Source organism: Clostridium sp. YIM B02500 (assembly GCF_022324665.1).
GTDB lineage: Bacteria > Bacillota > Clostridia > Clostridiales > Clostridiaceae > Clostridium > Clostridium beijerinckii.
This window is the reverse complement of record NZ_JAKGTE010000018.1, coordinates 1-113,054: the sequence shown is the minus strand read 5'-3', so window position 1 is coordinate 113,054 and position 113,054 is coordinate 1. Positions and strand designations below refer to the sequence as shown.

Annotated in this window: 108 protein-coding genes, 1 pseudogene, 1 riboswitch and 1 other annotated feature; of the genes and pseudogenes, 86 read left to right on the top strand and 23 right to left on the bottom strand. The window is 29.8% G+C overall.

Annotated elements, in window-relative coordinates; all coding sequences use genetic code 11:
• Window positions 1-80 precede the first annotated feature (80 nt).
• The 23 genes from L1S46_RS15780 to L1S46_RS15670 all read left to right on the top strand — a co-directional run bounded on the left by L1S46_RS15780 (window position 81) and on the right by L1S46_RS15670 (window position 21,880).
• A complete protein-coding gene (locus L1S46_RS15780) occupies window positions 81-512 on the top strand; it encodes a phage tail tube protein (protein WP_012059574.1) in 432 nt (143 codons plus the stop codon).
• A 404-nt stretch (window positions 513-916) separates the two neighbouring features.
• Window positions 917-1,321, top strand: coding sequence for an XkdN-like protein (locus L1S46_RS15775; protein WP_065416066.1), 405 nt, complete (start codon window positions 917-919; stop codon window positions 1,319-1,321).
• A 175-nt stretch (window positions 1,322-1,496) separates the two neighbouring features.
• On the top strand, window positions 1,497-3,917 hold the full coding sequence (locus L1S46_RS15770; RefSeq protein ID WP_238900402.1) for a hypothetical protein: 2,421 nt from the start codon (window positions 1,497-1,499) through the stop codon (window positions 3,915-3,917).
• A 13-nt stretch (window positions 3,918-3,930) separates the two neighbouring features.
• Complete coding sequence (locus tag L1S46_RS15765; RefSeq protein WP_012059571.1) at window positions 3,931-4,410, top strand: hypothetical protein; 480 nt, start codon at window positions 3,931-3,933, stop codon at window positions 4,408-4,410.
• The gene (locus tag L1S46_RS15760; RefSeq protein ID WP_238900401.1) at window positions 4,407-5,411 is read left to right on the top strand and encodes a terminase; all 1,005 of its coding nucleotides are present in this window, start codon (window positions 4,407-4,409) and stop codon (window positions 5,409-5,411) included. Before L1S46_RS15765 ends, L1S46_RS15760 begins: the two co-directional genes overlap by 4 nt.
• Window positions 5,411-5,734 carry a DUF2577 domain-containing protein gene (locus L1S46_RS15755; RefSeq protein WP_012059569.1) on the top strand — a complete coding sequence of 108 codons (324 nt, stop codon included), beginning with the start codon at window positions 5,411-5,413 and terminating at the stop codon, window positions 5,732-5,734. Before L1S46_RS15760 ends, L1S46_RS15755 begins: the two co-directional genes overlap by 1 nt.
• Window positions 5,727-6,167, top strand: a complete 441-nt coding sequence (locus tag L1S46_RS15750; RefSeq protein ID WP_238900400.1) for a DUF2634 domain-containing protein — start codon at window positions 5,727-5,729, stop codon at window positions 6,165-6,167. Before L1S46_RS15755 ends, L1S46_RS15750 begins: the two co-directional genes overlap by 8 nt.
• Complete coding sequence (locus L1S46_RS15745) at window positions 6,160-7,266, top strand: baseplate J/gp47 family protein (RefSeq protein WP_238900399.1); 1,107 nt, start codon at window positions 6,160-6,162, stop codon at window positions 7,264-7,266. Before L1S46_RS15750 ends, L1S46_RS15745 begins: the two co-directional genes overlap by 8 nt.
• Complete coding sequence (locus L1S46_RS15740) at window positions 7,259-7,963, top strand: putative phage tail protein (protein ID WP_238900398.1); 705 nt, start codon at window positions 7,259-7,261, stop codon at window positions 7,961-7,963. The genes L1S46_RS15745 and L1S46_RS15740 overlap by 8 nt, the downstream gene beginning before the upstream one ends.
• A 1-nt stretch (window position 7,964) precedes the next feature.
• Entirely contained in the window at window positions 7,965-8,618 is a 654-nt protein-coding gene (locus tag L1S46_RS15735; protein WP_238900397.1) for a phage tail protein, read from the top strand.
• A gap of 172 nt (window positions 8,619-8,790) precedes the next feature.
• Entirely contained in the window at window positions 8,791-9,555 is a 765-nt protein-coding gene (locus L1S46_RS15730) for a hypothetical protein (protein ID WP_238900396.1), read from the top strand.
• 12 nt (window positions 9,556-9,567) lie between these two features.
• Entirely contained in the window at window positions 9,568-12,297 is a 2,730-nt protein-coding gene (locus L1S46_RS15725; RefSeq protein WP_238900395.1) for a phage tail protein, read from the top strand.
• 12 nt (window positions 12,298-12,309) lie between these two features.
• Window positions 12,310-12,558, top strand: coding sequence for a hypothetical protein (locus L1S46_RS15720; protein ID WP_238900394.1), 249 nt, complete (start codon window positions 12,310-12,312; stop codon window positions 12,556-12,558).
• Window position 12,559: 1 nt separating this feature from the next.
• Window positions 12,560-12,700, top strand: coding sequence for a hypothetical protein (locus L1S46_RS15715; protein ID WP_238900393.1), 141 nt, complete (start codon window positions 12,560-12,562; stop codon window positions 12,698-12,700).
• Between the two features lie 161 nt (window positions 12,701-12,861).
• Window positions 12,862-13,095 (top strand): hemolysin XhlA family protein, encoded by a 234-nt coding sequence (locus tag L1S46_RS15710; RefSeq protein ID WP_171787960.1) that lies wholly within the window; start codon window positions 12,862-12,864, stop codon window positions 13,093-13,095.
• Window positions 13,096-13,110: 15 nt separating this feature from the next.
• Entirely contained in the window at window positions 13,111-13,497 is a 387-nt protein-coding gene (locus L1S46_RS15705; RefSeq protein ID WP_171787961.1) for a cobalt ABC transporter permease, read from the top strand.
• 407 nt (window positions 13,498-13,904) lie between these two features.
• Window positions 13,905-14,567: a PsbP-related protein gene (locus L1S46_RS15700; RefSeq protein ID WP_012059557.1), complete on the top strand. Its 663-nt coding sequence runs from the start codon at window positions 13,905-13,907 to the stop codon at window positions 14,565-14,567.
• 327 nt (window positions 14,568-14,894) lie between these two features.
• Window positions 14,895-15,389, top strand: coding sequence for a prolyl-tRNA synthetase associated domain-containing protein (locus L1S46_RS15695; protein ID WP_238900392.1), 495 nt, complete (start codon window positions 14,895-14,897; stop codon window positions 15,387-15,389).
• A 20-nt stretch (window positions 15,390-15,409) separates the two neighbouring features.
• The gene (locus tag L1S46_RS15690; RefSeq protein WP_238900391.1) at window positions 15,410-15,760 is read left to right on the top strand and encodes an SdpI family protein; all 351 of its coding nucleotides are present in this window, start codon (window positions 15,410-15,412) and stop codon (window positions 15,758-15,760) included.
• Between the two features lie 118 nt (window positions 15,761-15,878).
• Window positions 15,879-18,989, top strand: a complete 3,111-nt coding sequence (locus L1S46_RS15685; RefSeq protein WP_238900390.1) for a PAS domain S-box protein — start codon at window positions 15,879-15,881, stop codon at window positions 18,987-18,989.
• Between the two features lie 146 nt (window positions 18,990-19,135).
• Window positions 19,136-19,189 (top strand) — a sequence feature (sodium ion sensor (DUF1646 type); this cis-regulatory element may regulate processes involved in with the transportation of sodium ions).
• Window positions 19,190-19,349: 160 nt separating this feature from the next.
• Window positions 19,350-20,381 (top strand): DUF1646 family protein, encoded by a 1,032-nt coding sequence (locus tag L1S46_RS15680; protein WP_077869140.1) that lies wholly within the window; start codon window positions 19,350-19,352, stop codon window positions 20,379-20,381.
• Between the two features lie 169 nt (window positions 20,382-20,550).
• On the top strand, window positions 20,551-20,799 hold the full coding sequence (locus L1S46_RS15675) for an AbrB/MazE/SpoVT family DNA-binding domain-containing protein (RefSeq protein WP_012059552.1): 249 nt from the start codon (window positions 20,551-20,553) through the stop codon (window positions 20,797-20,799).
• A 397-nt stretch (window positions 20,800-21,196) separates the two neighbouring features.
• On the top strand, window positions 21,197-21,880 hold the full coding sequence (locus tag L1S46_RS15670; protein ID WP_238900389.1) for a YjgB family protein: 684 nt from the start codon (window positions 21,197-21,199) through the stop codon (window positions 21,878-21,880).
• A gap of 71 nt (window positions 21,881-21,951) precedes the next feature.
• Here L1S46_RS15670 and L1S46_RS15665 read toward each other — a convergent pair whose 3' ends face one another.
• Together L1S46_RS15665 and L1S46_RS15660 are read right to left on the bottom strand one after the other, a co-directional pair.
• Window positions 21,952-22,881, bottom strand: a complete 930-nt coding sequence (locus L1S46_RS15665) for a peptidoglycan-binding protein (protein ID WP_238900388.1) — start codon at window positions 22,879-22,881, stop codon at window positions 21,952-21,954.
• 184 nt (window positions 22,882-23,065) lie between these two features.
• A complete protein-coding gene (locus L1S46_RS15660; RefSeq protein ID WP_012059549.1) occupies window positions 23,066-23,923 on the bottom strand; it encodes an AraC family transcriptional regulator in 858 nt (285 codons plus the stop codon).
• Window positions 23,924-24,113: 190 nt separating this feature from the next.
• Here L1S46_RS15660 and L1S46_RS15655 point away from each other — a divergent pair, with 190 nt between their 5' ends.
• Genes L1S46_RS15655 through rhaM form a run of 4 tightly spaced genes read left to right on the top strand, consistent with a single transcriptional unit; the run spans window position 24,114 to window position 25,917 of the window.
• Window positions 24,114-24,917 carry a gluconate 5-dehydrogenase gene (locus L1S46_RS15655; protein ID WP_012059548.1) on the top strand — a complete coding sequence of 268 codons (804 nt, stop codon included), beginning with the start codon at window positions 24,114-24,116 and terminating at the stop codon, window positions 24,915-24,917.
• Window positions 24,918-24,932: 15 nt separating this feature from the next.
• A complete protein-coding gene (locus L1S46_RS15650) occupies window positions 24,933-25,568 on the top strand; it encodes an RpiB/LacA/LacB family sugar-phosphate isomerase (protein WP_077853849.1) in 636 nt (211 codons plus the stop codon).
• A gap of 32 nt (window positions 25,569-25,600) precedes the next feature.
• Window positions 25,601-25,693 (top strand): L-rhamnose mutarotase, encoded by a 93-nt coding sequence (locus L1S46_RS26550; RefSeq protein WP_343217271.1) that lies wholly within the window; start codon window positions 25,601-25,603, stop codon window positions 25,691-25,693.
• 2 nt (window positions 25,694-25,695) lie between these two features.
• Window positions 25,696-25,917 carry an L-rhamnose mutarotase gene (gene rhaM, locus L1S46_RS15645; RefSeq protein WP_343217269.1) on the top strand — a complete coding sequence of 74 codons (222 nt, stop codon included), beginning with the start codon at window positions 25,696-25,698 and terminating at the stop codon, window positions 25,915-25,917.
• Between the two features lie 287 nt (window positions 25,918-26,204).
• Here the strand turns inward: rhaM and L1S46_RS15640 are convergent, their stop codons facing one another.
• Window positions 26,205-26,534 carry a cupin domain-containing protein gene (locus L1S46_RS15640; RefSeq protein ID WP_041898162.1) on the bottom strand — a complete coding sequence of 110 codons (330 nt, stop codon included), beginning with the start codon at window positions 26,532-26,534 and terminating at the stop codon, window positions 26,205-26,207.
• A 548-nt stretch (window positions 26,535-27,082) separates the two neighbouring features.
• Between L1S46_RS15640 and L1S46_RS15635 the strand changes: the two genes are divergently transcribed.
• The 3 genes from L1S46_RS15635 to rodA all read left to right on the top strand — a co-directional run bounded on the left by L1S46_RS15635 (window position 27,083) and on the right by rodA (window position 31,461).
• Complete coding sequence (locus L1S46_RS15635) at window positions 27,083-28,336, top strand: PTS ascorbate transporter subunit IIC (protein ID WP_202864746.1); 1,254 nt, start codon at window positions 27,083-27,085, stop codon at window positions 28,334-28,336.
• A 344-nt stretch (window positions 28,337-28,680) separates the two neighbouring features.
• Window positions 28,681-29,718, top strand: coding sequence for a LacI family DNA-binding transcriptional regulator (locus L1S46_RS15630; protein WP_238900387.1), 1,038 nt, complete (start codon window positions 28,681-28,683; stop codon window positions 29,716-29,718).
• Between the two features lie 624 nt (window positions 29,719-30,342).
• Complete coding sequence (gene rodA / locus L1S46_RS15625; RefSeq protein WP_238900386.1) at window positions 30,343-31,461, top strand: rod shape-determining protein RodA; 1,119 nt, start codon at window positions 30,343-30,345, stop codon at window positions 31,459-31,461.
• Window positions 31,462-31,785: 324 nt separating this feature from the next.
• Here the strand turns inward: rodA and L1S46_RS15620 are convergent, their stop codons facing one another.
• Entirely contained in the window at window positions 31,786-33,027 is a 1,242-nt protein-coding gene (locus L1S46_RS15620) for an Nramp family divalent metal transporter (protein ID WP_012059541.1), read from the bottom strand.
• Complete coding sequence (locus L1S46_RS15615; RefSeq protein ID WP_012059540.1) at window positions 33,024-34,280, bottom strand: CBS domain-containing protein; 1,257 nt, start codon at window positions 34,278-34,280, stop codon at window positions 33,024-33,026. The genes L1S46_RS15620 and L1S46_RS15615 overlap by 4 nt, the downstream gene beginning before the upstream one ends.
• Before the next feature lie 237 nt (window positions 34,281-34,517).
• Window positions 34,518-34,689: riboswitch (M-box (ykoK) riboswitch) on the bottom strand.
• A gap of 230 nt (window positions 34,690-34,919) precedes the next feature.
• Between L1S46_RS15615 and L1S46_RS15610 the strand changes: the two genes are divergently transcribed.
• Window positions 34,920-35,426, top strand: coding sequence for a cell wall-binding protein (locus L1S46_RS15610; RefSeq protein ID WP_017210989.1), 507 nt, complete (start codon window positions 34,920-34,922; stop codon window positions 35,424-35,426).
• Window positions 35,427-35,629: 203 nt separating this feature from the next.
• On the opposite strand, the gene L1S46_RS15605 is transcribed toward L1S46_RS15610, so the two are convergent.
• Window positions 35,630-36,322 carry a YjjG family noncanonical pyrimidine nucleotidase gene (locus L1S46_RS15605; RefSeq protein ID WP_238859294.1) on the bottom strand — a complete coding sequence of 231 codons (693 nt, stop codon included), beginning with the start codon at window positions 36,320-36,322 and terminating at the stop codon, window positions 35,630-35,632.
• 129 nt (window positions 36,323-36,451) lie between these two features.
• Between L1S46_RS15605 and L1S46_RS15600 the strand changes: the two genes are divergently transcribed.
• The 4 genes from L1S46_RS15600 (at window position 36,452) to L1S46_RS15585 (ending at window position 40,724) form a co-directional block, all read left to right on the top strand.
• A complete protein-coding gene (locus tag L1S46_RS15600; protein ID WP_238900385.1) occupies window positions 36,452-37,141 on the top strand; it encodes a helix-turn-helix domain-containing protein in 690 nt (229 codons plus the stop codon).
• Window positions 37,142-37,527: 386 nt separating this feature from the next.
• Complete coding sequence (locus L1S46_RS15595) at window positions 37,528-38,184, top strand: response regulator transcription factor (RefSeq protein WP_023976058.1); 657 nt, start codon at window positions 37,528-37,530, stop codon at window positions 38,182-38,184.
• A gap of 5 nt (window positions 38,185-38,189) precedes the next feature.
• Window positions 38,190-39,650, top strand: coding sequence for a HAMP domain-containing sensor histidine kinase (locus tag L1S46_RS15590; protein WP_023976057.1), 1,461 nt, complete (start codon window positions 38,190-38,192; stop codon window positions 39,648-39,650).
• A 237-nt stretch (window positions 39,651-39,887) separates the two neighbouring features.
• Entirely contained in the window at window positions 39,888-40,724 is an 837-nt protein-coding gene (locus L1S46_RS15585; RefSeq protein ID WP_238900384.1) for a hypothetical protein, read from the top strand.
• A gap of 417 nt (window positions 40,725-41,141) precedes the next feature.
• On the opposite strand, the gene L1S46_RS15580 is transcribed toward L1S46_RS15585, so the two are convergent.
• Window positions 41,142-42,854, bottom strand: a complete 1,713-nt coding sequence (locus tag L1S46_RS15580; RefSeq protein ID WP_238900383.1) for a methyl-accepting chemotaxis protein — start codon at window positions 42,852-42,854, stop codon at window positions 41,142-41,144.
• Between the two features lie 617 nt (window positions 42,855-43,471).
• Window positions 43,472-43,813: a helix-turn-helix domain-containing protein gene (locus tag L1S46_RS15575; RefSeq protein ID WP_077868828.1), complete on the bottom strand. Its 342-nt coding sequence runs from the start codon at window positions 43,811-43,813 to the stop codon at window positions 43,472-43,474.
• A 347-nt stretch (window positions 43,814-44,160) separates the two neighbouring features.
• Here L1S46_RS15575 and L1S46_RS15570 point away from each other — a divergent pair, with 347 nt between their 5' ends.
• Both L1S46_RS15570 and L1S46_RS15565 read left to right on the top strand, forming a co-directional pair.
• Complete coding sequence (locus L1S46_RS15570; RefSeq protein WP_023976053.1) at window positions 44,161-44,796, top strand: flavodoxin family protein; 636 nt, start codon at window positions 44,161-44,163, stop codon at window positions 44,794-44,796.
• Between the two features lie 50 nt (window positions 44,797-44,846).
• Window positions 44,847-45,689 (top strand): aldo/keto reductase, encoded by an 843-nt coding sequence (locus L1S46_RS15565; RefSeq protein WP_238900382.1) that lies wholly within the window; start codon window positions 44,847-44,849, stop codon window positions 45,687-45,689.
• A gap of 215 nt (window positions 45,690-45,904) precedes the next feature.
• Here the strand turns inward: L1S46_RS15565 and L1S46_RS15560 are convergent, their stop codons facing one another.
• Window positions 45,905-46,825 carry a glycoside hydrolase family 18 protein gene (locus tag L1S46_RS15560; protein WP_343217272.1) on the bottom strand — a complete coding sequence of 307 codons (921 nt, stop codon included), beginning with the start codon at window positions 46,823-46,825 and terminating at the stop codon, window positions 45,905-45,907.
• Between the two features lie 400 nt (window positions 46,826-47,225).
• Here L1S46_RS15560 and L1S46_RS15555 point away from each other — a divergent pair, with 400 nt between their 5' ends.
• The 4 genes from L1S46_RS15555 to L1S46_RS15540 all read left to right on the top strand — a co-directional run bounded on the left by L1S46_RS15555 (window position 47,226) and on the right by L1S46_RS15540 (window position 52,734).
• Window positions 47,226-48,950, top strand: a complete 1,725-nt coding sequence (locus L1S46_RS15555; RefSeq protein WP_238900381.1) for a sigma 54-interacting transcriptional regulator — start codon at window positions 47,226-47,228, stop codon at window positions 48,948-48,950.
• A 289-nt stretch (window positions 48,951-49,239) separates the two neighbouring features.
• Window positions 49,240-50,784, top strand: a complete 1,545-nt coding sequence (locus L1S46_RS15550; protein ID WP_238900380.1) for an acyl CoA:acetate/3-ketoacid CoA transferase — start codon at window positions 49,240-49,242, stop codon at window positions 50,782-50,784.
• Window positions 50,785-50,858: 74 nt separating this feature from the next.
• A complete protein-coding gene (locus L1S46_RS15545; protein ID WP_012059527.1) occupies window positions 50,859-52,253 on the top strand; it encodes a GntP family permease in 1,395 nt (464 codons plus the stop codon).
• 64 nt (window positions 52,254-52,317) lie between these two features.
• Window positions 52,318-52,734: a MaoC family dehydratase gene (locus L1S46_RS15540; RefSeq protein ID WP_012059526.1), complete on the top strand. Its 417-nt coding sequence runs from the start codon at window positions 52,318-52,320 to the stop codon at window positions 52,732-52,734.
• Between the two features lie 260 nt (window positions 52,735-52,994).
• Here L1S46_RS15540 and L1S46_RS15535 read toward each other — a convergent pair whose 3' ends face one another.
• The 4 genes from L1S46_RS15535 to L1S46_RS15520 all read right to left on the bottom strand — a co-directional run bounded on the left by L1S46_RS15535 (window position 52,995) and on the right by L1S46_RS15520 (window position 57,292).
• Window positions 52,995-53,378 (bottom strand): desulfoferrodoxin, encoded by a 384-nt coding sequence (locus L1S46_RS15535; RefSeq protein ID WP_012059525.1) that lies wholly within the window; start codon window positions 53,376-53,378, stop codon window positions 52,995-52,997.
• Window positions 53,379-53,743: 365 nt separating this feature from the next.
• The gene (locus L1S46_RS15530; protein WP_012059524.1) at window positions 53,744-54,802 is read right to left on the bottom strand and encodes a galactose ABC transporter substrate-binding protein; all 1,059 of its coding nucleotides are present in this window, start codon (window positions 54,800-54,802) and stop codon (window positions 53,744-53,746) included.
• Between the two features lie 295 nt (window positions 54,803-55,097).
• A complete protein-coding gene (locus L1S46_RS15525) occupies window positions 55,098-56,219 on the bottom strand; it encodes a DNA alkylation repair protein (RefSeq protein ID WP_238900379.1) in 1,122 nt (373 codons plus the stop codon).
• A 158-nt stretch (window positions 56,220-56,377) separates the two neighbouring features.
• Window positions 56,378-57,292: a YafY family protein gene (locus L1S46_RS15520; RefSeq protein WP_238900378.1), complete on the bottom strand. Its 915-nt coding sequence runs from the start codon at window positions 57,290-57,292 to the stop codon at window positions 56,378-56,380.
• Window positions 57,293-57,401: 109 nt separating this feature from the next.
• Between L1S46_RS15520 and L1S46_RS15515 the strand changes: the two genes are divergently transcribed.
• The gene (locus L1S46_RS15515; RefSeq protein ID WP_238859305.1) at window positions 57,402-57,827 is read left to right on the top strand and encodes a mannose/fructose/sorbose PTS transporter subunit IIA; all 426 of its coding nucleotides are present in this window, start codon (window positions 57,402-57,404) and stop codon (window positions 57,825-57,827) included.
• A gap of 147 nt (window positions 57,828-57,974) precedes the next feature.
• Here L1S46_RS15515 and L1S46_RS15510 read toward each other — a convergent pair whose 3' ends face one another.
• The gene (locus L1S46_RS15510) at window positions 57,975-59,021 is read right to left on the bottom strand and encodes a galactose ABC transporter substrate-binding protein (protein ID WP_238900377.1); all 1,047 of its coding nucleotides are present in this window, start codon (window positions 59,019-59,021) and stop codon (window positions 57,975-57,977) included.
• 76 nt (window positions 59,022-59,097) lie between these two features.
• On the opposite strand from L1S46_RS15510, the gene L1S46_RS15505 reads away from it, so the two are divergent.
• The 5 genes from L1S46_RS15505 (at window position 59,098) to L1S46_RS15485 (ending at window position 61,215) form a co-directional block, all read left to right on the top strand.
• Window positions 59,098-59,304 carry a hypothetical protein gene (locus L1S46_RS15505; protein WP_238859309.1) on the top strand — a complete coding sequence of 69 codons (207 nt, stop codon included), beginning with the start codon at window positions 59,098-59,100 and terminating at the stop codon, window positions 59,302-59,304.
• Between the two features lie 143 nt (window positions 59,305-59,447).
• Window positions 59,448-59,960, top strand: coding sequence for a sigma-70 family RNA polymerase sigma factor (locus tag L1S46_RS15500; protein WP_026015777.1), 513 nt, complete (start codon window positions 59,448-59,450; stop codon window positions 59,958-59,960).
• Window positions 59,957-60,409, top strand: coding sequence for a hypothetical protein (locus L1S46_RS15495; protein ID WP_023976046.1), 453 nt, complete (start codon window positions 59,957-59,959; stop codon window positions 60,407-60,409). Before L1S46_RS15500 ends, L1S46_RS15495 begins: the two co-directional genes overlap by 4 nt.
• Window positions 60,390-60,917: a hypothetical protein gene (locus tag L1S46_RS15490; protein WP_023976045.1), complete on the top strand. Its 528-nt coding sequence runs from the start codon at window positions 60,390-60,392 to the stop codon at window positions 60,915-60,917. The genes L1S46_RS15495 and L1S46_RS15490 overlap by 20 nt, the downstream gene beginning before the upstream one ends.
• Window positions 60,910-61,215 (top strand): hypothetical protein, encoded by a 306-nt coding sequence (locus L1S46_RS15485; RefSeq protein ID WP_023976044.1) that lies wholly within the window; start codon window positions 60,910-60,912, stop codon window positions 61,213-61,215. The genes L1S46_RS15490 and L1S46_RS15485 overlap by 8 nt, the downstream gene beginning before the upstream one ends.
• Before the next feature lie 377 nt (window positions 61,216-61,592).
• Here L1S46_RS15485 and L1S46_RS15480 read toward each other — a convergent pair whose 3' ends face one another.
• The gene (locus L1S46_RS15480) at window positions 61,593-63,260 is read right to left on the bottom strand and encodes an MFS transporter (RefSeq protein WP_023976043.1); all 1,668 of its coding nucleotides are present in this window, start codon (window positions 63,258-63,260) and stop codon (window positions 61,593-61,595) included.
• 152 nt (window positions 63,261-63,412) lie between these two features.
• Here L1S46_RS15480 and L1S46_RS15475 point away from each other — a divergent pair, with 152 nt between their 5' ends.
• The 16 genes from L1S46_RS15475 (at window position 63,413) to L1S46_RS15400 (ending at window position 82,235) form a co-directional block, all read left to right on the top strand.
• Window positions 63,413-64,060 (top strand): TetR/AcrR family transcriptional regulator, encoded by a 648-nt coding sequence (locus L1S46_RS15475; RefSeq protein ID WP_017211011.1) that lies wholly within the window; start codon window positions 63,413-63,415, stop codon window positions 64,058-64,060.
• 418 nt (window positions 64,061-64,478) lie between these two features.
• Window positions 64,479-64,823: a hypothetical protein gene (locus tag L1S46_RS15470; protein ID WP_238900376.1), complete on the top strand. Its 345-nt coding sequence runs from the start codon at window positions 64,479-64,481 to the stop codon at window positions 64,821-64,823.
• Window positions 64,824-65,638: 815 nt separating this feature from the next.
• A complete protein-coding gene (locus L1S46_RS15465; protein WP_023976042.1) occupies window positions 65,639-66,448 on the top strand; it encodes an ABC transporter permease subunit in 810 nt (269 codons plus the stop codon).
• 98 nt (window positions 66,449-66,546) lie between these two features.
• Window positions 66,547-67,587 (top strand): aliphatic sulfonate ABC transporter substrate-binding protein, encoded by a 1,041-nt coding sequence (locus L1S46_RS15460; RefSeq protein ID WP_238900375.1) that lies wholly within the window; start codon window positions 66,547-66,549, stop codon window positions 67,585-67,587.
• Window positions 67,588-67,602: 15 nt separating this feature from the next.
• Entirely contained in the window at window positions 67,603-68,430 is an 828-nt protein-coding gene (locus L1S46_RS15455) for an ABC transporter ATP-binding protein (protein WP_238900374.1), read from the top strand.
• 141 nt (window positions 68,431-68,571) lie between these two features.
• The gene (locus L1S46_RS15450; RefSeq protein WP_238900373.1) at window positions 68,572-70,620 is read left to right on the top strand and encodes an alkaline phosphatase family protein; all 2,049 of its coding nucleotides are present in this window, start codon (window positions 68,572-68,574) and stop codon (window positions 70,618-70,620) included.
• 242 nt (window positions 70,621-70,862) lie between these two features.
• On the top strand, window positions 70,863-71,189 hold the full coding sequence (locus tag L1S46_RS15445) for a thioredoxin family protein (RefSeq protein WP_238900372.1): 327 nt from the start codon (window positions 70,863-70,865) through the stop codon (window positions 71,187-71,189).
• A gap of 8 nt (window positions 71,190-71,197) precedes the next feature.
• Window positions 71,198-72,421, top strand: coding sequence for a thioredoxin-disulfide reductase (trxB, locus tag L1S46_RS15440; RefSeq protein ID WP_238900371.1), 1,224 nt, complete (start codon window positions 71,198-71,200; stop codon window positions 72,419-72,421).
• Between the two features lie 339 nt (window positions 72,422-72,760).
• Window positions 72,761-74,098 (top strand): hemolysin family protein, encoded by a 1,338-nt coding sequence (locus tag L1S46_RS15435; protein WP_023976038.1) that lies wholly within the window; start codon window positions 72,761-72,763, stop codon window positions 74,096-74,098.
• Window positions 74,099-74,490: 392 nt separating this feature from the next.
• The gene (locus tag L1S46_RS15430; protein ID WP_238900370.1) at window positions 74,491-75,126 is read left to right on the top strand and encodes a DUF975 family protein; all 636 of its coding nucleotides are present in this window, start codon (window positions 74,491-74,493) and stop codon (window positions 75,124-75,126) included.
• 310 nt (window positions 75,127-75,436) lie between these two features.
• Window positions 75,437-76,141 carry a lantibiotic protection ABC transporter ATP-binding protein gene (locus L1S46_RS15425; RefSeq protein ID WP_238900369.1) on the top strand — a complete coding sequence of 235 codons (705 nt, stop codon included), beginning with the start codon at window positions 75,437-75,439 and terminating at the stop codon, window positions 76,139-76,141.
• A gap of 2 nt (window positions 76,142-76,143) precedes the next feature.
• The gene (locus L1S46_RS15420) at window positions 76,144-76,893 is read left to right on the top strand and encodes a lantibiotic immunity ABC transporter MutE/EpiE family permease subunit (protein WP_238900405.1); all 750 of its coding nucleotides are present in this window, start codon (window positions 76,144-76,146) and stop codon (window positions 76,891-76,893) included.
• Window positions 76,894-76,897: 4 nt separating this feature from the next.
• Complete coding sequence (locus tag L1S46_RS15415) at window positions 76,898-77,674, top strand: lantibiotic immunity ABC transporter MutG family permease subunit (protein WP_238900368.1); 777 nt, start codon at window positions 76,898-76,900, stop codon at window positions 77,672-77,674.
• Window positions 77,675-77,741: 67 nt separating this feature from the next.
• The gene (locus tag L1S46_RS15410; protein WP_238900367.1) at window positions 77,742-78,404 is read left to right on the top strand and encodes a response regulator transcription factor; all 663 of its coding nucleotides are present in this window, start codon (window positions 77,742-77,744) and stop codon (window positions 78,402-78,404) included.
• The gene (locus L1S46_RS15405; protein WP_238900366.1) at window positions 78,392-79,768 is read left to right on the top strand and encodes a HAMP domain-containing sensor histidine kinase; all 1,377 of its coding nucleotides are present in this window, start codon (window positions 78,392-78,394) and stop codon (window positions 79,766-79,768) included. Before L1S46_RS15410 ends, L1S46_RS15405 begins: the two co-directional genes overlap by 13 nt.
• 454 nt (window positions 79,769-80,222) lie before the next feature.
• The gene (locus L1S46_RS15400) at window positions 80,223-82,235 is read left to right on the top strand and encodes a methyl-accepting chemotaxis protein (protein ID WP_238900365.1); all 2,013 of its coding nucleotides are present in this window, start codon (window positions 80,223-80,225) and stop codon (window positions 82,233-82,235) included.
• A gap of 134 nt (window positions 82,236-82,369) precedes the next feature.
• Here L1S46_RS15400 and L1S46_RS15395 read toward each other — a convergent pair whose 3' ends face one another.
• Together L1S46_RS15395 and L1S46_RS15390 are read right to left on the bottom strand one after the other, a co-directional pair.
• Window positions 82,370-82,900: a hypothetical protein gene (locus L1S46_RS15395; RefSeq protein ID WP_077853878.1), complete on the bottom strand. Its 531-nt coding sequence runs from the start codon at window positions 82,898-82,900 to the stop codon at window positions 82,370-82,372.
• Window positions 82,901-83,147: 247 nt separating this feature from the next.
• Entirely contained in the window at window positions 83,148-83,711 is a 564-nt protein-coding gene (locus L1S46_RS15390; RefSeq protein ID WP_012059496.1) for a TetR/AcrR family transcriptional regulator, read from the bottom strand.
• 198 nt (window positions 83,712-83,909) lie between these two features.
• Here L1S46_RS15390 and L1S46_RS15385 point away from each other — a divergent pair, with 198 nt between their 5' ends.
• The gene (locus L1S46_RS15385; protein ID WP_012059495.1) at window positions 83,910-85,166 is read left to right on the top strand and encodes a multidrug efflux MFS transporter; all 1,257 of its coding nucleotides are present in this window, start codon (window positions 83,910-83,912) and stop codon (window positions 85,164-85,166) included.
• Window positions 85,138-85,239 (top strand): annotated as a pseudogene (locus L1S46_RS15380) (hydrolase); the annotation flags it as partial. The gene L1S46_RS15385 and the pseudogene L1S46_RS15380, both read left to right, overlap by 29 nt.
• Before the next feature lie 152 nt (window positions 85,240-85,391).
• On the opposite strand, the gene L1S46_RS15375 reads toward L1S46_RS15380, so the two are convergent.
• Complete coding sequence (locus L1S46_RS15375) at window positions 85,392-86,456, bottom strand: NADH:flavin oxidoreductase (protein ID WP_343217264.1); 1,065 nt, start codon at window positions 86,454-86,456, stop codon at window positions 85,392-85,394.
• A gap of 120 nt (window positions 86,457-86,576) precedes the next feature.
• On the opposite strand from L1S46_RS15375, the gene L1S46_RS15370 reads away from it, so the two are divergent.
• A complete protein-coding gene (locus L1S46_RS15370) occupies window positions 86,577-86,942 on the top strand; it encodes a helix-turn-helix domain-containing protein (RefSeq protein ID WP_012059493.1) in 366 nt (121 codons plus the stop codon).
• 65 nt (window positions 86,943-87,007) lie between these two features.
• Here L1S46_RS15370 and L1S46_RS15365 read toward each other — a convergent pair whose 3' ends face one another.
• Complete coding sequence (locus tag L1S46_RS15365; protein ID WP_238900364.1) at window positions 87,008-88,714, bottom strand: GGDEF domain-containing protein; 1,707 nt, start codon at window positions 88,712-88,714, stop codon at window positions 87,008-87,010.
• A gap of 374 nt (window positions 88,715-89,088) precedes the next feature.
• Between L1S46_RS15365 and L1S46_RS15360 the strand changes: the two genes are divergently transcribed.
• A complete protein-coding gene (locus L1S46_RS15360) occupies window positions 89,089-90,222 on the top strand; it encodes a deaminase domain-containing protein (RefSeq protein WP_238900363.1) in 1,134 nt (377 codons plus the stop codon).
• Window positions 90,223-90,307: 85 nt separating this feature from the next.
• Here the strand turns inward: L1S46_RS15360 and L1S46_RS15355 are convergent, their stop codons facing one another.
• Together L1S46_RS15355 and L1S46_RS15350 are read right to left on the bottom strand one after the other, a co-directional pair.
• A complete protein-coding gene (locus tag L1S46_RS15355; protein ID WP_238900362.1) occupies window positions 90,308-90,592 on the bottom strand; it encodes a hypothetical protein in 285 nt (94 codons plus the stop codon).
• Window positions 90,593-90,806: 214 nt separating this feature from the next.
• Window positions 90,807-91,790: an SDR family NAD(P)-dependent oxidoreductase gene (locus L1S46_RS15350; RefSeq protein WP_238900361.1), complete on the bottom strand. Its 984-nt coding sequence runs from the start codon at window positions 91,788-91,790 to the stop codon at window positions 90,807-90,809.
• Window positions 91,791-92,185: 395 nt separating this feature from the next.
• On the opposite strand from L1S46_RS15350, the gene L1S46_RS15345 reads away from it, so the two are divergent.
• From L1S46_RS15345 to L1S46_RS15320, 6 genes are all read left to right on the top strand, one after another.
• Window positions 92,186-92,590, top strand: a complete 405-nt coding sequence (locus L1S46_RS15345; RefSeq protein WP_012059488.1) for a MerR family transcriptional regulator — start codon at window positions 92,186-92,188, stop codon at window positions 92,588-92,590.
• A 171-nt stretch (window positions 92,591-92,761) separates the two neighbouring features.
• On the top strand, window positions 92,762-94,480 hold the full coding sequence (locus L1S46_RS15340) for an ABC transporter ATP-binding protein (RefSeq protein ID WP_238900404.1): 1,719 nt from the start codon (window positions 92,762-92,764) through the stop codon (window positions 94,478-94,480).
• Window positions 94,481-94,486: 6 nt separating this feature from the next.
• The gene (locus L1S46_RS15335) at window positions 94,487-96,337 is read left to right on the top strand and encodes an ABC transporter ATP-binding protein (RefSeq protein ID WP_023976483.1); all 1,851 of its coding nucleotides are present in this window, start codon (window positions 94,487-94,489) and stop codon (window positions 96,335-96,337) included.
• Window positions 96,338-96,359: 22 nt separating this feature from the next.
• Window positions 96,360-97,058 (top strand): MBL fold metallo-hydrolase, encoded by a 699-nt coding sequence (locus L1S46_RS15330; protein ID WP_238900360.1) that lies wholly within the window; start codon window positions 96,360-96,362, stop codon window positions 97,056-97,058.
• Window positions 97,059-97,226: 168 nt separating this feature from the next.
• On the top strand, window positions 97,227-97,970 hold the full coding sequence (locus L1S46_RS15325) for a hypothetical protein (protein ID WP_238900359.1): 744 nt from the start codon (window positions 97,227-97,229) through the stop codon (window positions 97,968-97,970).
• 197 nt (window positions 97,971-98,167) lie between these two features.
• Window positions 98,168-98,728 carry an rRNA adenine N-6-methyltransferase family protein gene (locus L1S46_RS15320; protein WP_238859377.1) on the top strand — a complete coding sequence of 187 codons (561 nt, stop codon included), beginning with the start codon at window positions 98,168-98,170 and terminating at the stop codon, window positions 98,726-98,728.
• 169 nt (window positions 98,729-98,897) lie between these two features.
• Here L1S46_RS15320 and L1S46_RS15315 read toward each other — a convergent pair whose 3' ends face one another.
• Entirely contained in the window at window positions 98,898-99,620 is a 723-nt protein-coding gene (locus tag L1S46_RS15315; protein ID WP_238859379.1) for a hypothetical protein, read from the bottom strand.
• 226 nt (window positions 99,621-99,846) lie between these two features.
• Here L1S46_RS15315 and L1S46_RS15310 point away from each other — a divergent pair, with 226 nt between their 5' ends.
• The gene (locus tag L1S46_RS15310; protein ID WP_023976478.1) at window positions 99,847-101,634 is read left to right on the top strand and encodes a GGDEF domain-containing protein; all 1,788 of its coding nucleotides are present in this window, start codon (window positions 99,847-99,849) and stop codon (window positions 101,632-101,634) included.
• Between the two features lie 89 nt (window positions 101,635-101,723).
• Here L1S46_RS15310 and L1S46_RS15305 read toward each other — a convergent pair whose 3' ends face one another.
• Complete coding sequence (locus L1S46_RS15305) at window positions 101,724-103,055, bottom strand: DUF346 domain-containing protein (RefSeq protein ID WP_236897251.1); 1,332 nt, start codon at window positions 103,053-103,055, stop codon at window positions 101,724-101,726.
• A gap of 377 nt (window positions 103,056-103,432) precedes the next feature.
• Here L1S46_RS15305 and L1S46_RS15300 point away from each other — a divergent pair, with 377 nt between their 5' ends.
• From L1S46_RS15300 to L1S46_RS15245, 12 genes are all read left to right on the top strand, one after another.
• Window positions 103,433-103,864 carry a MarR family winged helix-turn-helix transcriptional regulator gene (locus tag L1S46_RS15300; protein ID WP_023976476.1) on the top strand — a complete coding sequence of 144 codons (432 nt, stop codon included), beginning with the start codon at window positions 103,433-103,435 and terminating at the stop codon, window positions 103,862-103,864.
• Between the two features lie 280 nt (window positions 103,865-104,144).
• Window positions 104,145-105,878 (top strand): ABC transporter ATP-binding protein, encoded by a 1,734-nt coding sequence (locus L1S46_RS15295; protein ID WP_077829147.1) that lies wholly within the window; start codon window positions 104,145-104,147, stop codon window positions 105,876-105,878.
• The gene (locus tag L1S46_RS15290; protein WP_343217263.1) at window positions 105,871-107,802 is read left to right on the top strand and encodes an ABC transporter ATP-binding protein; all 1,932 of its coding nucleotides are present in this window, start codon (window positions 105,871-105,873) and stop codon (window positions 107,800-107,802) included. Before L1S46_RS15295 ends, L1S46_RS15290 begins: the two co-directional genes overlap by 8 nt.
• Window positions 107,803-108,036: 234 nt before the next feature.
• Window positions 108,037-109,089, top strand: a complete 1,053-nt coding sequence (locus tag L1S46_RS15285) for a galactose ABC transporter substrate-binding protein (RefSeq protein ID WP_238900358.1) — start codon at window positions 108,037-108,039, stop codon at window positions 109,087-109,089.
• A gap of 83 nt (window positions 109,090-109,172) precedes the next feature.
• Entirely contained in the window at window positions 109,173-109,397 is a 225-nt protein-coding gene (locus L1S46_RS15280) for a hypothetical protein (protein WP_065416141.1), read from the top strand.
• Window positions 109,378-109,758 (top strand): DUF2085 domain-containing protein, encoded by a 381-nt coding sequence (locus tag L1S46_RS15275; RefSeq protein ID WP_343073062.1) that lies wholly within the window; start codon window positions 109,378-109,380, stop codon window positions 109,756-109,758. Before L1S46_RS15280 ends, L1S46_RS15275 begins: the two co-directional genes overlap by 20 nt.
• A 51-nt stretch (window positions 109,759-109,809) precedes the next feature.
• Complete coding sequence (locus L1S46_RS15270) at window positions 109,810-110,133, top strand: substrate-binding domain-containing protein (protein WP_238900357.1); 324 nt, start codon at window positions 109,810-109,812, stop codon at window positions 110,131-110,133.
• An 8-nt stretch (window positions 110,134-110,141) separates the two neighbouring features.
• The gene (locus tag L1S46_RS15265) at window positions 110,142-110,372 is read left to right on the top strand and encodes a hypothetical protein (RefSeq protein WP_238900356.1); all 231 of its coding nucleotides are present in this window, start codon (window positions 110,142-110,144) and stop codon (window positions 110,370-110,372) included.
• 337 nt (window positions 110,373-110,709) lie between these two features.
• Entirely contained in the window at window positions 110,710-111,171 is a 462-nt protein-coding gene (locus tag L1S46_RS15260; RefSeq protein WP_236897265.1) for a PIN domain-containing protein, read from the top strand.
• 1 nt (window position 111,172) lies between these two features.
• Window positions 111,173-111,496: a thioredoxin family protein gene (locus tag L1S46_RS15255; protein WP_173710087.1), complete on the top strand. Its 324-nt coding sequence runs from the start codon at window positions 111,173-111,175 to the stop codon at window positions 111,494-111,496.
• Window positions 111,497-111,806: 310 nt separating this feature from the next.
• Window positions 111,807-112,244 carry a GTP pyrophosphokinase gene (locus L1S46_RS15250; protein ID WP_238859393.1) on the top strand — a complete coding sequence of 146 codons (438 nt, stop codon included), beginning with the start codon at window positions 111,807-111,809 and terminating at the stop codon, window positions 112,242-112,244.
• Between the two features lie 193 nt (window positions 112,245-112,437).
• Window positions 112,438-112,908 carry a GNAT family N-acetyltransferase gene (locus tag L1S46_RS15245; protein WP_238859395.1) on the top strand — a complete coding sequence of 157 codons (471 nt, stop codon included), beginning with the start codon at window positions 112,438-112,440 and terminating at the stop codon, window positions 112,906-112,908.
• Window positions 112,909-113,054 lie beyond the last annotated feature (146 nt).

The following is a 113,054-nucleotide window of genomic DNA, read 5'->3' as shown; positions in this document are numbered from 1 at the left end:
TTTAAGTTGTAATGTTCGTTAGAAATGTATTTAGTTTTCTATCAAATGTTATAGCTAGATTATACAAGGAGGTAATTATTATGCCACAAGCAAAGGATATTATAAATGGAACTTGGGGAGAAGTTTGGATTAATGGAGAATATGTTTCAGAGGTGTCAGCTCTTCAAGCAAAAGTCACTTTAACAAAGGTAGATGTTAACTTTACAAGGGATTTATGGAAGAGAAGTAAAGTAACGGGTATAGAAGGAAAGGGAACATTGAAATTACATCATATATCATCAAGAATGGCAATTTTAATGAAAGATAACATAAAACAAGGAAAGCAAACTGTATGTACTATAATTTCTAAATTAGCTGATCCAGATTCAGTAGGGGCTGAAAGAGTGGTACTTAAAGATGTTACTTTTGATGAATTAACATTGGCAGATTGGGAAGTTAAAAAGAATGTTGAAGATACAATTGCATTTACTTTCTCAGGCTATGATTTCTTAGATTTAATAGAACCACAATAAAACTATAGTTAAGCAATAGTCTGCCGAAATCGGAAATATTTTTGTTACGCAGGACTATGAAAATTTCGCTGGAAGGTTCTAAATGACAGGTTGTACTCATTTTAGCATGCTCCAATAATTCGAATGGACAAGCTAAAGTGCAACAACCTGTCGCAAAGAACCTTCATCAGCTTATTTTCAAATGCCTGCTACACAAAAATATTTTCGATTTCTAATGTAGATATTTGCTTAAGGTATGTAAAAATAAAGTAATGACAAGGAAATAAAAAATTACTGAATTATAGATATGCAATTTAATAACTAGACTTATAGTTAGAAGAACTAAGAAAAACGTTAATTGAATAAGCTTAGATTACACATTGTTTATCTATAATTTTATTAAATTTGAAATGGAGATGAAAGTTATGAATTTAGTTGAACAATTATTAAAAATAGATGCTGGCAAAATTGAGGTGCCTTCTAAGGAGGTAAAGCTTAAGCTTGCTAAACTTGGAAATATGGAGATTACATTTACATGTAATGCTATTTCCATGGAGAGATACAATGAAATTCAGGAAAGAGTGCTTCAAGTAGATAAGAAAGGAAATATTCAAGGATTTGCAACAGCACAGGCAAAGATAGAAACAGTTCTTGCAGGGGTGCCAGAGCTTAGATCAGAAGAGCTTATGAAACATTTCAAAGCTCCAACACCAAAGGAACTTATGAATAAGATTTTCTTACCTGGTGAAGTTGATATTTTAGCAGATACTGTAACTGAAATTTCAGGAGTAGAATCTACTAATAAAAAAGAAGATATAAAAAACTCATAAGCACTGATGAAACTGTTAATCTCCTATATTACTGCTGGAAACTTCATGGTAAGTGGCCAGCAGAAACAATTAATAGGGGATTTGGAGAAAAGATTATCATCAGTGCTTTTATTGAACAAGAAGTTGAAGATAAAATGAAACAAATGGAAGCCTTGTATTCAGGAGGTGATGATTAATGCCGTTTGAACTAGATTCAGCATTATTAAAAGTTATTGATGGAGCTCAAAAAGCTCAAAAGGCAATTGATAGTCTATCACCAGTAGCTTCAAAAGCATCTGAAAGTGTGAAAGCAATAACTAAAGCATCAGAATCAGTGGATAAACTCGAAAGTAGCTTTAAAAATACAAGAGATGCAGTAGGAAATACAAGATCAGCTGTTTCTGATTTGATACAAGCATTTACAGATAATACTGGGGAAAGATCTATTGAAAATATTGGAGAAAAAGCTAAAGGGGTGGTTCAATCAATATCTAATGTATCAAAAGCAGCTAAAGACATGAAAACTAGTTTTAAAAATACAAAGGATGAGATTGAAAATGTAAAAAACACTGCATCTAATTTGTATAAGGCTTTTGCAGGTACTGATTTAGGTAAAAAATCTATTAATTTTATAGGAAAACAGGCTTCAAAAGTATCTCAGAAATTTCCTAAATCCAATGGAGGTAAAGTATCAGGAGTCTTGAATAAGGGTGGAGAAGCAATAGGAAAGGCTGTTGGTGGAGTTCAGAAAACTAAAAAGGCAATAGAAGGTCTAGCACCAGTGGCTTCAAAAGCAACAGAAAGCGTACAAGCAATAACTAAAGCATCAGAATCAGTAGGTAAAGTAAAAAACAGCTTTAATAATACAAAAGATGCAGTAGGAAATGTAAGAACGTCTGTTTCAGATTTAATACAAGCCTTTACAAATAACACTGGGGAAAGATCTATTGAAAATATTGGACAGAAGGCTAAAGAGGTAGTTAAATCAATATCTAATGCATCAAAAACTGTTGAAGACTTGGCAACTAATTTTATAAATGCAAAAGATGAGATTAAAAATGTAAAAAGTACTGTATCCGATTTGTTTAAAACCTTTAAGGATAATGATTTGGTTAAAAAGGCTACTGACGGTATAGGAAAACGGGCCTCAAAAGTAGCTCAAAAAATTCCAAAATTAAATAGTGCTAAAGCATCAAAGACTGTAAAATCAGCTGGAATTGGAGCTAAGGGTTCTAATGTCTTGAATATAGCTAAACAATCAATGGGAAAAGTTGGTGCGTTAACTCCGTCTCTATCAACACCATTACAGGGACTAGCAGGAAGTTTTGAAAAAATTAAAGGTGTAGTTTCAAAGAGCTTTTCATCTATATTTGGAATCTTTACTAAATTGCCATTACCTCTTCAAATAGTAATTGGAGTAGTTGGATTACTTTCAGTTGCATTTGCTACAAATTTTGGTGGAATAAGAGATATAGTTATGGGAGTATTTAATAAAATTTCAGGTGCTGTAAAAGCTGCAATAGACACCTTCAAGAAAACTGGAAGTGCAGCTCAAGGAATAGGAGCTTTATTTACTAATTTATTTGGACCTAAGGTTGGAAATATTGTGACACAGACAATTAGTAAGATAATAGCAGTAGTTAAATCAATAGTAACCTTTATTCAAGCTAATATGCCTAAAATAAAGAGTATAATTGAAAATGTATTTAAAGGAATCCAATCAGTTTGGAATTCAATATTGAAACCAGTATTAACATTTGCTATTCAAATTTTTAGTAAATTAATAAGCTTTGTGATGTCTAACTGGCCACGTATAAAACAAACTATTACAACTGTTATGACAGCAATTAAAACTGTCATAAGCACTGCTTTAAATATGATAATGGCCTTTTGGAATGTTCATGGGCAGACTATAAAAACAGTAGTGTCTTCAGCATTTAACATAATTAAAACAGTAATCATGACTGTACTTAACGTAATAACAGGAGTGATTAAAACTGTAATGCAAGTTATAAATGGAGATTGGTCAGGCGCATGGAATACTATAAAAAGTACTGTGGGAACAGTATTTAATGGTGCCATAGATATTATAAGAAATATATTAAATTCAATAGGTGCAGTATTTAAAGATGTGGCTAAAACTGCAATTAGTTGGGGGAAAGATATGATAATGGGAATTGTAGATGGTATAAAAGGAGCAGTGGGTTATATTGAAGATGCTATTTCAGGTGTTGCAGATAGGATAAGAGCATTTCTTCATTTCTCAGTTCCAGATAAAGGACCTCTTACAGATTATGAAACATGGATGCCAGACTTTTTAAAAGGCATGGGTCGTGGCATTAAGGTTAATACTCATTTAGTAACTGAACCAATTAAAGATCTTGCAGTAGGAATAAAAACTGGTGTAAATAAAAACTTATCATCAGGAAACAAGACTAGTAGCCAAGGATTTAAAGGAGCTTCTGGATTAACTAAGGATGATAGCGCACAAAATGGATTTGCAATAACAATAGCAAAGCTTGCAGATTCCATAATAATTAGAGAAGAAAGCGATATAGATAAAATTGCAACAGCTCTCGCCAATAAATTGAGTCAAACGGCTCTTGGAATGAGTTAGGAGGTATTTTTAAATGATAGAATTTTGGTTTAATCAAGACGATACATGGTTACAACTTCCTGTACCACCTTCTAGTTATTCACTTAAACTAGCTAACAACAATTCAGTAGTTAGTGTAGAATCAATTGGAGAAATAAATATATTAGGAGATTCAAAGCTTTCAGAAATATCTTTTGAGAGCTTTTTTCCTGCCCATAAATATAAATTTTGTGCATATTCTGATATTCCTAAACCATTTGAGTGCGTTGCACAAATAGAAGCTTGGAGAAAAAGTAAAAAGCCAATAAGAGTCATACTTACAAACACAGATATCAATGATCTATTCTCTATAGAAACTTTTGAGTATGGAGAAAATGATGGAACTGGAGATATAAACTTTACATTAGCATTAAAGCAGTATAAGGCATTGAAGTTAAATGAAAAAATTGTAGGTCAGTGGGGGGCAAGTTTTAGTTTAACTGATGTAAATAATATATTGGGTGGTAATATATGATTAAAATATACAGCTTATATGAAGGCTGGCTTTTAACAGATATAACTCCAGTTTGCAAAAGTATTGAATTATCAGCATCAATAGATCAGCCTGCAAGAAAATGTTCATTTAGTATGTTATATTCCTTATCAGATATAAATCAGCCTAGAGTTCAAATATGTCCAGGAACATTAATAAAGATTGTAGATGAAACTTATGGAGAAATTTTTAGAGGTGAAGTTGTAGATAGGACTTTAGGAAGTTCAAATCAAGAAGAAACTTTTACTTGTTATGATTATATGAGGTTCATTATGAGTTCATCAACAAGTATGAATATTAAGAATATGTCTCCAGAAAATGTTGTATATAAAGCTTGTGAGGAATTAAACATCAAAGTTGGTGATGTAGTGGTAACTGGAATGCCGATAGGTAGACTATGTATAGATAAGAGTTATTATAGCATAATAATGCAGTGCTATAGTGAAGTTAGCAAGCAAAATGGAAAACAATATGTTCCTATTATGAAAGCTGATACGTTCAATGTAATTGAGAAGGGGCAAATAATATCAGATTATTTGCTTCAATCTGCTAATGTGGATTTGTACAATAACAACATAATAGATATGAGTTACAAAGATTCCCTAGAAAATATGATAAACAGAGTAAAAATTTTCGATGTTAACAATAACTACGTAGATCAAGTGGAAAATTCAGAGCTTGTAAAAAGATATGGTGTTTTTCAGACATCGTACACAGTGGAAGATGAGAACAACACATATGAAGTAGCACAAAATAAGTTATATGGCTTCAGTGAAGAAATAGAAATTGAAGCCATTGGCAATTATAGCTGTTTAACAGGATATGCTGTTAAGGCGAAAATATGGTATTTAGATATTTTGAAAGATGCAACTCTTTATGTTAATGCTGATACTCATACCTGGGAATGTGGAACAGGAAAATATACAATGAAGCTTACAGTAAGCTTAAGCAACAAAATGGATTTACAGGAGGTTGATAGCTAATGGATCCATATGTAAAAATGTTAAATTTAATGAAAAGAAAAGGTGCAGAAAGTAATCCTCTTTCCATATGCATTGCTAAGGTTAATTCTCCACCTCCTGAAATAATAATTCAAACAAATGATTTGCAGCTATATAAGGATGATCTTTATATAGCTGATTATTTATTATCGGGATATTCAAGACAAGCGTCAGTAACAAATACTGATGGGACTGCAGTAAGTTTTCTAGATACAATTAAAATTGGTGATGAGCTAGCAGTATTGCCTACTAAGGATAATCAAACATGGATAATACTTTGTAAGGTGGTGAAATGTAGTGGCTAGTATATTACCTGAAACAAATTTAAACATGGCAAATAAACTTGCGGCATTTTCACAAGAAGAGAAGGTCACAGATATTCCTAAAGAATATGCTTGGGATTTTGAAAAAAATGATTTCAAACTTAAGGATGGAAAATTTCAAATTGTAGAAGGAATAGAAGCATTAAAAATATGGATATGGAAAGATCTTAAAACCAGCAAAGGAAAGTATCCGATTTACAGCGATGCATATGGCAATGAATTTGAAAAAATAATTGGTAAAGGGTTCAGTAAAAGTTTAATCGAAAGTGAGGCTAAAAGGTTAACTTTAGAATGTTTAAAGGAAAATAAACACATATTAGGCGTAAAAAACTTTGAGGTGGATAAAAACAATGATATTTTAACCATAACTTTTACAGCAATAACTGATTGTGGGGAGGTGACAATTGATGTATGAAAATAATACTGAAGAAAATTTAAGATCACAAATGCTAGATAGTATTGATTCTGGAATATCAAAAAGTGAAGGATATTTTGTATATGATGCTATTGCTCCATCTGCTAAAACCATAGCGGATTATTATAAGGCACTAGATACAATTTTGAAATTAGTATTTGGTGAGGAAGCTCAAGAGGTTCCTCAAGAGGAATATGATAAATTTATAAATAAAGATGCAGCAAGACATGGCTTAGAGCGGAAGCAAGGTTTATATTCAGTGGGGCAAGTGACTTTTTTAGGGTTAGAAAATTCTATAATATATGAAAATAGCGTAGTTCAAACTGTTGAAGGCTTAAAATATAAGGTGACATCTCAAGGAAAAATTAAAGATGGAAAATGCATACTTGGAATTAAAGCAATAGAAATAGGTTCTAAATATAATGTTCCAGCTAATGCTATTGTTGAAATACCAATTAAAATAAATGGGATAACTAGTGTGAAAAATGAAAGTGCAACTACTAGTGGAACTGATACTGAAACTAGTGAAAATTTATTAGAAAGAATAATATCTAAAGAAAGAGAAGAAAGCAGCAGTGGGAATATATATGATTATGAAAAATGGGCACTTCAGATATCTGGTGTTGAATATGTGAAAGTAAAGCCTCTTTGGGATAAAAGCAATGGAATGAACGGAAATGGCACTGTAAAGGTAATAGTTGCAGGAAATAATGGAATTCAGCTAGATGATACTATAGTACAAAAAGTTAAACAATATATAGATCCAGCAGATGGTCAAGGAAGTGGCAAGGCACCAATAGGAGCCACAGTAACTGTAGTATCAGTAAATCCATTAAAAATTGATGTTAATATACTTGGTCTTACTGCATTAGATGGATTTGATATAAAGGATGTTAAAGACAATATAAAAGAGTCTCTTGATAATTATTTAAAAACAATTCCAGTAGGCGGAGTTGTAAAAATAAATACTGTTGAGGCAAAGGTAGTAATGACAGCTGGAGTTAATGATATATCTTCAGTGAAAATAAACAATGATACTAAAAATATAATTACAGCTGATGAAGATAAGGCATCTTTGGGAGGGATAACTTATGAATAATATAGCTGATTTAGAAGCATTTAAAAATATTAAGAGTGCAAGTACTTCAAGTGAAAACAGTGGAAACCAATCAGTAGATGATTTAAAGAGCTATGTTATTGATGAAATAAAAAATAGTTATATTTTCCAGGAAATATTTAATGCTTACGGAAGTAGATTTGATAAATTAGGCTTGGATATTTCAGATTTATTCCTGCAAATTTTGCCCCAAACTGCAACTGAATGGGGCTTGAAACTATGGGAAAAAAGAGTTGGTATAACTACAAATAATGCTAAATCAATTGAAGAAAGAAGAGCAAGGGTATTAGCAAAGCTTAACTCTAAAGGCACAACAACAGTTGAAGTAATAAAGCAGATTTGTAAAAGCTTTGTTTCAGAAGCTGAAATAATTCAGAATAATCCAGAATACTATTTCCAAGTAAATTTAATAAGTGATACAGGCTTTCCTTATGCTTTAGATAGCTTGTACGACTCAATAGAAATAGCTAAGCCAGCACATTTAGGCGTTAAATATAAACTAATATCCGTAAATCAATCACAAATGTACTATGGCTTAGGATCAATTATGGGAGAGACTATGACAGTCTATCCGTGGATTGCTAAAAATATTGAATCCAGCGGAAAAATGGAAAGTAGTATCAGCCAATGTACAGGTTCAGAAAACATAACAATATATCCCAGTAAGGAGATGAGTTAATTTGGCAGAAAAATTTTATACGATGTTAACAAAATTAGGGAGAAAAAAATTATCAGCTTCAGCAGTTTCGGGCAGTAAAGTGAATTTTGAAACCCTAAAAGTTGGAGATGGAAACGGCTCATATTATGAGCCTTCAGAGGAGCAAACATCAATTGTAAAAGAAGTTTGGTCAGGAAATATAAGTGCAATTTCAGTTGATGAATCAAATGAAAACTGGATAGTTGTAGAAACAGTAATACCAGCAGCCGATGGAGGATTTTTCATCAGAGAAGCTGGTATTTTTGATGATGCTGGAGATATGATTGCAATCACCAAATTATCAGAAACCTATAAACCAACAATTTTAGAAGGAAGCACAAAAGATTTAGTCATAAAAATCGTACTAGAAGTCAGCAATGCAAGCAGCATAGATCTTAAGATAGATCCAAATGTAGTAGTTGCAACTAAAGGAGATATACAAATATTACAGTCAAAATTTCAAGAAGTCAGTACTAAGTTATCAGGGAAAATGCAATTGTATATTAGTGAGACGCTGCCAGCTATAGCTGATAGAACAAGTGATACTTTGTATTTTAAAATAACAGATAAAATAACCAATGGCTTTGCAGACAATGTGAAGGTAAGTCCCAATATGGGTATTAAAATAGTTCAATAGGAAGCTAAAAATAATATATATGTTGAGATTGTAAATTTACGTTTGAATATCTAGTAAGCTAAGCGCGCTCAATTAAGTCTATAATGTAGAAACTTAATTACAAGATATATTAAAAATTAAATATTTATGCAAATGATAATTAAAACAGTCAATAAGAAAGGATGATTATATAATGGCAAATTTAGATAAAGTAAGAGTTCAATTATTAGATGAAAGTACAGGTGCAGTATTAAAGGAAGTAAATGTATTAACAAGCGCAGATGCAGTTACATTTGCTGACGGACAAACGTTTCAACAAAAGTTAGATGGAGGATTATTGAAAGGCCCTCAAGGGGTCCAAGGTATACAAGGTGTGCAAGGACCAGCTGGAGATCCTTTTACAATCGCAAAAGTGTATAGTTCAGTTTCAGCTATGAATACAGGATTTGCTACAGATGGATTAAAAATAGGGAGCTTTGTGTTAATAGACACTGGAAATGTTAATGATGCTGATAATGCAAAATTATATGTTAAGGGCTCAACAGCATACACATATATAACAGATCTTAGCGGTGCAACAGGTATGCAGGGGCCACAAGGAATTCAAGGTATACAAGGCCCACAAGGAGCAGCTGGAATTAGAGGATCTCAATGGTATAGTGGAACTACAATAACAGGAACTAGCACCTCAGCAACAGTTTTTACTGGAAGTGGTATAACTTCAGCATTAGTAAATGATCAATATTTTAATACAAGCACAGGAAATGTATATGTATGTACAGTTTCAGGAGACGCAAGTACAGCAAAATGGGTATATTCAATATGTTTAAAAGGAGCCACAGGCGCAACTGGTGCAACTGGATCACAAGGACCAGCAGGAGCAGACGGAGCGAGTATTAAAGTTGGTACTGATTATGCAAGTGGAACACAAGTTAAATTATTTCTAAAGACTATTTAAGGGGGAAAACAAATGGCAACAAAAAATATAGAAATACAAGATAGTACAGGAAATATATATTACCCACATACTGATGCATCAATTGTTAAATTTGGGGATTCAAATGTTAATGCAACATTGTCAGATTTAGTAAAGAATATCTCTAATGATGTCATATTAACACCGTCAATAGATTATGGAATGAACAATGTAATAAAAAATAATGGTAAAACATCCTCAGTACCTAGTTTCACAATACAAGGTAAAAGTGTAGTAAATTTATTAGGTAAGGATGGTAATTGTGAAGATATAAGTAAGTGGACTGGTAATAATGGTACTTTAGTATTAGATTCTACTAATAAAATATTTGGCAATAATTCTATTAAGCTTACTACTACTACCACAACTAATACTTATATTCGTAAAAATTTAAATATACTTATAGATAATACAAAATATTATTGCCTATCAGCATATTTAAAAACCACATCAACTAGCAATCCTGTTTATATACGATCTGTTCTATCTTCGGTTAAATATAGCAATACTGTAACAAGTAATACATTCACTAAGGCTTTTGTAAAACTAAGTCCTACAGATCTAACAGGATACACATCACTAGGAATAGATATAGTTATGTTAAATAGTGTAATAGGGGATACTTTTAATGCAGACGGAATAATGTTAGAAGAAATAACACAGTCTCAATACAATGATTCTACATTTACACCTAGTCCATATGCAGATAGTTATACATGTTTGCGAAATCCATATGTTGAAGTAAGACATGAAAATTTGGTTAGAAATGGTAATGGAGAAGAAGGAACTGATTGGTGGACACCTATAGATTCTACTGCCACTATTACTTATATTAACGGAAAATTAAGAATGACAGGAACAAGTGCGTGGAGTGGAGTTAATTCAGCTAATATTTCAGTAAAGCCGAATACAAATTATTATATTAAATTTAATAAAACTGGTGGAGGTATATTTATTAATCCAACTGATAATTATAGTTCTTTAGCTACATCGGGTAGTGTTGGTGGCATTGGTTATTTTAATACTGGAAGCCTTTCCTCAATAAGGGTGAGTTTGAGTTGTAATGGAACAGCAGGCACTTATGATTTTGATTCTATAATGTTAGTTGAAGGAACTACTGCTCCATCAAGTTATAAATCATGTAGATTAGAAAGAACAGTATTAGAAACTAAATTAACCTCTGATGATTCTATTACTTATAAAAATGGAGAAGTTACAGGGCAAATATGGTGGAAGCATAAGACCTTATATGGTAAAGATTATGATTGGCAGTATTTTAATGATGGTACAGGTGGAAAATGTATAATAATACCTAGAAGCTCACTATTAGGACTCCAGATTAGAAATTCCTCAGATGTATTTGTAAAACACGATGGAACAATATTGAACGCTAAGACAAACTTTGTCTTAGATGCATATGATTCAGGTGATTACTTTTACTATAACCCTAAAGACACTGACACAGGATGGGCAGAAAGTATTAACCCTAATAATGATGAAGTTAAAGCTTTTATGAATGGTTGGAAAGCAACTTATATTGATTCATCATTAGGTACTGTTATGTGGGTTTCTATAATTGATGGTAGTTATCCTTCCATTGTATCACAGACAACGGTAGCTACAGCTTATTCAATAGGGTCTCCGACTTTAGTTGTCGCAGATGCTAGTAAATTTGCAGTTGGTGAAGTATTACTATTCCCTGTAACTGGTGGAAGAATTACTATTTCCGCAATTAATGGTAATACATTGACTTTATCAGGCACATATGGAGGAACACAATCAGTTGGAGCAGTTGTAATGAGATGTGATAGTGCTACAGATAACAGATTAAGGTCTTATTGTAAAAACAATGTTGCTTCTAATTACGATGGGTATCAACTACATTACAAACTACAAAATCCAGAACCTATTACAGATGATAATTGCCATATTCATGGAGATATTCCTTTGTTTGATGTAGGAGACAACTATTTATATTTAGATAGTGGTATGGTATTAGGTGAAGTTGCTAATCCAGTAGTACTTGGTAATGTATGGATTAATGACTATGACATAAGAGCAACAACGTATTCAGCACCAAGTATATTCAAAAATAAAGATCAAACTATATATTCAATCTATAAAAATTGGATATATGATAGGAATAACTGGTCTGATTCTATATCGTCTACTACTTATGGTAAATTGGCATTAGTTACACCTCAAGTTAACTTTGATACTAATGCAGTTTATACAGTAGACTATAAAATATTAGCTACAATAGCACCACAAATCGGAACAATAAGTTGTAGTTATTCTCAAGATATAAATAGTGCTATATCTAATATACATGAATCATTAAATAGTAAACAAGCACATGATAGTATATTGGATCAAATTGTTGATTTAAGTGTGTATGAGAAAACAGGAGTACCTTATGACACAGCATTGCCTTGGTTCACTACACAAAATAATGGTTATCTTTTTGTTAGTATTATTATTCCGATTAGTCCAAAAAAGTGTATCCCAGTAATCTCATTGGATTCTTTGCGAATAGTTAATACTCCGTCAGGTTCAGAAATTGATATAACCAATAAATTTATCAATACTTATATTATTGTTAAGCCTAACTATGTATATTTAAGATGGTTTACTAATGATGCCACCACAATAGCAAATATAAAATCATATGGTGTTTACATGTCTAAATTAAATATTACTGCGGATTGCAGAGGAAGAATATAGGAGGTATAAATAATGTTAGATTTTGATAAAACAGATTTAAAAGACAATGTATTAATAATAACCAATGATGATGGTTCTATTACATGTATTCCTAGAGAAGGAGCAATAGAGAGTGAATTAGCTTTGTTTGCAGAATTTGAAGAGGTCTTTCCGAATGGAAAGCCTATTATAGCAGCAACACACCAACAATTGATTCCAACAACGGAAGATAGAATAACAGCGTTAGAAAGTGCATTAAGTGCATTAATGGAGGTGCAATGATATGTATGAGTTTATAAAGAATATGTGGATTATGAGAAAATATGCAGAAATTAACATATCTAATTGTGTTGATAAAGCATATATAACGCAAGAACAAGCTAATACAATTATGACTATGGAGCAAGTTACTACTACTTCATAGAAAAAAACAATACACTAAATTAAATAAAAATCCAAGTAAAAGATTATTATTAAGCTAAATAATCTTTTTTGTTTCCTGTAATATATCGATGACATTATCCAGTTTTAATATTGAATGGTATAGAAAGCTAATACTTATTTTTAATAGAAAGGAAGTAATACATGAATGAAGAATTGATTAAAGATAAAATTGAAACGTATGAAAGAAGACTCAATAATCATGGAGAGAGATTAGATAAGCTTGAGCAAGATTCAAGGGAACTTAAGACAGAATTGAAGAATTTATGTGAAAATATTAGATCACTAACAAATATGATGAAGTGGTTTATAACTGCAATAGGAGGAGCTCTAATAAGCTTCTTCTTTTTTGCAATTGAAACCAAGATCTTAAGGTAAAGGATGGGGATAATAATGAAAGAAATATTAATTAATCAAATTTTACCTATAGTGGATACTTCAGTAGTGGCAATTTTAGCAGTGATAATTAAGCAGGTTGGAAATTCAATAATAGATTTCTTTATTCAGAAGAAAAATGAAATAAGCCAAAAAATAAAGATAAATGAGCATCAGGAAGAAATAAATACTGCTAGAGAAGTATGGAATATAGTAGAAGAGAAATTTAGAATTACAGAAAACGCAACTGGGCTTTTAACATCAAAGGCAGATGAATTTGATAAGGTACTTATGGAGCGAATTCCAGGATTATCTAAAGAAAATTTAGAATTTTTAAGGCAAACTATAGCTGGAGAAGTTAATAAAGGCAGAGATATGTTAACAAAAGATTCGAAAGCACAATAAATCTTATAATAGAATATAGTTACAATTAGTAATACAAATTATTTAATAAATATGGCTTTAATAAGAATCATTTATTACTAATTATTTTCAGACCAGACTTAATGTTTATAGATATTATGTAAGCATTAAGTCTGGTCTTTTTTTTGTTTATATTAAATGAGATTTGGAAATTATATATTCATAGATTTTAACCTTTTACCAAACTCAATAACTAATAAATACTATTTGATTCTATAACTTGGAATATTTGACAAAGGGCGAAAGTAAGATAAAATTATATATGAGTTCTAAAAATTTATTAATCAAAGTTAGACCTTTAAAGCAGAAGTATAAAGTGGAATAATTTTAATGATTAGAAAGTTTATTAAGTGGAGCTTATATATTATAAGAAATTAGGGGGAATAATAATGGTAAAATTAAAAAAATTAATAGCAGGATCACTAATAGCGGTTTCGGTATTAGCGCTAACTCCAATAGGTGCAAGTGCAGAATGGAAAAGTAATAGCACTGGATGGTGGTATACAGAAGGTGATTCGTATTCTACAGGATGGAAAAAGATAGAAGGAAAATGGTATTATTTTTATGCTAGCGGTTATATGGCTAAAAACACAGTTATTGATGGATATATTTTAAGCAATAATGGAGATTGGACAGGCTTAGAAACTAAATCTGATAAGATTTCAGTTTCATATCCTTCAAATTGGACTAAAACGACTTTAAAAGGAGATGATATTTACTATCTAGACAATCAAGGAACTAATGTGAATTTGGTTATAGATGGCATGGAGGGATATTCAGAAGAGGTTTATTTTAATTCAGCAGAAACTTATATAAAAAATCGCTCAGATATAAACAATTTACAAATTAAAGAGCGTAAATTTAATAATAATAATGCGTTAACTCTAAACTATTTTCATAATATTAATGGAATGGATGTGCAAGTAGAACAAGTAATGATTTGTAATAGTAACAAAGCATATTTATTTACACTTATGCAACGTGGAAAAATATCAGATGAAAATATGACATCTTTTGAAAGTATGTTAAATACAATAAAATTTGCATATTAATTCTTTAAATTAGGGGATAATCTTTAGTAAGGAGAGATATGCTTTTAATTATCTTACCTTGCTAAAGATAATGCATGTAATAGAAAATAGAAGATTAGTTTAAAATAAGTGCGGAAATAATTCTAAAGGTTTAAAAATATGCCATAGTGATAAATTTATATTTATGATTTAAATAGGTTACATTTTTAATTAATACTGAGATATGTGAAATAAGTTCCAACATAGTAATATTGTATTTAGGTAAAATTACATAACATAATAAACAATATATTTTAAAGATTAAATTATATGAGAAGGCGTATATATTCTTATAGAAAAGGAGAAAAAATGAGTACTACAAATGAGCAGAAAGTATATGAAATATTAGATTTATTAGGTATTAAGTATACTAAATATGAGCATAATCCAATATATACAGTTGAAGAAGCCCAAAATTTAGATATCGATATTCCAGGAGGCCATTGCAAAAATCTTTTTATTAGGAACAGAAAAGGAGACACCCATTACTTAGTTGTTTTAGATGAAAATAAGAGAGTTGATTTAAAGGCTTTAGATAAGCAAATTGGAAGTACTCGGTTATCATTTGCATCAGAAGAACGTTTATATAAATATTTAAAGCTAACACCAGGATCAGTTACTCCTTTTGGATTGATAAATGATTCTAATAGAGAAGTTATAGTATTAATAGATAAAGATTTAGCTAATCAGGATATTGTTAATTTTCATCCTAATGTAAATACAGCGACCATAGGAATTTCTTATAAAGATTTTGAAAAATTTATTTTGTGGCGTAAAAATGAATTTAAATATATAGATATATAGATTGAATGGAGGGAAGTTTTATGGAGATATTAGGTAACTTAGGACCAAGCATAGTATTTCTCGTTGTTGGAATTATATTGAAATTATGGCCTCCTAAGGAGGTAAATAATTTTTATGGATATAGAACTTCTTTTTCAAAGAAAAACAATGATGTATGGAAAGAAGCAAATAGCTATAGTGGAACAATGATGATATTAGGCGCAGTTATATCAATAATTTTTTCCATCACGATAACTTTTTTATATGGGAATAATCCAGGCAAATCAAATATAATATGTGTTATGGGATCTTTAATAATTGTTTTAATATCAATATTTTATACAGAGGTTCATTTAAGAAAAGTATTTGATAAAGACGGTAAACGTAAATAAGAGTAATAATTCTACTTTTTACGTAGTTTTGTAGAAAAATATGTCATATTATGCTAAAATATCCCTATGCGAATATTATAACTAATGATAATTGTTATTAGCAATGGGGGTGTCATAAATGAAAGAAGAAAAGCTTAGTGAATATAAGAAAAGTCCAATTTTTTTAGTTATAGAAAATGGTTTAATTGTTGATGTTAGTGCACAGTTTATAGAATTAACAGAGTATAGATATGAGGAATTATTGAATAGTAGCATAATTAATGTATTTGAAAAATTAAGGGTTGGTCCAAACGTTAATACTAGCGATATTGATGAGAAGATCAACTATTTTTTGTTCACGAAATCTTTAGGAGTTAAATTTGTTAATATAAAAGTAATATGTGAGAAAGAAAAAGAGATATATATCTTTAGTGAAAAAATGAATTCTAATATTGAAATTAAACATTCATTTTTAAATGAATTAATTTTAGATAATTATTATGGAGTAGGAGTATATAGTCTTCCGGATATGACGCTTCTTAAAACTAATGAGAAGTATGTAAGTTTTATGGATGCGCCTTTTAATAAAATAGAAAATTGTATAGGAAAACATATATCTGAGTTTGTGACGGGTTTTAAGGGAAGTGCATATGAAAGGCTTTGGAATAACTTGATTAGAACTAAATGCGCATGTAATATAGATGAATATCAATATGATGGTTTTAGTAGAGGAATTACTTATTGGAGAATATCATTAATACCTATTTTTGAAGATGGTGAAATAAAATATTGCGTTGCAATGCTTACAGAAACAACTGAACAGGTGGTACATAGAAAAAAAATTGAGGAACAGGCAGAAATAATTAAGCAGCAGAATTATACGTTAAAACGACAGGCAGACATGTTGAACTTATCAAGAGAAGCTATTTTTGCTTGGAAATTAAATGGAAGTATTACTTATTGGAATAAAGGTGCAGAGCTTATGTATGGCTATACCAGCGATGAGGCTGTTGGCTGCATAAGTCATGATTTATTAAAAACTGTTCGTTCGGTAGACATAAAAACTATTAAGGAGAGTATACTGGAAGATGGTGTATGGAGCGGTGAAATAGAGCATACTAAAAAAGATGGAAAAAAACTTATCATTGAAACAAGTCATCAAATTTTTGTTGATGAATATGGGCAGCTAGTAGTACTTGAAACTAATCGTGATATAACTGAAAGGAAGAAGTTAGAAGAGGAAATTAAACATCAAAAAGCTGAATTAGATGATATTATACAAAGTATAGACGATGCGCTGGTTATTTATGATAGTAATAAAAATTGCTATTTAACTAATAAATCTGCTGAAGAATATTTTAAGGGTACTAATCTTAGGAGGATAAGTAATCCCAATCATTTTAAGTTTTATGATTTAAATGGAGATGAAATTCCTAAAGAAAAAATGACTATTTCAAAAGTATTTAGGGGAGAAGTAGTTATAAATGACATAATGACTCTAAAAAATGCTACTACAACAAAACATATTAGTTTAAATGGAAGACCTATTTATGATAGCAATGGAAATATAAAATTTGCAGTTCTTTGCTGTCATGATATTACACATGATATTGAAGCACAGATGCTTATAGAACAACAAAATAAAAAACTTGAAGCAATTATTAGCAGTGCATCAGATGGAATGTTTTTGTTTAATCCAGATAACAGTGTAACTTTATTAAATAAAGAATCAGAAAAATTTATATACGATATTAATGGATATAAAAGCATTGGTGATACGTGCAAAGATGCTAAATACTATGATAAAGATGGAAATCTGCTTGAAGTAAATGATCTACCAGGTATTAAGTTAAAGAATAGTGAGAGTATTAAAAACTTCATTATTACAGCTAAAGGACCAGATAAAACTATTCATTATAGTGTAAGCGCTTGCCCAATATATGATGATAGGAAAAATTTAATTACAAAATTGATTTCTGCTCATGATATTACGGAGCGGTTTAATAATGAAAGAAAAATATTGGAGCAAAAAGAGCAGTTACAGGCCATTCTTGATAATATGCAAGATTCAGTTTATGTTTTTAATAAAGATGGCGAAATTTTCTTGAAAAATAAGATGGCGCAAAAAAGAATGAGTCATATTGGGGATTATAATCATCCAAATGATACAAACAAAAAGTTTTTAGATTTAGATGGATCTGAGATTATGGCAGAAAATAGAACACATTGTAAGATTATACGTGGAGAATACGTTAAAGAATACTTTATGAAGATAAAAATAGGGGAGTGTGAACAATATGTTTCCGTGAGTGGAACTCCTGTTTTTGATAAAGAAGGGAACTTTGCTTATGGAATTATTAATAGTAGAGATATAACAGATTTCATGGAAAATCAGAAAGCTTTAGAAAAAATTCAAATTAAGCTTTTGGAAGCTGAACGAGAAAAAAATGAGACTCTTGAAAAAGCATTAGAAATGAAAGATGAGTTTTTATCACTTATATCCCATGAGTTTAGAACACCTCTTAATGTTATAAATTCTGCTATTCAAGCGATAGATTATTTTTGCAGTGAAGAATTATCGGACAGGCTCAAAAAGTACTTAAGGATGATAAGATTAAATTCATTTAGGCAGCTAAGACTAGTAAATAATATATTGGATATTACCAGAGCTAATGCAGGAAGAATAAAAGTTAATAAAAGCAACATAGATATAATATTTATGACTAAGGCTATTGTTGATTCGGTATATACGTATGCTAGTCAAAAGAGCATTGATATAATATTTTCATCATCCGTTAAACAAAAGATAGTTGGGATAGATGATGAAAAGTATGAAAGAATACTGCTCAATCTCTTATCAAATGCCATTAAATTTACTCCAGAAGGAAAATCAATTAGTGTAAAAATACTATCAAGAAGAGATGGCATTTGTATTGAAGTTAAAGATAAAGGTATAGGAATACCTCAGGAAAAAGCTGATGTAATTTTTGAAAGGTTTGGTCAGGTTGATAGTTCATTATCAAGGCAAGCAGAAGGAACTGGGATAGGTTTATCTTTAGTTAAGAAATTTGTTGAAGCAATTGGAGGAACTATATCTCTTAAAAGTAAGGTCGGAAGAGGAAGTTCTTTCTCAATATTTCTTCCTAGTGAAAGCATAGTTCAAGAGAAGGGTGAAAGCGAAGTGGTAGAGTTTTCTGGAAATCGTCTAATACAAACTATACATGTAGAGTTTTCGGATATTTATTCATAGAAAATTACCGTAGATTTTTATTAAACTATCTCATTGCTAAATGCAATTTATAAAAATATATTGCTAGTATTTATTACATATTCCATTTGAATTTTTATAGATTCTATGCTATAATTTTGAAAGATTTAATAGAATATTTTTTTATCGGTTGGACAAGTTTGCACTTGATTCCAAGAAATTTGTTTCCAGGGTGGGAAACTCGTATTTGAGTTTCCCACTTTTTTTATTACTATATCTAGCTAAAGTGCTAAATTAAAAATGCCAAGAGATTAACTTTAAATCATTTGTAATTTTGTTAATTATGGTGAAAATCTAATAGGAATTAAGCAGTAATCAAATTCATTTTATGAAGAAAGGGCAGTGTTGAAATTGTTTTATGTATTAATATTATTATTGGTAGTGACATTTGTATTACCAATAGTATCAAAGAAAGTTGAAAATAATCTTGAAATATTTTTATTTATAGTAGGAGTATTAGCATGTGTCACATCAGGAGCTATAAATAAAGAATTATTTTTAGGAATTATTCAAAATAAATTTATGTATACAATAGCTGTTGCAGTACTAATTGGTGGATTTATATTTAAAGCTCTATCAACTCATATAGAAGGAGCACTTACATATATTCTTAAATATGTACCATTAAAATTTTTTGTATTTTTGTTAATAGTTATTATTGGGTTTTTATCAAGCATAATAACTGCCATTATTGCAGCTCTGCTTTTAGTAGAAATAGTTAGCATATTGCCGATAAGTAGAAAAAATAAAATCAATATTGATGTGGTTGCATGTTTTTCAATTGGAATCGGAGCTGTATTAACACCTATAGGAGAGCCATTGTCTACAATGATTGTTTCAAAACTTAATGTGAGCTTTTGGTATCTATTAGATAAGTATGGAGTTTATATAATACCCGCTATATTTATTCTTGGAATTATTGGTACATTTTACGGTATTCAAGAAAAAATAGAATCAAATAATACAGAAGAAATTATTATAGAAGAAACTAACAAGGAAATATTCATAAGAGCACTTAAAATCATTTTATTTATTATAGCTTTGGAATTACTTGGAGAAGGTTTTAAAACATTAATTGATACTTATGTAATAAATCTTCATACTGGCTATTTATACTGGTTTAATATGTCATCAGCCGTCCTTGATAATGCAACACTAGCAGCTGCTGAAATAAGTGTGAAAATGTCTGAGGTACAGGTTAAAGCAGTGTTAATGGGATTACTTATTAGTGGAGGAATGATGATTCCCGGGAATATTCCTAATATAATTTCGGCCGGTAAATTAAAAATTAACAGTAAGGAATGGATGAAGCTTGGGATTCCACTTGGAATGACTATCATGATAGTTTATTATATTATTCTATTTAAAATATAGAATTTTTTGAAAAATGTAAAAATATTTAAAATCTATCAATAACGCTGATAATAAGAATCTAAAGCTAAAAAATGGTATTAATTTGCCATAATTTGAAAAAATGAGACTGTAAATAATTTCCGAAATATATTATAGTAGAATTATAATATATTAAGGGGGAACGTTGATAATGAGAGCAACAGGAATGGTAAGAAAAGTCGATGAACTCGGAAGAGTCGTAATTCCAAAGGAAACAAGGAAATTACTTTCAATTAATGAAAAGGACTCTTTAGAAATTTTTGAAGAAGAAAAGAAAATAATATTAAAAAAATATGCTCCTGGATGTATTTTTTGCGGCAATATAAAAAGTGTTACTAAATTTAAAGAAGTTGCTATCTGCGAAGAATGTATAAAAGAATTAAAGAAATTAAATACATAAGAAAATTACTAATGATGTAATTCTATTTAATCAAGGCTTAGATTTTTAGTATCAAACAAAAATCTAAGCCTTGATTTTAATACCATCTATTGATTATAAATTATTCTTAAAAGGAAAAAGTTATATTAACGAAACTCATAAATCCTCAAGATTTTATTATAGAAGTAAGTTTATTAGTAATTTTATTTATTAACAGGCTCCTATTTAAATGATAGAAGTGATAAAATTAGAGTATAGTAACCATATTTTTTAATGAGTAATAATATCAATTATGGGTATTATATAATTGTGGTATTTTAGTAAATCTAAGTTAAAGTATTTATATAAAAGGAAAGGAAGTGAGTATTTAGGCTAAGGAACTTATAGATTCGTATAGTGATATGCCTAAAGAAATGAGATGAGTTTATTTTTTAATAAAAAATCAATAGTAATAATTGTTATGACCTTGTTTATAACTATAATGGCAGGATGCTCGAATTCAAGTAAGCCTTCAGGTGATGCAGCAAATGATGGCAAAAACAGCAGTGAAACTAGTGAAAGCAGTGAAGACAAAAATTCAAAGTCAGATGCTCCTTCAGAAAATAGTAATGTTGAGACATCAAATACTGAAAACAATGAACATAAAGCCGTTCTTGATAATATTAAGAAATTATCTGAAGAGGGAAAGATTATTAACTGCGATTTCCCAGTAAAAACTTCAACTCTACAGGATATAGAAAAAAAGTGGGGAAAAGCAGATAAATCAGATTGGGTAGGAGAAGCAAAAGGAAATTATGCTACTTATTCAAGTAAGAATGTTGTCTTTGGTACTAATAAAGGTGATCAAGTTTTTGAAGTTAGATCATTTGACAGTCAGCTAAAACAAATTTCACTTTCAGATGTTAAAGACTCTTTTGGTCAGCCAGATCATGATGTTACATCAAATGGGGAAAGAATTATAGGCTATAAATCTGGAAGCGAGTTTAAGATTTTATTTGTTTTTAAGGACTCTGGAAATGATCCTAAATTGGACCATTACTCAGTATTATATCCTAGTGGAACTAAAAATAATATGTCTGGTGATAAGGGCAGAGAATGGTAGATTAGTAATAAGGATATGCTTTGGAATATTTATTTTGAGGCATATCCTTATTATGTAATAAAAAATATAAATTAGTAGACATCGCTCCTAAAAACTCTAAGACAAATATCATAATATTTTTGCCTGCCACTAAAGCCATTTAATCCACCATTAACAGCTCTTGTTATAGTTTCAACAGAAGATCTGCTATCGCAAAGAGAATTCATATTATTAGTATACCACCAGAAACCAGCACTCATCCAAGGATAATTAGCTGCTACGTAGTTAACTCCGTCCATAATGTTTTTATCACGCATATAATTTGAAAAGCTTTGGTAGTTACTTCGCCCAGTTATTTGTATATAACCAGCACCCTTAAATTTTGGACCATCTCCAAGATATATGTTTCCTAAATCCTCACGACCTTCGTATTTATAACCAGGATCAACTTCTTTAGTGTAAAGTCCACATTCAGATTCATAACTGCATTGGCTTATAAAATGCCTTAACCTTGGAAAGGTTATTATAGCAAATGTTTTTAAGCAGCTATTTAGCTCATTGATTTGATTAATGGATACATTTTTCCAACCCACTTCATTAAGTTGATTTATTGAAACAATTTGTTCAGATGTTGAAGACGGCGGTGTACTTGGTGTTTGACTAACCAAAGCTGCTAATGTACTAGATCCAACCATTCCATCCGCCACAAGACCGTTTTCTCTTTGGAATTTTACTACTGTATTATAGGTATTAATACCAGCAATACCATCAACAGTTAAGACATAGCCTTTGCTATTAAGTTGCTGCTGAATTAATTGAATATCTGTTTTTAAAATAGTCCAAGTAGTATCATCAACCACACCATTAGCAGTTAATCCCTTTGAATTTTGGTATTTTATCACTGAATTATATGTTGTAGTTGAAAATTCCCCATTAACTATATCGAAATAGCAACATTTGATTTTTAAGGCATATTGCAGATAAGTAACGTAAGAACCAGTAGAGCCTTTTTCCAGTAACATAATCATATCTCCTTTAAAATTGTTAAACTAATCAAAATTTAAAAATGCATAACTTTATTTTCATATTATGCTTTATATAAACTCAAAAACTAAGTTTCCGCTAAAGATTTCACTTTAGTTAATTAGATAATGTTACTAATAAATATATTATGGATTTAAGGTAGTTATACAAAAAATTTAAGTGTTAACTTATGCTAAATGTTGAATATTTTTTAGGAGAAATTCCAACTGCATTTTTAAAGGTTTTTAGAAAATTAGTATAATCATTAAAACCACATTTTTCACAAACCTCATTAACATTTGTGCCATTAGCTAACAATGACTTAGCTATGGTTATTCTTCGTGCTGAAATATATTTATTTATAGTAGTTCCAGTAGCTGATTTAAATATTCTACATATATAAGATGGACTTAAATAAAAATGATTTGCTAAATAGTCAATGGTAATAGGTTCAGTAATATTTTCATTTATATATGTTATAATTTCCTGGACTTGTTGATTGTACTTGTAAGAGTGATCGTCAACATGTAAGTTATTATTTGCAATATAAATTCCATTTAATAAAGTAATTAGTTCTAAAAAAGATGCATATTCAATTATGTCAGAGCCATATCCATTAGTAGCTATTATTTTATTGATAAAATAAAGAAAATGTTGTTGCTGTTCTTTATTTAAAGAGATTTTATGATTAGAATTTTCACTACGATTTGTAAAACAATAACTTAAATCTGTTTTATCACTTGATATAGATTTAAGAAATTCTGGATGAATTGATATAACAATTCGTTCATGTGCCCTATCAACCTTGGAAACGTGATGGCTTTCATATTGATTAATTACAAATAAGTCCCCAGGGCTAATATCATATAGCTTATTATGAATAAGTATTTGCTTTCCACCGGATATAGAGTAATATATTTCATAACAATCATGTATATGTATGTCCATCGTTTTTTCTTCTTTATATAGGCGTGCAATAGAGAAATAGCGCTGTTCTAAGCAGTTCTTTATGGAAGCTTTACAAGAATTTTCTTCTTTCATAAATAAAACTTCTCCTTTCATTTTTAGTGTAAGTTTACTTTAAAAACATCAGTACCTAATATATAATGCATTCATTATATATCTATGGTTCAAGATTTGCAATATTTTCGAAAGGATATAACAAGAAATTGATTATATGCAGTGGTATACTGTAAATATAAAATGTAATACATAGAGGAGGATTTTAATTATGGGAATTATGGACGGATTTTCATTAAAGGGAAAAATTGCATTAGTAACAGGTGCTTCTTATGGTATAGGGTTTAGTATCGCAAAGTCTTATGCTGAAGCAGGAGCTACTATTGTATTTAACGATATTAATCAAGAATTAGTAGATAAAGGGCTAGCAGCTTACGCAGAATTAGGAATAAAAGCTCATGGTTATGTTTGTGATGTAACAGATGAAGCTAAAGTAAATGAATTAGTTGAAAAAATTGAAAAAGAAGTAGGAGTAATTGATATTCTTGTAAATAATGCAGGTATAATCAGACGTATTCCAATGCTTGAAATGAAAGCTGAAGATTTCCGTAAGGTTATTGATGTAGATTTAAATGCACCATTTATTGTGTCTAAAGCAGTAATACCAGGAATGATTAAAAAAGGTCACGGAAAGATAATAAACATTTGTTCAATGATGAGTGAGTTAGGTAGAGAGACAGTTTCAGCATATGCAGCAGCAAAAGGTGGATTAAAGATGTTAACAAAGAACATTGCTTCTGAGTATGGTGAATACAATATCCAATGTAATGGTATAGGGCCTGGATATATAGCTACACCACAAACAGCACCACTTAGAGAAGTTCAACCAGATGGTTCGAAACACCCATTTGATCAATTTATAATTGCAAAGACACCAGCAGCACGTTGGGGAACAGCAGAAGATTTAGCAGGACCAGCTGTATTCTTAGCATCTGATGCATCAGACTTTGTTAATGGTCACATTTTATATGTAGATGGTGGTATCTTAGCTTATATAGGAAAACAACCTCAATAGGAAAGGAACGATAGTATGAAAATAGCATTAATAAATGAAAACAGTCAAGCAGCAAAAAATTCAATTATATGTGAATCACTTAAAAAAGTTGTAGAGCCAAAAGGTCATGAAGTATTTAACTATGGAATGTATGGCATAGAAGGTGAAGCGCAATTAACATATGTTCAAAATGGTATTTTAGCTGCAATATTATTAAACTCAGGAGCAGCAGATTATGTAGTTACAGGATGTGGAACAGGGGAAGGTGCAATGCTTGCATGTAATGCATTCCCAGGTGTTTTATGCGGTCATATAGTAGATCCATCTGATGCGTACATGTTTGCACAAATAAATGATGGAAATGCAATTTCTCTTCCGTTTGCCAAAGGATTTGGATGGGGAGCTGAATTAAATTTAGAATACATCTTTGAAAAATTATTTGAGGGTGAAAGTGGTCAAGGATATCCAAAGGATAGAGTAGTACCAGAACAAAGAAATAAAAAGATACTAGATGAAGTTAAAAAGGTAACACATACAGATATGTTAACAATCTTAAAGAATATAGATCAAGATTTATTAAAAGGTGCTGTAAGTGGAACTAATTTTAAAGAATATTTCTTTGATAACTGTAAGTGTAATGAAATAGCAGAGTATATTAAAAGGATATTATAATAAGTATCTGTAGGTATTAGAGAGAAATTAAAATGATTCGTAAAGGCATAAAAATGAAAGTATTTAAAGATTTTTATGATGAATATATGAAACGTCACGATGAAATCTGGCCTGAGATGGTGTAGATATGTTGCGCGAATATGGTGCGAAAAATTATTCTATTTTCTTAGATCCTGAGTCAAGCAGCTTATTTGCTTATTTGGAAATAGAAGATGAAGAGTTGTGGAATAAAAGTTCAGAAACAGAGATATGTCAAAAATGGTGGAAATATATGAAGGATATCATGGAAACTAATGAGGACAATAGTCCTGTTTCAGTTGAATTGAAAGAAGTATTTCATTTAGACTAGGTATAAGTCTATAGAAAAAGAAAATTATTAGGTATTTAAAATTTTCTTTATAAATTTTAATAACTCTCCAATTATAAAGTTGTTATACTGTATAATTGGAGAGCTATTTTGTTTAATTAATATAAAATAATCACTAGGTTTTCACAATGAGAATCGAACATATATGAATATCAGCCAAAATTAGATACATATTTGTTCTATATTGCTGTGAAAATTTCACAAATATATATCCAATTCATCTGACTAGGATATTTCAAACTTTTAACGAGAAATCCTATATGGTCAAATTATTCTAAGAAATCTTCCCTTGTCGGTGTGAATACATCTAGTACTTCAGAACCTTCTTCTAAAACAATACAACCATGTGGAACATTTGAAGGGAATAATAAAGAATCTCCAGCAGCTACTATAGTTTCTTCACCATCTATAATGAATTTTAGCTTCCCTTTCAAAACGTAAGTAAATTGATCATGAGGATGAGTGTGAGGAACAACTGATGTAGTTGTCTTATCGAAAATAACTCTTGCTCCTAATAGAGAATCTCCATTAGCTAGAATTTTTCTTGTTGTATTATCGTCTGGATGTTGTATAATTGCATTTTCATTTTTAATAATCATAAAAGCCTCTCCTTTATAAATCGATTTACTAAAATAATATCATAGTTCTTATATATTTTCAAATTATATTTATAAAAAAATTTATTTATGAAGTAGATAGGTATTTAAAAATAGAGAATATGCATTGCAATTGACTTCATGCATTCTAATGATTATCTAGTATTTATGCTAATAATGTTGCTAATATAGATTCATTATTAAAATATATATAGAAGATAAAAATATTTTATAAGATTATTGCAATCGCTATCATTATATGATAATATTTAATAAACCGGTTTAGTAAAAATATTATATATTAGTTTTGAAGAGAGGATATGAATGAAATATAGAGAAAGTTTTTTTATTAGTATGAACGGTATGCAAAGTTAAAAACTAATAAATATGGATAAGTTAATGAATTGTATGTAAACGAATTAATTTATTGTGGATTTCATTTTAAGAAAGAGTACTTATTAAAATTTTATGGGCCAATGTTACGAAAACTTAGAAATGCTTGCTATAAGTCTTGAAAATTGATTATTTATAAAATAAAGGAGATATATATTATGATGACAACGTTTATAGGAATTGTAAGGGAACCATCAGTGGTTATTGCGTTAGTGACTTTATTAGGATTATTATTTCAAAGAAAATCTATACCAGAGATAATTACAGGGACTATTAAATCTTTCATGGGATTTATTTTAATTAAGCTTGGCGGTTCAATAATTGGAGATTCATTAGCTATATTTGGAAAAATATTCACACATGCTTTTAATATTACAGGCATAATTCCAAGTAATGAAGCTGTACTATCGATCACTTTAGATACATTAGGTGTACAAGCATCTTTGATATTATTGTTTGCAATGCTTCTAAACATTATAATAGCTCGTTTCACAAAATTTAAGTTTATATATTTATCTCTGCATCTAATGTTATTCATGTCATGTGCTATTACAGCTGTTATGAATGGATTAGGTTATTCACAAATAATAACGATTATAATTGGAAGTATAATTGTAGGAATATATATGTCCATAGCTCCATTTGCGTTACGTAAAGCTAGTGCTGAAATCGTTGGCACAGATGAATATGTAGTAGGACATTCAGGAATGATTGCATATTTTATTTCATCTTTAGTTGGAAAGCTAGTAGGAAATAAGGAAAAGTCTACTGAATCAATAAATATGCCGAAATCAATATCATTTTTGAGAGATTCTATTGTAGCAACAACTTTAACAATGTTAGCACTGTTTTTAATTGCTGGAATCAAAGGTGGAACAGGATTTGTGTATGAATTATCAGGAGGTCTTAATTTCTTTGTATATTGCCTAAAGCAATCAGCTATGTTAGCGGGAGGATTGTTTGTTGCAAAACAAGGTGTAAACTTATTTACTGAAGAGATTGTACCTGCCTTTAAAGGATTTGCTGATGTATTTGCTCCAGGAGCGACCCCAGCAGTTGATGTGTTAGTTTTATTTGATAAAGCACCTAATGCAGTACTTATAGGATTCCTAGTAAGTTTGGCTACAGGAGTTGTATGTATATTAATATTTCCGATAATTGGATTACCTGTTATTGTTCCAGGGCTAATGGCTTGTTTTATTACTGGAGGTGCTGCTGCTATATATGGAAATGCAACTGGAGGTCTTCGTGGTGCAATAATAGGTAGCATTCTAGATGGATTATTCCTCTGTGTAATGCCAGCAGTTACATTGTTTATTTTTACAAGCATGAATGCAGGAAATGTAACATTTGCAGATTCAGATTTTACAGTTACTTCACTAATTCTTTGGTTTATAGCCAGATTTATATAGATAAATCCATAGAATATAACAAACTAATTAAATAAAAGTATGAATAATAGTAATATGTATAAATTCAGTAAGTTATAAAATAAATCTGAGCTATATATTGTTTATCTATAAAATTTAAAACTGAAAGTTAGATTTTATCTAGCTTTCAGTTTTATTTTATGTTAAATTTAAATTGTTTATATATGTAGTGCAATTGAGTTCCTACATTATTAGGTTTATTTTAGCATTTAATTTATTAAAATTCTAAATGTAAATTTATTATTACAAAATACATATGAGAATAGATTAAAAAATAATTATTTATGTTTCGTAATAAGATAAAGTTTAAGTAAGGTGGAAAATAGATGAAAGTAACAATTAAAGAGGTAGCTGAAAGAGCTAATGTATCAAAAAGTACAGTTTCTCAATTTTTAAATGAAAGATTTGAGTATATGAGCGATGATACCAAGAAAAAGATTGAAATAGCAATTGAAGAATTAGACTATCAACCTAATCAATTGGCAAGAAGTTTAAAACAAAAACGTACAAATGTAATAGGGATTGTTGCTTCAACCATTAGATCTAGATTTACAATTGAAATTGTTAGGGCAGTTGAGGATGTTTGTCAAAAGAAAGGTATTCAGGTTTTGATTTGTAATACAGATGATAATCCAGAGAAAGAAAAATATTGTGTTGATTCTATGATATCTAGGCAAGTAGATGGATTAATTGTTTTTCCAACACGTCATAATATTGAATTATATCAAAACATTGTTTCGAGAAATTATCCTCTTGTTTTAATTGATAGACGAATAAAAGAAATTAATGCGAGTACTGTTGTTTTAGATAACTTATTAGCTAGCAAAAAAGCTGTAGATTTACTAGTAGAAAATGGTCATAAAAAGATTGGGATTTTATCTTTTCCTGTGCAGAATAATTCTATAAGTAATCGTGTTGATAGGATTAAAGGATATCGCAATGCACTTAGAAGTCATGGAATATCGGTAAATAAAAATTTTATAAAATCTGGACCTCTAGATAAAATTTCAGGTATGATTCAAAGTTTGCTGAATGGAAAAGATAAACCAACAGCAGTAATTGCATCAAATGATATGATTCTTGAAAAATTATTGATTTATGTAAAAGAAAATGGCATTTCTATTCCGGATGAATTGTCAGTCATTGGAATAGATGATGTATCATTTGCATCTTTTTATCAGCCATCGATTACGACTATTGCTCAGCCAGCTTATGATATGGGAAAAGAATGCGCGAAATTATTATTTGATCAAATTGAATATAACAATGGTAATTTAACATCTAACAACATATGTAATATTAAATTTGAACCTATTTTACTTGAAAGGGAATCGGTTTCTGACTTGTTAGGTGAGTTAAAATAAAGAATAAGCACTAAAGAATTAAAACTGTAAACAAATGTTTATGCTATAAAATACTTAAGTTGAAATTTTAAGGTGTTATCATAATTAAAAAAGTTGAATTAAAAATATATTGTTAAGATAAGTTATGACTTTAATCTATGGCAAAACCATATTCTTCAGATGAAAAATATATATAGAAATACTTTGTATTTCGTAAATTTAAATCAAAAACTCTAGCAGTACTACTAGAGTTTTTTGAAATAAAAGGGAGTATAAATAAAAGTATAATAGGAATAGCTATGTCTTATTTATTATAATGATCTAATAGCTATTTTGTTCCATAATTTTGAAATTATTAGATGTAAAATTTAATAGGAAATAACGAAAGTACGTATGTTACAAAAAATTCAGGTGTATATTTATTAGTGTTAGTATACTTATAAAATTAGAGTATCTATGAGTTTAGCAATATATAATAATTGGGAATTTAAATGTGAAAATTTAGGTTAAAAATTTGATTATATATTGAAATATCAAGTATTAAATTAAAATTAAGATTTGGCACAAATGGTTGAATATTACTATTTATTAATACATAATTATCATATAAACTAATTGTTTCGACTTTTCAGGAGGAAATTTTACATGAATAAATATTTGATTAATAGCAAGCTTTTAAAACAATTAGATATTACTATGTTTGTGACAGCTATTTTTATTACAATCTTTGGGATCATAAACATTTATAGTGTAACTTATATAAAGTTTGGATTCTATTATGCTGAACTGCAAATGTTGTGGCTAATTATTGGACTAGCAATTGTATATTTTATTTTAGTATTTGATTATAATACTATAGGTGGTTATGCAAAACTAATTTATTGGGCAGGAGTAGGACTTTTATTATTTAATGATATAACAAGCAAAGCAGTAAAAGGTGCATCATCATGGATAAGGATTGGAAATAGAGCTATAGAACCTGGTGAGTTTGTAAAGTTTGGATTAATACTAATCCTTGCAAAAAAGTTAGATGATCTAGATGGCGATATTAACAATCCCAAAAACTTTCTTATCTTATCTTTTTATGCCTTAATTCCAATGTTTCTAATTGTAATTCAACCTAATTTAGGAATGACTCTTATTTGTTTCTTTATTACGTTAGGAATATACTTCATTTCTGGATTAAACTTAAAGGTTCTTGTCGCAGGCTTTTTCTCAGTTGTCCCACTAAGTCTTATTATATGGTTTAGTGATATATTAAAACCATATCAAAGACAGAGAATATTGGTATTCTTGGATCCAGAATCATATCAGCAGAATGCTGGTTTTCAATTAATGCAGTCTATAACAGGTATTGGAGCTGGTGGGTTAATTGGCTCTGGATTTTTAAAAGGAGTTCGTGCATCCGGTGGCTTCATTCCTGAGGTCCATACTGATTTTATATTTTCTGCAGTTGGAGAGGAATGGAGATTTTTTGGGGCTCTTTTTCTCATAGCTTTATATAGTATTTTAATATATAAAATGATTAAGCATGCAAAAGAATCAAAAGATATTATTGGACGTCTCATTTGTGTTGGAACTGCATCTGGTTTCTTATTTTCAATTTTTCAGAACATTGGTATGACTATTGGAATTATGCCAATTGCAGGAATTACTCTTCCATTTATGAGCTATGGAGGAAGCTCTATACTTGTAAATTTTATGTCATTAGGAATTGTATTAAATGTAGGAATGAGAAAAAGTAGACTTAACTTTTGTAGTTAAAATATATAGTCAATATATTTCATTTAATGAGTAATTATATATAAATTCTGTATAATTTATTAGTTATAAGACTATCCAACTTACAGTCTCTGATAGTTTAGACAACACCTCAATGTAATAAAAGCTTAGAATAGATATTATATATTTCGAATAAATAAAGTTAAGTATACAAAGGAAGATAAGCAATACTTATGGTAATTAATAAAATGGAACAATGTATGTTATTTAAAGCATACATTGTTCCATTTTACTTATAAAGATCTATAAATAATAAAAAGTATAATATATATTTTATTTCATAAGAATTTGTGCAGATTTATATAATTATGAAATAAGAGGCGATACAAATAAAATTATTGATAGAATTATAATAAATATAACTGTAGCCCAAGAAACAATATTTTGAGTCTTATTATTAACGTATTCACCCATTATACGCTTATCATTAATTAAAATTATCATAAATGTTAATATTATAGGAGATAGCAAACCAGCAATTTGCTGTGATACAAGTATAATTTGAATAAGCGATATTCCAGGAAGAAGTATAAATAGTGCTCCAAGAACAATTATACCAGTATATATTCCAAAGAAAGCTGGAGCGTCCTTATAATCATTATCCACACCACTTTCCCAGCCAAAAGCTTCACATATCGCATAGGACGTAGAAAGTGGGATGACAGCAGTAGCAAGAACTGAAGCACCAAAAAGTCCAGCACCAAAAAGTATAAATGCAGCTTCACCAGCAAGTGGTTTTAAAGAAATTGCAGCCTCTTCTGCACTAGTTATTGTTATTCCAGCTTTATAAAGTGTTACGGCTGTACATACAATTATGAAAAATGCTACTGCATTCCCCCAGAAAGCGCCTAAATAAACATCAAGTTTTTCGTATTTATACTCAGATATACTGATTTTTTTATCTACTATTGATGATTGGAGGTAAAACTGCATATAAGGTGTAATTGTTGTACCAATCATTCCTATAAAGGTAAGAAGAAAACCTGTATTTAATTCAATGGTAGGCGTCATCATTGATTTCATTACGTGTCCCCAATCAGGTTTAGTTAAAAAAGCTGATATAATATAAGTAAAAAATACAAGAGTAAACAATAGGAAGATATTTTCTACTTTTTTATATGAACCTTTGGTAACAAGTAACCAGATTACTACAGAAACAATAGGGATAGATATATATTTGCTTACATCAAATAATTCTAAGCTTGCTGCAATTCCTGCAAAATCACCAAAAACAACACCCATATTGGCAACTAGTAAAATGGTCATTGCAAAGAAAGTAAGCTTAACTCCGAATTTTTCTCTAATTAAATCAGACAAACCTTTACCAGTTACCACAGCCATTCGTGCATTCATCTCCTGTATAACTGCAAGACTGAAAGTGATTAAAAGTAATCCCCATAGCATTTTATATCCATAAGACGCACCAACAGATGCATAAGTTGTAATCCCACCAGCATCATTTCCTGCATTAACAGTAATTAATCCTGGGCCAATAATAGTCATAATGAAAAGTAGCTTTTTAAATCTACCGGATAATACTTTCTTCATAGTGCAACCCTCCTTAAGCGTGAATGTTCATGGATACTGTCATTTAATGATACTACACCAACTAAATTATTATCTTCATCAATAACAGGAATTGAAACAAGATTATACTTATGCATTAAGCTTATAGCATCTTCTATTTCATCCGTATCCCTTAAACTTTCAGGTCTAGTTGTCATTATATTATAAAGTTTTGTATCTGGTTTTGAAGTAATAAGTGAGAATAAAGAAGTAACCCCAATAAGATTATCTTTATCATTTGTTATATATATATAATAACTTTCATCTTCATCAGGCGCATTTCCTTGAATCCACTTAAATACATCACTTACAGTTACATCAGGTAAGAAGGTTAGAAAATCTTTTGACATAATACTTCCTACAGTTTCTTTTTCGTATTCCATAAGCTCTCTAATTTCATCCTGACTTTCTTCGTCCATGTGTGTTAATAGTTTTTCAACTCTATCTTCATCCATCTCTTCTAAAATATCAGCTATTTCATCAGAAGGCATAATCTCAAGTATATCAGAAGCTTTTTCATCAGACATAGATTTTAATAAATTTACTTGAACATCAGTTTCGATTTCCTCGAGAACTTCAGCAGCTTTTTGATTGTTTAAGCTGTGAAATAATATATCTCTGCTTTTGGTATCAAGATCTTCGATTATATCTGCTAAATCTGCTGCGTGTAGAGTTTCAATTTTGCTTGCTGGCATTTGAAGTTGTAGATTGTTAACCCCAGTAGACAAAGTCTGCACATCATCCCATATAATTAACTTGTTTCTTAATCTATACTTTAAAGCTTCTGTTAATATTATAAAAGGATATTCTACACCAAGACGCCTGAGTAATCCTCTAGTTCCTATATCAACGGCAACAAGCTGCCATTTGGAATTTATATTTCCAAGTCGTACATCATTTACACGTTCTACTTTTTTGCCGTTTATGTCTACTATTTGTTTATCTAAGAAATCTCTTACTAAAAAAATATCATCTTCACCAGGAAACTTTATTGTAAGGCTCTCGCTATTAATTTTAATATGATACTTTTCTTTTTCATCTTTGAATATATCTAGCGCATCAGCAGATAGATAAAAAGATTTTTTCCAATTTGTAATTTGTATATATACTACAGTTGGTTTTTCTTGACTAAAATCAAGAATAAGGTCATTTAGTTTACCAATTATTTGGCCAGAAATATTATGAATTTCTTTATGAATAATTTTACTTACAAAGAAATTTGTTATTTTTTCCATGTTTTTCACCCTTTCAATTCAGGGCATAAAGAGAGTATCCAATTAATGCCCTAAAAATATTATTGCTTGAATTTAAATAAAAATGTATATTACAACTTTCCGTATCATGGTCATCCACTGGATACACCTCCTTTAAAAAATAATAAAAGCCCTTCACCATAAGTGAAGGGCACAATAATCAAACACAACATTATACAAATATACGGAATGCAGTAGCGCAAAGTACATTTGTTGTATTAACACCTTCACTCGTTGAGTTTTAGCACTATAGAGCATAGAAAACCATATGGTTTTCGGCTACATTAAGTAGAACCTTAATCCGGTAATACCTGTTGACCCATTGGCGTCTTTCGACGTTTCCGGGCAGCAGCATGTATCTATATAGGAGCCTCACCTAACAAAGTTTTTATTTAGCTTTTGTTTTCCGCCTTAATTTTACTACGACATGGTATAAGCCGTCAATAGTAGAAAAAAATTTTTTATATACATAGTAAGTGGATTTTTATGCAGTTATATTTTTAATATGGAAGTTATAAAACACTAAAGTAAGAATTGATTATAATTGAAAAAAATTAGAATAAAATGTAATATTAATATGATATAATAATATTATTAATTGAATGGATAGGGGACGATAAAATGGTAAAAAGGTTAATAATATCATCATTACTGGCCATATCAGTGATAGGGATTATTCCAGTATCAGCTTCTGCGACTTGGAAGCAAGATAAATATAAACATTCTTATTGGGTAGAGAATGGTGTAAAAGCTAAAGGATGGAAACAAATCAATGGAGACTGGTATTATTTTAAGGAAGATGGTTCAATAACAAACCAATGGATGGAGTATAATGGAAATTGGTATTATTTTTGGACAAATGGAGTTATGGCATCAAATTCTTGGTTGAAGAATAACGGAATGTGGTATTACTTTGATGGAAGTGGAAAATTAGTGCAAGATTCAATTATTATTGGAGATAAAAAATATGATTTTACCACTTTAACATTTATATTCTCAAAATACTTAACTACTGGTCAAAATATAAATATTGTTGGTGCAGACAATAAAAATATTTCAGATAGTCAAAACACAGCAAATAATCAAGTAAATCAATCATCTGAAAACAATGCAACAAGTAAGAATTAAGGAAAATAACAATATTTAATATAATATTTTAGATCTGGAAGACTAACAGATTGAAGTTGAATTATTCTGTTAGTCTTCTTTATTTTAAAGAAAATTACAGAATTTCGTATAATGAAAGTTTGGTGTCATTTTGCTTTAGATTTATTTATAAATATTATATGTGCATAAAGATTAAGCATGTCCTAAAAATATACTAGTAAATTCTAAGAATTAAGCAGTAAATGTTCAAGTTCTTCAAAACTATAGATTTCATAATTAGGGATTATCTTTGAATTATTCTCAAGTTTATCTGGATTATACCAGCAGGTATCTATATCGAAATTTATCCCGCCTTGAATATCAGAAGTTAAGCTATCTCCAACCATAAGGACCGTATTTTTATTAGTATGATGTATATTTTTTAAAGCATGTTCAAATATTTCTGGATTAGGTTTTGAGATGGAGATTTCCTCAGATATCACTACAGCTTCAAAATGTTTTGATATAATTGACTTTCTAATTCTATTTTCTTGTACAGCTGTGAGACCGTTGGTAATTATTAAGAGTTTATAGCTTTTACTCAAATGCTCTATAAGCTCTAGGCTGCCATCAAATAAAAAGGAGCAGTTAGACAAGTTTTTCATATATGATTTAGCAAATTCAATTTCATCAAAAGAAATTTTAAGTTTATCCGCAAGTCTTTTAAATCTTTCTACCTTAAGTTTTTCCTGAGTAATTAAGCCTTGTTCAAACTCTTTCCATATAGCAGTATTTATATCGTGATATATTTTTAAGTGGTAATTTTCATCGTAATTGATATTAAATTCGAGTATAGTGTTTTTGAAAGCCTCTCTTTCAGATTTTTTGAAATCAAATAAAGTATCGTCTGCATCAAATAGTATAACTTCATAGTTCATAATATGTCCTCCGTATAGTTGTATATAAATTTGTAAAAATCAAAATTTAATTTTATTTACAATGTCCTGTTAATAAAATAATATATTTATAGGAATTTGAAAATGACATAAGTCATGTTAGGAGAGTCTATGAAAAAAAATTTAGATAATAAACTTTTAAATTATTATATTAAAAAGCATAACATACAAAGCATATTTGATGACACGATACTAAAACATTTTCAGCTTCATTTCTATGAAAAAGAAGAATATATAATGAAGTCAGAAGAAAAACTTGAATATTATTATCTAATTGTAGATGGGAAAATTAAAGTGTTTTATCCTTTTGAAAATGGTAAATCAATGCTATTAAAATTTTATAGAGATTTTAATACTGTAGGAGATTTAGAACTTTTAAAAAACATTCCTATACTTTGCAATATTATTGCAGTAGAAGATACTTATTTAATAGGAATTCCATCAGATATATTAAGAGAAAACTATTTCGATAATACAAAGTTTTTACATCATTTAGTAGATTCCTTAAGTGAAAAACTTTATGTAACTATTAATAATAGCTCATATAATTTTGTGTATCCACTTATTAATAGGTTATCTAGTTATTTGATGGAACATATAATAGATGAAAGTTACATAATTTTAAATTCATCTTATTTAGAGATTGCTGAATTTTTAGGAACGACTTACAGGCATTTAAATAGAACGTTTAAAGAATTGGAATCACAGGGAATCATAAAGTGTGAAAATAAGAAGATAAATATACTAGATATGAAAAAATTAAATGAGCTTTCAAAAAACATTTATGTAAAATCTCTTTAATATAAATAATGGATGACTTTTAAGACGTGTAAGGGTATAACTTAAGAAGATAAAGTATGAAGTTAGTTAGATTAATTATGCAAACAGAAAATACTTAGGGAAATACGAACTCTAAGTATTTTTTAGTGCCAAAATATATCATAAAATCTTAAGGGATAAAATAAGCTTATTTAAATATTTTAAACATTGTGAAAATTTAAGGGCTTAGGCCTATTATGAAGTAAGCATGATTTAGCTATCTTGAGTGAGTATATGAAATAAGGTCTAAATTTATTTTACAACTATTTTGCAATTTCTTTGGAAGTTATGTTATATAATGGAGATGAAAGCTAAATTGAAGAATTTACTTTAAAATATCACGTTAGTTATTAGGGGGAAATACATAATTGAAGATAAATATTTTAATTGTAGAAGATGATGAAGCTATATCTAATTTAATACGGATAAGCCTAGGAATAGCTGGCTACCAATGCAAGCAGGTATTTGATGGAATGGAGGCTTTTAACTTAATTAAAAAAGAGTCTTTTGATCTTGTACTTATGGATATTATGCTGCCAGGTATAGATGGCTTTGAATTAATGAAGAGAATAAGAGGTTTAAATATACCAGTAATATTTCTGACCGCTAAAAATGGACTTGTTGATAAAATAACTGGCTTAAAATCTGGTGCAGAAGATTATATTGTTAAACCATTTGAAACAGTTGAATTATTAGCAAGAATTGAAATAGTACTAAGAAGATATTCAAAAAATAATAACTGTATAGAATTTAAAAGACTAAAAATATATGAAGACGAAAGAATTATAAAAAATGGAGATGAGACAATTGATCTTACTTTAAAGGAATTTGAGCTCATACTTTTGCTTGTGAAAAATAAAAATATGGCATTATCTAGGGAGTATTTATTAGAAAAAATTTGGGGATATGAGTATATGGGGGAGACCAGAACAATAGATACTCATATACAAAAAATAAGAAAAAAGCTTGATATTGGGGATAACATAAAAACTGTATATAAAATTGGATATAGGTTAGAGGAGTGAAATACATGAAGTTGTGGCTTAAAATATATCTTTTTTCGTTACTATTACTTGTATTCACTTTGAACATAGCTGGATTTATATTGATACAAAAACTTCATAATGATCTGCTAGAAAAAGAAGTTGATAAATGCCTTGCAGAACAAAAATTTGCTTCTTCACAATTAAGTGTTAATTCTATGTATATGCAGAAAATCTATTCAAGTAATACCTACGATATAAATATATTAATTGGGACTTTAATGGATGAATATAATAAGGCTACTAATAGTGGAGCAGAACAGCATGGAGACGTAGAAATTTTGGATTCTAGGAATAATATATTATTTTCAGACATGAAATTTCCATTTTCAAACGAAAAGGATGAACTAGAAGACCTTTTGCCAGGAAAAACTAACTATATTATTAGGACAGTAGATGGTAAACAGTATTTGTACGCTAGTAGCTTAGTTAATGTATATGACTATCCAATAAAAGTACACTATGCGAAAGATATTTCAAATATATATTCTGAAAAAATAAATCAATATGCTCTCTTTATGAAATTAGATATTTTAATCTGTTCTATTTTTGCTATATTTATGTTTTTTATAAGCAAATTAATAACAAAACCAATAAATACATTAATAGCTTCGACCCAGAAAATATCCCTTGGCCAGTATTCAGAAAGGGTGAAAATTAAATCAAGAGATGAGTTTAGCGTGCTTTCCAATAATTTTAATCTTATGGCACAGACAATAGAAGATAAAATAAACGAACTTGAAACATCTAATATTGAGAAGGAAACCTTTATAAATAATCTGACTCATGAACTTAAGACACCTTTAACTTCAATAATTGGATATGCAAATCTAATTAGAACATCAAAATATAATGAAGAGGTATTTGTTGAAGCTTCGGATTACATATATAAAGAAGGAAAAAGGCTTGAAAAGATGGCTTTTAAAATGATGGATTTAATTTATACAAAGACTCAAGAAATCGAGTTAATGCCTGAAAAAATATCTACTATAATAAACGAGGTTAGAAGATTGTTATCTAGTAAACTTAAAGATAAAAATATAGACCTAATTATTGAAGGAGAGGATTGCGTACTAGATATAGAAAAGGATCTAATTACTATGGCATTATCTAATCTAGTTGAAAATGCTATAAAAGCATCTAAAAATAATTCGAAAATATATATAAAAATATACACTTTTCAGAGTAAAACTCACCTATCTGTTGTAGATTCAGGTTTAGGAATAGCCAAAGAACATTTAGATAAACTTTGGCAGCCATTTTATGTGGTTGATAAAGCTAGAAGTAGAAAAAATAATGGAGCTGGAATAGGTCTTTCTATATGTAAAAAGATAGCAGAGGTTCATAATGCAGATATTAAAATAAATAGTAATTTAGGTATAGGAACGGAAGTTACTTTAATTTTTAATAGTCATATTGCTGAAATAAATGATAAGCATGTGAATTAAAAGGTACGAACGTAACTTATATACATATCTTAAAAATAGTTTTAGATAGTTTGAATAAAAATAATCGTAAATAGAAATAGAGAGTTCTGGATTTTTGATTGAGTTTATTAGTGAAGTATATGTAAGTTTACAACTATTTCACAACTATAATAAACTTTTGGGACATTCAAATTTTATACTTAAAGAGTGGGGTAAGTACTTACGCACAATTAAAAAATATATTATGGAGGGATTATTGTGCATTCTAAAAAAATAGTAGCAGTATTGTTAACAGTAGGAGTAGTAGCATCTACTTTTGCTATATTTAATCAAATTAATATGAAAGGAGCTTTTGCAGATACTATAAAACAAAATGTTGTCTACACTAAAGAGGATACTTCATCAGTTTCTCAAGATGATGGTACAGGAAAAATAACTGGTGATGAGAAGGAAGCTTATAGGCAGAAATCCTTAGATATTTTAAAAGATTATTTTAACATATCATCAGTTGAAGAAAATGATGATTTTAAGTTTAGTGCATGTATATTAAATGAAAAAACTTTGGATGCAATAAAGCCATTAGAAAAAAAAGATATACAAGATTCATATGATAAGAAAGAAATATCTAAGGAAGAATATGATAAGGAAATGGCTTATGCTGAAGAAAATGATAATGGACTTAAGGATAGGGTAGCAAAATTAAAGCACGGAATGGTTCAAACTGGATGGGTTGGAATTAATGAAGATAAATGCTATATGTTTGATTTTAATGAAAATACAAAGGAGATAGATACTGTATTAGTTAGTGAAGGATATCTTGATAAATCTAGATCTAAGTTAACAATGTCCCAAGAACAATTAAAAAATACAGCTGAAGATTTTATTAAGCAGCATAAGCTAGGGGATATAGAAAAACCTAAATGTATACTTACAGCTGGGCATCGCCTTTTTTATCAAGATGAAAATGATTCTTCTAAAAAAGTGGAGATATTTATTAGTTCATATACAGGTAAGGTAGATGGTTTTTCGATAAAAGCATATGCAGATTTAGAATACAGTATAGAAATTAATGAAACTAGGCTTGGCACTAAATAGGAAAACCTTAAGCTACTAGTCCTAATTCGGAATTAATATATTCTGGAAAGTTATTAACATCAGTTTTAATGCTACCAGGATATATAACTCTATTAGATTTGATTATTCATATGCTGTGATACCCATTTACTGAAGCGTTAGCAAAATATTTGCTAACGCATACCATGAATCAATCAGCAGATAATTAGTTTGGGTAGCTGGAATAAATTCACCCGTGATAGACTAATGATTCCATGAGTATGAGCCTAGAAGCCTTGAACTTGTGCTTCCATGTCTATTACAAAAAAGAAATAGCCTATGCCAATTTTATTTGATAATTTATTATATTATCAAATAAAATTTGTAAAGGCTATTTTACATTTTATATGAGATTTGCAAAGATAATTTTAAATTTTCATAAATTATTTTGATTTTGTATTATATCTTAAATCTTTGAATCATTTCATTAAGTTTTTGTGAAAGTTCAGCTTGGCTTTGAGCAGATTTTGTAACATCTGAAAGAGCAAAGGTAACTTCAGTAATGCTATTTAATATTTCTTCTGTATTTGAGGCAGATTCTTGAGCTACTGAAGATACATTTTGTATTGCACCGCTTATCTGCATTATAACTTCATCCATTTGTTTTGAAGAAGTGGCAGATTTATCTATAATATTACTTATAAATTCAGAATCCTTTTCATATTCAATTCCTGTATTCATAAGGAGTTCATAATTAGGTTTAACATTGTCAGCCATAAATTCAAGAACATCTTGTCCACTTTTTGATAGACTTTCCACAGAAGCTTCAACTTGTGATACCATGGTTTGAATATTATAAACTGCATTGGAAGATTGTTCAGCAAGTTTTCTAACTTCGTCAGCAACTACTGCAAAACCTTTTCCATGTTCACCAGCTCTAGCGGCTTCAATAGCAGCATTTAGAGCTAATAAATTTGTCTGCTCTGCTATACTTCCAATAGAATTTGCCATTATTCTAACTTCTGACACTATTTTAGAATTTTCAATTGATTCTAAAATGTTTAAACGATTTTTATCATAAATTAAATTACTTTCTTCAATACTTTTTGAAGATTTATTTCTAATATTATAAGCACGTTCTTTTATTTCATTTACTGATGCTAATGAATTTTCTGCATCTTTAGCAATGGAATTTATGGCGCTACTTATTTCTTCTGTTGATGCAGTTACTTCTTCTGTAGTAGCACTTAAATCTTGAACACCTTTAGATATATGCTCTGTGGATTCATTCACAATTTCCATTTTAGAAGCAATTTCTTCAGTAGTAGCAGAAAGTTCTTCGCTTGTGGCGCTTATATCACTTGAGCTGTTCATTATTTCAACAATTAAATTCTGTATATTTTCTTTTGCATTGTTTAATGCCATTGAAAGATTACCTATTTCGTCTTTAGAGTCAACAGTTATAGTTTTAGTTAAATCACCACTACCAATAGCTTCAGCAAAGATTAAAACTCTTTTTACTTGTTTTGAAATCATAAATGAAATTGATAAACCTAAAATAACAGCTAGTAGTAAACTAATAAGTATTATTGAGATTGTTATGTATAAAGATCTTTTAAAAGTTGAGTTATTTTCAGAATAAGAAGCATCGGCTTGGTTAACATTATTTTTTATTAATTCATCCATGCTCAAATATATATTTTTTCTGGTTTCGGTAACTTTAGAATAATTTTCATCAGCTTCACTAAAATTATTCTCATCTACGTATTTTATTATTGAGTTAGATAAATCAACATATTTATTAAAGTTTTCTTTAAGGTTTGAGAATGCAGGTTTCTCAGATTCAGAGATTAAAGTGCTTTCATATATTTTTATAAGGTCATTATTCTCGTCAATTAAGTCTTTAATGTCTTTTTTTACTGTATCTTTTTCGCTGACATTTCTTTGATAAGCAAGTTTTAGCAAATCTGAACGTATATCAGAAATATTTTGCTTTAAAGTAGTTAAGTTATTTATTGAGGCCAAGTTATAATCATGCATGGAAGTTGCATTGTTATTAATTATATTCATATTATATAATCCAATAAAACCAACAATACATACCAAAATTGAAACAAAAATAAAAGTAGAAATAAGTTTATGCGATATTTTTAAATTTTTAAACCAAATCATTAAATCAACCCCTCTTTATTTTTTTATGCGAAAGTTTTTTATTTTCCCACCTCCATTAAAAGTTCAATATAAATAGTTTATATTTGAGAAAAGTTGTAATTAAAAGTCTACATACTCCTTGATTTTAATTCATAGAAATTTAGTTTAAACTACCAGCTATTGCAAACCAAATAACACGATGTAAAATGAATTATATTATGTAGAATCTATATATTTATAATAATCGAAATTAAAATTAAAAAATTGAGAGAAAATAAAGAAAAATGCAGAAAAAACTAAAAATATAACCAAATATGGTTATAAGATATCTTGAAATTTAAGGTGGGTTAAATAATTTTTTATAATAATATTAATATGGTTAAATTATTATGAGTGATGGTAGCCATGAAATCAATAATAAATATTTAGAAATGCTATAGTTATAATACTAACAAGTAGTAACATATTTAAAGACATAAAAAAGTATAATAGTAGATGAGACAGAGGAAGGGCATTGAAATAAATTATGCAATAAAATAATTAGTAAAAAGACAAGACTGATGCATTTAAAGAATAAAGAAGAATCAGCTATAAAGGAGAAGGTTCTTCTTTATTTTAATTATAGAAAAGTAATAGAATTAAACACATTTATTATCTAATTCAGGGTAGTGTTTAACCGACCAAGACTCAATTTGCTTAATAATACTAGTAAGCTCTTTTCCTTTATTAGTGAGGGAGTATTCAACTTTTGGTGGAATTTCTGCATAAACCTTTTTACATACAAGTTCATCATTTTCTAATTCTTTAAGTTTTTCATTTAACACTTTTTGACTTATTCCTTCAGTCATTCGTTGAAGTTCTAGGAATCTTTTTGGTTCATTATATAAATGACATAATAAAACTGCCTTCCATTTTCCTCTTATAAAATCCATTGCAAAATCTAATAAGCACACATAACTTCTTCCGTTATAATTTACCATTTAGTTACCCGCTTTCATTTTTTAATATTTATAAATGTTACTAGATATTAGTATAAACAACCTATCTTATAATATCAAATCAATTAAGTAAAATGTATGTTATTAATAATCTTGGAAGATTGTATGGGATAATGGCTATTTTCCCATGACTATTAGAATAAGTTATATATTGCGAATTATAATAAGGATATCATTGTTTTATGAAAAATTTATTATGACCTTACATGTAGGTTATTCAATAATTCTTACCAAAAAGTAAGTTGTCTAACTAAAAAGTGCGTACTTGTTACTTACATTACTGAGTTATATAATCACATCATGATCTTAATATTATGGAGGTATGTATTATGAAAGTAGTTGCTTTTAATGGAAGTCCTAAAAAGAATGGAAATACTTACGAGGCAATAAAAGCTGTAGCAGAAGAATTAAAGAAAGAGAATATAGATGTAGAAATAGTTCATGTTGGAAATAAGGTTATACGTGGATGTATGGCTTGTGGCGGATGTGCCAGAAATATGAACGAAAAGTGTGTTATGCAGAATGATGAAGTTAACGATTGGATTCAAAAGATGAAAGAAGCTGATGGAATCATTCTAGGCTCTCCAGTGCATTATTCTGCCATAGCAGGAACTATGAAATCATTTTTAGATCGTGCGTTTTACGTTACATCTGTAAATAATGGCATGCTTAGACACAAAGTAGGTGCAAGTGTTGTCGCAGTTAGAAGGTCTGGTGGAGTTCCAACATTTACCCAGTTAAATAATTATCTTAATTATTCTGAGATGTTAATGCCAACATCAAACTATTGGAACGTAGTTCACGGTACAGCACCAGGAGAAGCAGTTCAGGATGAAGAAGGAATGCAGATAATGAGAGTTTTAGGAAAGAACATGGCATGGTTATTAAAACTTGCTGATTCTGGGAAAGCTAATGTAGAAGAAAGTAAAGGTGAAGAGAAAGTATTTACTAATTTCATAAGATAGAGTTTAAAATAACAAGGACTAAATTAATAAATTATAAGGAGGAGGAGAGTATGATAAGTAAGTTTGATAAAACAGTAACTTTAAGTAATGGTGTAAAAATGCCATTATTAGGTCTTGGTGTTTTTAGAGCAGAAGATACTCCAGAACTAGCTAATGCAGTAAGGGCTGCAATAAAACATGGTTATAGAAGTATTGATGGTGCAGCTGTTTATGGCAATGAAGTGAGTATGGGAAAAGGAATTGCAGAAGGGATAAAAGAAGCTGGCATTTCCAGAGAAGATTTATTTATAACATCTAAGGTTTGGAACGCTGATTTAGGATATGAGTCTGCAATAAGGGCATATGATGAAAGTTTAAATAGGCTTGGCCTTGATTACTTAGATTTATATCTTATACATTGGCCTGTAGCAGGAAAATATAAGGATGCTTGGAGAGCTTTAGAATACTTATATAAACAGGGAAAAATAAAGTCTATAGGAGTAAGCAATTTTCAAGTAAGCCATCTTGAGGATTTAATGAAGGATTCAGAAATTAACCCAATGGTAAATCAAATAGAATTTCATCCTCGCTTAACACAAATGAAGGTGAGAGAGTTTTGTAAACAAAATAATATTCAAGTTGAAGCATGGTCACCACTTATGGTTGGCAAGTTATTTGATAATGAAGTATTAAAAGAGATTGCTAAAAGCCATAATAAATCTGTTGCACAAGTAATATTACGTTGGGATATTCAAAATGATGTTGTGACTATTCCTAAGTCTATAAATGAAAGCAGAATAATAGAAAATTCAAAAATATTTGATTTTGATTTAACTGACGAAGAAGTAGAAAAAATAAATTCATTAAATGAAGATTTTAGGGTAGGACCTGATCCAGATAATTTTGATTTCTAATTACTTGAAGACATTATTTTAAGATAATTTATGTTTTAGTAGTTTTAAGTTCACGAGCGAAAAATTCGTAATTTGGTATTTCAGAAAAGATTAAAAACTAAATTTAATAAATTAGTATTTCAAAAATTAAATTAAATGGTATTTTAAAAGATATATATTTATAAGAATAGGATGAATTAAGTTACATCCTATTTTTATTTTTTATGCATGTAATATTATTCGTTTAAACCTGTCCATAATTTATTTAGAAGAATATCATTGTAATCTTGATTATATTCCCAAAACATTGCGCCACCGAGGCCTTTTGATTTTATATATTTAACTTTATAGTCAATTGATTCTTCATCCTCATAAGTAATAAATGAATCATAATTTTTTAAATAAGCAGCTTTTGCTTCATAATCCCAGTATCTAGTCCAACCATTTTTATTTATATAATTTTCAAGTAGATTTCCATATGAAAGATATTCATGACCATAATACCCATAAAAAGGAATGCCTAAATTAATTTTCATAGCTGGAACACCTGCCTGCAAAAATATGTTTACTGACTCATCACAGCTAAAACCTGATCCATAGGGGGAAGAAGTTGGATAAAGATTTGCATTATGAGTATTATAACCAAAGTCATAAGTCATTAAATTTATATAATCGCAGATATTTAATATTTCATTAATTTCAACATTATTAATGTAAAATTTATCTGCTCCAGCTGCAATACTGAGTATTTTATTCGTTCCAATTTTGTTACGTATAGATTTAAGTAAAAGCGTGAAATTTTCTTTATCTTTAGGAGTACATTTAATTAGGTTACAAGAGCCGCTAACAGGATATTCCCAATCAATGTCTATTCCATCTATACCATATTTATTTACGATATCCAGGCAGCTATTTGCAAAACTACTTCGTGATGACTCTAAATATGCTGCATCGGAAAAGCCTTCAGCCCCCCACCCACCTATTGAAAGGATGACCATTAATTTTGGATTTTGAGATTTTAATGATACTAAATTCATTAAATTTTGATCATTAGGAATAAAAATTGAACTGTTTATAATACTTCCAAAAGCATAATTAATATGAGTTAATTTGTTAGGATTTACATTAGTGGTGGCACCGTGTATATATCCTACTATTCTATATTTAGCTGTATTAGATGAATAATAAGATGAAGTTATTCTTTTTATTTCTATCAGTCCTTTCTAAATGCTTATAAAATATTTATATTTAATTTAAGTGTCTCATGATCTAAGTACAATGCGTTGCAGATATTAGGAGTTTTAGATTGAATTTTTATAGTTTTTCGGAATCAAAATATTTATGATTTTGGTAAGTTAGCACATAAATATAGTTTTAAAGGCGAGTATCTAGATTTTTAAAAGTTTTATTTGTATTTAATAAAAGTATATGTGGAAGGCTTATAAATGGGAATATAAAGCTGAAAACCATGTTCCAGAATAGTTACTTTATCACTTGTATTTACTTGGAATCTTTAGTAAAATACTTAAAAATAAGATTTAAGAGAGAAGGTGTTACATGAGCAACAAACCATTATTCAAAAATTATATTAGTAAGCTTGAAGTAATATTAGATAATATGTTTAATGCAATAATTGCAGTTGATAGTAACAGCAAAATACTTTTTATTAATGAAGCGGCTAGTATTCTTTTTGATATAGATAGTAAAGGTGGTTTAGGCAAGAATATTAATGAAATAATGCCAGATCCAGATATAGAATACTTTCTGTCAACTAAAAAAGAGGAAATTAAAAGGCCGATAGTAGTTAATGAATTGAATTTGATTTTGAGTATCATACCTTTTGGAGAAAATACTAATACACAAGGATCAATGCTGATTTTTAGTAATGTAACAAATTATAGTCAGTTAATTCATAAGCTTGAGGAAGAGAGGGATAGCAAAGAAATACTAAATACTGTAATTGAAACTGCTTATGATGGAATGATTATCATTGATAAGCAGGGGATAGTTACTATGATCAGTAATGCCTATACAGAATTTTTAGGGATTAAGAGGGAGGATGCTATCGGCAGGCATGTAAATGAAGTGATAGAAAATACTAGAATGCCAATAGTATTAGAAACTGGAAAAGAAGAAGTAGCACAACTTCATAAGATAAAAGGAAGCTATATGATAGCCTCAAGAATACCAATAGTAAAAAATGGAGAAATTATTGGGGTAGTGGGTAAGGTCTTATTTAGAAATGTAAAAGAATTAAATAGCCTTTATAAACGAATAAGCGTTATAGAAAAGGAATTAGCTACTTATAAATCAAGGTTTAGAGAATTCAATAAAGCAAATTATTCGCTTGAAAATATTATAGGTGAGAGTGAACCTATTGTTATGGCTAAAGCCATAGTTGAAAAAGCAGCTCATACAAATTCAAATGTTCTAATTTTAGGGGAAAGCGGGACAGGTAAAGAAATCTTTGCACATGCAATACATTCGGAAAGTAATAGACATGAAGGGCCATTTGTTAAAGTTAATTGTGCAGCAATTCCAAGTGATTTACTTGAATCAGAATTATTTGGCTACGAAGCAGGAGCTTTTACAGGTGCCAAAAAAGAAGGTAAGATAGGAAAATTCGAGATTGCAAATGAAGGTACTATATTTCTAGATGAGATTGGAGATATGCCTCTCCATATGCAGGTAAAGCTATTAAGAGTTATTCAAGAAAGAGAAGTTGAAAAGGTTGGTGGCGTAGCTAGTAAAAAGATTAATATTAGAATAATTGCTGCAACAAATAGAAATCTTGAAAGATTAGTTGAAGAAGGTAAGTTTCGTGAAGATTTATATTATAGACTTAATGTCGTAACAATTGAAATTCCACCTTTAAGAGAAAGAGGAAATGACATAATACTTATTTCTAATCATTTAATAAAAAAGCTTTCAGTTGATTTAGATAAGAAGGTTAGAGGAATCTCTAAGGAGGCTGAACAATATCTTAAAACCTATGAATGGAAGGGTAATGTAAGGGAATTAGAAAATATATTAGAGCGGGCTATAAACATTATGGAGAATAGTGAGATTATTGAAGTGAAAGATTTACCGAAAGAGATCACAGGCAAAAAGGTTTCAATGGTTCCTAAGAAGCTTCAAGATATTCTTGCTGAAAGTGAAAAAAATGCTATTATTCTTGCCCTTAGGGCTGCGGATGGTAATAAAACTAAGGCAGCAAAAATTCTTGATATAGGGCGTACTAGTTTATATGAGAAAATAGAAAAATATAAAATACAGACATAGTTGTTCGTTCTTACGAACAACTATGTTTTTTATGAAAAATAATTGTACGGAAAATCGCACATAATGTAAATGTTTACTCAAGAAATTGTACGAAATAACGAACAAAAACTTTCTATTATTAAGAATTTTTTATGAAATTACTTATAGAAAAGCGCAGTTTTACGTTGAATACATGCTCGAAATCTTGGCACGGATATTGCTTATATAAATAAGTGTAAAAGGAATTATAAATAAAATATTACACTCTTGCTTTATGGAGTATATAAAAGTGTGAAAAGGAGGAGCAAAGATGAACAAGATAATGTCAGTCGAACAAGCAATCTCCTTAATCAAAAGTGGAGACACTGTTGCATTTGGTGGATTTATAGGTGCTGGACATGCAGAAGGGGTTTCTAAGAAACTTAAGGAAATATACTTAGAACAAGGTGCCCCTAATAATTTAACTCTTGTTTATGCAGCGGGACAAGGAGATGGTAAAGAAAAAGGTTTGAATCATTTAGGACAAGAAGGTCTTCTTTCAAAGGTAATAGGTGGTCATTGGGGATTAGCTCCTAAGATCCAAAAGCTCGCAATTGAAAACAAAATAAAGGCTTACAATCTTCCACAAGGAGTAATATCTAGCCTTTATAGAGATATTGCGGCAGGTAAACCAGGTACAATTACTCATGTTGGTTTAAAGACTTTCGTAGATCCAAGAGTTGAGGGAGGAAAATTAAATGAATGTACAACAGAGGACGTTGTAAAGGTTATCGAAATTGATAATAAGGAATATCTCTACTACAAAGCATTTCCTATAGATGTATCTATATTAAGAGCAACATATGCAGATGAAGATGGAAATGCAACTCTTCAAAAGGAAGCAGCAACACTAGATGGTTTAGCTATGGCACAGGCAGCAAAAAATTCTGGTGGAAAAGTAATTCTTCAGGTTGAGAAAATAGTCTCTAAGGGAACTTTAGATCCAAAGCTTGTAAAAATCCCTGGAATACTTGTAGATGCTATAGTTGTAGCTAACAGTGAAGACCATATGCAGACATTTGCTGAAGCATTTAATCCAGCCTATAGTGGAGAAATAAGAATGCCAGTAGATTCTATCGAATGTCTTTCAATGGATGAGAGAAAAATAATAGCAAGGCGTTGTGCAATGGAACTTATACCAAATGCAGTAACTAATCTTGGTATAGGTATGCCGGAGGGAATTTCAATGGTTGCCAATGAAGAAGGAATAGGAGATACAATGAGATTAACTATTGAATCTGGCCCAATTGGTGGAATTCCAGCAGGAGGTTTAAGTTTTGGTGCAGCTATAAATCCAGATAGCATTATAGATCAATCATCTCAATTTGATTTTTATGATGGCGGAGGGTTAGATGTAGCATTTTTGGGACTAGCTCAATGCGATGAAAAAGGCAATATAAATGTAAGTAAATTTGGCCCTAAGATAGCTGGGTGTGGAGGATTTATAAATATAACTCAAAATTCAAAAAAGGTTATATTCTGTGGGACATTTACAGCAGGAGGACTTAAAATTAATGTTGCTGATGGCAAGTTAGTAATCGAAAATGAGGGAAGGTCAAAGAAGTTTATTAAGAACGTTGAACAAATTACATTCAGTGGAGATTATGCTAGAGATGTGAATCAACCGGTATTATATATAACTGAAAGAGCAGTTTTCAGATTAACAAAAGATGGAGTAACATTAGAAGAAATAGCTCCAGGGGTAGATTTACAAAAGGATATTATTGATCAAATGGACTTTAAGCCAATAATATCAAATAATTTAAAAACAATGGATGAAAGAATTTTTAAAGATAAGCCTATGAAGTTGAAGTAACAACTAATATAAGTGAATAGGATACGGATAAAATATTTGAAAAGAAAAATAATAAAATAACGGAGGTTTTGTATATGGCAGTTATAGGAATTTTATTAAGCTTAGCACTTTTAATGTTTATGGCCTATAAGGGGTTTTCAGTTATTGTTTTCGCACCTATATTTGCGATTATGGCAGCTATATTTTCAGGAATGGCGATTATGCCAACTTATACGGAAATATTCTTACCTAACTTGGGTAACTATGTAAAAGTTTACTTTCCGTTCTTCTTACTAGGTGCAGTATTTGGTAAGGTTATGGAGCAATCTGGTGCAGCAAAATCAATAGCAAAATTTATAGTAGATAAATTAGGAAAAAAACGAGCTATGCTATCTGTAATACTAGCAGCAGCTATACTAACTTATGGTGGAGTAAGTCTTTTCGTTGTAGCATTTGCTGTTTATCCATTTGCAGCTTCTATATTTAAAGAAGCAGATATACCAAAGAGACTTGTTCCTGCAACTATTGCTGTTGGTGCTTTCACATTCACAATGGACGCGCTTCCAGGAACACCTCAAATTCAAAATTCTATACCAATGAAATTCTTTAATACAGATTTATATGCAGCTCCTATATTTGGAACTCTAGGTGCAATTATGGTTTTAGTTTGTGGTGTATCCTACTTAGAATGGTGCAAACGCAAAGCTCAGGCAAAAGGAGAAGGATATGGAACAAACCATAAGCAAGAGCCTGTAATTGTTGAAGACAGCAGCTTGCCGAATCCATTTATATCAGCATTACCATTAGCATCGGTACTTATAGTGACTCTAGTTCTTCAAAAAGTTGTATTTCCTAAATGGGATATCGTTTCTTGGGTAACTAAAGCTCCATACAACATACCGGAAGCTGGTGTTGTAGGTTCAATGAATAACTGGGCTCTTATGATTGCACTTGTAATTGGTATTACTCTTGCAGTATCAATTAACCCAAAACGTATGAAAGGAAACTTTGCTGCAGCAATTAATGCTGGTGCAATTGGATCACTTTTAGCAGTTATGAACACAGCATCAGAAGTAGGATTTGGTAATGTTATCAAAACTTTACCAGGATTTCAATCTATAGCTCATGCTTTAACTAATATTAACCCAGATGGAAGCCCATTACTTTCAGAGGCAGTTACAGTAAATGTTCTTTCAGGAGTTACAGGTTCTGCTTCAGGAGGAATGAGTATAGCACTTGATACTTTTGGAAAACAATATTTAACTTGGGCAAATAGTGTTGGAATAGATCCACAATTACTTCACCGTGTTGCTGCTATGGCTTCAGGTGGAATGGATACATTACCTCATAATGGTGCAGTTATAACTTTACTTGGAATTGCAGGGTTAACTCATAAACAATCATATAAAGATATATTTGTAATCACTTGCATAAAGACAGGAACTGTATTTGCATTAATAGCATTACAAAGCTTATTACATTTTGTTTAATTAGAATTGAAAATACTTACAAATAATATTTTGAAAATTATATAGCAAAGAAGGGGGAGTACTAGTGAAAGGATTAACTATAAAGGAATTAAAGATTGGAGATAAGGCATCTTTTCAAAAGACTATTACAGAAACTGATGTATATTTATATGCCGGAATAACAGGAGATTTAAATCCGGCTCATATAAATCAAGTTGAATCAGAAAAAACAATGTTTCAAGGTAGAATTGCTCATGGAATGTTAACTGCTGGCTTAGTATCTGCAGTATTAGGAATGCAATTGCCAGGTCCAGGTTCAATTTATCTTGGACAAGAACTAAAATTTACGGCTCCAGTAAAAATAGGAGATACAATTAAGGCTGAAGTAGAAGTGATAGAAAGAATTGAAGATAAAAATAGAATAAAATTAAGTACTATATGTACAAATCAAGATGGTGTTCAAGTGCTTAAAGGCATAGCAACAATAATGCCTCCTAAATAAAGACAAGCTCAAAAACAATGTGAATTTCATTAATTTGAAGTTCACATTGTTTTTATACATTAACTAAAAATATAAAAAATAATGAATGGATCTGCTTTGTATTATATGAAAGTATATTATTTTCTTAGAAGGATTTATGTATTAATGTTGAAGTGGAAGTTTTCTAAGTAAAATATTAAGTCTGTAGTCATTTGATTAAGATATGTAAGTAATAATCAAATGACTACAGACTTCTATTCATTTAAATAAAAAGTTTTTTATTAAGAATTTTTTTCAGCCCACAAACCATGTAAGTTGCAATATTCTCTAGCAAAAAGAACAGGTTCATCTACCTTAAAGAAAGCCTCAGGCTTTTCACCAGGTTTTAAGAATTTTTTATATACGTTACTTTCAGTATGAATTTCAATCCATTCTATATAGTGGTTATCAAGCATAGGATGTTCTACAGAGCCTACCTTTACTAAAACTCCACCTTCAACTTTTTCAATTACAGGAACGTGCTTTTCTGTTGCTCCATCAGTAGTATTTTCAGCTTTAAGCTTCATTGGCTGATTACAACATACTAGTGTACCTCCAGCATTATGAACAACCTCCACAATATTACCGCAAATTTCACATTTATACACTTGTTTCAATTCAGTCATTTTATTACCTCCTAAATTTAATTATAATTATTTGACTATTTCTTCATGATTTTTTTTGCAAGACCTTGGATATAAAGTTTTGCTTTCTGCTAAATAACCAAGTTTAATTGTCATTACAACAGTCTTGTACTCTTTAAATTTATTTCTAAAATGTCTTTTTAATGACTAAGAATCTTAAAATTATTATTTGTGTATATTTTAAGATTAAAATAATCTATGTGTTTAAAATTTAGCTGACATAATTAGAAAAAAATGAGAGTGTTATCTTTAAGACTATTATATACATAATAATTGAATTAGTCAATAATAATTATTAGTTAATAAAATAAATTTATAAAAATTATATGCTTTTATTATCTAATTTTTTATTGAAACATTGGGCCAGTATATTCTTCGTATGGTATACGAATAGCAGCTCCAGATTCATCTAATTTGTATGGTGTTCCTTCAATAGGATTTATTCCATGAACTAAGTTAGAACCTATTGTATAAATAGCGTTAGCCATAACACTAGTATCTTGAACAGGAGAGCCTAACATAAAGCCTTTTGAAATTAATTCTTTAGCTTCAGGAACGCCATCTACTCCAACAATAGGAATTACTTTGGATTTATTTCCAGTGTTATAGCCATATTTTTGTAATGCTTTAGTTGCACCAATTGCCATAGAATCATCATTTGAAATTATTGCTTCCACCTTACTTCCAAGTCTTAGGAATAATGCATCAACAGTATTTTGCGCTGTTTCTCTATCCCAATTTAAAACAGGTGACGCAAGTTCCTCTGTTTTAATTCCAGCCTGCTGTATAGTTGAAATAGAATATGCAGATCTATCTATAGATGTTTTATTAAGTCTTTCACCAATAAGCATAATGTATTGTAATACATTATCTTTATTTTTATCAATTAAATCTTTATGATTATTCCAAGCATCAGTAATAATTTTACCTTGTAAAGTACCAGCTTGTTTTGAATCAGTACCTACATATAGGGCTTTTTTATATGATTTTATAGCATCCATTGTAAGTGGTTCTCTATTAAAAACTATTACTGGAATTTCATATTTTGATATTTTATTAATTAAGTCTCCTATATCGTTAACATTAACCATATCTAGCAATATTAAATCAATTCCTTCATTAAGTTTGGTATCAAGTTCGGCATTTTGTGTTGATTGATTGAATTTCGCATCATAAAATGTAAAGATGACTTCGTTCGGATGTTGATTTTGTATATCTTCAAAATTTTTACGGAGAAATATAAGGTAATCATCATTAAGATCTGCCGAAAACAGGCCAACTCTAATAGTAGTTCTTTGTTTAGAATCTTCTGCAATAGCTGTATTATTGAGAAAGATGCTTCTAAGTACCGTACTAAATATTATGGTAATTGCAGTTATAGCTAATATCTTTTTTAATATTTTCATTTAAATCCTCCAATCCTGTGTACTTATAAATGTATTATACGTTTTAAGAAAAAGTTTATACTTAATCTAAGTATATCTATAAGTTAAAAATAATTTTCAGGATAAATAAAAAAGCCCCAATAATGGGGCTGAAAGTGGATAGTTTAAATCATGAAAACATCTATATTATATGAAATCTTCGTAAAAATATTCATGTAATATGGATATCATTTGAATTCAATATATATTGCGATAATACATTTACAGTGTTTGTTTAATATTATTGATGTCTCTCTCTTTTAATTTCAATAGTAGGTTATTTATAATTATATTTGCCTCCTAAAATATTTAATTTAGTCTGTGCGGCCTCTATACCGTTAACTATAAGAACAATTTTATGAATGCCAGGATAGTGCTTACGGACAGTAAGATCTGTAAAGCTATGTATACGCGTACCTTGTAAATGTGCATTAGGTAACAATGTTTTGTCAGATAAAAAGAATAATTTACGTGATGATTTACCATTTGATTTTATAAAATCAATGCCATATTCCAAGCGGATATGTACTGGAGAACCCCAGCCTATATCCAGTGAATAATTTAACTCACAACTGCCTCCAATTTTAAGTTGGTTAGGTTGAGCAGAGATTGAGGCATTTCTAAATATGGGATTTTCAGCTGAAGAGTTAGTGTAACCAAAGAGTGACATTGCCTTGGGATTAGCTCTTTTAATAAGGGTACGGCAGCCGCGTTTTAAAATCCAATCAGTATTTTGATTATGACATATCCAATTCTCCGCTATCGCTAAAACAGCGTCAGGATTATCTTTTGAAATGTCATTAAGGTTGTTAGCAACACTCTTACGAACATAAAGAGAGTCGTCTTCTTTCAAATTTTCTAACACTTTAAAAACAGGTAATGGATCGGCTTTAAACATCGGAAGAGCTATTCCCCAAGGAAGACGTGGTCGACAGCCTTCACTTGAAAGACGTCGCACATGTTCATTAGGAGATAATGACCATTTCATCATATATTCCATTACACCTCGAGGATCACTCAATAAAAATGGTCGAATCGCAAACTCTGAAGATGACTGTTGAGTGAAACGTTCTAAAGCATCCATAGAGAGCTCAAAGTTCTTCTCTTGATTCCCATAAGTAGCAACAAAATCTGGAAAGAATAGATATGGAAAACCTACGCAACTCTTATTAATAGAGAATAAGATATTTAGGGCATTTTCAAAATCATTAGGAAGGTAGTTACCTAATATTTCAGCTATTCTATGAATACGAGCCTTTAAAGGTAATTCATCCCACGGATAAGCTAAAACTGAAGCAACAAAATCGCTCTTATTAAATTCTGCATAAACATTGTGTATTTTATTTGCAAAATCATTTAAAAATTCTAACGTATAAATATTTTTTAATGGTTCACTCATAAGTATTTCATAATCTCCTTGTAACTACTGTATCAAAAAACTTGATATTTTATTATAATTTGAATTTAAAATATACTAAAATATTTTAATAACGTAATCCTTATACAGTTAAATTTTATTTATTATTATTGTAATAAACTAAACTTGACTACATTATGTCAAGTTTTAGAAGTATATTTATTTATCATGTTACCTAAGCGGTTGATAATTTCGTTTCGAATATCTATAGGCTCTATAATTTCTAACATTGTCCCGAAGGAAAGAAGATAATTATAAATCCATTCACCCTCAGGCATCGAAATGTCTATGGAGTAAGAGCCATCTTTATCGATAGTTATATTTTCTTCATCAAAATCATCGTATACTCTATAGGCACCTTCTGAAGATATTTTTAGTTTAAGATGAATTAGTTCATTGAATTTTTCTGATGGTGAATCATCCATAAGATCTTGTAAATATTGATGTATACAACTTTCATCTGTAATATTAATATCATTCATTCGAGTTATCTTAAAGGTTCTAAACGCTGTTCTTTCAAGACAATATCCTTGTAGATACCAGGCTTTATCTTTAAATAACAATTTAAAAGGTTCAACATACCTATTACTTTTCATACCGTCAGCACTAAAATATGAGAAATTGATTACTTTTTGCTTTAGTATTGATTCTTTTATTAGATTGAAGATCTCTTTTTGTTTTCTTTCACTACCCCAATTAGAAAAATCAACTTCAATCCAATTAACATCACTTTTCTGAAAAAGATTGCTCAATTTTGATAATACGTCATTAATATCATCATATCCTACAGCGGAAAGGCTCTGTAGAGCAAGTAGAATTTTATCCTGTTCAACTTCAGAAAATAGTGATTTATCAAAAATGAATTTATCTACTAATGAAATACCGCCTCCTTTACCTTGACTTGAATATATAGGAATTCCAGCTTGGCATAGAGCATCAATATCTCTATAAATTGTTCTGACAGATACTTCGAAATGCTCTGATAGCTCCCTAGCTGTTATGGATTTTCTTTTGAGTAGAATATATATAATTTGAAACAATCTGCTAATTTGCATAATATCACCTCACATATAAATATATAATATATAACTTGACAATATAATGTCATATTATATCATTAATATAGAGAGCTTAACCTAAAAAACTTTAAAAGGGGTAATTTAAATGATAGGAATAATTGTAGGAACTCATGGAGATTTATCTAAAGAGTTAGTTAAATCGGCAGAAATGATTTATGGAGAACAAAAGAATATTGGATATGTTACGTTTAAGCCAGGAGAGGGAATTGAAAATTTATTAGATAAATACAATAAACTTATACAAGAATTAAATTGTACAGAAGGAATTTTAGTCATGGTTGATCTCTTCGGGGGAAGTCCATTTAATGCTGCTAGTATGATTGCATTAGAAAAGGAAGATATGGAGGTCATAACTGGAGTTAATATGCCAATGTTATTAGAAGTTTTTGCAAGTAGAGATATTTCATCAAGTCTTTCAGAGCTATTAGAGATTGCAAAAAATGGGGGCAAAAATGCAATAAAACAATTAGAGAAACAAACAGCTAGAAATTTAGATGATGACATATTATGAGCAAATAGGAGAACTAAACCTGAATGGGAGGAAGTTCTCCTATTTGCATTTAAGAAAATGTTAATTATAAATTTTATGAGAGTATAAACATTTATATGACTTATAAGAAATTATTTATAGAATAAAGTTTATAAAAATAGAAATTTATTATTTTTTTATATATTCTTGAAAAGTCAATTTGAGTATAGGACTAGTTCCATCAAATTCATAGTTTGTATGACTAAGTGGATGAGCACCAGAAATTAAATTCAGTCCTACAGAATGTATGGCATCTGCATAAGCACGAGTATCTTGAATAACTGTACCTGTCATAATGCCCTGATCTATTAGTTTCCTAGATTCTGGTATTGCATCTACACCAACAACTGGAATGCATCTTGAATTGCCGCCTTTATTAAAACCATATTTTTGAAGTGCTTCAATAGCGCCAATAGCCATAGCGTCATTATTAGAAATTATAACCTCGACCTTACTATATAGATTTAGAATGGAAGATTGTATGTCGTCTCTTGCACAATCTTTATTCCAATTACATGTAGACGATAAGAGTTCTTCTGTTTTTATACCGGCATCATTAATTGTTTGAATAGAATATTTACTTCTTAAAGGTGTTGATGGATCGCCAATGGGTCCTTTTAGAATAATATACTGAATTACATTATCTTTATTTCTATCTAGGGTTTCTTTATTAGAAGTCCATGTGTCAATAAGAATCTTTCCTTGAAGGGAACCAGATTGGGCATCGTCCGCACCTATTATAACAGCTCGATTATAAGTTCTAATGCAATTTATTATTGGTTCACTTGGAATTAGTGTTACAATTAGCGGAATATTACGGCTGAATATTTTGCTAAGGGCACTTTGTGAAAAATTTGTGCTAGAGTTAACCAAGTCTACCACAAAAAGATCAAAGCTTTGATTGAATGACTCATCAATATTTTGATTTTGAATAGTTTCATTACCTTTTGAATCAAAGAATGTAAACAGGATTCTATTTTTATTTTCTTTTTCAACTTCCTCTAGATCTTTTTTAAAATTAGAAATAAACGGTGAACTAAAATTGCTTAAGAATACTGCAATCTTAACTTGATTTTGAGAATTAACATTTGGGCTGGCGTATACAGAGATTTCAATGTTATGCAAGAGTAATATTGAAATTATTATAAGAGATAGTGCATTTTTAAAAAGCTTCATTGTTGTCCTCCATAGTTAGTAAATTATTTGAAATACACATAGAGTTAGGTTGTCCCGTTTAAAAAAATTTATTCATGTGGAACTCACAATACGTCATATGCTTTTTTCAAATGGCAGTATAATCTTATTATTTGATAAATTTTATGCAGCTGATAAATCAAGAAATTCAAGGAGTACTGGATTAGGACTTTCTATTGTAAAATTGTTGGCTGAAAAAACAAATGCTAAGTCTGTAGCAGAAATAAATAGTGACATTTTAACTTTAAGAGTCTTATTCTTATAAAATGGTTTATAAGAATAAGACTCTTTATAGTGAGAAAACAAAGATAATTAACTTAAATCAATAAAATTTTTATAATTTTTAAAAAAGTTGAAGTGTTTTTTATTTATTAATCGTTATATTTAATGTAAGGATTAATTAAGGTGGTGATAGATATTGAAAAAGAACAATTTCCAAATTGCATAAAACAATATGAACGGTTAATTATCACTATTTGTTTATCCTTCACAAAAAATTATTTTGATGCTGAAGATTTGGCTCAGCAAACATTTTTATCAGCATATCAAAATTGGGAAGGCTTTGATGGTGATAACCTTAAGGCTTGGCTTGCTAAAATTGCTGCAAATAAATGTAAGGATTATCTTAAGAGTAAGGCAAGAAAAACAGTTAGCTTGTCAGAAGATGAATATCAAGATCTTGAGTATAGAGGAGATTCGCCAGAGGAAACAGTAGTTAAAAAGAATACTACAGAGAGAATACAAATTTTATGCAACAAGCTAAAAGAGCCATATAGAACTGTAGCTATAAATTATTTTTGCAAAGATGTCAAACTATCACATTTAGCAAAGGAAACCGGGCAGAATATTAAAACTTTGGAAACGCAACTTTACAGGTCAAAAAAAATGTTAAAGGATTTATGGAAGGAGGAGTTCATGTGAATAATGGATTATTTGATAAAGAAGGTCATTTAACTGAAGAAACATTAACCATGCTAAAGTTTGATATTTTGGGCGACGAAGAAATGATAGATATATTAGAACATATTAGTGATTGTCAAATGTGTGCTGGTGAATTTGCTGATAGTTTTAAAGAAGATGAACTTGCAGAAGCTCCTTTAGGTTTTCAAGAAAAAGTACAAATTAAAATAAAAAGTAAGAGGCAAAGCAAGATTCAGTTCCGTTTTTATTGTGTTAAAGTTGCAGTTGCAGCTAGTGTGGCATTAGTATTGGTTTTTTCAAATGGATTAAATTCTTTGGTTAATACAGCGACAAATCATGTTAGACCATTGGATTCTAGGATTGTAGATTCGGTTAATGTAAATCTTAATAACTTTTCTGAAAAAATAATTAAACTGGAGGTTTTTAATAATGATCAAGAGAAAAAGTAGATTTTTGACTTTTGTTTTTTCAATGTTGCCAGGTGCAGGACATATGTATATGGGATTTATGAAAATAGGAGTATCTTTTATGTCTGTATTCTTCTTTTTAATATTTCTTTCTTCTTGGCTTAACATAGGACCGCTATTATATATAGCACCACTTATTTGGTTTTATTCTTTCTTTGATTGTACTAATAGAATGAATTTAAATGACGACGAACTTTTACTTTTAGAGGATAAGTACTTGTTTTCTATTGATAAGCTAGCAAAATTAGACAAAGATATATTTGAGAAACGCAGGCTTGCAGTAGGTGTTATATGCTTATTTTTAGGTGTATATTTAGTTATAGAAAATATAATGAGTATTTTAGAACCATATATTCCATACGAATTACGCCGCTTTATTATTTATGATTTAATGAGGGACATTCCTAAAGTAATCATAGGAGTAGCAATAGTTACACTTGGTATAAAACTTATCAAAGGGAAAAAAATGGAGAGTGAGATAGATGATTAAGGGGCGTAAGGTAGGCACATTAACCTCAGGACTTGCTTTAGTTATATTTGGGATAATGTTTTTACTAAGATTGTTTATAACTAATCTCAATGTTCTTTTAATTGTATCAATGTGGCCACTTATTTTAGTAAGTGTTGGAATAGAGATTATCGCAGCTTATATAATAAATAATCAAGAAAAAATGCAATATGATTTTAGTGCAATAATATTAGTTATTATTTTAGTGTTCTTTGCTATGGGAATGGGAGGAGCGGAATTTATAGTTACTCATTCGCCACAGTTTGGAGTAACAATTTAACCGAAATTTATGGAGTAAATATTTCGATTTATAAATTAAAGTTATATTTATTATGATTTAATGGTTAATAGATAAAAAGTGAATAATAAATTTATTATGTAAAAATAATTTAAATGAGTGCATATCATTTTAGCTAGAATGAAGAATTGACTATAGATAGTAATGCATCTATAGTCAATAGCTATGGTAAAAAATAAGCCCAAGACATATCGAACTGTCTTGGGCTTATTTACTGTAATTGAAATTAAGCATCATAATTATCAACAGAATGCTGAAAAATAAATATTATATTGAGAAATAAAACTTCTATATTATAATATGATAAGAATTATTTTACTGAAAATATTAATGCCATTTCAATGATTGTTTCGAAATATTCATACTACGAATTCTGGTTTGTTTTTTGCAAGTTCAGTTTCTTTCATTTTATTAAAAGGTACTGCTGCTAATCCTAAAATTGCAATAACTGCTGTAAGCAAGAAGCACTTATTATAAACTTTATTACTTTCATCATTTTTTATGACAGTCATGTCATCTAAGACCTTATGGATCTCTTTTGTTTGAGTATTAAAGTTCTCTTCTATAGATGGCTTCATTTTATTAGGAACAGAAGCTAACACAGTATCCTCTTTGTCTTTAATTAATTTATCAACCATATCTTTCGAAAAGGAAGTATTTTTGCTTGTGTATGCAGTCTTTATTTTATCAATTATCGTAGATTTCACTTGATCTTCAAGAACTGTATTGTTATTAACAAGTTCGATTATTCTGCTTTTTGAATTATCTATAGATTGAGTAGTGTAATAGCTGCTTAATGTTGAAACTAAGGCTATAGCTAAACATGCAGTTAGTTGCCTAAAGCTGTTCAATATTCCTGAAGCCATACCATTCTTATCTTTTGAAACCTCGTCAAATGCACTTTTATATAATGGAGAGGTTGAAGCAACACCAAGTCCTACTACAATGAATGAGCCATAAATTATCTTCATATTGTTTGAACTATTCATAAATACAAACATAAGATCACCTAAAGATACAAAAATTATTGCTAATAATGAAATAACTCTAGCACCATACTTTTTAGATATAATGCCGAATATTGGAGAGGTGAGAAATGAGACACCGCTTACTATACCTAAAATAAGTCCAGATTTTAAGACAGAATAACCTAATTGGTTTTCTAGATAGAAATTCATTAAATAAGATATAGGCATATAAGCAAAGAATATTACTCCGACTATTATGATTGAAGAAGTAAAGCTTCTTATTTTAAATAATTTAAATTCTATCATTGGATTTTTTGATCTTAATTCATATATTAGGAAAGCAATAATTGAAATTGCTGAGGTTATTATTAAAGTAACAATTTTTGTACTGCCCCAGCCATATGAGCTTCCTTTAACAAGGAAAAAGGTTAGTGCTCCGATTCCGTAAGCTAATAATATAGAGCCAATAAAATCTATTCGCTTTTCAATTGTTCTATCATAACATTCTGTAAGACATTGAGCTCCAAAGATTAAAGAGATGATTATAAAAGGAACATTTACATAGAATATTGCTTTAAAACCAAAGGCTTCATTTAATATTCCTCCAACAACAGGACCAGAAGCTGCAGCTATAGAAATTGTCATACCAATTACAATGGCAAGTTTTGACATAGCATCTTTACCAAATAATTCGATACCTAAAGGAATGGCTAATGGAGCGAGAATTGCAGCACCTATCCCTTGCATTATTCTAAAAATTATAATCATGGAAAGGGAAGTGGAAAGACCACAAAGTATTGATGAAATACCAAATACTATAAGACCAATTATAAATAGTTTCTTTCTTCCAAAAATATCTGCGATTTTAGAGAAGTTTATTAAAAGAGCTGAGAATGGAATCAAGTAAGCGGTACTTACCCATGATATTCCTGTTATATCTGTGTTGAAGTAATCAGCCATAGAAGGCAAAGATACATTAACTATGGTTGAATCTAATACTGTTAAGAAGCAAGCTATTGCCAGTGAGATAAATGCTAATACTTTTTGTTTTTTATTCATGATGACCTCCAAAATCTTTATTATATGAATATGAAATTAAATTCATGTTTATATAATATACTGGAAAAAATTAAAAGTCAATACATGAAATGAATTTCATATTTTATTGACTTTTATTTTTTTATATTTTATTATTTAAATAGGTGATAAAGATGGAAAGAAAGACAAGAATACCAACACAAAAAAGAGCTTTAGAAAAATATGATAGAATTTTAGAAGCAGCTTATAAACTATTTAATGAAAAAGGTTATTATAATACTACGACAGCAGATATATCTAATGAAGCCAATGTAGCGACAGGTTCTGTATATGCCTATTTTGAAGATAAGAAGGAAATTTATCTTAAGGTAATTGAAAGAATTAACAAAAGTTTTGATTATCCAAGTCATGATTATTGGTTAGAAAATGCTGATAAGGAATTTGATAATGCTGAAGTAGTAAAACCACTATTTAAAGTATTTATAAAGATGATGTTAGATTATCACGACTGTTCTAAAACTTTTCATGATGAAATGGAAGCATTAACACTCTTAGATAAAGATGTAGCTGCTTTGAGGAAAGAATATGATGAGCAGAGAAAAGATAAAATCAAAGAAATTTTCAAAGCTTTATCTATACCTTTTAACAGCGAAGAGGAAGAAAGATTATTCTACCATTATTCATTTTTTATAACAGATGATGTATGCCATAAGATTAAATTTGATGATGAAATTAAAGACATAGATTTGTGCATTGAGAAATGTGTTAATATGCTATATTGTCTATTTAAAGATTGTACAAATTATATAAAGGTAACATAGGATATTAATTTACTGGCACGAGTGGCTTTATGGTCAACGTTATCTTTTAACATAAAGATAACGATATGATTAGTATAGTGAAAAATTTTCTTCATAGAAGTACATACTATTTATATATAGATTAAATTTATAGTATTAATATTATTTGTATATATTAAAAAAGCCCCGATAAAGGGGCAAAGAATGAATGCCTAGGTTTAAGAATAAACCCATTTTTAGTATACGTAAAGTTGAAATTTTTATACGAAATTATTGTTGAACTTTTATTAATATTTATGAAAATGCGGAATTTCTATTTTATGAGCAATTATTGGAGTATATATTGTAAAAGCAATAACAAATATAGTAAATTAGCATAGTATATAATTAGAAGTTTAATCAAAAGATTATAAATTTGATAATTTACGGAGGAAAAGAAATGGGATACAGATGTCATAGAAGAAGATATAGAAATTCTAATACTCTTGGAGCTGTAAGTAATAATAATAATAATAATTGTAACGGAACTCTTGGAGAAAATGTACGATGTAATTGTAATAGAACTCTTGGGGAAAATGTTCAATGCCGTTGTAGAAGAAATTATCCTTCAGCTGGTGCATTAGAAGATGCTTATAACCAAGGATATAAGGATGGATATTGTGCAGGAGTAGAAGCAGGGCGTGAAGAAGGATATTGTCAAGGATACCAAGAAGGTGCACAAGAAGGGTGCCAAGATGCAAAAGAAGCTGCTGTAAGGTGCATAAATAGTATTAGATGTAATTAGAGTAATAGATTTTTTATAATAAAAATTAAGAAATAGAGAGAGCAAGGTAGTTGTACAGTGCTGTCTCTATTTGATATTGCTATTGTTTTTATGTAATTTTTATCATAGTTAATGAAAAGCCAAAGTGGGGACATAAGTGTGAATTTTACCTTGCTTGTATTCAGTAGTGTCCGCAAAAGGTTATATAATATAAAAAATCAACATTAAAAGAGGTCGATATCGTCATCAAGAAATAAAAACCAATGAGTTATTCGAAAAGTAACTAGGATGATACTTAAATTTAAGATTTTCATATATTAATACCGTGAAAAAAGTAAGTTATAAAATGCTTAGAGCAAAATAGAGGCTTCAAGCATTTTTTGTTTTTATGATAAAACGTAATTTGGAATCCAATAGTGAAAAATAATTTTCATAAGTACTGTTGAGGGCGTACTTATCTAGTTAGTGTAAATATATATCACAATTATTTTACTATAAATATGAAAAAAATACATGAACTTATTGCGTTGAACATTGAACAGTGATAGTATTACATTGTTCAATAATTGAACTTACTGAACAGCGTAATATTATCAGGATTTATATTAATATATAAACATATTGTAAGTTACCATATATTCCTTAGAAAAATAAATCTTACTTTTTTGATATGTTTTATAGTATTTTTTATTGACAATACTTGGATGGTCTAGTAAGATATATTTAAAATTAAATCATAGTAATTCTATAGGAAAAGTAAAGAAGGGGGATGTGTATGAAAAATAAGAATTTAAAAAATAGCTGTAAAAAGAAATGGGGGAGGGAAATTAATCTATATGAATAATCAAGACACAGCTGCGAGAATAGTGAAAAGAAAAAGAGGTGAAATTTTTTATATTGGCATTTCTTTTACCTCTGTAGTCATTTTCTTTATTGTATGGGAAATTGCCACAAGTAAAGGCTTGATTAATCAAGTATTTCTTCCATCTCCTCAAAAAGTATGGCAGGCATTTATTGAATTAGTTCAGCAAGGTTATAAAGGAGAAAGCTTGTTATCTCATATTGCAATAAGTATGGAGAGACTTTTCATTGCTATTTTTTTTGCGATAATAATTGGTGTTCCTTTAGGACTTATTGCAGGCAGTTCAAGGATTGTAAGGGCGATTATAGATCCGTTTATTGAATTTTATCGTCCGCTTCCACCACTAGCGTATTATACATTAATTGTGCTTTGGTTTGGAATTGGAGATGAATCTAAAATTATTTTATTATTTTTAAATGCATTTGCACCTTTATTAATTGGGGTTATATTTAGCGTTCAAAAGGTACCAATAGATAGAATTAATGGAGCTAAATCTTTAGGGGCAAGTGGAATAAATCTTTTTATTAGTGTTATTTTCAGATCATGTTTACCAGATATATTAACTAGTCTTAGAACAGCTATTGGTGTTGCTTATGCAACTTTAGTTGCAGCAGAAATGGTTGCAGCTGTATCAGGAATAGGCTGGATGGTATTAGATGCAAGTAAATATCTTAGAAATGATATTGTATATGTTGGAGTTATAATTATGGGAATTATAGCAATTATATTAGATTCTTTTGTGAGATTTTTGATTAGGAAGGCTTCACCATGGCTAGAAAAATAAAAAAATAGAAAGTTCTTTATATTGAGTAATAGTAGATTATTAATAAAATCAATCAATGTACAAGCAAGTACATAGAGATATTTAAAGGAGTGTTATTTATGAAAATTAAAAAATATACAGTACTTCTGTCAGCTATTTTATCTATTGGTATTTTAATAACAGGCTGCTCAGGAGCAAAAACAGCTAGTACGACAGGAAATACTCAAGCTTCAGATTCAGCTTTGCCAAAAGAAATACGTTTAGGATATTTTCAGTCTCCAAATGGAGAACTTCTTGCAAAAGGAGAAAAGTTACTTGAAAAAAAATTCCCGGGGGTTTCAATTAAGTATGTTCAATTTGATGTTGGACGTGATGTAAATGCTGCAATGGCTAGTGGATCTATAGATATAGCAACAATTGGTACACCTCCAGGAACAACTGGAATTGTTAATGATCTTCCTTATAAAATTTATTATTTACATGATATAATCGGTTCAAGTGAGGCACTTGTTGCAAAAAATACATCTGGAATTAAGTCTGTAGCAGATATAAAAGGCAAAAAAATTGCAACTCCATTTGGTTCAACTTCACACTATAGCTTACTTGCTGCATTAAAACAAAATAATATTTCAGAAAAAGATGTAACTATTTTAGATATGAGTGCACAAGACATTATAGCGGCATGGAGCAGAGGGGAAATTGATGGAGCTTATATTTGGCAGCCAGCACAATCAAAGCTAGTTTCAGATGGTGGAAAAGTAATACTTTCATCTGAAGATGTTGCTAAAGGCGGAGCTGTTACTGGTGAATTTGGTATTGTAAATAATGACTTTGCAGCTAAGTATCCAGATGTAGTTAAGGCATATATTGATATATTAGATGAAGCTACTAAGTCATATAAAACTCAATCAGATGATGTAGTAAAAACATTAGCAGCAGAACTTGGATTAAGCGCTGAGGATACAAAGCAAGCTATGAATCAAATTTCTGTTTTAGATAAGTCTGAGCAAGCACAATATATAGGAACATCAGACAATCAAGGCAAGCTACCACAAATTTTAAAGGATACAAGTGATTTCTTGTTAACTCAAAAAGCAGTTACTACTTCACCAGATATTGAAACTTTCAAAAAGGCAGTAAGAAACGATTTATATAATTAATAGAGGAGATATAATATGGAATCGTTAGTTGAAATAAATAGACCAGAAGAGAGAAAAGCAAATTGTTCTGTTGAATTAAAGAATGTTAATTTAATATATAAAAATGGAAAAGAGTATTCGAATGTCTTAAATAACATTGAGCTTAAATTATTTGATGATGATTTCGTTTGTGTTCTTGGGCCATCTGGATGTGGGAAAACTTCATTATTAAATGCTATCGCTGGATATAATACAGATATCTCAGGGCAAGTACTTATAAATGGAGCACCTCACACTAAGCCAAATCCAGATGTAGGAGTTGTTTTTCAGCAGCCTAACATCTTTCCTTGGTTAAGTGTTGAAAAGAATATTGAATTTGGACCTAAGATGAAGAAGATTCCTAAAAAAGAGCGAGAAGAAATCGTAAATCATTATGTTGACTTAGTTGGTTTAGAAAAAGCCAGAAAACTGCTTCCTCATCAATTGTCTGGAGGTATGAAGCAGCGTGCAGCAATTGCAAGAACATTAGCGGCAGACTCAAAAGTAGTTCTGCTTGATGAACCTTTTAGTGCATTAGATGCATTAACGAGAGAAGCTATGCAAAAACATCTAAAGAAGATATGGAAAGAAACTAATAAATGCTTTTTCTTTATTACCCATGATGTGGAAGAAGCGATTCTTTTATCAACCAGGATTATTGTGATGAATGCTAATCCGGGAAGAATTGTAAGTGATTTTAAAAATCCACTTCAACAATATGATGATAATAGCTTTAAAAAAATCAGAGTTTCAGAAGAATTTGGAGAGCTTAGAGATTCATTAATAGAATTGATTCAGGGAAATGATTTAGAAAATGAAGTTTAACAAATTATACGCTATATCAAAGAAAGCGCACGATCTATTCACAAAAATAAGTATCAATATTAAGAGTAATAGAAATTTTTTTGTTGATTGTTCTCTTGGTGTAGGTATTAACGACAGAATTGTTGAAGGGAGATAAATATTATGAAAAGAGCAGCACTTACTCAAAAATTATTGGTTTTGGGTGTAGATGGCATGGATCCAAAAGTGAGTCAAAAATTTTTAAAAGAAGGAAAAATGCCAAATTTAAAAAAGCTGATTGAACGTGGTTCAGCTAGAGATGATTTAAGACAAATTGGTGCAATTCCAACAATTACACCGCCTTGTTGGACAACACTTGCTACAGGTGCTTATCCAGGAACACATGGAATTACTTGTTATTGGAGACAATCCCCTGAAAGTCTTGATGCAGTTGTTTATAATATGGATTCGCGTAACTGCACTGCTGAACAGATTTGGAATATCACATCAGAAGCTGATTTAAAAACATTAGTTTGGCATTGGCCAGGCAGTTCTTGGCCGCCAACTTCTCATAGTGAAAACTTAAGTGTTGTTGATGGAACTCAGCCAGGATCTGTTAATATGGGAGTTGCACAACTTGATTGGGAAAAAGTTATTGTTGCTTCGCCTGAAATCGAAGAGGTTCGTTATGCACCAAGAGTCGAAAAGCCAGCAGGTGTTGGTTGCATAATTACAGATTTAGAAGGCACTTTAGACGATGAAGTTGATGACGAAATGATGGAACTTTGGTGGGGAGATACAGCCCGTCAAGGCGGTGAAATACGTACTTATGTTATGGATGATAATGATACGGAAATTGTTATTGGAAGTAAAGTGGCTTATGATATTGTAAATTCTCCACTTAAAGATGCAAAAGGTTGGAAAAACGCGCCAGAAGGAGCAAAAGAATTCACTATAATAACTTCAAGTGGTGTGACTAGACGTCCAGCCTTAATTCTTAAAAATGAAGCTGGTGAATATGATAAAGTAGCAATTTATAAAAATAAGAAAGCAGATGAACCAATCGTAATTCTAGAGAAAGATAAGATGGTAACAGGTATAATAGACGATGTTACAAAGAAAGAAGTGACAAAGCCTGCATGTCGTTCAATGAAGATTTTAGAACTTGATCCACAAGGCAATAAAGTTAGAGTTTGGATTAGTAATGCTCTTGACATCTCCAATGATCAATTATGGCATCAAAAATCTTTATACAAAGATATTACTGAGAATGTTGGACATGTTCCGCCTGTTAGCTTAATCGGTGGAGAAGATGATGAACTAGTAAGAGAAATCTTTGAACCATCCTGGGCAATTTACGATAAGTGGCAGGCGGATTGTCTTAATTATTGCATTAAGGAGAAAAAATATGATGTAGTATTCTCTCATCTTCATAATATTGATTGTGCAGGACATCAATTATGGCATCTTGCTAAGACGCTTGAGCCATGGGATTACACTGATGAAAAAGTATATCAGGAATTTATTGAAAAATTCTATATACAAACAGACGATTATATTGGTGAATTCCTGCATCTATTAGATGAAGGATGGACTGTATTACTTGTAAGTGATCATGGGCTTATGGTTGGAGAAAATGTACCTCCAATTTTAGGTGAATATGGCGGATTAAATACAAAAGTCATGGAAGAGCTTGGGTATACAGTTTTGAAAAAAGATAAAGATGGTAATTCAACAAGAGAAGTAGATTGGGATAAAACAAGAGCTGTTCAGATTCGTAGTAATTATATTTATATTAATCTAAAAGGCCGTGATAAATATGGTATTGTAGATCCTAAAGATAAATATGATTTAGAAGAACAAATAATCTCTGACTTGTATAATTACAGAGATGATAAAACTGGTAAAAGAGTTGTGGGCATATGCCTTAGAAATAAAGATGCTGTCTTAATTGGTACCCATGGACCAGAATGTGGTGATATATTCTTCTCTATCGAAGAAAAATATAACAGACTCCACGGAGATAGCCTTTCAACTTCAGAAGGATATTTTGATACATCAGTTTCACCAATCTTTGTAGCAGCAGGTTCTGGTATTAAGACAGGATTTAAAACTGAACGTATTATAAGGCAAGTTGATGTTGCGCCTTCAGTTTCTGTATTGCTAGGCTTACGTTACCCAGCACAGTGTGAAGGAGCTCCAATTTATCAAATTTTTTCAGAAGATATTTAGGAATATCCGAAAAAATAACAAGTTCATCTGTTTTAATAAAAAATTAGTGCTATCGGAAAGTAAGAACTGTGATAGCTGCTTTTTAAAATAGGCATAAAATTTATAAGGAAAACTAAATAATAATCGAATAGAAGTTTCGCTTATTATTATAATAAATTTATTTAACATATTGATTATAAGGCGTCCGGCATTATAGTCTCTTAAAATTATGGGTTTAAAATAATTATAGAGGAGTGAATAGTATGTCTTTACAACATTTAGACTCTAATGAGTTTGATGAAATTATATATGATAATGCTGAGTCAAGTCTAGTGATTTTTTCTAGAGAAAGCTGTAGTGTATGCCAAGGTGTATTACCAATTTTAGAAGATTTAAAATCAAAATACGATGGTAAGTATAATTTTTATTATGTTGACGTTGAAGAACAAAAGAATTTATTTCAGAGATTTTCTTTAAAAGGTGTTCCTCAAATTCTGTTTTTTAAAGACGGTGAGTACCAAGGAAAGTTAGCCGGTAATGTGGAAGATGATGTAGTTGAAGAAAAAATTGAGGAAGTTTTTGAGGAGTGATTGAAAGTATGAGTGATATGACTAATTCCTACGATTTAATTATCATAGGTGGTGGACCTGCAGGACTTTCAGCAGCAATTTATGGGGGAAGAGCTAAACTTAAAACTCTGGTAATTAATAAAGGAGTAGTTGGAGGTCTCGTAAATACAACAAGGGAAATAGTTAATTATCCTGGTTATGAACAAATCAGCGGACCAGAACTTATGAAAAACTTTAAGAAACACGCAGAGAGCTTTGGAGTTGAGTTTCTAAGAGATGAGGTTGTAGATACTAATTTGTCCTTAAGAGAAAAACTCATTACCACTAAAAAAGGAAAGCAATTCTTAGCTAAGGCTATTATTATAGCTTGTGGCAGCGAACCTAGATCATTAAACATCTCTGGGGAAAAGAGACTCCAAGGCAATGGAGTAGCATACTGCGCAACTTGTGATGCAGAGTTTTTTGAAGGAGAACATGTTGTAGTAGTTGGAAGTGGTGATCAGGCCATTGAAGAAGGAATGTACATCACAAAGTTTGCAAGTAAAGTGACTGTCATAGTGCTTCATGATGAAGGAATTCTAGATTGTAATAAAGTAAGTAGCGAAAGGGCCTTCAATAATGAAAAAATGGAGTTTATCTGGAATTCAACCATAGAGGAAGTCCTTGGGAATGAAAATGTAGAAGGCGTAAAAATTAAGAACTTAAAGACTGGAAATATAGAAGAGGTAAACTGCCAAGGAGTATTTTTCTTTGTAGGTATGGTGCCATCAACTAATTTTCTAAAAAATAGCGGTCTTGAAGTTGATTCAAGAGGGTATATATCTGCAAATGAACTTATGGAAACTAGCTTTGAAGGAGTTTATGCAATAGGAGATAATAGAGTTAAATATTTAAGACAGGTTATTTCCGCTGCTGGTGATGGAGCAACTGCGGCTGTGGCAGCTGAGCGTTACATTGAAGAATTAAATGACTTTAATGAAAGTATTCTAAAAAGTGAAAAAAGAGTATTGTTATTATTTTTAGATGCTTTAGTTAATGAAAACTTAAGATTTAGAACACTGCTAGAAGAGGTAAATAGGGAATTAGTTGATTGCTATAGGATTAAAGAAGTAAATATAGCCACAAAGAAAAATCTTATAGGAAAATATAATGTTAGAAATGTGCCTGAAATAATTGTGTTAGATCATGGTAATGAAATTAAAAGATTAAAGTATACAATGGATAAAGAACAATTAAAAAGTCAATTATCCTAACTTGTCATCTTTATGGTAATAGTCAGTAAAATTTATTTCACCAACAAATAAGAATATAAATGTATCGTATAAATACTAAGAAGTAACAGGACTTGAGTTCAGTATTAATGAAAGAGAATATAATAAAAGATTTATATAAGGAAATAAGTTAATTAATGCATATGCAACTCCCAGTATTAATATAATATTTTATAAAATTTAAATATTAGTGAATCAAATTGCTATAACACTTAATATTATATGTAAATAAGGAATATTTGAATTAATTGAAATTTTACTTTAAATATTTCTTGTGATATGATTATATTAAAAAAATTTTATGTTGGAGGAAATATTTTTATGGATTTAGACCCGGAACAGACGAGTATCACGTCACAATTAATTTTAATAGTCATATTGACTTTGATCAATGCATTTTTCGCGTCAGCAGAAATGTCTATAGTATCATTAAATAAAAATAAAATAAAGCTTCTTGAGGAAGAAGGAAATAAGAAGGCCAAGCTTTTATTGAAACTTATGGAAGAGCCTACTAATTTTTTATCTACTGTACAGGTAGGAATAACGCTTGCAGGATTTTTTAGTAGTGCTTCAGCAGCAACAGGACTATCAAAGGATGTAGCTCTTTATTTAAAGGGACTTAATGTTCCTTATAGTGGACAAGTTGCATTGGCATTAGTAACAATTGTATTATCTTATATCACCCTGGTATTTGGAGAACTTTTTCCAAAAAGAATAGCGCTTAAAAAATCAGAAGCTATTGCAATGTTCTGTATAAAACCATTAGTTATTATAGCTAAAATTGCAGTTCCATTTGTAAGGTTGCTTTCAGCATCAACTAATATATTAGTTAAACTGATTGGGCTCGATAAAGAGGATTTAGGTGAAAAAGTATCAAAAGAGGAAATCAAATCTTATGTAGAAGCTGGACTAGAACATGGAGTCATAAATAAGACTGAAACAGAAATGATAAATAGCATATTTGAGTTTGATGATAAATTAGCATGTGAAGTAATGACACCGAGAACAGAAGTATATATGATTAATATAGAAGATCCATTAATGGAATATTTGGATGAATTGATTGATGAAAGATATTCAAGAGTTCCTGTTTACGAAGATGATACTGATAATATAATTGGTATTCTTTATATGAAGGATTTCTTCAGTGAAGCAAGAAAATATGGATTTGAAAATGTGGATATAAGAAGCATATTGCATCCACCTTATTTTGTTCCAGAAAATAGAAATATTGATAAGTTATTTAAGGAGCTTCAAAGTACTAAAAAGCATATTGCTGTATTAGTAGATGAGTATGGGGGATTTTCAGGTATAGTTTCTATTGAGGATTTAATAGAAGAAGTCATGGGAAATATAGATGATGAATATGATGAGGATGAGCCATCAATAGAAGAAATGGATAATGACACTTTTATGATATCAGGTATGCTTTCAATTAATGATTTTAATAATTACTTCGATACAGATATTAAAAGTGAGAATTATGATACTATGAGTGGTTTTATTATTGAAATTCTTGAACGTATTCCTAGTAATACAGATGAACAAGAGATAGAATATGAAAACTTGATCTTTAAAATAGAAGAAGTAAAGGAAAAAAGAATTAGTAAGATAAAGCTTTATATTCAGAAAGATGATGAAATTTTAGCTGTATTATAAGGCTGTAATATAAAATAAAAGTGGCTGTTTTAGAATAAAAGATAGAACAATATAAGTACTGTTTTTTTATTAAAGACTATTTATGTTGTTCTAAAAATTTATTTTATAACAGTCTTTTTATTTGCAGTTTTATAACTGATATTTAATGCAAATTGTGTGATATATCCTTAATTATGAAATATTAATATAGAAGTTAAGTGCAAGATAGATAATTATGTTGAAATTATGAATTACTCGAATGAAAACTTTTACAAAAAGTATATAAATTATACAAAAGATTAATGTATATTTATAAATTCATGCGATTACTGTAAATTAAAATATAAATATAGCATAATGTTAAATCTCCCTGCATAAATATCAAAGGTATTTCAATTTAAGGAGGAATTTTTATGAATACTAGGGCAGAACTGAAGAGATATGCCAAAGATCAACTAAAAGGGAGGTGGGGACTGGCCATTGGAGGAATTTTTGTTGCTGGATTTCTAATTCCAATTATTTTTAATTTAATTTTAAGAGTTGTTAGAGAAAGTTTTGGTTTGAGTTTAATAGTATTTTTAGTAACAATATTTGTTAGTGCAGCAATAGGAGTTGGCATATGCAAATTTTCTCTAAACTATGCTGAAAGAGATAGTAACCCTAAATTTACAGATATATTTTCAGGATTTTCAATAATTCATAAAGCTGTAGGCCTATATATTTTATTGACTATAATTGTTACCATAGGATTATTTTTAGTGATAGTTCCAGGCATTATATTTATATATATGTTTTCACAATCATTTTTTATTTTAGCTGATGATAATAATAAGTCAATAACTGAATGTTTAAAAGAGAGCTCAGCTATTATGAAAGGGCATAAATTTGAGTACTTCGTCCTTACTTTAAGTTTTTTAGGGTGGATAATACTTGGAATGATTCCAATATGTATAGGGCTATTATGGGTGGTTCCTTATATGAACGTCACAGTGGCTACCTATTACTTAAAACTTAGAGATAGTTATACTAATAATGATAAAATAGCATAAAGAACAATAATTTATTATTCAGAAAAAAATATATATATTGCAAAAATAATTCTTTATCATAATTCTAAAAATATTGTAAGAATTTTAGCTGTAATTGTGAATTGTGCATTGTGAATTGCGACATATATATTTATAAAATATTATATATATTAAATTGAAGACTAAAGAAATTATACCTTCAGTAATGCCGTACGAAAGCGTTACTGAGGGATTTTTTATTTTTAAATACAAGTAAGTTTCTTAAATTTCAGTTCCTTATAAATTCCTTATAATTAAGGCTTATTATTTAATTATAAGAGGAGGAGTGAAGATGAACGAATTTATTTTAGAAACAAAAAACTTATGTAAAAACTTTAAAAAGCAAGAAGCAGTTAAAGACATTTCAGTATCAGTTAAAGCGAATTCAATATATGGGTTGCTTGGTCCAAATGGAGCAGGAAAGTCAACGCTATTAAAGATGGTTACGGGAATGCTTAGAGCAAATTCAGGAGAAATCTTATTTGATGGACATAAATGGAGTAGAAAGGATTTACGCGAAATTGGCTCATTAATAGAATCAGCGCCTTTATATGAAAATCTAACGGCAAAAGAGAATTTAAAGGTTCGTACTACAGTACTTGGATTACCGGACTCAAGAATTGAAGAAGTTCTTCATATAGTAGAGCTTGAAGATACAGGAAAAAAGAGAGCAGGACAATTTTCTATGGGGATGAAGCAGAGATTGGGCATTGCTATTGCACTACTTAATAATCCTAAACTTTTAATTTTAGATGAGCCAACTAATGGACTTGATCCATTTGGAATACAAGAATTAAGAGAGTTAATACGATCTTTTCCAAAGAAAGGTATTACAGTAATATTATCAAGCCATATGCTAAGTGAAGTAGAACAGATTGCTGATCATATTGGAATTATATCTGGCGGTATTTTAGGATATCAAGGAGAACTAAAAAAAGGTGAAGATTTAGAAAAATTATTTATGGATATTGCTAAAAGATATAGGAGGGAGAAATAATGATGCTTAAATATTTTATTTCAGAAAATATGAAGATAAATCATACGTTTGTAAAGAAGTTAGTATGGATAGCACCAATTATGGTAATTCTTCTTTCGGGATTTTTAGCATCAAATTATTTTCAGGTTGATATTTATAATTGGTGGTATACGTTGATACTTCCTGGAGTTATCTCGCTAGGCAGTTGCCTTTTATCAAGGATTGATGGTTCTATGAAAAATAAAGCGGTTATATCACTTCCAGTAGATTTAAATAAAATATGGATTGCTAAAATATTGGTGGGAGTAAAAAATATAGCTATTTCTTGTATAGTCATTTTTATAGCTGGAGAGTTAAGTGTGTACTTTATTAAAATGGATAGTATATCACATATTTCGATGTTAAGTGGTTTAGCCGGAACTTTAGTGATCATTATAACCTCAATGTGGCAGGTTCCATTATACTTTTTTCTGGGAAATAAAATAGGACTATTTCCAACTATAGTATTAAGCCTAGCAGTTAATATATTTTCTATAGTTATGGCAGTAAAGGAGTTTTGGTGGATAAATCCTTTTTCGTATACATCTAGACTAATGTGTCCAATTTTAAAATTATTACCAAATGGTTTAATAGCTAAACCAGAAAGTCAAACTTTTACACCAGAGCTACTTAAGAGTTGGGGTATACCTCTTGGTATCGGGATTTCAATAGTTTTATTTATATTGATAACTTATTTAACAGCTAAATGGTATGATAGACAGGAGGCGAAGTAACATAATGAAAATTCTTCGTTTATTTAAGGCAGACTTTATAAAAATGAAGCACACACCTTTTTATTGGATTCATATTTGTTTACCAATTATAGGAGCAATAATATTTTTGGAATATTATTCATTTTCAACTTGGAATTCTGTAAACAAAATAAATGGATATTTAGAAGTATTATCATTAACATTTCCTGTATTAATCGGAATTGTTTGTTCAATGGTTATAGAACAAGAAGTAATGGCTGGAAAATTTAAAGAAATGCTATCTATAGAATATGGAAAAGGAATGTGTCTTTTGAGTAAAATATTAATTCTACTTCTTACAGGTTTATTTTCGCTTAGTTTAGCGGTTGGCATTTTTTTCGCTGGATTTCAATTTATTTTAAGGCAAAATACTCTACCACTAAATTTTTACTTAAATATAATTTTTATTATATTTGGAGCTCAAATCTTCTTTTATTTATTTCACTTATGGTTGAGTATTAAAATAGGAAGTGGAGCATCGATAGGAATGGGCATACTTGAAAGCTTATTATCAGCTTTGCTGATTACAGGGCTTGGAGATGGAATATGGCAATGGATACCTTGTGGATGGTCAGTTAAGTTTTGTGATAATTTCTTTATAAAAGCATCTAATTCAGCAGATAATTTTAATAAACTGGCTGATATTAATACTGTATTTGGTAATAGCGCTATTGGGGTTAGAAATTGTGTTTTATTTACAATTGTCTTTGGGATTTATCTTGGAGTTTGGTTTAACTTTTTTGAAGGTAGAGGAGAGAAGTAATAATAATTTATAGAATAATAAAGATTAGCTGTTAATGTTGGATATAATAGATGTAGGAGGGATGGAAATGGCAGATATTCTAGCGATAGATGATGAGCAAGGTATATTAAAGGTTATAAAAGGTGCATTAGAAAGAGAAGGACATAATGTAACTATAGTTTCTAATCCTACGGATATATCAAAGGATCAGTATGTAAAATACGATTTAATTTTACTTGACGTAATGATGCCAGAAATAGATGGATTTTCTCTGTGCAAAGAGATACGTAGTCTGGTTGATTGTCCAATCATATTTTTGACAGCAAAAACTATGGAACAAGATATTGTAATGGGATTAAGTATTGGTGGAGATGATTATATATCAAAGCCTTTTGGTATAGGTGAGCTTCGGGCAAGGGTAGCTGCACATTTAAGACGTGAACATAGGGAAAAACAAAATGCTTTTTCTATTTCTGATATAAAATTTAATATAACTGCAAAAGAGGCTTATTATAATGAAGAATTAGTACCTTTTACAAAAAGTGAGTATAATATATGCGAGTATCTTGCTCTAAATCATGGGCAGGTATTTTCCAAGGAGAGAATATATGAAAGTGTATTTGGTTTTGATGGAAATAGCGATACTACAGCGATTGTGGAGCATATTAAAAATATAAGAAATAAGTTTAAGAAGGTAGGAATAAACCCTATAGAAACTGTTTGGGGGATAGGATATAAATGGAAAGAGTGAAGAAGCAAAAAAGCATTTCTAAGATTTTCGCAATATATATAATGTTCTTTTGTATAGTTACAATTCTTTTAGCTATATTTGATTTTATTCTATTTCAAATTGGTTTGAATAGTGGGTTTATTTTACCAGCAAACTACTATGAGCAGAAAATTGAAAAACAAAGAGAAGAAATAGCAAAAGCAGAGGGTGTTAAAGTAAAAGACTTTATACCGGATGAGTGTAATTATATAGTGTATGATTCTATTGGAAATGTATTTTATAGCAATGTATCAGAAACTAAAGCTATAGATATTTGGAATCTTGTGCAAAGTGATAAGAGGAGTGAAGGAAAATATTATTACAAAGTTATTTCAAGGGAGAATGGAATCTGTGTAGTTGAATACACCATAGGGGCAAGTTTTGTTAACCCTGCTTTGAAAAAGTATGTTCAAAATGCTGAGATTAGTTTTGTTTTTATATATTTTGTTTTGTTTAGTATTGAAATTATAATTCTATCTAAGTGCTTTAGAAGAAGAATATCTAAAGAACTACAGATTTTAAAAGAGACTACAGAAAATATACAAATGGAGAACTTAGAATTTGAGGTGAAATATTCGAATATATTAGAAATCAATGAAGTCATTTCTGCGCTTGATAAAATGAAGACAGAGTTGAATGATTCTCTAAGTAAACAATGGAAGATGGAAGAAGCACGCAAAGAGCAAATGGCAGCATTGGCTCATGATATAAAGACACCATTAACAATTATTAAGGGAAACTCGGAGCTTTTAAGTGAGCTAGATTTAAAAGAAGATCAGGCTGAATTTAACGATAGTATATTAAACGAGATTAAGAATATAGAAGATTATATTAAATCATTAATAGAAATTATGAAAACCGAGAAAGAATCAACATTAGAAAAAAAGAAAATAAAGTTAGAAGAATTTATACAGGATATAATTGAACAAGGAATTTCCATAGGTATAAATAAAAAAGTAGAGTTTAGAAGTGAAATTAAACATATTCCAGAATTTATTATAGGAGATGAACTGGCTTTAAAGCGAGCTTTAAGCAATGTTATTTCGAACGCGGTTGAATATTGCTCTGAAAATGGGAAAATAGCATTTGGGGTTGATTCAGATAATGATAATATAAGATTCACCATTGAAGATTCAGGAAGAGGATTTACAGAAGAGGAATTACAGTTAGCTACAGAGCAGTTTTTCCAAGGCGACAAGAGTAGAAATTCTAAAAATCATTATGGTATGGGTTTATATATTGCAAAAAAATTTATGGAAAAACACAACGGGAATATTTCGTTTGGAAAATCAGAAAAGCTTGGAGGGGCTAAAGTTGTTATAGAATTACCTATTTTATTTAATTAATCAAAATAGTTAGCTAAATAATAGGAAATTATTTATTATTCAAACAACTATTAAACCTAAGTAAAATTAATAGTTCTAATTATAAACCTAATAAGAACCAAGAGTATAGATCTCTGTGAACATGGAGATTTTTACTCTTGGTTTTGTGATTTTATAAAACAATAAATAGAGGATTATTTTATAAAAGAGACATTATTGTAAAATCCAAATATGTAAAAGTTATACATTGACTTTGAGTATACTCTAGAATATATATTAGAATTAAAACAGTTTTGTAGAAAGAAGGCGAATTATATGAAATATATTAACTATATAAGAAGCGTAACTTAAGTTAATGGTATTTTCCATGTTACTAAAGATAAAGAAATCAATACATATAATGTATTGGTTATAAGGAATATTTATGTTTAACATTGTTATACAAATTTTAAAATCAAACAGGAAGTGAATTAAAATGAAAAACATTAAGACAAAAGTTATTCTATTGGTCGTAGCAGTTTGTTTTTTTAGTTTATTATGTTCTTCGACGATAAGTTATTATCTGTTTTATAGAACCACTGTGGTTGAATCAAAGGATAAACTAGGGGTACTATCTGAAAAATATGCAGAAACTATAGACAAATGGATGGCTAATCAAGGAAACTTTGTTAATGAAACAGCTGAAAACATCGAATTTAACAATAATTATGATAGTACAAACCTTTTGAAATATATGAAAGTTAAAGCAGAGTCAAATACCGATATTATGGATATATATTTTGGTTTTCAAGATAAAAGTTTTGTTGATGAAGATGGATGGATACCGGATAATGACTTTAATTGTACAGAGAGAGATTGGTATAAAGATGCTTTAAAAAGTGACTCAGTAATTTATTCTGATCCATACATAGATTCTGAAACTAAGAAGTTAGTTGTTACAGTTGCAAAATCAGTTAAAAAAGATGGAGCAGTCATAGGCGTTTTAGGTACTGACATAAATATGGAAAGTATCTCTAACGAGGTTCAGAAGGCACAACCTATAAATAACAGTTATGGATTTTTATTAGATGAAAAAGATGAATTTGTGATTCATCCCAATAAAGATTTTCAGCCGAGTGCAGATAAGCTAAAGAATATTAGAGATGTATTAAGTGGAAGTTTAAGTAGCATGGTTGGAAAGGATAGTTCTGAATCTAATATTGTAAAGCTAAAAGATTATGATGGAATAAATAAATATTTTGCAACAGCTCCTATTACTTCTTCAAAATGGACAATGGGTATTGCAGTTCCAAATGCTGAATTTTTAAAACCGCTAACCGGTTTAATTATCAGTTTTATTGCCATGTTTGTATTTTTAATGGTTATTTTTTCTATGGTTGCTTTATATTTTGCAAGTAAAATATCAAGACCGATTTCATTGGTAACTAATTTAATAAATAAAACTACTAGCCTAGATTTAGAAATGAAGAAAGAAGATGAATTCGAGAAATTACTTCAAAGTAAAGATGAAATTGGAATTATTGCTAGAGCTGTAACATCGCTAAGAAAAGAGTTAAGGGAAACTATTGAAGTTCTTAAAGAAAAATCAAAAGAGCTACTTGATCATTCAGAAGGAATTGCAGTTTCAACTAATGAAACGCTTCAGGGAATTCAAGGTATTTCTGCAACGGTGGATCAGCTTTCAGTTGGCGCATTAGACCAAGCAAGGAATACAGAACTTACTTCTGAAAAATTATTGCATCTTGGAGAGAAAATAGATGTCTCATCAAATAATGCGGATTTAGTAACAAAGTTCTCAAAAAAATCTCAGCATATTAGTGAAGAAGGGATTAGTACTTCAAGTGATCTTATGAATAATATCAATGCCAATAATGAAGCTTTGGAAAAAGTAATTAGAAATATAGACTTATTATCTAATAAATCAGGATCTGCAGGCAAAATAATAAATACAATTCAAGCGATTTCAGAACAAACTAATCTTCTTGCATTAAATGCAGCAATTGAGGCAGCAAAAGCAGGGGAAGCAGGTAAGGGATTTGCGGTTGTAGCAGATGAGATACGAAAACTTTCAGAACAGACTTCAAATTCCACTAAGGAGATAGAAAGCATTGTAAATGAAATTATAAGAGAAATAAATGCAGCTAAGAAAAGTATGGATGAAGAAAAAAACATAATGACAGAAGTAAGCAAAACTACTAAAGAAGCTATTAATACGTTCCAACTTATAAATAGTACATTTGATGATACTATAGAAAATATAGAAGAGTTAACTTCTAATATAAAGTCTATAGATGAAAATAAAGATTCAGCAATAAGCAGCATTCAAGAAATTTCAGCTGTAGCAGAGCAGTCAGCAGCTTCAATTGAAGAAGTTTCAGCAACTGTTTCAGAGCAATCTAATTCTATGGAAAAGATATCACATTCTGTAACAGAGCTTAAGAATATTGCAGATAAATTAGAACAAATAGTTGGAAAGTTTAATGTATAGAGTAAATAGCTAAATTAGAATAATAGGTATTATATTGCTAGGTTTATTTGAAATTCTGGCAATATATTTTTGAATATTGGTTAGAAAAATAATTAAAGTCATAAAATAATTCTTATATTATTTTATGACTTTAATTATAGAATAGTTATTTGGGCTTCTTCTTCTACTCTTTGAATAGCTCCAACCGTTCTTAATAAAGTGCCAATACAAGAGTATACAAAACCAGTAGTTATATTTATGTTAGGTGTAATAGAAAAGTTACTTTTACCTGACTGAATGTTATTATATAGTTCGTTAAGCCTTATAAATGAAACTCTAGTATAAGAAAGAATCACATATACACCAAGACAGCTTGCAAATGCGGCTATTTCACTTGGAGTTGGATGTTGTACATCAGACTTCTGCTGATTCTGACCATTTTGCTGATTTTGCTGTTGGTCTTGTTGCTGATTCTGCTGGTTTTGTTGTTCTTGTTGACTTGGGGATTGCTGTTGCTGCATCATTCTTTGAATTATTATCTGCTTAGCTTTTACTGCTGAAATGATACCAAGTACAGTCGCCAGTAAATCAACATATGATGTTTGCAGTTCTATATTAAGCAATTCTAAATCTAATTGATCGTTACCAGTTAGAAAATGTATGGTAGCATTATAATTCTCCTGCATATTATCACCTGAAAAATTAGTACACTATAATATATTGAAAATATGTGCTATTGTTCTGACTTTTTTTACAGTATACCTTATAAACGAGCAAAATATAGCATGTCATAATATAAAAATTAGCAGAACAGCAAAAATTACATTATGATATACTGCTTTATTTTGCAAAATAACAACTGAACATAGAATTTATCATTTGTAATATAGATATGTAGTTAACATTTTGAATTAAGATTTAAAAATTTTTTAGTTATTTTTCTGATATTGATAAAATAAAGTCATCTATCATTAATTTAAAGCTGTCTTCTAAGTTGACTGGATTTTGAAAATATCCGTGAGAGCTTAGGGAAACGAATCCATGTAATAGACTTCTTAAAGCCCTGCTTTTATGAATTATAAATATTTTATCACTGCTATAAAAGTCTAAAATTTTACGTATTATTGCATTACTTTCACTAGCTAAGCGCTTAACTTCATCACTTTCAGTACTTGGGATATTCACGTAAAGCTTATAGCCACTCTTGTTTTCAAATGCAAAATCTCGATATACATAAGCAAATTCTCTGATTGCAGTCTCTCCACTTTTCCCGATTAGTCGTTCCATTAAAGTTGAATTTAAGTTATTTAAAAAGTATATGGTCATTTTTATTTTAAGCTCTTCAATGTTGGCAAAATGATTATATAAAGACGGATATTTTATATCCAGTTTTTCTGCAATCTTTTGGAAAGTAATTTGATTAAGTCCAATTTCATCAGCTAGTAAAAAAGAAGCTTCAATAATTTTTTCCTTAGTTAAATTTCGTTTCTGAACCATTTTATCACCTCTTATAATTCTGATTAATAAAGATAGTTTAACATGATAGGTTATTTTTATCAAATTGGAAATGATTATTAAACTATAAGATGTAGTTTACAAATTATATTTTATAGTTTATTCTTATATTTAGAAGACAATATACAAGTTATTGTATTGGGATAACAAAACTAATTAGTAAGAAGGAATAAATTTATTATGGAAATGTGGAAAAGAAATTTAAAAGTTTGTTGGTTCGGAATGTTCGTGACAGGAATAGGCATGAGTCAGATAGCACCAGTATTACCACTATATATACAGCATTTAGGAATTCAAGATGCGGCTTCGATAGAGAGGCTTTCTGGAATTGCTTTTGGTAGTACGTTTATTATCTCAGCTATTTTTTCACCCATTTGGGGACATGCTGCTGACAAATTTGGGCGAAAACCAATGTTGCTTAGGGCAAGTCTTGGTATGGCTATAGTTATAAGCTGCATGGGATTTGCACCTAATGTATATGTATTAATAGCACTTAGGTTATTACAAGGAGCTATCACAGGATATAGCACAGCCTGTACTACCTTAATTGCAACTCAAACAGATAAAGAACATGCAGGATATGCTCTAGGAACTATTTCAACAGCGAATATTGCAGGTTCCTTACTTGGACCTACAATTGGAGGATTTGTAGGAGAGACTTTTGGTCTGCAAAATGTATTTTTTATAACAGGCGGGCTTATGCTCATTGCATTTATTACTACAGTATTATTTGTAAAGGAATCTTTTAGTCGTGAAGATAATAAAGTTTTAAGTTTCAAAGAAGTTTGGAATACAGTTCCGGAAAAAGGATTAACCATTACTTTGTTTATAACTTTTTTTATATTATCTGTAGCAATGTATTCGGTAGAGCCAATAGTAACAGTTTATGTTACCCAACTATCTAAGGAAGCGAGTCATATTGCATTAATAGCGGGAATAACTTTTTCTGCATCAGGGTTTGCTAATATAATTGCAGCTCCAAGGCTTGGAAGGATCTCTGATAAAGTAGGAGCACATAAAGTTATGCTAATATGTCTCATAATAGCTGGAATAATATTCATACCTCAAGCTTTTGTAACGAACACTTGGGAGCTTATGGGGCTTAGGTTTTTACTAGGACTCACAGTTGGTGGTCTTAACCCTTCTGTTAATATATTGGTTAAGAAAATTACACCATCCGCTCTTACAGGTAGAGTATTTGGTTTTAGTATGGCAGCAGGATATCTAGGTGTATTTGCAGGATCAGTTCTAGGAGGACAAATCGCAGGATATTTAGGAATAAAATGCGTATTTTTTGTAACGAGTGCATTGTTATTAATTAATGCAGTGCTAGTATATTTTAAAGTGTATAATAAACTTAATATAAATAATAATCATAGAATGGAGAAGTATGAAAAGGGGATAAGAAATGGAAAACTTCAAGTCAGTGGAAAATAAATTTATTAATATAGAAAAAACTGCATTAGTTCTTATAGATTTGCAAAATGGAATCGTAAATAGAGAACTTTCACTTCCTAGGATTGGAAGAATTAGAACAAGCGAAGAAGTAATTTCAGCATTAAAATAATTAAAAACAAAAAGTAGCGAAAAAGATACAATGCATATAATACATAAGCATTGTATCTTTTTTACTGTAATTAAATTTACAGTTTAGAAAACATTTTATTTATTATTCTTATCGAATATAACTTTTCCAGGACACACTTCAGATTGACCAAACCACATGCACTTTGCACAATTTAAACATTTTCCAGTATCTTTTCCATCCATAGCATGGTTTGCCCAATTAGGATTTATAAGAATCCCTTTACCAATATCAACGATATCTACATTTGTTTCATTTAATATTTCTTCTGCAATTTCGGCTGAATTAATTCCATTAACTGCAAATACTGGAATTGATACTTCTTGCTTGATCTTCTCAGCAGCATAAACAGCATTGGAATACTTATAATTTTTGCTTATATTAATTTCTTGTTCATTAAAGAATCCATAAGAAATATCAAGAAAATCTATTCCACTCTTATCTAATATTTTAGCATAACTTACTCCATCTTCTATTGATGGTTCAAATCCTCCTAGACGAATTCCAATAACAAATTCTTCAGGAGTTACTTTTCTAATTCCTTCTAGTATTTCTAGTACAAATCTTTCTGGGTTAGTGCCATATTCATCAGTTCTTTTATTAACATTCTTATTTAAAAATTGACTTATTAAGTAACCATGACATCCGTGTAGCTCAACACCATCATATCCAGCTTCATAAGCTCTTCTTACAGCTTCAATATAGTCTTTTTGTATTGATTCTATATCTTCTTTAGTCATTTCACGTCCAATAACTGTTCCGGCAAAACCTTTATATTCATATGGACTTGGACATAGAGGAGATTTAGAGATTCCTGTAACTCCAGCATGATGAATTTGAATAAATATTTTACATCCTTCTTCATGAACTGCATTAACTATGTTTTTTAATCCTTCAATTTGGTTATCTTCCCAAATTCCAATTTGCTTTTCTGATAATCTTCCATCTTTATTAATACATGTAGCTTCTTGTATTATAAGTCCTGGACCGCCTTTAGCTAATTCCTTATAACGGTCTAAATTTTCTGATGTTACATATCCATCTTTGGCTAAACCTACAACCATTGGAGGTACACATATGCGGTTTTTTATTTCTATATTTTTAATACTAAATTCTGAGAATAACTTTTTCAAAATATCCACACTCCCATTTTGACTTATTTACATATTACCATTTGTCTGGTATGTTAATATTATAATTTAATAGGAAACATAATAACAAGTACGCACATTTTTGTGCCTTAGTTTTAAGGGGGATTACTTATGAAAGGTGAAACAGAAAAAGTACAAAACAAGTATTCTAAAGCATGTCCTGTTCTTCACGCACTTGAAATTATAGGAGGTAAGTGGAGGCTACCTATTATATGGGAGATATCAGGTTCAAAGAGCATTAGGTATAATGAACTTAAGAGAAGCATACCTGGTATAACTAATATTATGCTGACTCGATCTCTGCAAGCATTAGAAGAACATGGACTTATAAAAAGAACAGAATATAATAAGATTCCACCGCATGTAGAATATTCTTTGACTGATGACTGTAATGATTTACTTCCCGCATTAGCAATTATAAATGAATGGGGAAAAAGGGTATGGCCAGAATATGAAGCTAAAAATAAAACAAAATAAAAGAGTTTAGACGTGATGAATGTTTAAACTCTAAATATGATTATAGTTTCGTAGTAATTTTGATGCTAGGAATTATTTCTTATTTCATTTGTATAACAAATGCAAACAGTATTTCTACCATTCTCTTTTGCATTATATAAGGCATTGTCAGCACGCCTAAACCAGCTATGAAAATCCTCAACTACATCTTTTTCGGCTATGCCTATGCTAACAGTTATTTTATTTACAAATTTGAATTTATGATTTTCTATGGATAATCTTATTGTTTCAGCAATTATAGTACTTTCTTTTGAATCTGTGAAGGGGAGTACTGCAACAAATTCTTCTCCACCCCATCTAACAAGAATGTCTTCTTTTCTAAGGCACTGTTTAATAATCATAGCTGTTTCAGATAAAACTAGGTCTCCAGTACTATGTCCATAGGTATCATTAACTTTTTTAAAGTGATCAATATCAAGAACCAACATTGATACAAGACTCTTTTCTTTTTCGAGTTGAAGAATTTTATTTACAACTGTTTCTTCAAAATAGCGTCTATTATATATATTTGTAAGTTTATCTGTTATAACTTCTAATTGAAGCTTAGTATTAACTTCTTTTTCATGTTTTATTTGTTTTATAATTCCGATGGTAAATAATAATGTTTCAATGGAGGCAGCAGGATAGCATGTACTAAAAGCAAAAATATTCCATTCTAGTAAACCGTAAGAACCTAAAATATATATGATAAAGCCAGTAAATAGTATAAATATGCCAACCAAGTAATATATAGATCCCATACCAAATTTAAAATAAGAATATATTGAAATAAGAATATATAATCCTACTAGGATCATCTGCAAATATAAAATATCATAAGTAAATCCGTCAGGAATAATTTTAGATATATAGAGAGAAAGTACGAGAAAAAGTATTGAAAGTTTAAAAAAATTACTTAATATGGGCATGTGTTTTTTTATATCTAAGTATGAATATATAAATAAAACCCAGGTTGAAGCGGCCATTGCACCTAATGCTATAAGCCTGTTATTACTATTAAATCCTAGAATTAACTTTTGCATTCCAGATAAGCAATATAGTAGTGAAAGCAGTGATCCTGTAAAAAGTGAATGAAATAAATACTTCTTATCTTTTGATGAAAAGAATAGAATCATATTCATAATAAGCATTCCTAGGAGTACACCCAAATTACCGATATAAAAACATGCTAACAAGTTTTGAATAATATAAAAGTTACTGTCTTTTGCTAGAAGTAAATTAAATACATTTGAATCCCAAGTTGAATTTATATAGATATCTCTATTAAAATCAATATTTTCAGGTAGATTAATATATGGAAAAATAAAGTATTCATTAGGCTTTTCAGTTACATACTTGCCATCAGTAGTTGGAATATAAAATTGAATATTTTCAATGAATTCACAATCAATGTACATTATATTATCAGTGCTAGCTTGTATACCTTGTAATCTTAGTTTAAGCCAGACTTTTTGAACATCTTCAGGAAAGTAGATATTTTTAGAATTGTTTTTTTCAAATTTAATATAACTATTATCTGCTACTTGGTTTATTTCTGCATATTGATTATCTTTAGGGATGAAGTATTCTACATTGTTTGATAAGTTCATATATTTATCATCATCAATAAGTTCAAAATAACTATATTTTAGAACCTTTACAAAATTTGTTAATAGTATAATTGAAATAATAATGATGCCCGTTAGAGCTACAAAATTTACCTCCTTTAATTTTATTGATATATTTTTTAACATACTGCCACCCCATATTAATGTTTTTAGATTAATGAACTTTATATTCCTGAAAATATTTATTAGATTTAATATATTTTATTTTATATGTTTCTACTATGTTATTTATTTTAGTACATTATTAAGCTACTTTTTTCTATAATTAAAGCTAAATTGTTTATAACAAAAGTATGATTAATTGCATTATAATTCACGATAAGTATTATTATACCATATAAATTTTACATGATATTTTTATGTTTATAATCTTATGATTATTTTTAAATCGTATCGGTATTTGATTATAATCATTTTAAAATTTATGATATAATGATTAAATTGTTAAAGAGTTAAAATCAGTAATATATTTAGATAAGCATAAAACATAAGAGGGAAGTATGACTAAAATAAACATAATTTCAAATAAAAGAAAAAAAGAACGAATAAAGATTAATAATTTAAATGATTTTAAAGATGCATTGAAAAAAGAAGGCTATAAAATAAATCACTTTGATGAAGAGAAATTTAAAATAGAAGTTGCCAAGGCTTTTAAAGTAGAGAATAGTCTCATAGAGGAATTATATAAATGTATTGGTGAGGAGCAGGCCACTTACAGAGCAGATGATGTTAGTGATTTAATTAATTACATGAAAAAAATAATACTATTTGAATATGAACATGATAGATTATGGAAAAAAATAAATTCAATAAAAATATTAAATATAAATAGGATTGAATATGAGCGAGATGCAGTATCTAGAGATGATGTTAAAGATATGCTGATTGACATAAAAGAAGTTAAAAAAAGAGTATCCAGAATAGTAAGTGAAAAAGAAAAAGAGAAATTAGAAATTTTGGAAAAAGAATTAGATAATGATTATTTATATTCAAAGGATATTGAGCTTTTGAAGAAAATGCTTCTTATTAAAGAAGAAAGAGTAAAAGAAAGTTATAATATTAATACTAAAGTTAAAACAATATCTATAGAAATTCCAAAGCAAATAGATTATCACTATATAAGACCACAAAAAGGCACTGTTGAATATCATCAACATCTAAGTAATAATATACCGAGAATGCAGCGATTAATAAAGAATATTAATAAGTATATGAAAGCCGATGAAGAAGAAAGATCAATATTTAAAATAAATCAAAGTAAAACATTACAGGATTCTATAAATATTGCAGTAGCAATATATGATAATAAAGAATTCAAGGCGATAAGCGGAAGTAATAATATAAAGGATTATTGTCATGCACCAACGAAAGATGAATCATTTTTTAAAAGTAATAAAGTTAACAAATTGGGTGAGTTTGGAATTGGATATGACAGAATCAATGATAGTGAAAAAAAGATAATTGAAGAAATACATAAACAGATAGAAGCAAAAGTATTGAAAGATGAGGGAAACTTAACTTTATATAGCAAATGGGAGCCTTGTCCAAGTTGCTGCTTTGTAATTAGCCAGTTTTGCAAAAAGCATCCTAATATAGAAGTTCAAGTTAAGTACCATAAGAAATATGGTGAATAAAAGACATATATTATTTGAAAAATAAAGATGGAACCAACGACAATACATAAATATGCTGTCGTTGGTTTTGATTTATATAGATAATTTATATTTCACCTTGATAGTCAAATTCATCATCATCTTTATGTATGTCAGAATCAGAATATCTAACTGATGTGGGAATTCTTTTTGTAGAGTCTGGATTTTTTGTATTAACAGGGCTTACGTCGCTTGAACCATGAGTATATTTTGAACGTGAAGTATGACTGTTAGCGTATCTTACTTTTTCTGAATCAAGGGATGGATCGTCCTCAGATGAATGGATATCAATAATTTTTTCAGTATCATAGACGCTTGGTGTTTGATCATCTAGTGTTTTTCCTCTTTTCATTGAAATCACTCCTAACATAATAATCTAAAAAATTATTTATAATATATTAAAATACTCTAAATAAAAATTTAAATAACTTAAAGATAAGTTATATAGTTATTATTGAAAAAAGTAAACTTATTAATACGTGGAAGATTTAGTTTTGTAAATATTTAATGAAGATAAAACTAATTAATTATACTTGATTAAATGCTAAAAATTATATTAAGAAAACTTAAATTATGAATTTAACATTTGTAAGCTCCTCACTAAGTATCCACAGTTTTTTTGCTAGATTTTTATCTATAGCCCAAGGGCGAACACCATTATCTTTCAAACTGTCATAAGGAACAGCCTCAGCGATATTGCAGTCTTCACAGTAAACTCCACCCATTCCATCTAAAATACTATTTGTAGCACACCATACAGAGGTTGCTGCACCTTGTTCAATGGTTTTAAATTCATTTGATTTTGTATTAGTGTCATCTTTTCTAGTGTTAGTTTTTAGTTCTTGTACAGTAGTTTTTCCATTAACAGAGAATCTTCCAAGATTTGTAGTTGGAATTAAACCTGGGTGAACTGAGAAAGCCCTAACACCATGGGTTTTTCCTAGTCTGTCTAATTCAACGGCGAATAATGAATTAGCAGATTTTGATTGAGCATAAGCCTTCCAACTATCATATTCTGTTTTTTGAAAGTTTGGATCATCAAAATTGACTCCGCCAAGACGCTGCGCTCTTGATGAAACTGAAATAACTCTAGCACCTTTAGCATTTTTTAGAGCAGGCCAAAGTCGTGCTGTTAACTGGAAATGACCTAGATGATTTGTCGCAAATTGAGATTCATAACCTCTTTTGTCCCTTGTTAGTGGAGGTGCCATTATTCCAGCGCTATTTATTAAAATATGAAGAGATCTTTGAGAATTTATAAACTTTTGTGCGAAACTATCAATAGACATTGGATCCATAAGGTCTAAATGTTCAATTTCTATATTTGGAATATTATCCATAGCTCCTTTTGCTTTTTCTATATCTCTAGCAGGAATTATTACTGTTGCACCAGCTTCAGCTAAAACTTTTGCTGTTTCTATCCCAATTCCAGAATATCCGCCAGTAACAATTGCAATTTTACCTTTCAAGTTTATACCATCTATAATATCTTTTGCAGTTGTAAAAAAATTATATTTTGAATTTATTGGTGTTTGAGTAGTATTTTTCATATATATTTCTCCTTAAAAATAATTTGATTTACAAGATAATAGAAATGAAAGAATAACATTCTTTTCACCAATCTTGTAGTATAAGATGAGTATATTTGTTAGAGTGCAGTGTAAGTCAATAGGAAATTTTCTTATATTTTTTTAGTTATTTTCTAATGTATTGATTTTTAGATATATTAACTTTTATAATAACTAATATGATGAAACTGAAATAAGAGAAAATGATAAATAAAAAAATGAAAGATGATTTTATCGTCTTATAAGTAGAGTTCAGTAATATATTTCATTAAGCATAGAGATTATTTTATCTAGATAAAATGATCTTATGGTGTATGAATTTTGCTAATAGAACTTATAGATTTAGATAATTTTTGAGATATTTGGGAGTGTGACTTATGAAATATTCAATGAAAGAAGTCTCTGAAAAATTTAATATAACACCGTATACATTAAGATATTATGAGCGTGAGGGGTTATTGCCTTTTGTTCAACGCGATAATAATGGCAGAAGAATATACACAGATGTTGATCTGGGATCTATTCAGCTTGTTAACTGCATGAGGGCTACAGGAATGTCAATTGCGTATATAAAAAATTATGTTAGTTTGACTACAAAGGGAAAGGATACAGTGGATGAAAGAAGAAATATTATGCTTGAACAAAAAGAAATACTTAAGGAAGAAATCAAAAAATATAATGATCTTCTAGAACTTGTAAATATGAAACTAGACTACTATGATGAGAAGATTTCTAGAGATGAACTGAAAGAGATTATAACTGAAAGAAATAATAAGAATTAAAAATATGAATTGATATTTGAGAGTCACTTTAAGTAATAATTGATAGGAAATATTATAGCTGTTAGGTAACGCATACAAGCAGCTGGAAATATTTATTGTATTCTGCATGCAAAAATGATGTATAATATGGTATGGGAATTAGCATTTAAACAAAGGAAAGGAATAAAGGATATGAACTTATACAGTAAATATTTTAATAAGTATAAAATTCCATTTGGGATAGCTGTTTTTTGTGTTGCATCTGAAGCAATTTGTGATTTGCTTGGTCCAACACTTATGTCTAACATAATTAATACGGGAATTGAGCAAGGATCACTTTCTAAAGTTTATTACTGGGGAATGCTTATGCTTATAGTAACTGCAATTGGAGCTGCTTTCGCAGTTACAAGAAATATTTTAGCAAGTAAGGTATCTCAAAGAATGGGAGCAGATCTTAGGTATGACTTATTTGAAAAGATTGTTTATTTTTCAGAATTAAGCACAGATAAGATTGAAAGTGGATCTCTAATTACACGTATGACAAATGATACGGCACAGGTTATATTGTTCGTTAATGGAATTATGAGAATTTTTTTAAAGGCTCCGATTACATGCATAGGTAGTATTGTGCTTGCAACACTGCTTAATTTTAGGTTGAGCCTTATTATATATGGTGTTGTTGCGATTGTGTCGATACTTATTGTTATTAGTATGAAGCTAAGTTATCCACGTTTTTATGAATTACAAAAGGCTATGGATAAAGTAAATTCAGTTGTTCAGGAATATCTTATAGGTGTACGCTTAGTCAAGGCCTTTGGAACATATAATAAGGAAAGTAGTAAGTTTGAAAATGAAAATACAAACTTAATGGAAAAAGGAATATCATCTCAAAGTGTTATTACATTTGTGTCACCACTTATAACTCTTACTGTTGGAATTGGAACAATAATTGTAATTTCAGCAGGTAGCAGTCTCTTTTCAGCAAATCTTGCAAATCCAGGAGATATATCAGCGTTTATAATTTATATGGCACAAATTCTTACCTCATTAATCATGATAACAAATATATTCAATACATTTGTAAGAACCAAGGCGTCTACTGCTCGTATTAAAGAAATAGTTGATTGTGATGGAGATTTTTCTCATGATGGCGAAATGAAAGAATTAAATGGTAATATTGAATTTAGAGATGTTACATTTGCATATCCAAATGGTAGTGGCATACCTGCTTTAAATAATCTATCATTTTCTATTAGAAGTGGACAAAGTTTAGCTATAATTGGTCCAACAGGCAGCGGAAAATCTACTATTGCATGGCTTCTTTTGCGATTTTACGATGTGAACAAGGGAAAAATTTTAATTGACGGCTACGATGTTAAAGAATTAAATGTTGATTCTGTACGAAATAGTATCGCTATAGTGCCGCAAAAACCAATGCTTTTTTCTGGTTCTGTTGCTGAAAATATTAGATGGGGTAAAAGGGAAGCAAGTAATGTGATGGTTCATGAGGCTTCTGAAAAGGCACAAGCAGGTTTTATAAATAATATGAAAGATGGATATGAAAGTATGTTAGGGAGCGCTGGAGTTAATCTTTCGGGTGGTCAAAAGCAACGTATTTCTATAGCTCGTGGAATACTTAGGGATTCGTCTGTAATTATATTAGATGATGCAACAAGTGCATTAGATTCAGTAACAGAAGCAAAGGTTAGAGAAAACTTAGGTTCAAAAACAAGTAATCAAACTGTGATTACAATCACTCAACGTTGTGGAACAGCGATGTTTGCAGACAGAATTTTGGTTATGGATAATGGATCTAAGGTTGGATATGGAACTCATGATGAATTAATGCAAAGCTGTGAAGTATATAGAGATATTTATAAAACGCAAATAGAGAGCAGCAAGGAGGTATAGGATATTATGACACAACAATTTTCTAAAACTGAAGTAAAAGTACCTTCTATTAGTGGGAGACGTGTGGGTGGAGGCGGAAATCGCTTTGCACCTACACAAAAAGCTAAAAATGCTAGAGGCACATTAGTGCGTATTATTAAAATATACATGCGTTTTGCTAAGACGATCTTTCTAGCTATGATTTTTACAGCTTTTTCATCAGCAATTTCTGTTGGGATTCCTTATTTTGTAGGAAAGACTTTTGATACATTTAGAATAGCAACAAGAACTGTAGATAAATCGACTCTTATATTATTTTTAACTATAATTGCAGTTTTGTATGGAGTTAATTGTCTTATTTCATGGATAAATGGTGTTATTATGCTTAAAGTTTCACAAAAACTTGTTTTTGTAATACGTGCAGAGTTTTTTGAAAAGATGCAGAGGCTTCCTTTGAAATTTTATGATACACGTTCCCATGGAGATACAATGAGTAGAATCACAAATGATGTAGACAATATTAGCTCTACAATTGCACAAACAACTACACAGTTAATATCAAGTATTTTAACTTTAGTTGGATCTTTTATGGTTATGATAGTGTTAAATGTTCCCCTTACACTAGTTGTTTTATTATGTATACCTCTAGTTATACTTTTAACACGTGTAATTGCAACGCATAGCCGAAAATATTTCCTAGCTCAGCAAAGAAATTTAGGCTCACTTAATGGCGTAATTGAGGAAAATATATTAGGACTAAAGATGGTAAAGGCTTTTAATAAACAGGAGGATGTCCTAAAGCAATTTGAAGAGATAAACGAAAATCTATATGAAAGCAGTAATAAAGCGCAAATATGGTCTGGGTATATGATGCCTCTTATGAATGTTATTAATAACTTTATTTTTGCAGTTGTTGCAATTGTTGGTGGTATGCTATCCGTAGGGTATGGGGTAGCTGTTGGAACTGTAGTTAGTTTTTTAAGCTATTCAAAACAATTTTCACAGCCATTAAATTCTGTAGCAGGTATGTTTAATACAATTCAATCAGCACTTGCTGGGGCAGAACGTGTTTTTGAGATTTTAGATAATGAAGAAGAAAGTGAAGATTTTAAAGATGCAATTGAGATAAAGCAACCAAATGGTGATGTAACCTTTGAAAATGTATATTTTTCATATGATAAGTCTATACCTATATTAAAGAATGTGAGTTTTAAAGTTAAAGCAGGAGAAACAGTTGCGCTAGTAGGAGAGACTGGAGCAGGAAAAACTACTATTGTGAATCTTCTTACTCGATTTTATGATGCAGACAGTGGAAATATATTCATTGATGATGAGCCTATTACGAATATAAAAAGAAATAGTCTTAGGAAATGCTTCTCTGTTGTGCTTCAAGATACTTGTCTTTTCACTGGAACGATTATGGATAATATTCGTTATTCTAAAAAAGATGCAACAGATGAACAGGTTGTAAATGCTGCTAAAATAGCTCATGCTCATGAATTTATTGATAAACTTCCTAAAGGTTATCAAACATTGGTTTCTGGAGCTACAGATAACTTAAGTCAAGGGCAGCGCCAATTAATGTCTATTGCTAGAGCAGTTCTGTGTGATAGCCCGATTTTAATTTTGGACGAAGCAACTAGCAGTGTAGATACAAAGACCGAAAAAGATATTCAACATGCATTATTAAGATTAATGAAAAACCGTACTAGCTTTTTAATAGCACACAGATTATCGACTATTAGAGATGCAGATCGCATTATGGTAATTGGTGGTGGAAAAATATTAGAAAGTGGAAACCACAAAAGTCTTATGAATGAAAAAGGTGAGTATTACAAAATGGTTATTAGTCAAATGGGAAAATTAATTGAGGAGTAAATTTTAATTAGGAGGAAGAAAAATGAAAATTGCAGAAGGATTAGATATACTTGAATTAGGGAACGAAGAAAGAAGAATGAATGCTACACTAATTTGGGATGATAAAAATGTTATTTTAATAGATGCAGGATTACCTGGACAAATAGAAAATATTCGCGAAGAAGTGGAAAAAGCAGGTGTATCATTTGACAGAATTAATAAAATAATTATTACTCATCACGATTTAGATCATATGGGCAGCTTATCAAGTATTGTTAAAAATTCTAAAAGTGAAATAGAAGTGTTAGCACATAGTGGAGAAAGACCTTATATTGAGGGAGATAAAATCGGTATAAAAATTACTCCTGAGCGTTTGAGTTCAATGCCAGATTCTATGAAAGAAACCATAAAGCAACTTAAAACAAAAGTTAATAGGATTGTTAAAGATGAAGAGGAACTTTCTTATTGTGGAGGAATAGAGGTGATTTATACCCCAGGACATACTCCGGGACATATTTGTCTCTATCTAAGAAAGTATAAGGCATTGGTAACTGGAGACGCAATGAATGTTGTAAATAATGAATTAATTGGTCCTAATCCAGAATATACATTTGATATGAAGCAAGCAATGGAATCTCTTAAGAAGCTCACAAAATATGATATAGAAACAGTCATCTGTTATCATGGTGGAGTATTTACAAAAAGCTCAAATGAGAGGATTGCAAAATTAGCTAATAGTTAAGAAGAATATAAAGATAGTAGCTTTATTATGAAGCTTCTATCTTTTTTATATTCTATTAAAAAAATTTCCATTAAATTTATAATTATTAGTGAAGGATATATTAATAATATTTTTTAATTTGCAGATAATATAAAGTAGTAAAATAAATGTAGAAGTTAGAGGCTGATTATGAAAAAAACATTATATGATTATAGAGATAAAATTAAAAAATTGCCAGTAAAAGAGAAATACAATAAGAATGAACTATTGATAAAAGATTTTTTAATTGATAAGAAAGAAGATCTTGAAATATATTATTCGCCTCATAATGAATACATAAATTTAGACGCAAGGGTATTTATTGTTGGCATAACTCCAGGATTTCAGCAAATGAGTACGGCCATTGCTACTGCAAGAAGAGAGTTAGAGAACTCTGATAATATTAAAGAAATTCAGTATAAATGTAAGAAAGCAGGAAGGTTTAGCGGTAGTCTTAGAAAAAACTTAATTGATATGTTAGATAAAATAGAGCTTAATAAGAGTCTAAAAATAGATAATTGCAGCCAATTGTTTGAAGAAAAAGATCATTTATTGCACACATTTTCATTAATACCTTATGCAGTCTTTGTAAAAGGAAAAAACTATTCAGGTCACACTCCAAAACTTATTAAGAATGAATTTTTGATGAAATATATTTATGAAAATTTTATTTATGAATTAAAAGCATTAAATAATTTAGATAAAATTCTTATAGTACCATTAGGCAGGTCAGTAGAGGAAGTATTATACAAGCTATGTGAAAATAAAATTATAAACGAAAAGCAAATATTAAGAGGCTTTCCACATCCATCTGGGGCTAATGTAAATAGATTAGTTCAACTAGAGGAAAATAAGGAGAAGATGATTAATACAGTAAGAAATAATTTTAATTAAAAAGAACAAAAATCAATGTTAAAGCACATTATATATAAAATAAAGTCTAAAAGAGGGTTAAAGTGTATACCTTCTTTCTTTATATTTAAAACAAAATTTAAAGATTCTTAAGATTTTACTAAATAGATTTTAATATTTAAGATTTATACTAATTCTATGATTTAACTAAAAGAGAAGAATTCAAGGAGGCTTTCAATATGAAGCTAGTAAAATTTTTAATTGAATATTTTAAATCACCTAGAACTATAGGGGCTGTAGCACCTAGTTCAGAGAAACTTGCAGAGAAAATGGTAGGAGACATAGATTTTAAAAATTCTGAGGTTATAATTGAGTACGGGCCAGGGACTGGGGTTTTTACGGACAAGCTTGTAAAAAGAAAAAAGAGAGAGACATTATTAATGTTATTTGAATATAATGAAGAATTTTGCAGACAATTAGAAGAGAAATATAAAGGAGAAGATGATATTATAATAATAAATGATTCTGCTGAAAATGTAGACAAACATTTAGCAAAATATAATCTTAGCAGAGTAGATTATGTTGTATCGGGGCTGCCTTTTGCTAGTCTTCCTAAAGATGTTTCAAATAAAATTTTAAGACAAACTAGAAATATATTAAAAAGAAATGGATTATTTATAACATTTCAATATACTCTTTTGAAAAAAGAATTTATTACTGGATATTTTAAAAAGATAAATATAGAAAGAGTTATCTTTAACTTACCACCAGCCTATGTTTTGAAATGTATAAATTCTTAAGAGAAAGAGGAGATTTACTTTGTATATTCAAGAAGAAATGAAATATCATACAATAATCTCATTTAATTATATAAATATGAAAGAAGACTAGCAAATAAACGCTAGTCTTCTTATTGCTGAAATTTAGAATAAAAACATAATAAAATTTAAAGATAGATTACTGAAAAGCTTAGTCTACACTGATGGAATTAAGAACTCTGAATCTATCATTGCATAAATCTATTCTAACCTTATTGTTTTCAAAAACATTTTTAGAAATCTCTTTTGATATTGCTTTCATAGGTTCTACATAGCTTGTATCACTTTTATAGTCACCTTCTACAACGAGAGATAAAATATAGAGTGTATCTTGTTTATCAATCTTAACGTCCACTTTTGAACTAGGAGTGAAGTATCCTTCTGAATTTAAATAATCTCCAAGTTTTTTCGCTTGGGACTCTGTTATCTTATTAGTATAAAATAAGTGATTTTCGCCATAATCAAGAGCATTTTTTGGTACGTAAATTGAGTATAGAATTGAAGCAGCAGACAAAGAAAAAATCAAAAGCCCTATGATTATAGGAAATAAATACGAAGCACTTTGCCCTCCATTTTGAATATGTTCATTATACAGCTTTAACTGTGTGAACATAAGAATTATTCCTAAAGCTATATTAATACTGAAAAATATGATAGAAGTATTAATTGATAATATAGGCAGCAGTGCAATAAGTGCTATAAACACTAAGATACTCGTTAAAAGAAATATCCACTTCTTTTTTTGACTTCCAGATCGTCCATAATTCAAAGCAGACATGATCCCAGCTGGTAGAAATGAGAAAAATACGGAAAATATAATAAATGATTTCGGATTCCACAGTTTTGTCGTAGGTAATTTATTAACCTTTGTCATGAAGATGCCTCCTTAGAATTGTCTTTACAATAATTATATCATAGTTTATGGAAGCAAAATATGTTAATTCCAATTTATGTAATAAATTTGGTTTTGACTAGATAAACGTTTTTACATTAACTTAACAAAAATTATAAATACTTTTAATAAGATTATGTTATATTTCAACTATATTTACAAGAGCTACTATAATAGCTAATAAGCAGAAATATGGGGAGATTATAATATGTTAAATTCATTAGTTGATAATTTAAAATATAATGAGGCAGAGGAGTTGGAAAATATATTAAATAGTAAAAATATAACTACAGTTTATCAACCCATTGTTTCACTTTTAGATGGGGAAATCATAGGGTATGAGGCGTTAAGCAGAGGGCCGATAGACTCACCATTGCAAAATCCAGATAAGTTATTTAACGCTGCTCAGGTTTATAATAAAACATGGGAGTTAGAACAATTATGTAGAATAAAAGCTATTAAAAGAGCTACAAATATTGAAAAAAATAAATATCTTTTTATAAATGTAGATCCCCATATTTTTAAAGATGAAAAATTTAAGAAGGGTTTTACTAAAGAATTTCTTGCAGAACATAACATGTCACCTGATTGTATAATATTTGAGATTACGGAAAAGACGTGTATAGAAGATTACAAAGGATTTAAACAGGCTCTTAGCAATTATGTAGATCAAGGATATAAAATTGCGATTGATGATACTGGTTCAGGATATTCTGGGCTTAAGATGCTTAATGAAACAAAGCCACATTATGTAAAAATTGACATGGATCTAATTAGAAATATAAATGAAGATTCGTTTAAACAATCATTAGTAGAATGCTTTGTTAAGCTATCGGAAGCAACAAATATGAAGCTTATTGCTGAGGGAATAGAAACAGAAGAAGAATTGAGAACATTAGTAAACTTAGGCGTCTATGCAGGACAAGGTTTCTTACTAAGTCGTCCAGCAGGAACTTTTCTAGATATACCTAATCAGATTAGAGATTTAATTGTAAGGTGTAATAAATTCAAGGATAATGTGTATTATAACTATCAGTCAAGCTGTATAGGCGAAATTGTTAGACATGATAGTCCATTTGGGCCTAAAACTTATTGTGGTGATATTAAAGAATATTTTGATTCTAACGATATTACTGGAGCCTGTATAGTAAATAATGATGTACCATTAGGTCTTATTATGAAACATACGTTAGACTCAGCGCTTGCTACAAAATATGGTGTTGCAATTTTTACAAAACGTCCTGTTTCTTTAGTTATGGATACAAATCCTTTAGTTGTAGATTACAACACACCAGTAACAGAAGTTTCAAGGCTAGCAATGTCTAGGAAAACACAAAATATATATGATTATATTATCGTAACTAACAATAATAAATACTGTGGAATGGTTACAATAAGATCTTTGTTAAATTATACTACAATGCTAGAATGTAACTACGCGAGACAACTTAATCCCCTTACTGAGCTACCAGGTAATACCGCTATACAAAATAATATAATGAATATAATTAAAACAAAACGCAAATGTTGTATTCTTTATCTAGATCTAGATAATTTTAAAGTTTATAATGATACGTACGGATTTGAAAATGGAGATAGGATTCTTAAATATACATCTCAATTAATACAATCTGAAATAAAATCACTTTTCCCTTATAATGGATTCATTGGACATATAGGAGGAGATGATTTTGTAAGTATTTTAGAAAATCCAATTGAAGAATGTGAAGAAGTGTGTGAAAAAATTATAAAGAAGTTTAATGATGGGATTTTGAATTTTTTTAATGAAAAAGATAGAAGTAATAGATATATCACGGCGACAGACAGATATGGAAAAAATGGTATATTTCCACTTACTTCTCTTTCAATTGCAGGAATTTATGGTGAGCTCAATGATTACTCGAATTCAGAAGAAGTAGGGGTAGCTGTAGCAGCAATAAAAAAAGAAGTTAAATGTATTCTTGGGAGTTGCTATTTAATAAAACCGGTTAATTGAAATCGGATTATTACCTTTATTGGTAATTCATAGAAAATAAAAAATGCTTAGTATATAAAGACTAAGCATTTTTTATTATTTTATACGAACTAATCTTTCCAAATATGCAATAGAGAATCTTTTGAACTTTTTGCAAATACATCGGTTCTATTAGAGCTCCAAGAAACAGCTGCAGGATCTAAAGTGAAGGAACCACCGATTGTTTGCCAATCGCTCCAGCGCGAACCGTTCCATGTTTTCGTGATTAATTGGTTACTTTGATTTCGTGCAAATACCTCTAGCCTATTAGAAGCTCGAGAAGATACAGCAGGGGCAGATGCTAAATTTCCACCAAGATCTTCAAAGTCATTCCAACGAGAACCATCCCACCATTTATGATATAGACGATTACCTTGTCCACGAACAAATACATCAATTCTATTATTTCCCCAAGAAACAGCTGCAGGGCCAGAAGTTAGAACGCCACCAAGGTTTTCAAAGTCGCTCCAGCGAGAGCCGTCCCACCATTTGTGATAAAGAGCATTATCTGTTCCACGGACAAATGTATCTATTCTATTTGCGGCCCAGGAAGAAGCAGCAGGTGCAGATGTTAAGACTCCACCAAGATTTTCAAAATCACTCCAACGAGAGCCATCCCACCACTTATGGTACATTGCGTTATTTGAACCTTTACCAAATACATCGATCCTATTATTTCCCCAAGAAACAGCTGCAGGAGAAGAAGTTAGAAGACCACCAAGGTTTTCGAAATCACTCCAGCGAGAGCCGTCCCACCATTTGTGGTAGAGAGCATTATCGGATCCAGTTACAAATACATCAAGCCTGTTTGCAGACCAAGAAGAAACTCCAGGAGAATATTTTAAAACTCCGCCAAGATCTTCCCATTTACTCCAACCACTACTAGGCGATGGAGTAGGATTTGGACCAGGAGCTGGTGAAGGTTTAATGTTTCTAAGAGTAAATTCAATTATAGATCTAAAAGTGAGATTAATAACGTTGTTAGGAACACCTAGAGAACGAAGAGAAAGAAAAATTGAATTATTTCTTCTTCTAAAGTCATTAAAAATTCTATTTACACTTTGATTTATATTTCCCGGATATGTTTGAGCATTATCTAAAGTGAAAGCAATAGCGGTTCTAAAATAGTTATCGCCAACTCCTTGGAGTAGTGAGAAAAGCTGAGGCATTTGATTACGCATTAATCTTAATATTCTATTAACTTCTTGGTCAGAAGCTCTATAAGAGTCTGAGTGAATTTCTTTAGTCAATAAGTTTGAATCTTGAAATTCATAAGAATCTTCGTATCTATCAAATCTTGATATTTCATCATTATCGCTGAAATTTTTCATTTGTTCATCAAAAAATGGACAAGTGTTTTTCTGCATACAATACGGGCAGTAAAAAAAATCATCGTTATACATTGAGAATCTCCTTGTATTTTTGCTATGGCAGTAAAGCCTGTCTCATTCATTTTATGATTACGGTTTAGGTATGTTACAGAGATAGTAAATTTAATATACATATGTTGAAATTGAGTTTCTATATTCAAAAAAATAATAGATCTTAAGCAAGAGTATAAATACAGTAATGAAAGGCTTCAAGTTGTTATTGGAGATTTTGATTCATCAAATGAAAATAGAAAATACTATATAAAGAATTGACAATAAATACAAAGAAACTAGTTCTAAGAGTTGAAAAATATTATTTTTAAAATAAAACTATATTACCTTGACAAATTTAAAAAGTGAAACTAAAATAATATATGTTAGAAATCTAACAAACTGATGGGAGTATAAGTATGGATAAAGAGGTACACATTGGGAAAAAATTGAGTATGTTATCTAGGAGATTGCATAGAAGAATAGATAAGGAAGCTTCACAATATGGTGTGACTGGAGTTCAAGCTAGGATTCTTGGCTTCATATATCATAAATCAGATAAAAAAGACATTTTTCAGAAAGATATAGAAGAGGAACTTGATATTAGACGTTCCTCAGTGACAAGCGTACTTCAATTGATGGAGAAGAATGGGCATATTAAGAGAATAAGTGTATCAGAAGATGCACGTCTGAAAAAAATAGTATTGACAGAAAAAGGAATGGGGATTCAAAGAAATGTATATGAGTTTATCCTTAGAGTTGAAAAATCATTAAGAGATGAGTTAAATGAGGATGAATTCAATATATTAGTTTCTTTAATTGATAGATTAGCTAAGAAAATTGCAGATTAAAGCACATTCAAAAAATAACAAGTACATTTGCCAGCCTATTTTCCACCATAAAGGAAGCTCGACTCGCATACGCTCACTGAGTAAGCGAGTCACACAAAATCATAGATTTTGGTTCTCTGCTCATTGGCAAATTCAACTAATAGGCCAGCTATGAGGGCAATTTGCCTCCTTGCCTGATGAAAAATATCCATGGCAACTTTGGACTTGTTATTTATTTTCATGTGCTATGCAATTTTTTTTGAGCTATTAGTTAGAAACCTAACAAAGAAGGAGGAAAATTATGATAAAAAAATTAGCAGGTTTTGTAGCAGAATTTAAAAGAGATAGTATTCTAACTCCTCTATATGTAGCATTAGAAGTAGTTATGGAAACAATTATTCCACTTTTAATGGCATGGATTATTGACAATGGAGTAGGAAAAGGTGATGTGAAATATGTAAGTATTGTTGGTGGAGCAATGATAATAACATCATTTTTATCTCTTACTTTTGGAGTCTTGGGTGGTGTACATGCATCTAAAGCTTCATCAGGATTTGCTAGGAACTTGAGAAAGGGAATGTATTATAATATACAAAACTTTTCTTTCTCAAATATAGATAAATATTCTACAGCTGGACTTGTAACAAGATTGACTACAGATGTAACAAATGTTCAAAATGCATTCCAAATGATAATAAGAATGGCTGTAAGGGCTCCATTTATGCTTATATCCGCTACAACAATGTGTTTTTATATTAATGCAAAATTATCTATGATATTTATAGGTGCTATAGTTTTTCTTGGAGTTATATTATATTTCATTATGACTACAGTGCACCCATATTTTGTTGAAGTTTTTAAAAAGTATGATGATTTGAATGCCAGTGTACAAGAAAATTTAACTGGAATTAGAGCAGTGAAGGCTTATGTAAGAGAAGATCATGAAACAAGCAAGTTTTATAAAGCTTCTAAAACTTTATACAAATATTTTATAAGAGCTGAAAAACTAATCATAGTTAATGCTCCAGCAATGCAATTTACAGTTTATACATGTATTTTGCTTTTATCTTGGCTTGGTGCAAAAATGATTGTTTCAAATACTATGTCAACTGGAGAATTGATGAGTTTATTTACTTATACTCTTAATATATTAATGAGTTTAATGTTCCTTTCGATGGTATTTGTAATGGTAATTATGTCTAAATCATCAGCTGAAAGAATTACAGAAGTTTTAAATGAAAAAAGTGATTTGGCAAATGATGAAAATCCAGTTTATGAAGTAAAAGATGGATCTATAACTTTTAATAATGTTGGCTTTTCCTATAACAAAAATAAGGACAACCTTGTTTTAGAAAATATCAATTTGAAAATTAATTCTGGTGAGACTATTGGAATTATAGGAGGAACAGGAAGTTCAAAAACTACTCTTGTTCAGCTTATTCCAAGATTGTATGATGCTACAAATGGTAGTGTTGAGGTCGGAGGAGTTGATGTTCGAAAATATGATATAGAAACACTTAGAGATGAGGTTTCTATGGTATTACAAAAGAATGTTTTATTTTCTGGAACAATAAAAGAGAATTTAAGATGGGGAAATAAAGATGCCTCTGATGAAGAGTTAATAGATGCATGTAAGCAAGCACAGGCAGATGAATTTGTAGAAAGTCTTCCCAATAAGTATGACACTTTTATAGAACAAGGCGGAACAAATGTATCTGGAGGACAAAAGCAAAGATTATGTATTGCAAGGGCACTACTTAAAAAGCCTAAAATATTAATTTTAGATGATTCAACAAGTGCTGTAGACACTAAAACTGATGCTTTAATAAGGAAAGCATTTAAGGAAACAATACCAAATACTACAAAGATAATTATTGCTCAGCGTATTTCTTCAGTTCAAGATGCAGATAAAATTGTTGTATTAAATGATGGGAAAATAGATGGATTTGGAACTCATGAAGAATTACTAAAATCAAATGAAATATATAGTGAAGTTTACGAATCTCAAATGAAAGGGGCGAGCGACAATGAGTAAAGATAGTGGTAGCAATAGAACTCCTAGAATGATGGGACGTGGCGGACGTGCTCCTGTAAAAGCCGATAAAAATTCCTTGAAGATACTAAAAAGATTATTAGTGTATATACTTAAGGAATATAAGTTTTTATTTTTCATGGTACTAGTAACTATTATTATAAGTTCCCTTGCCAATGTTATTGGAACGTTATTTTTAAGAAACTTAATTGATGATTATATAACACCACTCTTAAATAAACCAGAATCAGATTTTGGCTCGCTTCTTAAAATGATAATTACCATGGCAGTAATTTATTATGTTGGGGTTATATCAACTTATATATATAGTCGTATAATGATTGTAATCTCTCAAGGATCACTAAAAAGAATAAGAGATGATATGTTTGCTCATATGGAGAATTTACCAATAAAGTTCTTCGATACACATGCTCATGGGGATTTAATGAGTTTATATACAAATGATACAGATGCTTTAAGGCAAATGATAAGCCAAGGAATACCACAATTATTATCAGCTATCATAACTGTTGTCAGTATATTTGCTTCAATGATATATTTAAGTATTCCTTTAACAGGCGTTGAAATTATAATTATATTATTGATGTTTAGAGTTACTAAAATTATTGGTGCAAAGAGTGGAAAATATTTTGGTCTGCAACAAAAAGATATAGGTGCAGTAAATGGATATATAGAAGAGATGATGGAGGGACAAAAGGTTGTAAAAGTCTTTTGCCATGAAGAAGAAGCAAAAGCTAACTTTGATAGATTAAATGACATGCTCTTTAATAGTGCAAATAATGCAAATAAATATGCTAATGTCTTAATGCCTATTATGGGTAACATTGGATATATAAATTATGTAGCTGTCGCTATCCTTGGATCAGTTCTAGCTATTGGTGCATTTGGTGGATTTACACTTGGTGGACTTGCAGCATTTTTGCAATTAACAAGAAACTTTAGTCAAACAATTAATCAAATGGCTCAACAATTCAATTTTGTTATTATGGCACTTGCGGGGGCAGAACGTATATTCAAGCTTCTTGATGAAAAGAAAGAAACAGATGAAGGTTATGTTACTTTGGTAAATGCTAAGGAAAATGAAAATGGGGAATTAGAGGAGTGCAAAGAGCGTACTGGAATTTGGGCATGGAAACATCCTCATGAAGATGGAACTATTACGTATACAAAGCTTCTCGGTGAAGTAGTATTTGATGATGTGGACTTTGGATATAATGATGAAAAGATAATATTGCATAATATAAAGCTCTATGCTAAACAAGGACAAAAAATAGCCTTTGTAGGTGCTACAGGAGCAGGTAAAACCACTATTACTAATTTAATAAACCGCTTCTATGATATTCAAGATGGAAAGATAAGATATGATGGCATTAATATAAATAAGATTAAAAAGGATGACTTAAGAAGATCTCTTGGAATAGTGCTTCAAGATGCACATCTTTTCACTGGAACGGTAGCAGATAATATTAGATATGGTAAATTAGATGCTACAGATGAAGAAGTAGTTGCAGCAGCAAAACTTGCAAATGCAGATACATTTATAAGACATCTTCCAAATGGTTATGATACAGTTCTTACAGGAGATGGAGGAAGTCTTTCACAAGGTCAAAGGCAGCTACTAACAATTGCTAGAGCAGCAATAGCTGATCCACCAGTTTTGATTTTGGATGAAGCAACTTCAAGCATCGATACGAGAACAGAAAGAATTGTTCAAGAAGGAATGGATAAGCTTATGAAAGGAAGAACAGTTTTTGTAATTGCTCATAGACTTTCAACAATTAAAAACTCTGATGTAATTATGGTATTAGACCAAGGTAGAATTATTGAAAGAGGAAATCACGATGATCTAATAAAGGAAAAAGGTAAGTATTATCAATTATATACTGGAGCTTTTGAATTATCATAAAGCTGAAATTTAATGACCACAAAATTGTGGTCATTAAATTTTTCATTCTTTAGGAAATTATAATTCAGTAAAATCCATGAAGAATTTTTTTGAACACATTAATTAGCTTGGTTTAGTATTTTAGGAGAATAAAAAATAAATAATATTCACTTGCATATAATTGCTCTTATATGCAGAATAAAACTCTTATTAAAAGACAATCTATGATTATAACCAATATAGGAGGGTCTTGAAATGAGTGTATTTAAAAAGATAGTTATATTTACTACAATTTCATTTGTAATAATAATTATGCTAGTAGGTAGTATTTCTAAAAGTTTAGCAATAAATTTAAATGGGGCTTCAATAATTCCAGTAAAAGTAGCTATGTTTCAATCTAGAGAAGATGATCAATATAACATTGAGGTTAGAAAGAACTTAGAGGAGATTCAGAAAGAAAATAAGGGCAAGGTTGAGTTCACTTTTTTTGATGGAAAAGGAAATCAGGTTATACAAAACGAAAGTATTTACGAAGCTATTAATGATCATTTTGATTTGTTTGTAATAAATCTGGTTGATACAAAGGTAGATACTATAAGTGATGTAATTAATAAAATTGAAAAAAATAATATACCATTAATTTTAGATGGAACACCTAATAAAGATATATTAAATTTTATTACCCCTTACAAGAGTATTGTTTTTCTTGGAACTGATACAGAGCAATCTGGAGTTCTAGAAGGTAAGATAATTGTTGATTCATGGAATGCCAATAAGGGAGCTATAGATAAAAATAAAGATAATATACTTCAATATATTATGCTTCAGGGAAAAATAGATCATCCTGGTACTATTGATAGAACGAAGTATTCTATTTCAACAATTAACGATGCGGGAATAAAAACCCAGGAACTTGCAGCACAAAGTTGTAATTGGGATGAAGAATGTGCTAGAGCGAGCATTGACTCATTATTTTTAAGATATGGCAATAATGTTGAAGCAATTATCGCAAATAATGATGCTATGGCCATAGGCGCTGTTAAAGCGCTTCAGAAATATGGGTATAATAAAGGTGATAAAAATAAAAATGTTTTGGTAGTCGGAATTGACGCTATTCCAGAAGCTATGGAATTAGTAGATAAAGGATTTATGACAGGGACAGTTATTCAAGATGCAAGTGCAGAAGCTCAAGCAATATATTCTGTAGGCATGAACTTAGTTAAGGGAAAAGATCCTCTCGAAGGTACAAAATACAAATTTGATGAGAATAGAATTTTACGTATGCCTTACCGTGAATATGTAAAATGAATTAGAATTTGGAGAATTATTGCAATGTAATATTTCTCAGTAGTATAATTATGGTAGTTTTATTGTTATGGGGGATACAGAGAATGAATAATGTAAATGTTGGATGTCCTAGATGTGGGAGTTTAAATGTCAAAGTAGTAAGTGATATTACGGAAACTACGAAAGGCTTTGGTGCAGGAAAAGGCTGCTTAGGATATATATGTTTAGGTCCTATTGGATTGCTATGTGGAATGCTCGGCATGGGAAAAACTAAAACTAAGACAAATACGTATAGGGTGTGTGCAGATTGTGGGGCAAGATTTAAATAATGTAACGGATAAGAAAACAAAGTTCTGGATACTTCTTATGAAGGCTGGTGCACTTAGTGGTTGTCATCAAATGTATGAAAGGAGTTTCAGTTTTAGGGGATTTCAATTTCCAGTGTGTGCAAGGTGTACTGGAATTTATTTGGGGTATATAATTGCAGTGATTTTGTTTGTAGTCAAAGCAAAGATTAGTTTAAAGATCTGTGGAGTATTGATTTTAATTATGATTTGTGATGGTTTACTACAATTATTTAAAATTAAGAAATCAACTAATATTAGAAGGCTAATTACAGGAGTTTCATTTGGAATCGGATTAGCCTTCTTATTAATGTATGCAATTAAAACATTATGTGAGAAAGTATAAATACATAAAAGTTATTTAATTAAAAATTGCAGAGTAGCTTCAGATGAAAAGGTGGAAGAGCAATATCAAGCTGAATATATTGCAGATTATTTTAAAAATAAAAATAATATTAAAGTGGTTTTATTAAAAGGTGAGAAGAACCATGCAGCTACTAAAGAGCGTACGAAGGCAGTAAAAGAAACTTTCAAGGAAAAAGGAATAGATGCTGATTATGTTTTTGAGGATAATGCAGATTGGAGCAGGGCAAAAGCTAAGGAGCTGTTTAATATATTCCTGTCTACAGGTAGAAAATTTGACTGTGTAATTGCCAATAATGATGAAATGGCACTTGGAGTGATGGATTTATTTAAAGAAAATAAATCGATACTTCATTAATTCCAATTGTGGGAATTGATGCTACATCAGATGGATGCAAGGCTATTGTAGATGGAGGTTTACAATTTACTGTTTATCAGTCTGCGAAAGACCAAAGTAAAAATGCTGTTCAGGCAGCTATTCAACTAGGATCAAATGGTAAGTTATCTAATATGGAAAATTTTGCGCAGGACGGTAAGCATATATGGGTTCCATTTGAAAAAGTAACAAAGGATAACGTGAAAAATTATATATACTGATTGAAATTTAATAAATAAAGTCGTGCATGTAGCAATATAAATGCACGACTTTATTTATTATTGGGGGCTATATCACTAATAGGTTTGCCACTTGAAAATTACTATTTTGCAAGAGTCACATGTAAGTAGGTGAGGAGAATACAATAAAAATAAAACAATAAAAATTATGTCTAAAGCCCTTCATATGTCTGAGAGAAAAACTTATATAATTAAAAGAATGAATTTATGATAGATGAGAAAACTAAGATTATAATAATTAATAAAAAAATAATACGGAGTATAATAAATATATAAATAGATTAAGGATAATAATATAGCAATTGCGGGAGGGATAATTATGAACAAGTATTTATTGGATACTAATGTTGTAATAGGGCTCTGGAAACAGTATCCTTCGATTATTAATAAACTCATAGAAGATGAGAAAATAATAATTTTAAAAGAAGTGAGTGAAGAGCTTGTTGTCAAGGAAAGGAAAGAATACAAAGGTCAACAAGTACTATCAGAAAGATTCTGTAAATTGCTATTTTCAATTATAGAAATAAATAAGAATAATCTCGAAGAATTTTCATCAAAATTAAATATAAAGTATTCTAAAAGTGGTAATATATATTTAAATAGTATAAATAAATTATCACAGAATGATTTGTTACTTTTATATGCGTGTCATTCAGATGATAGTCTTATATTAGTGACAGAAGATAAATATTTATATAATGCTGCAAATCAAATATTAGGTGAGGATAAAGTTATGACATTAAATATGATGATAGAAGAGCAATATAGTGAGGTAAATTAAGTTGGACAATTTGAATAATGATAAGGAACTATTAGATTTAATAAAAGACAAAAGAATGAGCGCGATATATTTTACAGGAGGAGCTTGTGGGGCGTGTGAAGTCATTAAAACTAAGATTGAAGATATTTTAAAAAAATTTCCTGAAATTAAGAGTGGAGAAGTAAATGCAGAAAAGCATTTAGATTTAGCAGCAAAATATAATGTATTTTCTGTACCAATATTTCTACTTTATATAGAAGGCAAGGAAAGCATAAGAGTAGGAAGAAATTTAGATTTACTAGAATTAGAAGCAAGTGTAAAGAGATATTATGAAATGATATTCTAATTTAAAGGCGAATATAACTTTCTATATATTATTACAGTATAAAAAACTGCTTTGGATATTAATTTTATAGCAGTTTTTTTACGGTTAATGTAGAATAAAATCTATTTCAGATATTGTTTCTGATGCTTTTAGAGGTTATGTCCTTAAAAGGTACAATGTCCATAAGATGCCTTTGGTGTTTATACCGAAGAAGTTGAATGTTATGTCCCCAAAAGGTACAGTATCCATAGAGTTGACTCGATTATAAGTTCACAAAGAATATTTTAAATTTACTGAAAATATAATTTGACTAGTAAAAGGAGATGAAGATATGTTGGAAAAAGCTATATGTATAGCAGCAAAAGCTCATGAAGGTCAGGTGGATAAAGGCGGTAAACCATATATTCTTCATCCTCTAAGATTAATGATTTCAAAGAGAAGCCAAGAAGAAATGATATGTGCAGTGCTTCATGATGTAATAGAAGATACTGATATTACAATAGATTATTTAAAAAATGAAGGCTTTTCAGAAGAAATATTATCTGCACTGGATGCTTTAACAAGACGGCATAATGAAACATACGATGAGTTTATAGAAAGAATAATTACTAATAGGTTAGCATGCGAGATAAAGCTAGTTGATTTAAAAGACAATATGAATCTATCAAGAATCGAAAATCCTTCCCAAAAGGACTATGAAAGAATAAAAAAATATAATAAAGCAGCAGATAAAATACTCAATGCATTAGAATTTTATAGAGGGGAGTAATATAGAGGGGATGAAGAACAGTTTTTCTTTTGATATGGAAAATATTATAGATAACATGAAAGTTTCAGGAGCATTTTTATTTTAATTGTTATATTAAATGGAACATTCTTAATTAATATTGATAAATAAGTAATTTTATTGTATCCTATTATATAAAAATTAAACTAGTACGTTAGTAGTGGGGGAAAGCTTTATGATAATAAGAGAAATACAGGAAAAAGATAATGAACAAGTAGAATCATTAATAAGAACTTGTTTGATAGAATTTGGGGCTAATAAACCTGGCTGTGCTTGGTCTGATCCCAACTTAGGATGTTTTTACCAAGTCTATAGCGGTGAAAAATCTAAATATTGGGTAGTTGAAGAAAACGGGAAGATAGTAGCAGGATGTGGGATAGGGCCATTGTTAGGAACTGAAGATGTATGTGAATTACAAAAAATGTATTCTTTAAAAGAAGCAAGAGGCTCAGGTATTGCAAAGAAATTGCTGGATCTTTCATTAGAATTTGCGAGAGAACATTATAAAAAATGTTATTTAGAAACTTTTGATAATATGGAGGCGGCTAAGAGATTTTACGAAAAGAATGGATTTCTTAGATTAGAAAAACCTTTAGTTGAAACTGAACATTATGCTTGTGATGTGTGGTACATAAAGGAATTATAAATTTTATTGAAGTTTAAGATATATAAATAGTATAAGATAATAAACTAATACAATATGCAATGTTTTAAATGTATGAGTCTGTCAAGACTTTCGTGTAAACTTCAAAAAGTAATATGTTTATTTTATAAGGTTGGAGGTAGAATAAA

What these genes read in the sequence shown, in the direction of transcription:
- L1S46_RS15650 (WP_077853849.1), top strand. Translation starts at nt 24,933, where the DNA reads ATGAAAATAGCATTAATAAATGAAAACAGTCAAGCAGCAAAAAATTCA.
- L1S46_RS15630 (WP_238900387.1), top strand. Translation starts at nt 28,681, where the DNA reads ATGAAAGTAACAATTAAAGAGGTAGCTGAAAGAGCTAATGTATCAAAA.
- L1S46_RS15600 (WP_238900385.1), top strand. Translation starts at nt 36,452, where the DNA reads ATGAAAAAAAATTTAGATAATAAACTTTTAAATTATTATATTAAAAAG.
- L1S46_RS15315 (WP_238859379.1), bottom strand. Translation starts at nt 99,620, where the DNA reads ATGACAAAGGTTAATAAATTACCTACGACAAAACTGTGGAATCCGAAA.
- L1S46_RS15330 (WP_238900360.1), top strand. Translation starts at nt 96,360, where the DNA reads ATGAAAATTGCAGAAGGATTAGATATACTTGAATTAGGGAACGAAGAA.
- L1S46_RS15300 (WP_023976476.1), top strand. Translation starts at nt 103,433, where the DNA reads ATGGATAAAGAGGTACACATTGGGAAAAAATTGAGTATGTTATCTAGG.
- L1S46_RS15470 (WP_238900376.1), top strand. Translation starts at nt 64,479, where the DNA reads ATGGGATACAGATGTCATAGAAGAAGATATAGAAATTCTAATACTCTT.
- L1S46_RS15775 (WP_065416066.1), top strand. Translation starts at nt 917, where the DNA reads ATGAATTTAGTTGAACAATTATTAAAAATAGATGCTGGCAAAATTGAG.
- L1S46_RS15325 (WP_238900359.1), top strand. Translation starts at nt 97,227, where the DNA reads ATGAAAAAAACATTATATGATTATAGAGATAAAATTAAAAAATTGCCA.
- L1S46_RS15475 (WP_017211011.1), top strand. Translation starts at nt 63,413, where the DNA reads ATGGAAAGAAAGACAAGAATACCAACACAAAAAAGAGCTTTAGAAAAA.
- L1S46_RS15295 (WP_077829147.1), top strand. Translation starts at nt 104,145, where the DNA reads ATGATAAAAAAATTAGCAGGTTTTGTAGCAGAATTTAAAAGAGATAGT.
- L1S46_RS15280 (WP_065416141.1), top strand. Translation starts at nt 109,173, where the DNA reads ATGAATAATGTAAATGTTGGATGTCCTAGATGTGGGAGTTTAAATGTC.
- L1S46_RS15460 (WP_238900375.1), top strand. Translation starts at nt 66,547, where the DNA reads ATGAAAATTAAAAAATATACAGTACTTCTGTCAGCTATTTTATCTATT.
- L1S46_RS15550 (WP_238900380.1), top strand. Translation starts at nt 49,240, where the DNA reads ATGAACAAGATAATGTCAGTCGAACAAGCAATCTCCTTAATCAAAAGT.
- L1S46_RS15605 (WP_238859294.1), bottom strand. Translation starts at nt 36,322, where the DNA reads ATGAACTATGAAGTTATACTATTTGATGCAGACGATACTTTATTTGAT.
- L1S46_RS15780 (WP_012059574.1), top strand. Translation starts at nt 81, where the DNA reads ATGCCACAAGCAAAGGATATTATAAATGGAACTTGGGGAGAAGTTTGG.
- L1S46_RS15430 (WP_238900370.1), top strand. Translation starts at nt 74,491, where the DNA reads ATGAATACTAGGGCAGAACTGAAGAGATATGCCAAAGATCAACTAAAA.
- L1S46_RS15670 (WP_238900389.1), top strand. Translation starts at nt 21,197, where the DNA reads ATGAGTTTATTTTTTAATAAAAAATCAATAGTAATAATTGTTATGACC.
- L1S46_RS15350 (WP_238900361.1), bottom strand. Translation starts at nt 91,790, where the DNA reads ATGAAAAATACTACTCAAACACCAATAAATTCAAAATATAATTTTTTT.
- L1S46_RS15450 (WP_238900373.1), top strand. Translation starts at nt 68,572, where the DNA reads ATGAAAAGAGCAGCACTTACTCAAAAATTATTGGTTTTGGGTGTAGAT.
- L1S46_RS15320 (WP_238859377.1), top strand. Translation starts at nt 98,168, where the DNA reads ATGAAGCTAGTAAAATTTTTAATTGAATATTTTAAATCACCTAGAACT.
- rodA (WP_238900386.1), top strand. Translation starts at nt 30,343, where the DNA reads ATGAATAAATATTTGATTAATAGCAAGCTTTTAAAACAATTAGATATT.
- L1S46_RS15400 (WP_238900365.1), top strand. Translation starts at nt 80,223, where the DNA reads ATGAAAAACATTAAGACAAAAGTTATTCTATTGGTCGTAGCAGTTTGT.
- L1S46_RS15455 (WP_238900374.1), top strand. Translation starts at nt 67,603, where the DNA reads ATGGAATCGTTAGTTGAAATAAATAGACCAGAAGAGAGAAAAGCAAAT.
- L1S46_RS15690 (WP_238900391.1), top strand. Translation starts at nt 15,410, where the DNA reads ATGGAGATATTAGGTAACTTAGGACCAAGCATAGTATTTCTCGTTGTT.
- L1S46_RS15510 (WP_238900377.1), bottom strand. Translation starts at nt 59,021, where the DNA reads ATGAAGCTTTTTAAAAATGCACTATCTCTTATAATAATTTCAATATTA.
- L1S46_RS15480 (WP_023976043.1), bottom strand. Translation starts at nt 63,260, where the DNA reads ATGAATAAAAAACAAAAAGTATTAGCATTTATCTCACTGGCAATAGCT.
- L1S46_RS15485 (WP_023976044.1), top strand. Translation starts at nt 60,910, where the DNA reads ATGATTAAGGGGCGTAAGGTAGGCACATTAACCTCAGGACTTGCTTTA.
- rhaM (WP_343217269.1), top strand. Translation starts at nt 25,696, where the DNA reads ATGTTGCGCGAATATGGTGCGAAAAATTATTCTATTTTCTTAGATCCT.
- L1S46_RS15285 (WP_238900358.1), top strand. Translation starts at nt 108,037, where the DNA reads ATGAGTGTATTTAAAAAGATAGTTATATTTACTACAATTTCATTTGTA.
- L1S46_RS15565 (WP_238900382.1), top strand. Translation starts at nt 44,847, where the DNA reads ATGATAAGTAAGTTTGATAAAACAGTAACTTTAAGTAATGGTGTAAAA.
- trxB (WP_238900371.1), top strand. Translation starts at nt 71,198, where the DNA reads ATGAGTGATATGACTAATTCCTACGATTTAATTATCATAGGTGGTGGA.
- L1S46_RS15675 (WP_012059552.1), top strand. Translation starts at nt 20,551, where the DNA reads ATGAGAGCAACAGGAATGGTAAGAAAAGTCGATGAACTCGGAAGAGTC.
- L1S46_RS15740 (WP_238900398.1), top strand. Translation starts at nt 7,259, where the DNA reads ATGAATAATATAGCTGATTTAGAAGCATTTAAAAATATTAAGAGTGCA.
- L1S46_RS15570 (WP_023976053.1), top strand. Translation starts at nt 44,161, where the DNA reads ATGAAAGTAGTTGCTTTTAATGGAAGTCCTAAAAAGAATGGAAATACT.
- L1S46_RS15355 (WP_238900362.1), bottom strand. Translation starts at nt 90,592, where the DNA reads ATGAAAAGAGGAAAAACACTAGATGATCAAACACCAAGCGTCTATGAT.
- L1S46_RS15245 (WP_238859395.1), top strand. Translation starts at nt 112,438, where the DNA reads ATGATAATAAGAGAAATACAGGAAAAAGATAATGAACAAGTAGAATCA.
- L1S46_RS15765 (WP_012059571.1), top strand. Translation starts at nt 3,931, where the DNA reads ATGATAGAATTTTGGTTTAATCAAGACGATACATGGTTACAACTTCCT.
- L1S46_RS15725 (WP_238900395.1), top strand. Translation starts at nt 9,568, where the DNA reads ATGGCAACAAAAAATATAGAAATACAAGATAGTACAGGAAATATATAT.
- L1S46_RS15435 (WP_023976038.1), top strand. Translation starts at nt 72,761, where the DNA reads ATGGATTTAGACCCGGAACAGACGAGTATCACGTCACAATTAATTTTA.
- L1S46_RS15520 (WP_238900378.1), bottom strand. Translation starts at nt 57,292, where the DNA reads ATGCAAATTAGCAGATTGTTTCAAATTATATATATTCTACTCAAAAGA.
- L1S46_RS15370 (WP_012059493.1), top strand. Translation starts at nt 86,577, where the DNA reads ATGAAAGGTGAAACAGAAAAAGTACAAAACAAGTATTCTAAAGCATGT.
- L1S46_RS15420 (WP_238900405.1), top strand. Translation starts at nt 76,144, where the DNA reads ATGCTTAAATATTTTATTTCAGAAAATATGAAGATAAATCATACGTTT.
- L1S46_RS15260 (WP_236897265.1), top strand. Translation starts at nt 110,710, where the DNA reads ATGAACAAGTATTTATTGGATACTAATGTTGTAATAGGGCTCTGGAAA.
- L1S46_RS15515 (WP_238859305.1), top strand. Translation starts at nt 57,402, where the DNA reads ATGATAGGAATAATTGTAGGAACTCATGGAGATTTATCTAAAGAGTTA.
- L1S46_RS15615 (WP_012059540.1), bottom strand. Translation starts at nt 34,280, where the DNA reads ATGGAAAAAATAACAAATTTCTTTGTAAGTAAAATTATTCATAAAGAA.
- L1S46_RS15345 (WP_012059488.1), top strand. Translation starts at nt 92,186, where the DNA reads ATGAAATATTCAATGAAAGAAGTCTCTGAAAAATTTAATATAACACCG.
- L1S46_RS15555 (WP_238900381.1), top strand. Translation starts at nt 47,226, where the DNA reads ATGAGCAACAAACCATTATTCAAAAATTATATTAGTAAGCTTGAAGTA.
- L1S46_RS15405 (WP_238900366.1), top strand. Translation starts at nt 78,392, where the DNA reads ATGGAAAGAGTGAAGAAGCAAAAAAGCATTTCTAAGATTTTCGCAATA.
- L1S46_RS15465 (WP_023976042.1), top strand. Translation starts at nt 65,639, where the DNA reads ATGAATAATCAAGACACAGCTGCGAGAATAGTGAAAAGAAAAAGAGGT.
- L1S46_RS15490 (WP_023976045.1), top strand. Translation starts at nt 60,390, where the DNA reads ATGATCAAGAGAAAAAGTAGATTTTTGACTTTTGTTTTTTCAATGTTG.
- L1S46_RS15700 (WP_012059557.1), top strand. Translation starts at nt 13,905, where the DNA reads ATGGTAAAATTAAAAAAATTAATAGCAGGATCACTAATAGCGGTTTCG.
- L1S46_RS15445 (WP_238900372.1), top strand. Translation starts at nt 70,863, where the DNA reads ATGTCTTTACAACATTTAGACTCTAATGAGTTTGATGAAATTATATAT.
- L1S46_RS15710 (WP_171787960.1), top strand. Translation starts at nt 12,862, where the DNA reads ATGAATGAAGAATTGATTAAAGATAAAATTGAAACGTATGAAAGAAGA.
- L1S46_RS15665 (WP_238900388.1), bottom strand. Translation starts at nt 22,881, where the DNA reads ATGTTACTGGAAAAAGGCTCTACTGGTTCTTACGTTACTTATCTGCAA.
- L1S46_RS15390 (WP_012059496.1), bottom strand. Translation starts at nt 83,711, where the DNA reads ATGGTTCAGAAACGAAATTTAACTAAGGAAAAAATTATTGAAGCTTCT.
- L1S46_RS15250 (WP_238859393.1), top strand. Translation starts at nt 111,807, where the DNA reads ATGTTGGAAAAAGCTATATGTATAGCAGCAAAAGCTCATGAAGGTCAG.
- L1S46_RS15685 (WP_238900390.1), top strand. Translation starts at nt 15,879, where the DNA reads ATGAAAGAAGAAAAGCTTAGTGAATATAAGAAAAGTCCAATTTTTTTA.
- L1S46_RS15705 (WP_171787961.1), top strand. Translation starts at nt 13,111, where the DNA reads ATGAAAGAAATATTAATTAATCAAATTTTACCTATAGTGGATACTTCA.
- L1S46_RS15385 (WP_012059495.1), top strand. Translation starts at nt 83,910, where the DNA reads ATGGAAATGTGGAAAAGAAATTTAAAAGTTTGTTGGTTCGGAATGTTC.
- L1S46_RS15610 (WP_017210989.1), top strand. Translation starts at nt 34,920, where the DNA reads ATGGTAAAAAGGTTAATAATATCATCATTACTGGCCATATCAGTGATA.
- L1S46_RS15760 (WP_238900401.1), top strand. Translation starts at nt 4,407, where the DNA reads ATGATTAAAATATACAGCTTATATGAAGGCTGGCTTTTAACAGATATA.
- L1S46_RS15310 (WP_023976478.1), top strand. Translation starts at nt 99,847, where the DNA reads ATGTTAAATTCATTAGTTGATAATTTAAAATATAATGAGGCAGAGGAG.
- L1S46_RS15360 (WP_238900363.1), top strand. Translation starts at nt 89,089, where the DNA reads ATGACTAAAATAAACATAATTTCAAATAAAAGAAAAAAAGAACGAATA.
- L1S46_RS15425 (WP_238900369.1), top strand. Translation starts at nt 75,437, where the DNA reads ATGAACGAATTTATTTTAGAAACAAAAAACTTATGTAAAAACTTTAAA.
- L1S46_RS15745 (WP_238900399.1), top strand. Translation starts at nt 6,160, where the DNA reads ATGTATGAAAATAATACTGAAGAAAATTTAAGATCACAAATGCTAGAT.
- L1S46_RS15755 (WP_012059569.1), top strand. Translation starts at nt 5,411, where the DNA reads ATGGATCCATATGTAAAAATGTTAAATTTAATGAAAAGAAAAGGTGCA.
- L1S46_RS15305 (WP_236897251.1), bottom strand. Translation starts at nt 103,055, where the DNA reads ATGTATAACGATGATTTTTTTTACTGCCCGTATTGTATGCAGAAAAAC.
- L1S46_RS15525 (WP_238900379.1), bottom strand. Translation starts at nt 56,219, where the DNA reads ATGAGTGAACCATTAAAAAATATTTATACGTTAGAATTTTTAAATGAT.
- L1S46_RS26550 (WP_343217271.1), top strand. Translation starts at nt 25,601, where the DNA reads ATGATTCGTAAAGGCATAAAAATGAAAGTATTTAAAGATTTTTATGAT.
- L1S46_RS15580 (WP_238900383.1), bottom strand. Translation starts at nt 42,854, where the DNA reads ATGATTTGGTTTAAAAATTTAAAAATATCGCATAAACTTATTTCTACT.
- L1S46_RS15590 (WP_023976057.1), top strand. Translation starts at nt 38,190, where the DNA reads ATGAAGTTGTGGCTTAAAATATATCTTTTTTCGTTACTATTACTTGTA.
- L1S46_RS15635 (WP_202864746.1), top strand. Translation starts at nt 27,083, where the DNA reads ATGATGACAACGTTTATAGGAATTGTAAGGGAACCATCAGTGGTTATT.
- L1S46_RS15545 (WP_012059527.1), top strand. Translation starts at nt 50,859, where the DNA reads ATGGCAGTTATAGGAATTTTATTAAGCTTAGCACTTTTAATGTTTATG.
- L1S46_RS15410 (WP_238900367.1), top strand. Translation starts at nt 77,742, where the DNA reads ATGGCAGATATTCTAGCGATAGATGATGAGCAAGGTATATTAAAGGTT.
- L1S46_RS15530 (WP_012059524.1), bottom strand. Translation starts at nt 54,802, where the DNA reads ATGAAAATATTAAAAAAGATATTAGCTATAACTGCAATTACCATAATA.
- L1S46_RS15620 (WP_012059541.1), bottom strand. Translation starts at nt 33,027, where the DNA reads ATGAAGAAAGTATTATCCGGTAGATTTAAAAAGCTACTTTTCATTATG.
- L1S46_RS15715 (WP_238900393.1), top strand. Translation starts at nt 12,560, where the DNA reads ATGTATGAGTTTATAAAGAATATGTGGATTATGAGAAAATATGCAGAA.
- L1S46_RS15720 (WP_238900394.1), top strand. Translation starts at nt 12,310, where the DNA reads ATGTTAGATTTTGATAAAACAGATTTAAAAGACAATGTATTAATAATA.
- L1S46_RS15695 (WP_238900392.1), top strand. Translation starts at nt 14,895, where the DNA reads ATGAGTACTACAAATGAGCAGAAAGTATATGAAATATTAGATTTATTA.
- L1S46_RS15535 (WP_012059525.1), bottom strand. Translation starts at nt 53,378, where the DNA reads ATGACTGAATTGAAACAAGTGTATAAATGTGAAATTTGCGGTAATATT.
- L1S46_RS15575 (WP_077868828.1), bottom strand. Translation starts at nt 43,813, where the DNA reads ATGGTAAATTATAACGGAAGAAGTTATGTGTGCTTATTAGATTTTGCA.
- L1S46_RS15640 (WP_041898162.1), bottom strand. Translation starts at nt 26,534, where the DNA reads ATGATTATTAAAAATGAAAATGCAATTATACAACATCCAGACGATAAT.
- L1S46_RS15660 (WP_012059549.1), bottom strand. Translation starts at nt 23,923, where the DNA reads ATGAAAGAAGAAAATTCTTGTAAAGCTTCCATAAAGAACTGCTTAGAA.
- L1S46_RS15415 (WP_238900368.1), top strand. Translation starts at nt 76,898, where the DNA reads ATGAAAATTCTTCGTTTATTTAAGGCAGACTTTATAAAAATGAAGCAC.
- L1S46_RS15340 (WP_238900404.1), top strand. Translation starts at nt 92,762, where the DNA reads ATGAACTTATACAGTAAATATTTTAATAAGTATAAAATTCCATTTGGG.
- L1S46_RS15335 (WP_023976483.1), top strand. Translation starts at nt 94,487, where the DNA reads ATGACACAACAATTTTCTAAAACTGAAGTAAAAGTACCTTCTATTAGT.
- L1S46_RS15730 (WP_238900396.1), top strand. Translation starts at nt 8,791, where the DNA reads ATGGCAAATTTAGATAAAGTAAGAGTTCAATTATTAGATGAAAGTACA.
- L1S46_RS15290 (WP_343217263.1), top strand. Translation starts at nt 105,871, where the DNA reads ATGAGTAAAGATAGTGGTAGCAATAGAACTCCTAGAATGATGGGACGT.
- L1S46_RS15395 (WP_077853878.1), bottom strand. Translation starts at nt 82,900, where the DNA reads ATGCAGGAGAATTATAATGCTACCATACATTTTCTAACTGGTAACGAT.
- L1S46_RS15365 (WP_238900364.1), bottom strand. Translation starts at nt 88,714, where the DNA reads ATGTTAAAAAATATATCAATAAAATTAAAGGAGGTAAATTTTGTAGCT.
- L1S46_RS15770 (WP_238900402.1), top strand. Translation starts at nt 1,497, where the DNA reads ATGCCGTTTGAACTAGATTCAGCATTATTAAAAGTTATTGATGGAGCT.
- L1S46_RS15655 (WP_012059548.1), top strand. Translation starts at nt 24,114, where the DNA reads ATGGGAATTATGGACGGATTTTCATTAAAGGGAAAAATTGCATTAGTA.